Raw genomic sequence first — 105,768 nt, 5'->3', positions numbered from 1 at the left:
TTCCCCCACCCCCCACACAAACATCCCCCCCCCCCCCCCCCCTTTTCCCCCCCCCCCCCACTGCCATGTGCCACGGGTGTCCTGCGACTGAGCTCGTGAGGCCGTTCGTCACCAGTCGCGTCGCCCGCAGGAACGATGGCTGCAGGCCGTGACGAGAAACGGACCGCCCCCTGAAGAGGCGGGCCGGACGTGATTCAGATCACTTGAAGACGATGATCTTGCGTCCGGTCGGGGTGTGATCCCACAGCCACTTCAGACCCGACATGTTGCGGATGTTGATGCAGCCATGCGAGCTACCGTTCCAGCCGTCGCGGGCAAATCCCGACGAGTAGTGGATGGCTTGGCCCTTGTAGAAGAACATTGAGTATGGCATCGGGGATCCGTAGGAGGTCGAGAAGTGGTTCTTGTCCTTCCAGTAGATCGTGTTGACGCCTTCCTGGGTGGGCATGCTGGGACGACCGTAACGAGCGTCCAAGGTGATGAGGATGCGCCCATTCTGGACCATCCACAGCTTGCGCTGATTCTTGGAGGCGCAGATGACGGTTCCCGTCATGCAGCGGCGGTCAAGACGAGCACCCGAGTTGTTGATCGGAAGACTCACCGGTGCCGAGACGGGTTTGGAAGACACCGCAGAGACCGGGATCCAGCTCTGCATGGAGTTGAAGACGACCGGCATCCAGCCGTTGTAGTTCGGGCCACGACGCACGACGCGGGTGCCCTGGCGAGCGGTGCCCATCGAGCGGAAGGAGGTCGAGGCGCCGGTACGCATCGTCTGGTCCTTCTTCACCCAGAAGGTCTGGGGACGGGTGGAGGTGACGGTGTTGCCCGGCAGCCAGCCCTGCTTGCCCTGGTAGAAGACCGGGGCCCAGCCGTTGCGGTTGGGGCCGCGGCGAACCATGGCGGTCGTGGCATGGGTACGTCCCATGGAACGGAAGGAGGTCGAGGCGCCAGTGCGTAGCTCGGTCTCGACGTAGATCCACTGAGTCTGGGGATGCCAGGTTGTCACCGTGCTGGCAGGAACCCAACCCTGAGTGTTCCTGTACAGCACTGGGGCCCAGCCGTTGTAGTTCGGACCACGACGGATGAGGGCATGGGTGGAAGCCGTGCGTCCCATGGAGCGGAAGGAGCTGGAGGCACCGGTGCGAAGGTCGGAGGAGAGGTACACCCACATGGTCTGCGGGTAGGTCGTCGTCATGGTGTTGGTGGGAACCCATGCCTGGCTGCCCTCGTAGAGAACTGGGGCCCAGCCGTTGCGCTCGGGGCCACGGATGACGATCTTCTTTGCAGCCCGCGTCCGTCCCATGGAGCGGAAGCTGGACGATGCGCCGGTGCGCAGGTCGGTGGAGATGTAGGTCCACAGGGCTCGCGGCTGGTCGGTGGTGAGAGCGCTGGTGGGGATCCAGGCATTGGTGTCGCCGTGGCGGATTGGGGCCCAGCCGTTGCGCTCCTCGCCATGGATGACGACCCGGGTGGTCGCCGAGATCCTGCCCATGGAACGGAACTGCGTGCCGGCTCCGGTACGCAGATCGGTGGCGACGTAGATCCAGGCGGTTTCCTCGATCTTGGTCGGATTCGTGGCCGCGGAGTTCTTCGCCGAGGGAATCGACTCGGTGGAAACCTTGGGGGTGGCCGGAAGGCTCGGAGTATCCGGCTCAGTTGTCGCGGGGGCGGTCTCCGGGGCGGAGGAACCCTCCACAACGGCGGGGGTCGTCGCTGGGGCAGCGGGAGCCTCAGGAGCGTTGACGGTGGACGCAGGCCGCGAAGGGGAATCCGTGGCGGTTGGCGGGGTCGAGGGCTCCGCATTGGCAGTACCGACGATCCCGACGGGCAAGGACATGGCCAGAGCGGCTGCCAGGCCGGCAGCGCGAGCGGAGTGCATGGATCAAACACCTTTCGGGGATGTGGACGACAAGATGGTACGCCATTTCTGCAATGACTCCGACTTGGTTCCTGTGAGCTCCGGTGCAGTTGTGGCAGGATCTTCGCCCTGGGATGGCGCCGCAGCATCCGAGTCAGCAGGAACCGTGGCGCCATTGACATGTGGCCAGGTGCTCGTCAACTGTTCTTCGCGCGGGTGCGGGTCTTGGCGCGCTCGTGGGCGTTCAGCTCCGTCTTTCGGATGCGGACGACGTCCGGGGTGACCTCGAGGCACTCGTCCTCACGGCAGAATTCGAGCTGCTGCTCCATGGAAAGCCTGGTGGCCGGGATGAGGCGTTCCAGCTCATCACCGGTCGAGGACCGTACGTTGGTGAGGTGCTTCTCCTTGGTGGGGTTGACGTCCATGTCGTCGGGGCGGGAGTTCTCGCCGACGACCATGCCCTCGTAGGTGTCGTCACCGGGGGCGACGAACATCGTGCCGCGCTCCTGCAGGTTGAACAGGGCATAGGAGGTGACGACCCCCTGACGGTCGGCCACCATCGAGCCGCTCTGACGGGTGCGCAACTCGCCCACCCAGGGCTGGTAGTCCTCGAAGACCTGGTTCATGATGCCCTGACCGCGGGTCTGGGTCAGAAACTCGGTGCGGAAGCCGATGAGACCGCGGGCCGGGACGACGAACTCCATGCGCACCCAGCCGGAGCCGTGGTTGACCATGTGCACCATCTGGCCCTTGCGCAGGCCCATCATCTGGGTGACGGCGCCCATGAACTCCTCGGGGGCGTCGATGGTGACGCGCTCGAAGGGCTCGTGCAGCTTGCCGTCGATGGCCTTGGTGACGACCTGGGGCTTGCCGACGGTGAGCTCGAATCCCTCACGACGCATCTGCTCGACGAGGATGGCCAGCTGCAACTCGCCGCGGCCCTGCACCTCCCACATGTCCGGTCGGTCGGTGTCGGCCACCTTGATGGAGACGTTGCCGATGAGTTCCTGGTCGAGGCGGGCCTTGAGGAGACGCGCGGTGAGCTTGTCACCGGACCGACCCGACAGCGGAGAGGTGTTGATACCGATCGTCATCGACATTGACGGCTCGTCAACGTGGATGAGGGGCAGCGGGTCCGGGTTGTCGGGGTCGGAGAGAGTCTCACCGATGGTGATGTCGGGGATGCCCGCGATGGCGACGATGTCGCCCGGGCCGGCCTTCTCGGCGGGGACGCGCTCAAGGGCCTCGGTCATGAGCAGCTCGGAGAGCTTGACGTTCTGGACCGAGCCGTCACGCTTGCACCAGGCCACCGTCTGTCCCTTGGAGATCTCACCGGATGCGACGCGGCACAGGGCCAGACGTCCGAGATAGGGGGACGCGTCGAGATTGGTGACGTGGGCGCGCAGCACCCCGCCCTCCTCATAGGTGGGAGCCGGGATGTTCTCGAGGATGCAGTCGAACAGAGGCTGCAGGTCGGGGGAGTCCGGCATCTCTCCGTCGGCGGGCTTGCTGAGGCAGGCACGTCCGGCCTTTGCGGAGGCGTAGACGACCGGGACGTCGAGCAGGGAGACATCGTCGTCGTCGGAAAGATCCATGAACAGGTCGTAGGTTTCCTCGACGACCTCGTCGATGCGGGCGTCGGGGCGATCGACCTTGTTGAGCACGAGGATGAGCGGAAGCTTCTTGGCCAGGGCCTTGCGCAGCACGAAGCGGGTCTGGGGGAGGGGGCCCTCGGAGGCGTCGACGAGGAGGATGACGCCGTCGACCATCTCGAGGCCACGCTCGACCTCGCCGCCGAAGTCAGCGTGTCCAGGGGTGTCGATGATGTTGAGGGTGATCTCCTCGCCGTCGCTCATGACGTGCTTGACGGCGGTGTTCTTGGCGAGAATGGTGATGCCCTTCTCGCGCTCGAGGTCCATCGAGTCCATGACGCGCTTCTCGACCTCGGCGCCCTCACGGAAGGCTCCCGACTGCCACAGCATCGCGTCGACCAACGTGGTCTTTCCGTGGTCGACGTGGGCCACGATGGCGATGTTGCGCAGATCCTTGCGTACGGGCATGCAGAACTCCGGTTCAGATCGAGGATGGGGACACCGCGACGGGGCCGCGGGGTTTCGGCGGGCGAAAACGCTCCACCGTGAAGTGTAGGTCAGGGCAGGGTTGAGCTACGAATGAGCGAGTCGGCGCAACTGTCAGAAGTGCCGACGCGGTGGCTGGATCGCTGAGTTCTCGGCGGCGGTGTGAGTGCCGTCGCACCACTGGACGGGTGGCACCTGTGTCTTGACCTGGTCGATGTGTTCGCCGCATCCGGCCCACGTCGTCTTGCCACAGACGTCACACCTGATGGGTCGGCACATGGTGGTGATCCTTTCATTTGGCTGGAACAAGTTTATGTCACATGCCCTTGCAGACGGCCCGAGCGAGCGCCTCGGCGCGTTTCGCCCTAGGCTTGGGAGTATGGCTGAGGAGCAGAACACCGATCCGACCACAGAGATCGAGGAACAGGACCACGGCGTCCACTTGCCGCCGGACCCGGCCATTCGCAAACTCGCCAAGCGGGGACGCGGCGAGTTCATGGCGGTCATCAAGGAGCATCCGTCCTCGACGTTGTGCTGGGCCCTGCTGGCCGAGGGATCTCTGCTGTGCGGCACTGACACTGCCGATGTCGCGGCCTATGCCTATGCCCGTACCGGGCGTGACCTCGGTTTGGAACAGCTGCGCGATGCCGGCTGGGACGGCGAGGGCGCTGTCGACTGGGGCTACCTGCCGAACCAAGGGGTGTTCCGCTGTCTTCATGCCCTCGCAATGGCGGCCGAGAGGCTGGGATTTGGCGATGAGTCCGATGACGCCGACACCCTGCTGCGTGAGATGAGTGACGAGGCTTGGCGAGCGCTGCGTGGCGACGAGGTTCCGTCCGACGGCGCTGTGGACGTCGAGGTGGATGAGGACAAGTCCGACGGTGATCAGGGGAACGATCACCAGGAGTGACGGATTCTCCGGCCGGATGAGGTCAGGAGGTTGACACGGGGATCTTCCACATTCATCCTTGATGTAGGACGTCCGATGTCCTATGTATGGTCACAGTGCACAACAAAGGTGTGTGTCGAAAGGAAATACTGTGAGTACTTGCGAGGTGCACAACGCACCAGGCAATGGCCCAAGCCACTGGTGGCAGTACCTCAGCCGCACGCAGTGGAAGGCCTTCTTCGCCGCGTGGCTTGGTGTCTTGCTGGACGGCTATGACTTTGTTCTGATTTCGTTCGCCCTCCCGGCGATCATCAAGGCTTTCGACCTCACCCTGGTGCAAGGCGCGGCGCTGGTGTCCGCGGCGTTCATCTCGCGCTGGCTGGGCGGACTCATCCTCGGTGCGATGGCCGACCGCTTCGGCCGTAAACCGGCCATGGTGACGTCGATCGTCATGTTTGCCCTCGGATCCATCGCGATGGCCCTGGCGCCCGGCTACTGGTTCTTGTTCCTGTGTCGGTTGGTCATCGGATTCGCAATGGCAGGTGAGTACTCGTCGAGTGCCACGTACGTCATCGAGTCTTGGCCGCGTCACATGAGGAACAAGGCTTCGGGATTCCTGCTGTCTGGATTCGCCTTCGGCGTCATCCTCGCCGCGCAGGTCGACAAGTACCTCAATGGCTGGGTGGAGTCGTGGCATCCCGGTTGGGGATGGCGTGCGCTGTTCCTGACTGGCATCGTTCCTATCGCCGTCGCACTGTACATGCGGCGCACCCTTCCAGAGGCCACCGACTGGCAGGAGGCTCAGGAGCACGACAACGTCCAGGAAGACATGCTCACGATTCTGTTCAAGGGCCCCTGCCGCTGGGCGAACATCATCGGTTGTGTGGCGGCAGCGGCTCTTCTGCTCCTGATCTTCTCGGAGCTGAGTATCCCAGGCTGGCTCATTGCCGTCCTCGGCATAGTGACCAGCGCGATCTTCATTGCCTTCGTCGTTCAGTTCGATCGAAGTCGCTGGCTGATCGGCGTGGCCATCATGGTGACGATTTTTGCGTCGTTCATGTACACTTGGCCTATCCAGGGTCTGCTGCCGACCTACCTCAAGGGCGTCGGTATGGCCCCGACCACTGTGGCCAACGTCGTGAGCTTCGCCGGACTGGGCAATGCCTGTGGTTACATCATCGCCGGATTTGGTGGTGACCGATTTGGAATGCGTCGTTGGTACGCAATCAGCTTGATCATTTCTCAGACCCTCGTTTTCCCGCTCTTCCTACAGGGCGGAAAGTACGTCGTCCTCGTCGCGGCGTTGCTCTTCTTCAACCAGATGTTTGGACAGGGTATTTCCGGCCTTTTGCCCAAGTGGGTGTCCAGCTACTTTCCGGTCGAAAAGCGCGCTGCCGGCCTCGGATTTTGCTACAACGTCGGTGCTCTCGGTGGTGCTGTGGGCCCGGTCATGGGTGCGTCTGTCGCGGCGAAGTGGTCGTTGGGTGGTGCCCTGGCAGTTCTGTCAGTCGGTTTCGCCTTGGTCGTCATTCTGTCGATCGGACTCAACATCCCGCGCAAGCTTCAGGTACTGGTCTCCCCGGAACATGTGCGTCCCGAAGATGGCGACGACGAGTTCATCGCTCAAGTGCAGTGACGACAACAACCTCGTATGAAGCATTGAATGATTCGTGGTTGACGTGGTCAAAGGAGGTAGCCATGGTGGTTCCATTTGTCGTAGGCGGGTACGCCGCGATGCCAAGGACTCGGGTCGAGCAGGAGAAGTTCTATTCCGCCCTTGCACAGACTGGCTGGGTCGACGGAATCGAGATCCCGTATCGTGATGGTGTCGACGCTGACCCGCGCTGGCTGGCGGACCAGTTGCGCAACCGATTCACCCAGTGCGTCGTGACGGCCATTCCGGGGACGATGGGGCGTCTGGCTAACGATCCTGACTTCGGGCTGGCCTCACCCGATGAGGAGGGTCGGCAGCGGGCGATCGCCTGGATGAACGGTCTCGTCGAAGACGCGTTGTCCCTGCACGAGATGGTTGGCCACCGTGTTGTCCGTTTCGTTGAGATTCATTCGGCACCCAGCAACCGCGCCGAGCCGACCGCCCTCAAGGTCTCCCTGGCGGAGCTTTCCAGCCTCTTCGCAGATGCCGAGCTCACTCCCGTCATTGAGCACTGCGATGCTTCGGGCGGAGTTGGCCCGGGGGAGAAGGAATTCCTCAGCCTCGATGACGAGATCGCAGCCGTGTCTGGCAGTGACGTCCATGTGACGATCAACTGGGGACGCAGCGTGGTTGAGTCCCATGATCCAGATCTGCCGGCCCGTCAGGCTGCCCGCCTTGCCGATGCCGACCTGCTCGGTGGAGCGATGGTTTCCGGCGCTGGACCGGAAGCCACCCAGTACGGCCCGGTCTGGGGAGACGCCCATCTGCCACTGCGTGACGACGAGCCGACCAGCCTGCTCACCGCCGACCGCGTCGGATCGTTCCTGGCTGCCGCCCGAGGCCTGCAGTCCTACCAGGGCATCAAGATCCAGACCCCTGCCGATGCCACCGTCGAGCAGCGACTGGCCATGATCACCCACATCCACGACGCCATGGCGCCGGCATGACACTCACCACAACAATTTCGAACACCATGAAGGACATCACCATGACCACGAAGTTCCACGGAGTCATTCCCCCCGTCGTCACCCCGCTGACGACCGACGGTGACCTCGACGTCGCCTCCTACGAGAGGCTCATCAATCGCCTCATCGAGCAGGGGGTTGACGGCCTGTTCGTCCTCGGCTCCACCTCCGAGGTCGCCTTCTTCGACGACGAGATGCGCGGACGAGTGCTGAGCGAGGCCAAGCGAATCATCGCTGGCCGCGTTCCCCTACTCGCCGGCGTCATCGACACCGAGACCCTGCGCGTCATCCGCCACATTCGTCAGGCCGAGGAGATCGGGGCTGACGCCGCCGTCGCCACTGCGCCGTTCTACGCGATCACCGGTCCGACCGAGATCGAGAACCACTTCCGGGCCCTGCATGAGGCCACCCAGCTGCCGCTGTTCGTCTACGACATCCCGGTGTGCGTGCACGTCAAGGTGCCGGTCGACCTCATGATCACGCTCGGTCGCGAAGGGGTCATTGCCGGGTGCAAGGATTCCTCCGCCGACGACGTCTCCTTCCGGCGTCTGGCCCTGGCCAACCGCGCCGCAGGGTCTCCGCTGGCCTTGTTCACTGGGCACGAGGTTGTCGTCGACGGTGCTTTCATGTCCGGTGCCGACGGTGTCGTCCCGGGTCTGGCGAACGTCGACGCGACCAACTACGTGAAGATGTACAAGGCCTATCGCGAGGGCGACTGGGAGATGGTGCGCACCGAACAGGACAAGGCCACCGAGCTCATGGAGATCGCGTTCGCCCCGCAGGGAGTCGTCGGTCCTGCCGCCGGCGTCGGGGCGTTCAAGACCGCCATGCAGCTGCTGGGCATCATTGAGGCCAACACCATGTGCGTCCCGCTGCCTACCTTGGTCGGTGAAAATGTCGAGAGGGTCGCCGAGGTGCTGCGTCGCGTCGGCCAGCTCGCGTGATGATGGGGAGAAGTCGATCATGAGCACGTTCACCAACAGGATCATTGCGTCGATGGCGGGAGGCCTTGTCGTCTCGTGCCAGGCCTACCCAGGAGAACCCCTCCGACACCCGGAGACGATGGCGCAGATGGCCGCTGCTGCCGAGCTCGGGGGAGCGGCCGCTGTGCGGGCCCAGGGGCTCTCCGACGTCGCCGCCGTCAAGGGTCGGGTCAGCGTCCCGGTGGTCGGCATCTGGAAGGAGGGCGACGAGGGCATCTACATCACCCCGACCCTTCGTCACGCGCGCTGCGTGGCAGCTGCCGGGGCCGACATCGTCGCCCTTGACGGCACCCGGCGGGAGCGCGCCGATGGCCTGAGCCTCGCCCAGACCATTGCAGGTCTCAAGGACGAGTACGACGTCGTCGTCATGGCTGACTGTGGATCGGTTGATGACGGCCTCGCGGCGGCTGAGGCCGGAGTTGACCTCGTCGGCACGACGCTGTGTGGCTACACCGGTGAACGTCCCAAGACGGATGGTCCTGATTACGAGGTCATCGAGACTCTCGTCAAGGAGCTTGACGGCAGTCGCCCATTGATTGCCGAGGGACGCATTCATACCCCTGAGCAGGCGCGTCGCGCGATGGATGTGGGGGCCCACGCCGTCGTGGTGGGAACCGCGATCACCCACCCGACCTCGATCACGGGATGGTTCCGCGACGCTCTGACGTGAGTGTGGATCGACGAAGGGGTGTGTAGCGAGAATGTTCCTGTGCCCGGTTGCTCCGCCTCGGGGACAACTGGGCACAGGCATCATCGAGACCCGATCGTAGAGCGTGAGGCCGTCAACCAGGACAGCGGAACACGGGTCAGGAAAAGTCCCTGCCACTCGCGCTCCCACAACACGGCCAGGTCCCCGTCAGGCAGCTGCGTCATGCACTGGTAGACGTGGTGACGAGGATTGAGAACCCGGTTGTGAGGCCAGGTAGTTCCATCGTCATACGAGAGCCTCAGGACTCCACATCCTCGAAACGGGAGCATCTGTGACGCGTTGGCGAACACGATCCCCGGAATACCGTCGACGTCGACCTCAATGGCGTTGGGCTGACTGAAGATCTCGGTCAGTTGGTCAACGAAGTCCACCGGACCCCAGGTCTGTCCTCCGTCAGCACTGACAGCGTGGGCAACCCGTCCAGATGGATGCTGATTGCGCATGAAGACGTGAACTGCACCGTCCTGGCCCTCGACCAGGACGGATTCGTGGAGGGACCCGCGGTCGTCGCGCAAGTCGCGTGAATGGACGGTAGTTCCATACAGGTCGCGGCCGTCATTGGGTGACTCTCCCAGATGCCAGGTCTGTCCGCCATCGTCGGAGTGGACGGCGGCGCAGGAGAAGGTGACACCCTCTTCGTGGTTGTAGTAGACGGGGACGAGTATGCGGCCAGAGTGGTCGCCTCGCGAGAGCTGAATGGCATTGCCCGGGGATGTGCCGAAGAAACGCATCCACTCCTGTTTGACCTGGCTGTTGAGATCGATGGGATCACTCCAAGTCAGGCCGTCGTCGTCACTGGTGACCATCTGGAGGTAGCAGGTGCGGACGGTGAGCACGGACTCATCCGGATCGACGCCGTGAGCGAGATGGATGTTGCCAGCCGGTTGCCCATCCTTCGTGACGTTGCCGCGTTCGTCGACGATGAGATCCGTCGAGGCACCATCGGTCGTCTCGACTGAGCCGTCCCCGTTGAGGACGTAGTGATTGTCGTCCTCATCGGTGAGTATCTGCCGTCCTGACTCGTCGAAGCCGGTTCCCACGCAACAGTTCGGCTGCCCGATTCCGCCCGGGAAATGATCGATGAGCACGAGGACGCGACCGGTGTTCTTGTCCTGGACCAGGACGGAGTCGATCACCGAGGCGCCCAGAGGTCCCGAGCCGGGGTAGGTGATCACGGTCTGAACGGGTTCCCAGGTTCGCCCGTCATCAAGGCTCCGGCGAATGACGAAGTTGATGTCGTTGGGGGAATCATTGGCGATGGACACGCGTTGGTCAGCCCCTGCGATGAGCACGCCGGACTCGAGGCGGATGATCGAAGGGATCCGGTAGCTTCGCGATCCGTTCAGGCCCATGTCGAACAGTGCCACCGTCTCGAGAGGCATGACGCCGGCGAGACGCTTCACTTGGTGGTCTGAAAGCACGGAGTCATAGATCATGGCCGTTTGTGCCTCGCCGAAGAGGCGGGTGCCATCCAGATCGGAGCCGACAACGACGCGGTCGATGGTCCCGATGTCGTCGAAGAATGCGGTGCCAGGATCGTGGCAAACCTGATATCCGTCGGCATAAAGATCGATGGCGCCTCGTCCGCTGACGGCGACGACGTCATGCCAATCGCCGTCATCCCAGTGTCCGTGTGCGCGGCTCGACGCGATTATCTGATTGTCCTGGACGACGGAGTATTCCAGATCACCGTCATGAATGGACAGCCGCAGGGCGCCGCCATTGCCATGGGCCGCGATGATCGTCCCGCCCTGCCCGCTACCACGGGTACGGAAGCGGGCGCGGATGGCACCGTCGCGCAATTCAGAGCACCGGGCAGCGTCACGGGGAGACAGTGCCGCTGCAGAAAACTGGATGAGGGGTGTGACTGCTGCTGATCGCGCCAGTATGGCTTTTCGTGACAGAGGGGAGTCCCAGACCGTCACATGGCGAATGTCGACGATCTCGTCGGGGTCAACCCGGAACTCCGTCACCTTGATGTGCGAGAACCATGCGACAAGGGTTGTGCTGAAGGATTCGTAGCCGTCAAGGAAAAGATGAGTCCCGGAATTGTCGCAGGTGAGACCGATGGAGTGAAGCACGGAGTCATCAACGCCGAGTGCGTCTTCTGCATCGAGGACGCGGGACTGGCCATCTGTCGAGATGACTCCAGAGAGGTGGCCGCCGGTGACCTCGACCTCGATTTGTCCGGATTCTCCGACTGCCGTGAATACCTTGCCGTCAATGGAGCACGTCAGATCAATGAGGAGGGAGCCAGAGTCCAGGCGGCTGAGGGCCCCGACGTCAATGGAGTCGTTGATCGTGGATGCTGGACCTTCAAGGTCCAGCATCGGTGTGGGGCGAGATGTGGGAGTCATCCAAATCCTTTCGGGGTCGTCGTTGACACTGGACATCCGACGTCCAATGTCAATATGATGGCACACGAGCAGGGGCGTTTCAAGAGTTGGGCTCACCTCGTTTCGTGTGAATCAGGTACGGGCGTCGTGACCCGCAGTGTTGAGCCGTCCACGAATGGCATCGAAGTGGTGCCACATGGCGTTTCGACTGGCCTCCGAATCATTGCCGACGACGCAATCCGCGATGAGGTCGTGAGCGTCACGATTGGCCTTGACAGCGTTGGTTGGCGGCAGTCGGAGACCGGCGAGGTTGAGGGAGTCCCAGAACACGTCAATGAGCTCGCGAGCCAGCTGATTGTCCACACCAGCGTAGAGAGTCCGGTGGAATTGGCGATCTGCCGCCGCGGAGTCCTGGGGATCGTCCATCCGTGCTGCCAGAGCGTGCAGTTCGCGACCGGTCGCTGCGCTGATGGAACCGGTCACCTCGGCCGCCAACGAGCACTCCAACAATGCGCGGACCTCCACCATCTCTCGCAGCCCCGTGAAGTCTTTGTTCCCAGCGGTGTCGGCGCTGACCTGCTTGACGCTGCGATACACGAGACCCGGACGAATGGTCGACGCCGAGGCTGTCGACAGGTAGGTGCCCAAGCCACGTCGGACCTTGAGGATTCCCAGCGCCCGCAATTCCCGCACCGCTTCTCGAACGGTTCCGCGTGCCATTCCGAAGTGCGTCGCCAGATCCTGTTCGATCGGAATAGGGTCTCCGGGGGTCAGATCCGAGGAGAGAATCCACTCGAACACCCGCTGTGCGGCAGGGTTGAGGTTGTCGGCCAGGTGGACGGCATCGTTCGGATCTGACATGCCGCTTATCATGTCATGATCGGCATGATCTCGACACGGAAAGCCCCCTTGGTCGACGCGGGCTCGCAAAAGGCGAAAGAATGAAGACACAGCGACGTCAAAGGCGTCGCCAGACCCAGGAGCGCGACATGAGTGAACACGTTGTTTTCCGCGACATGCGGCCCGAGGACGTCAAGGTGATCACCTTCGGGGAACCAGGGGCACTGATCGATCGCATTGATCGTCCCGACGTCGTCGCCCGGGTTGCCCTCCACGAGGACCGCATCGTCGGATACGCGGTCTCCTGGCTCGCCGTGGTGCATCGCACTCGTCGTTTCATCGACGTGGAGATCCATCCTGATTCCCGCGGCCGTCGTATCGGTACCCGCCTGGTGCGTCAGATTCAACAGCGGGTGGAGCGTCCCCTGGCCACCAAGGCCATCGCAGGTTCGGATGCCGAGAACTTCATCCTTTCCCTGGGCGGCGAGATCTACACGTCCTGCCCGCCGTTCGAGCTGCCGCGTCGTCACTTCGGTCGTGCCATTGAGTCACTCGCAGAAGTGAGCCTCGGCCCCGGCGGGGCCATCTCGGGTGCGACGCTGGCCCCCGGTGTGCTCGAGACGCTGTGGGAGCAGACCTACGTGTGGGTGCACGAGTCGTGGTCACCGGTCGACGACAGTGAGGCCGCTCACGAGGCGCTACGTCAGGAACTCGTGGACCTTGACGCGGAAGCCACCCGGGTCGCCCTCGTCGACGGTCAGCCCGCAGCTGTTGCCTTTGTCTTCGTTGACGAGAACCCAACTGTCGTGGCAGAGACCGTCCAGGCTGACGCCCCTGAAGGTGACGCCGCCGTCGCCTCGGCAATGTCCTCGGTCATCAGCTGGGCAGATGACGCCGGTTACAAGCGTGTCAACTTTGACGGACATCGCAGCGATCCTCACTTCGGCCCGCTGGCCTCACGGCTTCCCCTCGAGGGGGCACGCCTCAATCTGTTGGAGATTCCAGTTCTGCCGCCTGACGTTGCTGGCGAGGTAGCGACCGGTGAGAATGGTGCGACTGTCGCCTGATCGACCTTGACGTGTTGACGGCGGAGGGTCATGCGGGGCGGGGGGAGTCCCTTCGCCCCCGGCCTGACGCCGTGGATGTCGTAGCAACCACGTAATGTGTGCCTGGTCGCGGAGCGGCACGTGCCCCTGCGACCGAAGGCAACCCGCACACAGGTGCGAGGGAATGGAGGAACAGATGCCTGGAATCGTCGTCATGGGTACCCAGTGGGGTGACGAGGGCAAGGGCAAGGCCACCGATCAGATGTCCGAGCGCGTTGACTACTGCGTGCGGTATTCGGGAGGCAACAACGCGGGACACACTGTCGTCGTCGGTGACGAGAAGTTCTTCATGCACCTGCTTCCCTCCGGGGTTCTCAACCCGAACTCCACGGCCGTGCTCGGCAACGGAGTCGTGCTCAACCTTGACGTACTTGCTGACGAAATCGACACTCTGCGAGGTCGCGGCGTCGGGATCCCGCACCCGCTCATCAGCGCCAACGCTCACCTCATCACCCCCTACCATCAGACCCTCGACAAGGTCACCGAACGCTTCCTCGGCAATCGCCGCATCGGCACCACGGGGCGCGGGATCGGTCCGGCGTACTCCGACAAGATCAACCGGATGGGTATTCGCGTCCAAGACCTTTTTGACGAGTCGATCTTGCGTCAGAAGGTTGAGGCCTCTTTGGACCAGAAGAACCAGATCCTGGTGAAGATTTACAACCGTCGCGCTGTCGACCCACAAGAGGTTGCTGACGGTTTGCTCGCTCATGCCGAGCGCATTCGCCCCTATGTCGTCGATGTGGCTCGAGTCCTCAACGAAGGCCTCGACGAAGGCAAGGTGGTCCTCTTCGAGGGAGCCCAGGCCCACCACCTCGACGTCGACTTCGGCACGTACCCGTACGTCACCTCGTCCAACCCGATCGCCGCAGGTGCCTGCACCGGTTCGGGCGTCGGTCCGACGCGCATCGATCGCATCGTTGGTATTGCCAAGGCCTACACCACCCGCGTGGGTGAGGGCCCGTTCCCGACCGAACTGTTCGACGAGGACGGCGAGCGCCTGCGCAGTGAGGGCGGCGAGTACGGCGTGACGACGAAGCGTCCACGTCGCTGTGGCTGGTTCGACGCGCTGTTGGTGCAGCAGGCGGTCATGATCAACTCGGTGACGGATCTGTTCCTCACCAAGCTCGACGTACTGTCGGGTTGGGATCGTGTACCGGTTTGTGTGGCCTACGACATCGAGGGCGAGCGCACCGACGTCATGCCCGTCACCCAGTCCGACCTGCATCACGCAAAGCCGGTTTACGAATTCATGGATGGCTGGAGCGAGGACATCTCGGAGGCCCGTTCCTTCGACGATCTACCGCGCAACTGCCAGGCCTACGTGCGTCGTCTCGAGGAGTTGGTGGGTACTCGGATTTCCGGGATTGGTGTGGGCGCCGGTCGGGACCAGTCCATCATGCTCAACGACCTCATTGACTGACAGCTGACGATGCAGTGTTCCGCTCCGATGCCGGGGAGGAACAAGGTCGATCGGGAAACGGTCGGAAGTACCCTCTACTCTGGAGGTCGTGTCCAGCATGACTGTTCTCGTCCTCGGGTCTGGTGGCCGTGAGCATGCCCTCGCCTTGGCCTGCCACCGTGACCCAGAGGTTGCTGCCGTCCATGTCGCCCCCGGTAACCCGGGCACGGCTTCCTTCGCCACGAATCATCCGGTGGATCCCTGCGACCCCGATGCCGTCGTCACACTGGCGCGTGACGTGGGGGCTGCCCTCGTCGTCGTCGGCCCGGAGGCCCCGCTGGTTGCCGGGGTGGCAGACGCCCTGCGTGACGCAGGGATCGATTGCTTCGGTCCGAGTGCCGAGGCCGCTCGACTGGAAGGCTCGAAGGCCTTCGCCAAGGAGGTCATGGCTTCTGCCGGTGTTCCCACCGCCGCATCTCGATCCTGCGGTGACCTCGATTCGGTGGGTGCAGCCCTTGACGAGTTCGGAACACCCTACGTTGTCAAGGATGACGGGCTCGCAGGTGGCAAGGGAGTTGTCGTCACCGAGGATCGTGGCGAGGCCCTGACCCATGCCGAGCAGTGTCTCAATTCTGGTCACCAGGTCGTCATCGAGGAGTACCTCGACGGCCCCGAGGTGAGCCTCTTCGCGATCTGTGACGGCGAACATGCCCTCCCCATGCAGCCCGCCCAGGACTTCAAGCGGGTCGGTGATGGCGGGGTCGGCCCCAACACTGGCGGAATGGGTGCATACACGCCGTTGCCGTGGGCGCCTGACAACCTTGTCGAGACAGTGTCGAACACGGTGATCTCCCCGACGCTGGCGGCCATGCGAGATCGCGGCACCCCATTCATCGGTCTGCTGTACGTGGGGCTGGCCTTGACCTGTGGCGGCCCGAAGGTCGTTGAGTTCAACGTTCGGTTCGGCGATCCGGAAACCGAACCACTGCTCAGCATGATGGAGTCCCCGTTGGCGCAGATCATGCAGGCTGCCGCCCGTGGAGACTTGTCCGGAACAGATGGCTTGCGGTTCCGCCGGGGAGCTGCCGTCGGCGTCGTCATGGCAAGCGAGGGGTATCCTGCATCACCGGTGAGGGGACGCCACGTCGTTGCTCCGGTCGATGACGAGGACGTCCTGCACGCCGGAACTCGCCTCGAGGGGGACGGGCTGGCCACCAGCGGTGGTCGCGTCCTCGTGGTGCTTGGCCATGGCGAGACCCTTGCCGGGGCTCGCACGGATGCCTACAGCAGGGTTGACCAGCTCGAGGTGAGTGGCGGGTTCCACCGCACTGACATTGCCCTTCACGCAGCTGAGCTCGAGGCCGTCGACGAGATGGCCGACGGGCTCGCGCCCCAGTCCGAGAACAATCCCACCAACCCGAGCGACGGGGAGAATTCATGAGCGTTCCCAACATTCTTGCCACCCGTTACGCCTCTTCGGCGATGCGCTCCATCTGGACGCCGGAGAACAAGATCCGCGCCGAGCGCAGGCTGTGGCTGGCCGTCCTCGAGGCTCAGGCGGACCTCGGCGTCAGCTTCGGAGGCGACGATCCCGAGCAGGTGTTGGCCGACTACCAGGCTGTTCTCGACAACGTCGATCTGGACTCGATCGCCGAGCGTGAGGCCGTCACGCGGCACGACGTCAAGGCTCGGATCGAGGAGTTCAACGCCCTGGCCGGTCACGAGCACATCCACAAGGGCATGACGAGCCGCGACCTCACCGAGAACATCGAGCAGATGCAGGTGCTGGAGTCGCTGAAGTTGGTGCGCGACAAGATGGTCGCCACCTTGAACCAGCTGTCCCGACTGGCTGCCCAGTACTCGGATCAGCCGATCGCTGGTCGGTCCCACAACGTTGCTGCCCAGGTGACGACCCTGGGCAAGAGGTTCGCCACCACCATCGATGAGATGCTGGTGGGGTGGGAACACGTCAACGGGCTCATCGAACGGTACCCGGCTCGCGGAATCAAGGGGCCGATGGGAACATCCCAGGACATGCTCGACCTGCTCGGTGGGAATGACTCCAAGCTTGACGATCTCGAGCGTCGGGTCGCCGATCACCTCGGCGTCAACCAGGTGCTGACCTCGACCGGCCAGATCTACCCGAGGTCCCTGGACTTCGAGGTCATCTCGACGCTGGTGCAGGTGTTGTCGGGGCCGTCGAACCTGGCGACGTCAATTCGCCTGATGGCCGGCAACGAGCTTGTCACCGAGGGGTTCAGGCCTGGCCAGGTTGGGTCCTCGGCGATGCCGCACAAGATGAATGCCCGCTCCTGCGAGCGCGTCAACGGCTTCCTCGTCGTCCTGCGCGGGTACCTCACCATGGCCACCGGTCTGGTCGGTGTGCAGTGGAACGAGGGCGACGTCTCCTGCTCCGTGGTGCGTCGCGTCGCTCTGCCGGATTCCTTCTACGCCATTGATGGGGCCTTCGAGACCTTCCTGACGATCCTCGGCGACTTCGGGGTCTTCCCAGCCGTCATTGAGGCCGAGTTGGAGCGGTACCTGCCCTTCCTGACGACGACGAAGATTCTGATGGCGTGCGTCCGTGCTGGCGTCGGCCGCGAGAATGCTCACGAAGCCATCAAGGAGCACGCCGTGGCCGTTGCCCTGGAGATGCGTGAGACCGGCAGGGCGGAGAACGATCTGTTCGCTCGGCTGGCGGCCGACCCACGGATCCCGCTGACCAAGGAGCAGCTGCGCGGTCTGGTCTCCTCGCCGCTGGATCTCACCGGTGGAGCTCAGGACCAGGTCGAGGCGCTGTGCGCCAAGGTTGAGGACATCGTCCGGGAGCACCCGGAGGCTGCCAACTACCTGCCTGGGCTGGTGCTGTGACGCCGTGATCTGAATATGGGAGGGCTGGCTCGCTGAGCTGGCCCTCTCGGTAGATTTGCGTCGCGCACACCTACACCTACGCCAGAAATCTGGCGCAGCTGACGAGCGGCGGCGGGGAGTGCGGTCGGGGCTGGACCCTCAGTTCCCCAGGCCATGAGAGCAGGACGTCGCCCCATCGACGCCCAGCGGTTCGACGATGCGGCCGGGGAGACTCCGAAGGATGTTGACCAAGGCCAGGGCGGATGGACGCGTCATGGCTCCAGGCCTGCCACACACCACGATGTCTCGGTGAGGTCGGGGCTGGGTGAACTCGCGGACGACGATGCGAGGGTCCTTCGGCCTGAGTGCCGACACTGCGCTGCGTGGCATCAACGTTCGTCCTGCCCCCACTGACACCAGCTCGCGGATGGTCGCGAGGGATTCTGCTGACAGGGCGTCCGGTGGCAGCGGATGGGACGGGCTGCACACCTCGAGCACCTGATCTCGCAAACAGTGCCCCTCGGACATCAGGATGAGTCCATCGGTCGAGACGTCGTGGGGGTCGATGGGGCCCTCATCGTGGGCCAACTCGTCGCCAGTCCCCGTCACCAACAGGAATTCCTCTCGGAACACCGGAATTGCCGTCAGGGTGTCCTCCTCGACCGGGGCAGCGACTACGGCGATGTCGAGGTCACCTTGATGCAGCGCCTCCAGCAGCTGGGCAGTGCGTTTCTCCACCACGTGGATGTTGACCCCCGGCTCATACTGGTCGAAACGAGCAATGACGCGTGGCAACAGGAACGGCGCCAGGGTGGGGAATGCCCCGACCCTGAGTTGACGGGTCGTCCGCTCGGACTCCTCCAGGGCCAAGGTTCGGATGTCGTCAGCCAACACCAGCATGTCCCGGGCGGTCTGGGCGATACGCCGGCCCACCGGGGTGATCTCGATACGTCGTCCCGCCCTGACGGCCAGCGGCACACCGAGCTCATTCTCGAGCCGGTGGATCTGGGTTGACAGGGTCGGTTGACTGACACCGCACGACGCCGCCGCCCGCCCGAAGTGGTGCTCTTCGGCCAGGGCGACGAGATATCCCAGATCACGGAGATTCACGCGAACTCAGCTCTGCGCAGGGTCCTGACGAATGAGGTGGTCGAAAGCTCCCAGAGACGCCGTCGCACCGGCACCCATCGAGATGATGATCTGCTTGTAGGGCTGGGTGGTGCAGTCGCCGGCGGCAAACACGCCGGGAACCGAGGTGGTACCGCGCTCGTCGATGACGATCTCGCCGCGACCGGTGCGCTCCACGGAGCCCTCCAGCCACTCGGTGTTGGGAAGCAGGCCGATCTGAACGAAGACGCCAGCAACCTCGATTCTCCTGATCTCACCGCTGGTGCGGTCCTCGTACTCCAGTCCCGTCACCGCGGAGCCGTCGCCCAAGACCTGGGTGGTGCGAGCCGAGGTGATGACGTCGACGTTGGGCAGTGACTCCAAGGTGAGCAGCAGCACGTCATCGGCCTTGAGATCGTCAAGGAACTCGACGACGGTGACGTGGCCGACGACGCCGGCCAAGTCGATCGCCGCCTCGATGCCGGAGTTTCCGCCACCGACGACGGCAACGTTTCTGCCCGTGAAGAGCGGTCCGTCGCAGTGTGGGCAGTAGGTCACACCCTTGGTGCGGTACTCCTCCTCGCCGGGAACGCCGAGGTTACGCCAGCGGGCTCCGGTGGCGATGACGACCGAGCGGGCACGCAGGTCCCCGTCAGTCAGACGCACGCTCGTCATGCCGTCGGCAGTCTCCAGAGCGCTCGCGGTCTGATGCTCGATGACGTCAATGTCGTAGTCACCGACATGGGCGCGCAGGGCGTCGGCCAGCATCGGTCCGGTGGTGTGGGGCACTGAGATGAGGTTGTCGATGGCCTCGGTGTCGAGCACCTGGCCGCCGATCCGGGAGCCAGCCATGGCGGTGCGAATACCCTTGCGAGCGGCATACACGGCAGCTGCGACGCCAGCCGGGCCAGCGCCGACGACGAGAACATCGTAGGGGTCACGCTCGGAGAGGTTCTCCTTGGCTCCCTGAGCAGCAGTGGCGTCGAGACGCTCGAGGATCTCGGCCATGTCCATGCGCCCAGACCCCCAGTCTTCGCCGTCCAGATGGATGGCTGGTACCGAGGCGATGCCCTTGGCCTCCACCTCGTCGGTGTAGGTACCACCCTCGACGGCAGTGTGGTGGATGTTTGGGTTGAGGACGGCCATCGCGTTGAGGGCCTGAACAACCGTCGGACAATTCTGGCAGGTCAACGACATGTAGGTGACGAAGTGATGCTCCCCCTTGACCGCGCGCACGGCGTCGATGAGGGACTGTTCCTCCTTGACCGGGTGACCGCCGACCTGCAGCAGGGCCAGCACCAAGGAGGTGAACTCGTGGCCCATCGGTAGACCGGCGAAGCGGATGTCGACGGGGGAACCGGGTCGGGTGATGGCGAAGGACGGGGTACGCTCGTTGCCAACGGGCTCACCGACGCTCACCTTGTCCGACAGAGCGGCGATCTCGGCGAGCAGCTCGTCCATCTGCGCTGATTTCGGCGTCGTGGTGGCGTCGTCTCCCCGGTAGGGGGAGGGCACCAGGACGATGGGTTCGCGCACCATCTCGAGGTAGGTCTTGAGCTCGGTTGTCAGGACGCTGTCAAGCATGGTTCTCCTGGGTGGGGAAGTGGGGGCGTGCCGATCGGGGGATCCGTCGCAGGGACGAGTGCCCCTGCGACAGATGCTCGGGTCGGATCTCAGATCTTGCCGACGAGGTCGATGGACGGCGTGAGGGTCTCGGAGCCCTCCTCCCACTTGGCGGGGCAGACCTCACCTGGGTGGGCGTAGACGTACTGGGCAGCCTTGACCTTGCGGACCAGCTCGGCAGCGTTGCGGCCAATGCCCTCAGCGGTCAGCTCGTAGAACTGGATGACGCCGTCGGGATCGACGAGGAAGGTGGCGCGTTCAGCCTGGCCGGCCCCCTCACGCTCGACGTCGAAGTTGTAGGTCAGCTGGAAGTTCGAGTCGCCGATCATCGTGTAGGTGACCTTGCCGACGGTGTCGGAGTTGGAGTGCCAGGCCTTGTGGACGAAGTGGGAGTCGGTGGACACCGAGAACACCTCGACGCCCATCGCTTGCAGTTCCTCGTAGTGGTCGGCGAGGTCACCCAGCTCGGTGGGGCACACGAAGGTGAAGTCGCCGGGGTAGAAGAAGAAGATGGCCCACTTGCCGCTGATGTCGGAGTCGGAGACCTCGATGAAGTCGCCATTTCGGAAGGCGTTGGCCTTGAAGGGGAGGATCTTGGTGCTGATGAGACTCATCTGAGTCCTCTCTGATCGACGACGTGATAGTTTGACGCTATCACTGAGGGGTGCACCATAGTCAACATCTATTGGATGGGTGAATCGGGGCTCTCTGCCTCGTCAGGGTTCACAACCGTGGCATGATGCCCTCATGGTCACTCCGCACCCCGATCTCCCGTTGCTGGCTGAGGGCAAGGTCCGTCGCCTCTACCGCCTCCCCGATCAGCCTGGTCGCCTCCTCATGGTTGCCACCGACCGGATCAGCGCCTACGACCACGTCCTGACTCCTGGTGTTCCCGGGAAGGGAGCCATTCTGACGAACATGTCGCTGTGGTGGTTCGACCAGCTGGCCGACATCGTCGACAACCACTTCGTCAGTCTGGACGTTCCCGCCGAGGTCACTGGCCGAGCCATGGTCGTCGAGGAACTCGAGATGTTCCCTGTCGAGTGCGTCGTGCGCGGCTACCTCACCGGTTCGGGCTGGGCCGAGTACCAGCGCAATCGCGCGGTGTGTGGAATCCGTCTCCCGCAGGGGCTGCAGGACGGCTCCCGTCTCGAGGAACCCATCTTCACCCCCGCTGCCAAGGCTCCTCAGGGCGAGCATGACGAGAACATCGACTACCTGCACCTGGTGAAGCTCGTCGGTCCCGAGGCCGCGGCCGAGTTGCATGACCTCTCGCTGCGCATCTACCAGCGCGCCGAGGAGATTGCCCGTGAGCGCGGCATCATCCTCGCCGACACCAAGTTCGAGTTCGGTCGTCGAGCCGACGGCACCATCGTCCTTGCCGACGAGGTGCTCACCCCGGACTCATCGCGGTTCTGGGACGCGCAGACCTGGCAGCCCGGCAAGGGAGCCGACTCCTTCGACAAGCAGTACGTACGTGACTGGCTCGCCCACGAGTCTGGCTGGGATCGAACCAGCGACGAGGAGCCCCCGACCCTGCCCGATGAGGTCGTCGAGGCCACCAGTCGTCGCTATGAGGAGGCGTGGGCGCGCCTGACCGGTGGACAGATGTCCGGCGACGAGGTCGGTGACGTGTCGAATACTGGTCCGGCGACTGACCCCGTCCTCCCGCCGGAAGGTGATGTCGTTCCTGCCCAGGCCGCTGTTCCGGCTCCTGACGGGGCTCCCGATGCCAGCATTCCCGACGCTGCCGACGTCCCTGACGAGCCGGATCCCGGTGGTGTCGATAAGATTGGTGCCATGTCACGTGTAGTGGTGGAGGTCATGCCCAAGCCCGAGATCCTTGATCCCCAGGGCAAGGCCATCACGTCGGTGCTCGCCCGCCTCGGACATGAGGGCCTGACGGTGCGTCAGGGCAAGCGTTTCGAAATCACCGGTGATGGCGTGGACGATCGCCTCGACGAGATCCGTGAGGTCGCCTCCGAGCTGCTGGCCAACACCGTCATCGAGTCCTTCGACGTGCGCCTGGAGGACTGACGATGGCACGAATCGGAGTCGTCACCTTCCCCGGCACGCTTGACGACCAGGACGCAGCGAGGGCCGTTCGCCTCGCCGGGGGCGAGCCCGTGTCGCTGTGGTACGCCTCGACGGATCTGGCCGGGGTCGACGCCGTCGTCCTTCCGGGCGGGTTCTCCTACGGCGACTACCTGCGTGCAGGAGCCTTGGCAGCTGCCTCGCCCGTCATGTCGTCCATCCGTGGAGCTGTGGACGCCGGTCTCCCGGTGCTCGGCATCTGCAATGGATTCCAGGTGCTCTGCGAGTCCCATCTCCTTCCCGGCACCCTCATGCGTAACGAGAAGCGACGTTTCCATTGCTCGGTGCAGCAGCTTCAGGTCGCCAGTGTCGACACCGTCTGGACTTGTGCTTTCCGTCCCAGTCAGCGCATTCGCATCGCGGCCAAGCACGGCGAAGGCAACTACGTGGCTGATCCTGCGACCCTGGCGACCTTGGAGGCCAACAATCAGGTCGTGTTTCGTTACACCGACAACCCGAACGGCTCGGTCCACGACATTGCCGGTGTCACCAATGAGGCGGGAAACGTTGTCGGACTGATGCCTCACCCGGAGCATTCCGTGGAGGAGCTCACCGGTGCCGGCACCGACGGACTGGGGTTCTTCCGCTCCTTGCTGACTTTCGTGTCAGCTCAGTTGTGAGACGCGGCGTTCACACCCGCGCAGTCCGGGGCCTTGCCATCACTGTGCGACGTGGATGCGCTGGCCGAGCGGGAACTCCGGGCTGACGGTCGGCAGGGCTGCGGCTCCGTCGAGTCCCTCCCCGAGGGGTTCGACGATGCGCGCTCCTGGCATCGCCACGGAGATCTCCTCGACGATCGCTGCGCGGATGAGCTGGGAATTCATGACTCCGCCCAGTAGTCCGACGGCGGGGCTGTCCTCGTTGGCCAGGTGAGTCTGGCACAGTCCTGTGATCGAGGAGTGGGCCAGCTCGTGGGCGGCATGCACACAGATGTCGCGGGCGACGGGATCTCCTTCCTCTGCGGCGGCGGTGACCTTGGCGGAGTAGGCGGCAATCCGCGAGACCATGAGCGGATCGGCGTGGAGTTCCAGGTAGGCGGCCTCGATGTCGGCGAAGTCTCCACCGATGGTGTCGCTGAGGATCGTCTGTTCGCCACGGCCGTCATGGGCGCGCATGACGGCGTCAAGGGCGTGACGGCCCAGCCAGAAGGCCGATCCGGCGTCGCCGATGACGTAGCCCCAGCCGTCGACGCGGGCGACATCGTGGTGGCCGACGGCCAGCGTGATGACCCCGGTTCCCGAAGCCGTCACGACACCCAGCTGGTCACCCAGGGCACCGAGGTAGGAGGTGATGGAGTCGTGGGCCAGCAGCACTCGACCGACTCCATAGGGCTTGAGGGCCGCAAGAACCGGAAAGGGGTCTTCATCGTCGCGAGCTCCCGATGACCCGATGGCCACTGTGCAGTGGGAACCGGTGACTTCGGGGTGCGCCGCCACGACGTCCGCCATGACGGCCGCAAATTGCGGGGCGAGGGGGAGAGCAGTACGCACACCGGACGAGGTGACCATCCACTCTGGCCCCCAGGGGCCAGGCTCGCAGCGGACTCGGGTGCTGGATTGCCCAGCGTCAACAGCCAGGACGGGGGACTCACTGCGCGCGACATCACTCATGGGTCCAAGGTTATGGCGAAGACCCAACGCTGAGTTCATGAGGGGCCAGGATGATCACGCCACCCGATCGAACAGAATGGGCTGACCTTTTGTACAGATCCATATTCGCTCACGGCGAACTCCTTGTAGTCGCGCGTGTCGCTGGCCTGGGGCTGCGACGCCTGTTGTGTCAGTTGTGCGGTGGCTTTGTGATCATGATGTCGAGGGAATCCGCATGGTGACATTTCGCCAATTGTTTGTGAGTCGTGATCATGGCCCGAGGTGTGGTTGACAACAAGATGAGCTCTCGAAATAACAGTGATGTCATTGGTCAATGCGTATCTATCGCGGTGAGACTGGGCAACGTAACGTGTCGAATGACGTCGACGAAAGGTGACGACATGTTCGGAAAAACAACGGCACGACTGGTCGGTTCGGCCGTCGGTTTCACCATGGCTCTGACGGGGGCCGGTGTGGCTGCGTCCGCGGTGGCCCAGGCAGCTCCTGCAGTCTCTGCGTCCAGCGTCTCGGCGACAAGCCTGACCGCTGAACAGCGCGAGAATGCCTACACCATTATTCGTGTCGCCGAGAAATCCAATGCCATCGATCCAGCCGGCAAGGACAACGCCATTCACGCCGCGATCATGGCCGCCATGCAGGAATCCGGCCTACGTAACATAAATCACGGCGACCGTGATTCCGTCGGCCTGTTCCAGCAGCGCCCGTCATGTGGCTGGGGATCCGTTGAGCAGATCATGGACCCGGTTTTCGCGGCCAAGTCCTTCTACGGAATCAATGATGTAGTCAGCAACCCCGGCGTGATCCAGAAGAGAGGTTGGCAGACCATGGATCCCGGCCAGCTCGCCCAGGCTGTGCAGGTCTCCGCCTACCCGGATCGGTACGCCCAGTGGTACCCGCTCGCCGAGCAGCTCCTCAAGGACTATCGCGCCGGCCGTTGAGGCCCTGTCGTCACCGAGATGAAGGTCGGATGACGGCGCGTCCCGGTGACGACTGCTTGGTGGGACAGGCCCGCCGAGAACCACCCCTGTGACACACCACATGTGAAGGGAGAATCCCATGAGTTCCATGATCAGCAGGCTGCGGCGCGATGCCGTCGTCGGCCTGGCGGCGCTCGCTGTAGGGGCCGCCCCGGCTGCGATGACGGCCCAGGCAGGGCCGCAACTGGCAAACCAGCCCCGGGTGGCCGGGGTCGCGTCGGTTCAGTCCCGGGCCCCGGAAGCCGACGTTGCCAATGACGAGATTGCCAATGCCGCCGCACACGGATTTCACACCGTCCATATCGACTTCGAGTACCAGGGCACCCGTTGGTGGTGCGGCCCGGCCTCGACCCGGATCGCGCTGTCTGCTCGGGGAATTGAGGTCACCCAGCAGCAGATGGCCAACGAGCTCGGAACCACCCAGAACGGAACCAACGACATCTCGCTGGTGACGAAGGTGCTCAACACCCACCTCAAGTCACAGCCTTACAAGAACACGTACATGCCCAACGATCCGCCGACCCAGGATCAGAAGAATCTGTTGTGGCGTAACATCACCACGGACATTGACAAGGGCTACGCCATCGTCGCCAACATCGTTGCCCCGGCCCACAATCATCCGCCGGGCTACCCGGACCGCACGATCTACCACTACCTGACGATCGTCGGCTACAACCCCGACACCCGGGAGGTGTTGGTTGCTGATCCGGCTGGGTTCTCCGGTTCGCCGACCTACAAGCTGAGCTTCGATCAGATGGCCACGCTCATTCCGCCAAAGGGATATAGCGCCTGATACGGCACATCAGGATTATCACCTTTTGTGCCGTCTATTCGGCAGCAGTCCTGAGGCCAACCCCGTCGAGGTCCAGTTGTCGTGACCGTGAGTACTCGGTCACGACAACTGGACCTCGGTCATTTCTCAGGTGAGAGGTTCGAGTACCCCGAGTACCTCATTGAAAGCTTCGGTCGAGGACGGGTGGGTCCAGATCCCGTCACGCAACGTTTCGTAGCGAACTCCCAACCGCATGGCCAGTGAGACGAGATTGACCAGTTCCTGCGAATCAATGCACCACAGGGTCGCTCCCAGGACGGTGTGGTCGTCGGCATCGACGAGAACTCGAATGAGGCCTTCGGTTTGTCCGACGATCTTGGGTCGCGGCATGGCAGCGATCGTGGAGACGTTCTTGGACGCCACGAGCACGGAGCGGTCGGACTCCCGGGCTTGGCGCATCGTCATGCCGACCTGGGACAGCGGCGGGTCGAGGAAGGTCGTCGTCGGGACGGCCACTCGATCGTCGCGACGACGCGGCCCGTCGTGAAGGGTGTCCCACAGTACTCGGTTGTCATCGAGGGAGATATAAGTGAACTGCGGGCCGCCATTGACGTCACCGACCGCGTAGATCCCGTCGACACTGGTGCGCAGCTGAGTGTCAACGGTGATGTGGCCTCGTTCATCCGTGGCCACTCCGGCGGCCTCAAGATGAAGGTTCTCAGTGGCGGGGAGCCTGCCCGCTGCCACCAACACCGCATCGGCAGTGAAGGTGCGATCGCCAGTGGCGACGTCAATGTGGTGGCCTGTGTCATGAAAGGAGGTCGCGCGGGCATCCGTGACAATCGTGACCCCTTCGCTCTCCAACATGCTGCGCACACGCTTGGCGACGTCGGAATCGAGAGCCGGGGCGAAGGTGTCACCAGCCTCGAGCAGGGTGACCTGGGAACCGAATCGGGCGAACATCTGGGCAAACTCCAGGCCGATGAATCCGCCACCCACGACGACGAGCCGCGACGGCAGGGGATCGACGTGCTGGATCGTGGTGGAGTCATGGACGCGCGGGCCGTCGGCACCGGGAATCGGGAGGGTGGCTGGGTGAGATCCGGTGTTGACGATGATCGTTTCGGCGTGTACCGCGATCTCATCGGCTCCCCCAACCACCTTGACGTTGTGGGGTCCGGTGAAGCTGGCTTCCCCGGCGAGGAGAAGCACTTTGCCCTCCAGCATGGCGTGGTTGGCGTGATTCAGCTTGGCGATGAGGGCGTCTCGATCGGCGACGGCTGAGGTGAAGTAGGAGACAGGGTCGCGACCGTCCCGCTTGGATGCCGAGTCGATGAGGTCCTTGGTAGGTACGCATGCGACGTTGATGCAGCTGCCCCCGTACATCTGTGCTGATCTTTCGACGAGGGCGACGTTGCGTCCCTCCCCGGCGAGGCGTCCGGCGATCGTCTTACCGGCTTTGCCCCATCCGATGACCAGAACATCGACCGTGAGCTCTGTGTTCGACACTGGTACTCCTTACGGTGTGTACGCGATTGGTGGTCGGTGGCCCATCGCATCGCCGACTAATGCCATCATGTCACGGTGCTCGGCCCGGTCAGCCGCTTTTCGCGTAGCGCGCATGGATGCCGATGCGTGCTGGTATGAATATCGGCTTCTTTTTCTGATGGCCATGGTGACGTGTTTTCTCAGGTAATAGAAATGACGCGGATGATCTTTGCTCCCTCGAATTGGGAAATCGATCGGAGAAGTGCCCATCTGGGTTTGTGCCGTGGCGATGGTGATGTGTTTTGCAACCGCGAGTGATTTGGACTCCAGATGACCTTTGGGCTTCCAGCAATCAGAGCGGCCTTTGGCCTCGGAGAATCGTTGTGCGTAAGTTTTGGACGAGGGAAGGTTGGGGGTGGCTGCCTGCGGGCTAGGCACGGATGCCATCCTCTAGCTTGGGAGCCGAGTGTTTTGTGTACTATCCGCGTTCGTGCGGATAATACAGAAACACGATAATCGTGATAACTAAAAGCACGTGGCTTGCAGCACGAGTTGGGGATCCAGGAACTGTCGCATGCGTTCGGTCCGACCACAATGTCCAAGGTGGACGCCCGTGGTGGTGTCGGGCCGGGCGAACAGAACAAGAATATTGTCAACATCATTAAGTGCGCCTTTTACTGTAAAGGTTATCCCGGTGGGGATCTCGACGGGATCTGGAGAAGTTCACCTCCTTTTGGGCCGCAGATGGACGCAGTGGCGGGGTCCTTGTATGCCATGGCAAACAATATGGGTATTGGGGTGCAGGACAGGCTGAACGCCAAACTTTTCAAGGCCTTGCTCACAATGGATGCTTACGTCCTAGTTTCCGGAGGTGATCCGGAAGTTCGTAAGATTCAGCAGTGGTTAAATAGGAGGTATTGGCAGCGTAGATTTGCAACGATTATTCCCACTGAAGGGCATTATTCGCGTGATGTTCAAAAACTACTAATGAAGGCACTTCAATCTGAGTTTGGAATAGCAGATTCCTCGGTGAACGGGAATTTTGGGCCGGCCACCCGACAGCAGCTGGCAGCCCATATTTTGAAGCCTGGTGATAGTGGTGTTCTTGTCGAGTTGCTGTCTGCGGCTTGTGTCTTCAACGGTGCTGTTCCAAGAGGTGAAGGCATGGTTCATACAATGTTCAAGTCTACGTTTGATGACAAGTTGGCCAAGTATATTCAGGCATTTCAAGCATTCAGTTTGCTACCAGTTACCAATCGTGTGGACTACGCAACGTGGTGTCAATTATTGGTATCCACAGGTGACCCGAATCGCGCGGCGCATGCGTGTGATACTCGTTTCACGATCACGGAGTCGCTTGCGCATTCGCTGGTCAGATCGGGTTATAGGGTCGTAGGTAGGTATCTTGATGAACCTCCCGGCGGCAAGCTGGATAAAAAACTCAAAGATGGTGAACTCCATGCTATTTTTGCTGGCAACATGAGAGTGTTCCCCATTTGGCAGTACAATGCACGTGACCTGATTGATTTCTCCTTTGAATCTGGATGGGAACACGGAAATAAGGCACATGACCGCATGGTCTATTACGGTTTCAATCCAGGCGCCATTGTCTACTTCTCGGTGGACTATGACGCAACCGATCCTGAAATTGACAGCAATATTATTCCTTATTTTCGGGGAGTTCAGGCGGCCTTGGCTAGCCGAGGTCATGCCTATCGCGCTGGCGTCTACGGTTGTCGTAATGTCTGCTCGCGCGTCTCAGAGCAGACTTACACGGTAAGTTCATTTGTCTCAGGAATGTCGTGGGGCTTCTCCGGCAATCTCGGGTTCCCTCTTCCGTATAATTGGTCGTTCAACCAGATTCAGGAGGTTCGTTACTCTGCTGATTCTGGCAAGGAAATTGATTTGGACCGCGATGTGCACCGCGCACATATCGATCCGGGAATTGGCCCGGATGGAGTGGGTGGGCATACACCGTCAAAGTTGGAGGACACCCTGGCTACAGTTGACCAGGTCCATGACATGGCGGCGAAATACGGTGGGGGCACCAGCGACGTCAATCTTATCAACAAACGGGTGCTGGAGTTTCTTCGACACCCGAAGTACACCCACGTCTACGCAGGTTGGAGGATCTTGCTCGGGGCTCCCGATGAGGACTGGCTCACGGCAGCTACGAGCGAACTTGGCTCGCTTATGCTCACGTTCGAGGATCCTATTTACAATGAGACCGTATCAATGGATCATCTCGCCGCGACTGCCAACGCCGTCATGCTTATGGGCTGGGGCGACGGGAAAAATGCGAACCGAGGCGATTTCGGGGGCTGGGGTGGTGACCTCTCGACCTTCTATGCCGACTGGATGAACAATGAGAGGAGTTATGCGTCGGGGTACGCGTTTTGTATGGATCGGCTTGCTCATCGCGGTGTCGAGTCGTCCTTCGGTTTCTCGGACATGATCGAAGATGTGGATGGATATCTTCTGGGCCGGGCGATCCGTGCTGGCGTGCCCTTCAAGACGGTGCTGAGGGATTACCTGACTGGCCAGGCGATTACGACCCGCTTCCGCGACTTCTATCGGCTGCGGTTTAACTCGTCGTCCGATTCTGTTGAGAAATCGGCTCGGGCTATGTTTTTCGATTCATCCGATTCTGTGCTGCACAAATTGCAAGTAGCAGCGGTGGAGATGCAGATCAGAGATAAAGCTCTGTTGCCGGAAGTACTGCCGTCGGAGAAATTGTCTCCATTTTTTGAAGGTTTCGCCAAGATTGTCAGTCAGCTGGCGGAAAGCGCGTGAAAGGAACGCGGCGATGACACACAATTCCTACAAGATTCCCCGTCGTGCCTTGCTGAGCGGTATGGCCGCAAGCGGGCTGACGGCCGTTCTGGCTTCTGAGGCCGCCGCCCTGCCCCCGGTTCCGTTGTCGCCCATCCAGCCTTCTCGCGTGCAACGATGGTCTGGGATGCGCAGCGCTAACGACTGGCCGATCGGTGCCGCTGCTGCTGCGCAGACGGTCGAGGGTGCAGGGATCGACGTGACTCTGACGACCGGTGCACCGTCGGTCGTGCTGCTGCATGCCTTGAGGCGCATCAACTACGAACTTGTCTCATTGCGTCCCGGTGACGTGGCAGGGCTCCAGCATGACCGGAATGTTGCCTCACCGCAACGGTCCAACCTTCTGTCCGGGACAGCCTTCCTTTTTCGTGAGAGTTTTCTCCCGTACGGGTCAACGGGTAATCTTTTCCCCGATGAGGTTGTTGTGCTGGAGGATATCGTTGCTGAGTCGCGAGGAGTCCTGGCTTGGGGTGGGCATCTCAGGGTGCCTGACCAGTCCTTGATCTACCTCGCGAAAGGTTCGACTTCACCTGAGGTGGGACGGTTGCAGAGCCATTTCGACGTGGTCGATCACGTGGATGCGTCAGGGGGCGCTGGTACCATAGATGCGTATCTGCCGGGGCGGCGTGCGGTTGCTCGGCGAGAACTGAGGGGGCGCCGATGAGGGGTCCTCGGTTCGTGGCTGTCATGACTTCGTGCGTGTTGCTCTGTTTCGGCGGGGCGGGTTGCAGCACGATCCAATCTGAGGCGGATGTGCAAGCAGCGGATAGCGCCGACGTTGCCGTGCCCCGTGCGCTGCGCAAAGAGTTGGACTCGCGGGGGCTTGCCTCCCCGGCTGAGCGTGCGGACGCCGCGCAGGTGTGGTTTAACGAGACCAGGCCGATAGACATCTCTCTTGGTGGCCATTGGGTGGTGCGTAGTCGTGAGGGGACCCGGTTGCGTGTCGACTTCTACGTCCGTGTGGAGTCAGGCTCTCTTCTGCCACCTGACGGGGGGAAATCGGCACACTCGGTTGCGTGTCGGGTTTACGACGTGGCCCATGGGGTGACCGTCCAGCAGGTTGACTGCCCCCAGGAATCGTTGGCTGAGTTGCCGTGATGCTGCTTTCTTGGTCGCCGGTTCGTACTCGTCAACAGTGAAGATGAGACATCCGATTGGTTCGAGGGACAGCGTTTGATCACCATCGGTTGACTCGGCAAGCTCCTCACCAAGCGCAGTGATGACGCCCTGCCTTTCTTGTTAGAACTTCGCGTCTTAGTCGCAATCGTGACTGTGCGATGTGGATGTGCCAGGGGTGCTGGTACCATAGATGCGTATCTGCCGGAGCGGTGTGCGGTTGCTCGGCGAGAACTGAGGGGGCGCCGATGAGGAGTCCTCGGTTCGTGGTCGTCATGACTGCGTGTGTGCTGTTCTGCTTCGGTGTGGCGGGTTGCAGCACGATCCAGTCTGAGACGGATGAGGATGTTGCTGGGCGAGCTGACTACGACCTGCCCGACGCGTTGCGCAAGGAGTTGGACTCGCATGGGCTCACCTCCCCGGCTGAACGTGCGGACGCCGCGCAGACATGGTTCAACGAGACCAACCCGCCGGATGTTAACGTCGTCGACCGGTGGGTTGTGCGTAGTCGTGAGGGGACCCGGTTTCGTGTCGACTTATACAGGCATATGGAGTCAGGCTCTCTGTTGCCACCTGACGGGGGCAAATCGGCATCCTCGGTCGCGTGTCGGGTTTACGACGTGGCCCATGGGGTGACGGTCCAGCAGGTCGATTGTCCAAAGGAATCGCTGGATGACCTACCCTGACACGGCTGCCCTTGCCCGCCGGCTCGTACCCGTCAACAGCGGACATGAGACACCCTGATCGGTTCGAGGTACAGCTTCATCCAGAGGAACTGCTCGGTCTAGACGCTCATGGCACGCGCCACTGCCATACTCTGGTGGTGTGAGTACGAAGAATCTGACCCGCGAAGAAGCCCGTCACCGGTCCGAGATCATCACTGTCGAGAGGTACCACGTCCGCGTTGACGTGCGCGGTGCCGACGCTGATGGGGCCACCCACTTCACCTCCAGCACCAGGGTGCGATTCTCGACCAAGGAGCCCGACACCTTCCTGGACTTGCTCGACGGCGAGATTGAGTCGGTCATCGTCAACGATGAGGAGGTCGAGCCGGAGTATGACGGCTCTCGTATCCAGCTTCACGGACTCCATACTCATCGTAAGAATCTCGTCGTCGTCACCGCCAAGCTGCCCTACCAACACACTGGCCAGGGCTTGCACCGCTTCGTCGATCCCGCCGACGGCAAGGTTTACCTCTACACCCACTTTGAGGCTGCTGATTCCCGGCGCATGTACGCGGTCTTCGAACAGCCCGACCTCAAGGCCCACGTCGACTTCGATGTTCTCGCACCGCAGGGATGGCGCGTCATCTCCAACCAGGTCCATGAGGACACCCGCGAGGAGGACGGCGGCATCCTGCACGACTTCGCCCTCACCCCGCGGATGTCGACCTACCTGACCGCCATCGCCGCTGGCCCGTACGTCCGATTCGAGGACGAATGGCACTCCCGCGACGGCTCGGAGTCCATCCCGCTGGGCATTCTCGCTCGCGCATCCTTGGCCGAGTACGTGGATCATGAGGAGATCTTCAAGATCACCAAGCAGGGCCTGGCCTTCTACCACGACGCCTTCGGTTACCCCTACCCGTGGGGCAAGTACGACCAGATCTTCGTGCCCGAGTACAACCTCGGCGCCATGGAGAATCCGGGCCTCGTGACCTTCACCGAGAACTACATCCACCGCGGCCCGGCCACTCGCTCCGAGCTTGCCGGTCGGACGAACACCATCCTCCACGAGATGGCTCACATGTGGTTCGGAGACCTCGTCACCCCCAAGTGGTGGGACGACCTGTGGCTCAAGGAGTCCTTCGCCGAGTACATGGGAGCCCATGCCTCGGTCAACGCCACCGAGTACCGCGAGGCCTGGACGAACTTCGCCGTCGGTCGCAAGGCCTGGGCCTACACCGCCGACCAGCAGTCGACGACGCACCCGATCGTCGCCGACATCGTCGATCTGGAGGCCGCCCGTCAGAACTTCGATGGCATCACCTACGCCAAGGGTGCGTCGGTGCTCAAGCAGCTCGTCGCCCACGTCGGCGTCGAGAAGTTCTTCAGCGCGGCACGCCACTACTTCCGCGAACTGGCCTTCTCCTCAGCCACTCTCGACGATCTCATCCGTCACCTCGAGAAGGCATGCGGTCGAGACCTGAGCTCCTGGGTGAACGCCTGGCTCAAGACCACCGGACCTGACGTTCTGCTGCCGGAACTCACCGTTCGTGACGGGGTCGTCCAGGAGCTCGCCGTGGTGCGTGACTCCGTCGACCTGCGTACCGGCCACGACGTCAATCGTCCTCACACCCTTCGCGTCGGTCTGTACTCCCTGCAGGGAGACGATCTGGTGCGCACTGACCTCATCGATGTGACCTTGTCCTCGCCGCGTACTCCGGTGCCCGAGGCCGTCGGCAAGCCCGCCCCGGATCTCATCCTCATCAACGACGACGACCTCACCTACGCCAAGGTGCGTCTTGGGGCTACCGGGACGAAAACTGTGCTGACCCACCTGTCCGGCCTGTCGAAACCACTGGCCCGCGCCCTGGTCTGGTCGATGCTGTGGAACGCGGTGCGCGACGCCAAGCTCAAGGTGCAGGACTACCTCGACGCTGTTGCCCTGCACGGCCCCAAGGAGACTGAACCGGCCATCCTCACCGCCGTCCTGCAGCAGGTGCGGATGGCGGTCGAGAATTACCTGCCTGATTCGGCTCGCGACAACGCGCGTCGAGCCGAGGCCGCTCGAGCATGGCAGGGACTTGACGAGTCCGAGCCCGGCAGCGACTTGCAGCGCATCTGGGCCCGCCACGCCCTGGCTCTGTCGGCAGCCGACCACGAGTCGGCTGGTCAGGTCCGCGGACTTCTCGACGGCAACGTCACGGATCTGGTTGTCGATCCTGAGCTGAGGTGGCAGGCTTGGATGGCCCTGGCCGCCCTTGGCCAGGCCAGCGCCGAGGACCTCGACGCCGAGCTGGAGCGTGACCGCACCAAGACCGGCGTCGCCCACCACATGGCCGCCCTGACCGCCTGTCCTGACGATGTTGCCAAGCAGGACGCCTACCGTCGCCTGCGCACCCCCGGCGAGCTGTCCAACGAGCACTGCCTGGCACTCATCGACGGTCTGCGCACCCCGTTGGGGGCCGAGATCTTCGCCAGCCTCAACGGCTCCTACTTCGACGACCTGGAACAGATCTGGCAGGAGTTCCCGATCGAGATGGCCCAGCGCTTGGTGATCGGACTCTTCCCGGACGGTGACGTCGTCGAGGATGCCGATCATTGGTTGGCGCACCACCCCTCGGCCACGGGTGGCCTGACGCGGACGGTCAAGGAGCTTCGTGACGCGGCCTCTCGTGCGGAGACGGCCCGCGACTACAACAGCTGAGTGACGAGCCCCATCGCGCCTGACAGTGGCGGGTTGTTCAGCGGCGACGCTGCTTGACGACCCGCCACTGGCGTGCCAGTGCCTCCCGCCACGTCGGCACCGTCACGCCGTTGTCGATCATGATCCGGTACAGACGGCGCTGGTTGACCTCCAGGCCGATGAGACCGATGGCGAAGATGATGAGCTGGGTGGACATGGCCCAGCGGAAGCCACTGAGGGTGTAGTGCCCGCCGGGACACAGTACCTCGAGAAGCAGACCGATGATCTCGATCTCCAGCAGGCCGAAGAAGAATCCGCCCGTGATGGCCACACCGGTCGCGGTGGCCAGCCGGTTGCCGGGCTGGAAGGTGCGAGCCACGTCGAACCCAACGCCCCCACCGGGCAGTGAGATGCCCAGGCAGATGACGAGGACGTAGAGCATCCACAGTGGGGCGCGTCCCGGCCAGATCAGGACGACGAGCCACGCCAGCGCAGAGACGGTGATCATTGCCTCGATGAGGGTCCCGCGACGAAGCGGGTGGCGACTGGTGAGGATGCCAGCCGTGGGACCGGCGATGGCATTGGCAATGACGTACACCGTCATGAGAGTCGAGGCAGTGGCGGTTGATCGGCCTTCAGCATGAGTGAGGTAGGGCATTCCCCACATCAGTGAGAAGACGATGCCGGCGAAGTTCGACGACATGTGGGCCCAGAAGGCCATCCTCGTCGAGGGATGCTTGACGACCTCGACAACCTGGTGGGGGAGTTGCTTGAGATTGGCGTCGGTGCGTTCCGGCTCGACTCCGGGCGGGGCGTCACGGATGAGAAGGACGGCCAGCACTGCGGCCAGTGCCGCCCCGGCCGCAGCGAGGAAGTAGCTCGAACGCCACCCGCTGGTCTCCACCATCGCCACCAGGCCGACGGCCGAGACAACCTGTCCGAACTGGCCCAACAGGCCAGTGAGCTGAGTCATCAGCGGGATCTGACGAGTCGGGAACCAAGCAGGCACCAGACGCACCGCAGCACCGAAGATGAAGGCGTCGCCACATCCCACCAGGATGCGGGCGAGCATGGCACCTCCCACACTCCCGGCCAGGGCCATGACGACCTGTCCCACGGCCATGAGGACTGATCCGGCAGCGATGACGACTCGTGACCCCAACCGATCGACGGCCACACCGGCCGGAATCTGCAGAACGGCGTACACCGCGAGCTGGAGCACCATGAAAGTGGCGACGACGGACGCCGGGGCGTTGAAATGGTCTGCGGCCGTCAGCCCCGTGACGCCCAGAGAGGTTCGCTGCATGACGGCAAACCCGTAGGCGATGACCGCGGTGATCCACACCACCCATGTCATGGCACCGCGGTGACGAGGGTTCGATGGGGCGGTACTCACGGGGCTCATGGTAAGACGTTGCGCTCTCCCCATGCGCTGAGTGAGCCGGCAATACGTGGTCGGGGCGGCAATGACGCCATCCAACGGCTAGATTGGTCCTGTGGCAGACACAGTTGAGAACGCCGTCAGCACCCCCGACGTCGAGCAGCCCTGGGCTGAGTTGGGGTTGTCCGCTGACGAGTACCAGCGCATCCGGGAGATCCTGGGACGTCGCCCGACCGGCGGCGAGCTCGCCATGTATTCGGTGATGTGGTCGGAGCACTGCTCGTACAAGTCGTCGAAGAAGTACCTACGACGCTTCGGTGACCTGCCCCAGCGCACGCCGCTCGGCCCGCTGCTGGCAGGCATCGGTGACAACGCTGGCGTCGTCGACATCGGAAACGGACTGGCCGTCACGTTCAAGGCGGAGTCCCACAACCACCCGTCCTATGTCGAGCCGCATCAGGGCGCAGCCACCGGAGTCGGCGGCATCGTTCGAGACATCATGGCCATGGGTGCTCGCCCGGTCGGCGTCATGAATGCCCTGGCCTTCGGGCCCCTCGGTGGTTCCGACACCTCCCGAGTGCTGCCCGGTGTCGTCTCCGGCATCGCTGACTACGGAAACTGTCTTGGCCTGCCGACGATCGGTGGCCAAACCCTCTTCGACCCCACCTACTACGGCAACCCGCTGGTCAACGCGCTGTGCGTCGGCGTGCTGCGTCACGAGGACCTGCAGTTCGCCAAGGCCTCCGGTGTGGGCAACCTCGTCATCCTCTTCGGTGCCGCGACGGGGGGTGACGGGATCGGCGGCGCGTCGATCCTGGCCTCCGAGTCCTTCGCCGCCGAAGGGGAGTCCAAGCGGCCCAGCGTCCAGGTGGGCGATCCCTTCATGGAGAAGTTGCTCATCGAGTGCACCCTCGACCTGTTCAACGCCGGGGTCGTCGAAGCCCTGCAGGACTTCGGCGCAGCCGGTATCTCATGCGCCACCTCGGAGCTGGCCAGCGCCGGTGACGGTGGTATGCACATCGAGCTCGACCGCGTCCCGCTGCGCGACCCGAGCCTCGCTGCCGAGGAGATCCTCATGAGCGAGTCCCAGGAGCGGATGGCCGCCGTGGTGCGCCCGGACCAGCTCGACGAGTTCATGAAGATCTGTGATCGCTGGGGAGTGGCCGCCACCGTCATCGGCGAGGTCACCGACACCGGTCGTCTCCACATCGACTGGCACGGCGAGCGGATCGTCGACGTCGATCCGCGCACCGTCGCCCACGACGGGCCGGTCCTCGACATGCCTGCGGCGCGCCCGTGGTGGATCGACGAGCTCAACGGCGATGACGCCAACAACCTTCCGCGCGACAACTCGGGAGAGGGTCTGGCCGGTGCTCTACTGGCGCTGGTCGGTTCTTCCCACCTGTGCGACCGCTCCTGGATCACTGACCAGTACGACCGTTTCGTGCGTGGCGACACGGTGCTGTCCCAGCCCAACGACGCCGGCATGATCCGTGTCGACGAGCAGACCAACCTCGGCATCGCGCTGTCCCTGGACGCTAATGGCCGTCAGACCACCCTCAACCCGTACCTGGGCGCTCAGCTGGCGCTGTGCGAGGCCTATCGCAACGTTGCCATCAGCGGTGCGACCCCGGTGGCCGTCACCGACTGCCTCAACTACGGCTCCCCGTACGACCCCGACATCATGTGGCAGTTCGACGAAACCATTCTCGGCCTGGTCGACGGCTGCCGTGAGCTCGGTATGCCGGTCACCGGTGGCAATGTCTCCCTGCACAATCGCACTGGTGACGAGTCCATCCGGCCGACCCCGCTCGTCGGTGTCCTCGGTGTCATTGACGACGTTCGCACCCGCATCCCCTCCGCCTTCGCCCATGACGGTGACGCTGTCCTGCTGCTCGGCACCACGAAGTGCGAGTTCGGTGGATCGGTCTACGACGACGTCATTCACGCCGGTCACCTCGGCGGCATGCCCCCGATGCCCGATCTGAACGCCGAGAAGGCCCTGGCCGCGGTCATGGTGGAGGCTGCCAGGCGCGGTCTGCTCTCCAGCGCTCACGACCTGTCCGACGGCGGCCTGGCCCAGGCTCTCGTGGAGAGCTGTCTGCTCAGCGGCCTCGGTGCCTCGGTCACCCTGCCCGAGGGGGAGCCCTCGGTGATGCTCTTCTCGGAGTCGCCGGCTCGCGCCGTCGTCTCGTTGTCCGGTGCCGACTACCGCGAGTTCAAGGAGCTGTGCCAGGAGCATGGTGCGCCGGTCGCCCGCATCGGTGAGGTCATCGATCACGGCGAGTTCGAGGTCAACGGGCTGTTCAGCCTGTCACTCGACGAGATCGAGCGCACTTGGCGCAAGCCGATTCCGGCTGCCCTGGGGGAGTGACGAGAACTCTTGACCTGAGCTGACGGCGAGTGGTGCTGCCCAAGAGCTGTGGCGTTCATGCGGGTCATGCTCATGTACCGCTGTGACAAAGACACCTTGCGATGCGGATCTCCTGGTCGACGATCTTATGGACCAGACGGTGTTCCGTCTGCCACCGCGTGTGGTAATCGTCTCCTCACGATTATTGGCTACGCGAGGACCTTTGCCTCGCCTCAGAGAGGGCCGCCAATGGGGCCGCCGCCTTGAGGTTCTTCTCGCACCACTCCTCGTCAGGCTGGGATGCGGCGACGATCGCGCCACCGGCACCGACCGAGACCCCCGCCCCGGCCCGGACCAGCGTCCGAATGACAATGCTGAGGTCGGCAGTGCAATCGAACCCGAGGTAGCCCAGCACCCCCGAGTAGATTCCTCGGGCGCCAGCCTCCAAACTGTCCAGTATCTCCACGGATCGTTCCTTGGGTGCCCCCGTCATCGACCCACCAGGGAACGTGGCTCGCAGCACGTCGACCAGCCCGACATCCCCGCGCAACTGTCCGCGCACCGTGGTCACCATCTGGTGCACCGTCGCGTACGACTCGATCTTCATCAGGTGCGGCACCTCCACCGTGCCGGGCTGGCACACCCGCGACAGGTCATTGCGCACCAGATCGGCGATCATGAGGTTTTCGGCGCGGTTCTTGGCGTCGGTGCGCAGATCAATGACGCGTTGGGCATCCTCGACACGGTTACCACAGCGGGCCATCGTCCCCTTGATCGGTGCGGACTCGACGATGCCGTCACGTATTCGCAAGAACCGTTCCGGGGAGGAGGAGCACACCTCGAGGTTCGGGTTGCTGAACCGAAGGTACGCGCCGTAGGGAGCCGGATTTCGACGTCGTAGCGCCCGGTACAGCTTCCAGCCGTTCACGTCGCACCTGGAAGTCCACGTGTCGGTGAGACAGGCCTCGTACGAGTTGCCGCGAGCCAACGCCCGCTGAATCGTGAGGGTCCGGTCTTGATACGCCTCGCAGCTCAGCCGCCACGACCCAGCAGGAACGCTGATCGGCGGGCTTGGTGGTTCATCAGGTCCTCGGCGAGCCACCAACGCCAGAGCCAACGTGTCAAGCAGATCAGCAGTCTCGTCACGGTGTGGCGCGTCGTGGTCCACCAGAGCCAGTAGAGTGGCGCGCTGCTCGTCATGGTCATAGGCAATCCAGCTTGCCGGGCGCAGCCACATCGCGTCGGGCATGTCGCTGCGGTGCGCGTTCGGCCCCAAGGTCAACGCCTTGCACTCATAGCCCAGGAAGCCGACGTAGCCGCCAGTGAACGGGATGTCACCGAGCTTCGGCCTCGTCGCTCCTTCCGCAAGACGGCGTGCCAGAAACCCCAGCACATCACCAGGCTCGGATCGCCCATTGACCAGCAACGTATTCGTGTTGACGTCGTAACTGATCACCTCCGACGCCGATCCCGCCGCCGTGCCCATGATGCTCCACCGACCGGTGTCGTCGCGTGCGGCCGCCGAGTCCAACCAAAAGGCGTCAACGTCACCAGCCAGTGCGGCGAAGGTAGCTTCCGTGTCGAGATCGATGTCGACCTCACGGTGGCATATTTCCCACCTCGCCGGGGTCTGAAGGATCGTGCGTGAAGGAGGACAGCTGGGGCTGCGATTTTTCGACGCCAAGTCGCCAGACACCGTTGTGCAGTGGGGGTGGCCGATCGCCAAGAAGTTGGCGACGAGTTGGGCCCCCACCTGTGTCATCACTGATTCGGGATGGAACTGCACACCCCAGTGCGGCCGATCTGCAACCTTGAACGCCATGATGGTGCCATCCTCGGCGCGAGCGTGTTCAAAAGTGTCATCGCCCAGTGCCGACAGGCACAGCGAGTGATACCGAGTGGCCTCGAAGTCCTGTGGCAATCCGGTGAAGATCCCGCGTCCCGAATGATGAATCTGGCTCACGACACCGTGACGTGGCCGAATTGCCTGCAGCTGAGCACCGTGGCGCAGCCCAAGACCTTGGTGACCGAGACATACCCCAAGCAGGGGGAGCCTGGCGGAAGCATCAATGACCTGGCCAGCAACATGGAAGTCCGCTTCGGTGAGCGGAGAACCAGGTCCTGGTCCAATGACCACGTGATCGAACTCGCCGTCAGCCAGCCGGTGGAAAACCCCGTCCCGTTCAATGTCTTCGGGGCGTACCACCACCGGCGCTGTACCGCTGACTTGGGCCAACAGGTGCGCGAGGTTGAAGGTGAAGGAGTCATGGTTGTCGACAAGTAGGATCACGCGGGACCTCCCTGGGTGGCCTCTCAAGAGTGCCATTGCTTGATACGAACGAGGACTCGCACTCCTACACTTTGACCATGGATCTTTCTCATGCTTTCAAGGACCTGTCTGCCAAAGTGGATACCGGTTTCGACGATGCGGTGGAACAGCTCACCCGTCACGTCGCAGTCCGGTCGGTCAGTTCCCAGCGACCCGACGACGTGAGGTCCGGAGCCGACTTCGTCGCAGCTGCGGCCAAGGAGGCTGGCGCCGCAGACGTCAACGTCATCACCGAGAATGATGGACTGCCGACTGTCATCGCCCACTGGCCAGCCCCCGAGGGCAAGCCCACCGTCCTGCTGTACTCCCACGGTGACGTCCAGCCCACCGGCAACCCCGACGAGTGGCACACCGACCCGTTCGTGGCCACCACCAAGGAAGAACGTCTCTTCGGGCGTGGCACTGCTGACGACAAGGGTGGCGTCGCTGCCCATCTGGCCGCCATCCGTGCCTTCGACGGCAAGCCCCCGGTTGGCGTCACCCTCTTCGTCGAAGGTGAGGAGGAAATCGGCTCCCCGTCCATGGACGCCATCATCGCCAACCACAAGGAGGAGTTGGCCGCTGACGTCATCGTCATCGCCGACTCGGTCAACTGGACCCAGGTCGTGCCCTCCTTGACGACCACCCTGCGTGGCGTCGTTGACTGCGTCGTGGAGGTCTCCACCCTCGACCACGCGCTGCACTCCGGTCAGTTCGGCGGCATCGTTCCCGACGCCCTGACGACTCTGTGCCGCCTCATTGCGACCCTGCATGACGAGACCGGTGAGGTCACCGTTGACGGGCTCAAGGGATTTGCCGGCCCGCAGCTGGACTACCCGGAGGACCGTCTGCGCGAGGAGACCGGTGTCCTTGACGGAGTCCAGTGGGTCGGTCAGGGACGCGCCGTCGAGAAGATGTGGACCAAGCCGTCGGTCACCGTCATCGCCATCGACGCCACCCCGGTTGCCGACGCCATCAACATCCTGCCAGCCACCGCCCGTGCCAAGATCAGCCTGCGCGTCGCCCCTGGTCAGGACGCCGATGAGGCCATGGAAGCTCTCGTCAAGCATCTGGAGTCCCACGTCGAGTTCGGCGCCCACGTCAAGGTGACACCCGGCCAGCTTGGCCAGCCGGGTGTCGTCCCCTTCACCGGTGAGCGCGCCGAGGTTGCCAACGAGGCCTTCAAGCTGGCCTGGGGTCAGGAGCCCGTCGAGATGGGCACCGGCGGTGCCATCCCGTTGGTGACCGATCTGCAGAATGCCTTCCCGCAGGCCACCGTTCTGGTGACGGCCGTCACCGATCCGGAATCGCGCATGCATGGTATCGACGAGTCCCTGCACCTGGGTGACTTCCGCAAGGCCATCCTCACCGAGGCCCTCATGCTCGCCGGCCTGGCTGAGTGAAGTTCCGCTGAAGGGTGTTCCCGCGTAGAATGGCCCTGCCTCCGGTCGTGCCGGTAGGCAGGGCCTGGGACGTTCGGCGGGCAGTTGCCCCGTCTGAGTGACGATCACCGGGGCTCGCGTCAGAAGGGTGGGCAGACGCGGACAGCCACTTGTCCCCGTCATCGAGAGGCCCGCCCATGTCCTCCGGCTCCGTGAGCTACCGAACTCTGTTCTCCCTGCCAGGCGGCACCTTCGTCACCGTCTCCGCCTTGGCTCGTCTGCCCTTGGCCATGAGCCAGCTGGGCACCCTGTTGCTCGTGTCCAGCCCACAGGTCTCGGGGCGGCTGGGCCCTGGTGGTCTGGCTGCGGGCATCGTCGCCCTGGCCATCGCCATCGGCTCTCCCATTTTCGGCGCCCTGACCGACCGTCATGGTCAGCGCACGGTGCTGTTGGTGCAGTCCTTGGTCGGTGGACTCGCCCTGACCGCCGAGGGAGTGGTTGCCGCGATGGGGGCAGTGTGGCCGATCGTGGCCGCCATCGGCGGAGTGGCGGGATTCTTCCTGCCTCAGATCGGCACCATGGCGCGGGTTCGCTGGCGTGCCATGGGAGCAGCAAATCCCAAGATCGAAGCAGGGGTGCTGGAAACCTCCTTCGCATGGGAGGGGTCCATTGATGAGGCCTCCTTCGCCCTCGGACCAGCCATGGTCGGCATCCTCGCGGTGATTGCGGGTCCCGTCCCTGGCCTCGTCGTCGCCGGTGCGATGTTGGTGGTGCTGGGCAGTTGGTTCGCCCTGGACCCGACGTCGAAACTCGTCGAGGGTCACCGCGCCGGGACCGACCGCCAGGGGGTCTCGACCCCGGCGCAACGTCGTGCTCCTGGTCCGCTGCTCACCGCCGGTGTGTTGGCCACCTGCGTCGGCATGATCTTCATGGGCATGGTTTTCGGGTCCGTCCAGACCGGAACTACCAGTCTTGCCACGCAGACGGGACGACCTGGCCTGGCGGGTCTGCTGCACGCCCTGCTGTCGGTGGGTAGTGCGGCCGCCGGCCTGGCCCTGCCGAGGTTGGCACGTCGTCTGGACCTCGTCGCACGGTGGAAGTTCTTCGCCCTGGGACTGGCGGTGTTCGCGGCCCCGCTGCTCATCGTCCATCACCTCGGTCCGCTGGTCCCGGCCCTGATCGTCCTCGGTGTGGCTGCGGCGCCGTACATGATTACCCTCTTCAGCGTTGCGGAGCGCGCCGCGTCCGCCGGACGGATCGGCACCGTCATGACCCTCATGGCGGCCATGAACAGCCTGGGTTATGCCTTCGGGACGACGATGGCCGGACGTCTCGCCGATCGGGGAGGTGCCACGCCGGCCTATGCGGTGACGTTCGGCGTCGGTGTCGCGGCGACCCTGCTGGCCGTCCTGGTGGCCGGCAAGGTGACCCCGGCCAGGGGCTGAGATCTGCGCCCTGACGCTCCTGACAACTGTTCCACAGCCACCCTCGGCCATTGTGCGATACCGTGGCCTCGTGCCGTGCGCAGACGGAAGGCTTACCGCAGACCTCGATCCCCAGGATCACGGACCCCAGGACGCTTGTGGCGTCATCGGGATCTATGCCCCCGGTGAAGAGGTGTCCAAGCTCACCTATTTCGGCATGTATGCCCTGCAACACCGAGGCCAGGAATCCGCTGGCATGGCGGTGTCGGACGGTCGCCGAATGATGGTCTTCAAGGACATGGGGCTGGTCTCCCAGGTCTTCGACGAGGCCACCCTGAACTCCCTGCGGGGCCACATGGCCGTCGGCCACACCCGCTACTCGACGACAGGCGCGAGCGTCTGGGACAACGCCCAGCCGACCTTCCGCTCTCGTCAGGGTGGTGGAGGCCTCGCCTTGGCCCACAACGGTAACCTCACCAACGCCGACGCCCTTGAGGCCCTCATCGCCGAGCGCGCTCCGAGCACTGACGTTCCTCACAAGGACCGGATGGACTCCAGCAACGACACCTCGCTCGTCACCGCCCTCATGACGACCTACGACGGCACCCTTGAAGAAGTCGCCACCCAGGTGCTACCTCACCTCAAGGGGGCCTTCAGTCTCGTCTTCATGGACGACCACACCCTGTGCGCCGCTCGTGACCCGCAGGGCATCAGGCCGCTTGTGCTGGGACGCCTCCCCAGCGGATGGGTGGTCGCCTCCGAAACTGCCGCCATCGACATCGTCGGGGGCACCTTCGTTCGCGAGATCGAGCCCGGTGAGATGATCGCCATCGACGCCGCCGGTCTGCGCACCAGTCACTTCGCCGAGGCCCGTCCCAAGGGCTGCATCTTCGAGTACGTCTATCTGGCCCGGCCCGACACCGTCATTGCCGGACGACGCATCCACAACGTGCGGGTCAAGATCGGCAAGATCCTGGCCCAGGAACACCCCGTCGACGCTGACCTCGTCATCCCGGTGCCCGAGTCCGGCACCCCGGCTGCTATCGGTTATGCGGACGAGTCCGGTATTCCCTACGGCATGGGTCTGGTCAAGAACTCCTACGTCGGTCGGACCTTCATCCAGCCCTCCCAGACCCTGCGCAACCTTGGCATCCGTCTCAAGCTCAACCCGTTGCGGGACGTCATCGAGGGACGCCGCATCGTCGTCGTCGACGACTCCATCGTGCGCGGCAACACCCAGCGTCAACTCGTCCGGATGTTGCGCGAGGCGGGTGCTGCCGAGGTGCACGTGCGCATCTCCTCGCCGCCGGTGAAATGGCCCTGCTTCTACGGCATCGACTTCGCCACCCGTGCCCAGCTCATCGCCCCCGGACTGGAGGTCGAGGACATCTGTCGATCCATTGGCGCCGATTCTCTGGGTTACGTCAGCCTTGAGGGCCTCATCCGAGCCACCCACGTCGACGCTGACAACCTGTGCCGGGCCTGTTTCGACGGTGTCTACCCCGTGCAGGTGCCCACCTCCGCGCGAGACGTCGTCGCCGTCACCACCCCTACCGATCCCGATGAGGAGAAGCAGTGAGCAACGAGTCCGCGTACGCCCGCGCCGGCGTCGACATCGAGGCCGGTGAGCGTGCCGTCGACCTCATGAAGGCCCACGTGGCAGCCACCCGTCGTCCGGAGGTTCTCGGTGGCCTGGGAGGCTTTGCTGGTTTCTTCGACGCCTCCGCGCTGGGGAAGTACCGCCATCCGGTGCTCGCCACCTCGACTGACGGTGTCGGTACCAAGGTCGCCATCGCCCAGGCCATGGACGTCCACGACACCATCGGCTTCGACCTGGTGGGCATGCTCGTTGACGATCTCGTCGTGGTGGGTGCGCAGCCGTGGTTCGTCACCGACTACGTCGCCTGTGGTCACGTCGATCCGGACCGGATCGCCAACGTTGTCAAGGGCATCGCCGCCGCCTGCGCCAAGGCCGGCTGCTCGCTGCTCGGCGGCGAGACGGCCGAGCACCCCGGCCTGTTGGCCCCTGACGAGTACGACGTCGCAGGTGCCACCACGGGAGCCGTCGAGTACGAAGGGATCCTCGGTCCGCAGCGGGTTCAGGACGACGATGCCCTGCTGGCGGTGGCCTCCTCGGGCTTGCACTCCAACGGCTACTCGCTGGTCCGCAAGGTGCTGCTGGCTGACGCGGGTTGGGGTCTCGACCGTCACGTCGACGACCTGGGGCGCACCCTCGGCGAGGAGCTCCTTGAGCCCACCACCGTCTACGCATCTGACCTGTTGGCCCTCATCAGTCATGTTGAGGTACACGCCATGAGTCATGTCACAGGCGGGGGACTGGCCAACAACCTTGCTCGCGTTCTACCCGACGATCTCGCCGCTACTGTCGACCGGTCGACATGGGCTCCTGCCCCGATCTTCAACCTCGTCCAGCAGGTGGGCGACATCTCACAACCTGATATCGAGGCAACCCTCAACATGGGGGTCGGGATGGTCGTGATCATGCCAGAGGCGAACATTCCCGAGGCGATTGAGCTGCTCGCCGGTCGCGGTCTTTCCGCATGGCAATGCGGTCATGTTTCCCGTCGTGGCGGACTCGACGAACCGGGGGCGGTGCTGGTTTCGAGCCATCCTCGCCGCTAGGCCGTTCGCCCGGAAATGAAACTTGCGGTGGCTCACTTTGGTACCGAGGTCGTCGCTCGGGTAGCCTGTGCCCCACGACAGTTGATGATTTTGGGCGGCAAAGCCGCTATTGATGAAGCGAGGGGGTCGACCCACATGGGGCGCGGCCGTGCAAAGGCGAAACAGACCAAGGTTGCCCGCGATCTGAAGTATCGTTCGGTGGACATGGATCTCGAATCACTGGAGCGAGAGCTAAGAGGCGACATTCGTCAGCGGGAGGATCCTCATGACGAGGACGGCCTGTCTGATGAGTATGCCGATCTTGCCGAGAAGTACGCCCACTACGGCGAGGACGACTGAGCCGGTAATGCGGCCATGAGGTGGCTCAACGACCCTCTGATCGACGGGTTTGAATATGCCCGGATCGGGCTCCCGCATGCGGTCAAGTCCGTCGGTGACCCCGACGGACTTCTGACTGCCAGTGTGGTGCGCCGTCGTCAGCCACGTCAAGGTCGTGCAATGCTCTACGTCCACGGCTGGTCAGACTGCTTCTACCAAGCTCACCTGGCCGAGGCAGTGGAGAGCTGGGGATATGACTTCATCGGTCTTGACCTGCGTCGGTACGGACGAAATCTTGTCCCTGGCCAGATGGCTGGCTGGGTGCGTGACCTTGCCGAGTACGACGAGGAGATCAACGCAGCGGTGTCATTGCTGCGCGTCGACCACGACTCGGTGACGATGATGGGCCACTCCACCGGGGGGCTCACCGTGCCGTTGTGGGTCTCACGTCACCCGGGACGTGTTGACGGGGTCATTCTCAACTCCCCGTGGATCGACCTGCAGGGATCATTCCTCACCCGGGCGCTGGCTGGACCGTTGGCCCGGTCAGTGCGCATCGCGGAGCCCACCACGGTGCTGCCCATTCCGTCACGGGACAACTTCGGTCACACCATCCGTCGCGAGTTCGGCGGCGAGTGGGACGTTCCCGAGGTGAAGGATCCTTCCTGGGCACCATTCGTCACTCGTGCTGGCTGGCTGGCTGCCATCCTTGACGGTCACGAGAAGGTGGCCCGAGGACTTCACATCGACGTCCCGATGTTGGTGCTGATCTCGGACCGCAGTGACCTGTCCGCGACCTGGAAACCGTCGATGGCGTCGGCTGACACCGTTCTCGACGTCGAGAGGTTGGCCCGTGCCTCGGTCAATCTGGGACGTCATCTCACCCTGGTCCGTATCAGGGGTGGACTGCACGACCTGGTGCTTTCCGCGCCGTCAGTGCGAGCTAGCGTCTTTGCGGAGATGGGCCGGTGGGTAGGCGCATATTTGGCGTGAAATCTCACATCCACCAGTTTTCTGGGCGGTGCTGACATTTTTGTGCCAAACTTCTCCCTGCTGGGCAGTGTCGCCCAGCAGGTGCAGATCAACTCCACGGCACTGGGGCCGTGGGACGGGGTCTGACCGAACCACACGGAGGTTTGGAATGTTCGCGAAGAAGATCGCAGCCCTCGCGACGGCGTCGATGCTCGTCCTGGCTGGCTGCAGCTCGACCACGACTGACGAGAGCGGGGGCAAGGAGTCGACGACGTCCTCGTCGACTCCGAAGGCAGGAGGTGCCGGTGGCGAGGTCGGTGTGTTCACCTGGTGGGCCGACGGCTCCGAAGCGAAGGGTCTCGACGCCCTCGAGAAGGTGTTCGCCGAGAAGTACCCGAACGACAAGTTCAAGAACTTGGCCGTCGCTGGTGGATCCGGCTCGAACGCCAAGGCCAAGCTGGCCTCCGACCTCAAGAACGGCAACCCGCCAGGTTCCTTCCAGGGCCACGCGGGCGCTGAACTGACCGACTACATCGACAACGAGCAGATCGAGCCCGTCAACGACATCATCAAGGAGCTCGGTGGGGAGTCGGTCTTCCCGAAGACCCTCACCGATCGGCTGACCGTTGAGGGGCACATCTACTCGGTGCCGGTCGACATCCACCGCGCCAACGTCGTGTGGGCCAACTCCGCCCTGATCACGAAGGCCGGTATCACCAAGACCCCGGACGACGTCAAGGGCTGGATCGCCGACATGGAGAAGGTCAAGGCTTCCGGCGTCGCCACTCCGTTGTCCATCGGTGGCACCTGGACCCAGACCGAGCTTTTCGAGTCCATCCTGGCCGCCGATTTGGGTGCCGACGGCTACAACAAGCTGTTCACCGCGGACGGCACGTGGGACAGCCCCGAGGTCAAGACCGCCATCGAGGATTACAAGAAGGTCCTCACCTTCACCAACACCGCTTCCGATGGTGATGACTGGCCAGCCGCGACCGACATGGTCGCCTCTGGCAAGGCCGCCTACAACGTCATGGGTGACTGGGCCGTTGCTGAGTTCGACATGAAGGGCAAGAAGTACGGTACCGACTACACGGCTTTCGCGGTGCCCGGCAAGGAGATCGTCTACGACTTCCTGGCCGACTCCTTCACCCTGCCGGCCGGCACGAAGAACCCCGAGGCCACCAGGGACTGGTTGCGCTTCGTCGGTTCTGCCGAGGCCCAGGAGTCGTTCAACAAGATCAAGGGATCGATCCCGGCCCGTACCGACGTCAAGCCTGACGGATTCAGCACTTACCAGCAGGACGCCATGAAGGACTTCAAGGAGCTGCCGATGGTTTCCTCGATAGCCCACGGCGCTGCTGTCTCGCTGGCCTGGAGCTCCGAGATCAACACCGCGATGAGCAAGTTCTACCAGGACAAGAACACCGACAATCTGGCCTCCTCCTTGGCGGCCGCACACGACAGGTACGGAAAGTGAGCCGTCTGATTCCGGCGTGACTGGTGTGCGGCCTGCGCTGGCGGGCCCCACACCATGCCGGAGGTACTGCTCCTGACGTCGGGTCGCTCCCGTGGTGGGACGGCGTCAGGAGTTCGGGCATGTCTTCAGAGCACTGTGCCGTGCTTCTCACCCCCAGAATCCGGGAGATGTCATCATGAAAAGAGTGAGGCGCTGGCTTCCGAGCTTTCTCCTCGTGTTGCCGTCAATCATCCTCGTGGGTGTCTTCGTCTACGGTTTCATCGGAAAGACCGTGTTCACTTCGCTGGCTCGGGTCAAGACCAAGTCGGGACGCATCAAGGCGCCTGGTGGCTGGGAGAACTACTCTCAGTTGTTGGCCGACGACCGCTATCAGCACGCCATGTGGAACCTCCTGGTTCTGACGGTGGTCTTCGTTGCCGGAACCATGGTGTTCGGACTGTTGTGGGCCCTGCTGCTGGAACAGGGCGTCACCGGCGAGGGCTTCTTCCGGTCGGTGTTCCTGTTCCCGATGGCCGTCTCCTTCGTGGCTGCCGGCGTCATCTGGAGGTGGCTGTTGTCCCCGGCCAAGGATGGCCAGGCCACCGGCCTCAACCAACTCTTCGTCCACCTGGGAATGCCGGGGTTGCAGTCGTCCTGGTACTCATCCGGAAAGTTCAACATGGCTGCTATGGCCATCCCGGCGATCTGGCAGCTCTCGGGCTACATCATGGCTCTCTTCCTGGCTGGATTCCGAGGCATCTCCGTGGACCAGCGTGAGGCTGCGCGGGTCGACGGCGCCTCCGAGTTCAAGCTCTACTGGAACGTGCTGTTCCCCCAGCTCTCGCCCATCGCCCTGAGTGCCCTCATCATCGTCGGCCACATGTCGATGAAGATGTTTGACCTCATCTACGCCATCGCCGGCCAGAGCTCCTACACGGCTGAGGTGCCGGCCACCCTGATGTGGACGCAGATGTTCCAGCTCAACAACCCGACGGCTGCCGCCGTCAACGCGACGATCCTGTTGGTCATCGTGGCCGTGGTCGTCGTACCTTACCTGATTTACACCAACCGCACCGAGAAGGGAGGACGCTGATGACCACCACGGTGCTTCCGGGTGGGGCCGACATGCCCCCCGATTCCACCCTGTCCGGTGATGCCTTGCCCGACCTGCCGAGGCGCCGTCGTCGTCGCACCTCTGCCCAGAAGACCATGAGTGCGGTCCGGTACGTCCTTCTGGCGTTCTTCGCGGTACTCGTGCTGACTCCTGCCTATGCCCTGCTCGTGACGAGCTTCAAGACGCCTTCCGGCTACGATCAATCAACTGCGTGGACGTTGCCCCGGGTGTGGTCGGTGGGTGGCTGGCAGGCCGCCTGGGACGCCCTCGCACCGGCCCTGGGGCGCTCTCTCGTCATGGCAGTGTCGGCAGCCGTCATCTCAGCCATCCTGGGATCCCTGAACGGCTACGTCTTCGCGAAGTGGACGTTCCCTGGATCCCACGTCATCTTCGTGCTGTTCCTGTTCGGAATGTTCATTCCCTATCAGGCCATCATGATTCCGCTGTCGGGCATGATGCTGGACATCCAGCAGGGAGTGCCGTGGTTCGCCGGTGTCCCTACTCTGATCTTGTGCCACGTGGTCTACGGAATCCCGATCTGCACGCTGATCTTCCGCAACTACTACGCCACCGCAGTGCCTTCGGAGATCATCGAGGCAGCTCGGGTGGACGGCGCTGCCACGATCTCGACCTACGCCAGGATCGTGCTTCCGGTGTCCATTCCCGGATTCGTCGTGACCCTCATCTGGCAGTTCACCAGTGCATGGAATGACTTCCTCTTCGCACTGTTCCTGACGAACCAGAACAACGGCCCGGTCACCTTCGGCCTGAACGCGCTGGCGTCCGGACAGAACCCGAACTATCCGCAGATCATGGCTGGCGTGCTCGTCGCCTGCCTGCCGACCCTGCTGGTGTACATCGCCTTGGGCAAGTATTTCGTGTCCGGTCTCATGAGCGGATCAGTGAAGTGATTCGCTGTATCCCGGGGCTGTCAGATCTTGGAGGAGGGCAGCGACGCTGGTTGCGAAGCGGTAGCGGCAGACGCTCGTGGTCCTTGTTCGGAATCGGACCATGTCGAGGACTTCGGATGCTGGAAGCCAGAGACTGGTACACGGACTGATGAAGTTCACGGGTGTCGAGGTTCCCGAGCCGCCTTGGTAGACGACATTGAACCCGCTGGGCACCATGCGGCAACGTGTGGGTACCGAGGATCCAGGCAGGACGGGGAGTCATGACGCCACAGGGCCGGTCAGAGCATGGCCAGGAGACGGATCAGGCGCAAGTTGAGGGGCCGCAGCATGGCAGAACACCCTTTGGGGTGGCCGGGACCGGGGTCGAACCGGTGACCTTTCACTTTTCAGGCGAACGCTACTACCAACTGAGCTACCCGGCCATCGTGTCCATGCAAACGTCTCGTGAACACGAAAGCGGTGATGAACTCATCACCGCTTCAGCGACCCCGATGGGACTTGAACCCACGACCTCCGCCGTGACAGGGCGGCGCGCTAACCAACTGCGCTACGGGGCCTTGACTCTTCCGAGTCCTGACCGCTGCCTCAGGCAGCTCGAAAAATATAGCAAGTTTGTGGGACAGAAGGGAAATCGAGTCAGGAAGCAGCCGTCAAAAGCCCGTTGACCAGGGGCGTTGCCCATTCTCTCGGGGGTCGTTCCTGGAGTGTGACGTTCTCTGTGAGCGAATACCGTGAGGTGGGTTCGGGGTGGAGGTGGTGCGGAACGGACCCCGAACGGTGGATGGTCAGACTGTGTCGAGGGCTGTGGCCGTCTGGAAGACGAGGGGAGACGTGAGGGGGAGTGTGTACATCAGACGTCTGTGGAACATGAAAAGGCCCCGTACCGGATTCGGTACGGGGCTCGTGGACGTATCCCGGACGGGATTCGAACCCGCGTTGCCGCCTTGAAAGGGCGGTGTCCTAGGCCTCTGGACGACCGGGACTCAGCGGAGGCCGACCAATGGCAACCGTTGAACTGGACCATCATATCTGGGTCCCATCGCAGGCGAGAAATCGTCGACTCGGCATTCTGGCCGACGGGGTCGCAGCACATCAGAAATGACAGACGTCGGCAACCCCCTGGGGTTGCCGACGCTGTGGTGATTCAGTCGAGGATGCTTGAGTCAATGCGAAGTGGGTACAACGAGGAGCGGATGGAGGTGAGGCGCACTCCAGCACTGGGGTTCGCTGCTTCCACGATCTGCCCGTTACCGACGTAGATGGCGACGTGACCGCCACCCGGTCGGGCAAAGAGGTCGCCCGGCTGGATCTCGTCCAAGGAAATGCGATGGCCACGCTCGACCTGTGCCCCTGAGTAATGGGGCAGATCAATTCCAGCCTGCTGGTAGGCCTTCATCACCAGGCCGGAGCAGTCGAAGCCGTTTGGGCCCTCGCCTCCCCAGATGTAGGGCTTACCCACCTGCGCCTTCGCATAGTTGACAATGGCGGCCCGGGCCCTACTGGGTGAGACAGAAGGGCTGGGCGTGGGCCCGGGGGCTGGAGTGGGTCGGGTGTTGGTGGTGAGGTATCGGGTGGAGGCCCACAGGGTGCGTCCGCGGTGGGTGATCTGGGTCCATCCGGAGGTGGTGTTTCCGGTGGTGGTGAGGGCGGTGCCGCGTGTGACGGATGTGTATATGGAGGCGCTCATGGAGGCGCTGGTTCGTAGGTTGAGGTTGGCTGTGGTGTAGACGGTCCTGGCCGATTGACGTGCCGCCGCTGGTTTCGGTGTGGGTCGGGTGTTGGTGGTGAGGTATCGGGTGGAGGCCCACAGGGTGCGTCCGCGGTGGGTGATCTGGGTCCATCCGGAGGTGGTGTTTCCGGTGGTGGTGAGGGCGGTGCCGCGTGTGACGGATGTGTATATGGAGGCGCTCATGGAGGCGCTGGTTCGTAGGTTGAGGTTGGCTGTGGTGTAGACGGTCCTGGCCGATTGACGTGCCGCCGCTGGCTTCGGTGCGGGCGGGACGGCATGGGTGCTCAGGTAGCGCGACCCGACCCAACGGTGAACCCCGTTGTAGACGACTTCGCTGAATCCTCCTGAGGAACGTCCGGTGACGCCGACCTTCTCGCCGGGGGAGAGCATCCCCACCTTGGCGGCCTGCATGGAGTGCCCTGCGCGGACATGGACGTACGTCGTTGCCTGGGCGAACCCAACTGGCGAGCTGGATGCGGAGGGGCTCGAGGTCGAAGGTCGCCAGGCGACCGATGACAGGTAGTGGTGGTCAACGTAAGCCGTGTGGCCACGGTAGGCAACCGGAACCCAGCCATGCACCGGGGTGCCGGTTTGATTAAGCTGCTGGCCCTTCTCGAGCACGCCCAGGATCTTTCCGTGGGTGCCTGCCTGGGACCTGATGTTGACGGCGGTGCGAGCCGACACACGGGCCATGACTGCGGTCTTGGAGGCTTGCGCCTGGGGGGCGAAGAACTGACTGCCGCCGATTGCGAGACCAGCGGTGGCCAGAGTTGCGACCCCGGCCCGAATCGGGCGCACTACACCCATGGAACTGACTCCTTCCGGCGTGTGGACCCGCCTCCGTGTAGGACGCTCCTGACTCTTCCCCGGATCCGTCCACCGACCCAGCCAGGAACACCTCGCGTGACAAGGTCATTCAAGGCGGCGAAAACGGTTTCGTCCACTCAGCTGAAGGATCGTTCTGCCCACGTCAACGGGACACGCCGAGAAGGGGCTGAGAATGTCAAAGATGTTATTCGAGATTCAAGAGAGTCACCAAGGGACTCTTACTCTGCGCTGACTAGGGGTGATGCTGTTGGTACTGACAAGGATGCCGAAGGAGGGCGGCAACAGGACGGCACGTCGCAGGGTTTCTGCCAACTCTGAAGTCGTGGTTGACGTTTGCAAGTAGGCATCGTCAGGCCTTGCGGAAGCCATGTTGGACAGACCTCCGACAGTGGCAGGGTCTCCGGTCAACCTCGCGCTGACATGGGAGCCTCGCTACACTGAGAGAGCCCCCGTAGCTCAGTTGGTTAGAGCAGCGGACTTTTAATCCGCGGGTCCTGGGTTCGAGTCCCAGTGGGGGCACCGGTCCACAGGGAACCTGATGGTTGCCGTGTGGTGGATATCGTGTCGCACCTGTGGCCCCCAGGTGCACAGAGGTTCTCTTTGCCTCGCATCCTTCCTGCGCAAGCCCGCCTCTCGATAGTGTTGGCCCCATGAGAGATCCTGCAGACATCGAGTGCTGGCTGACCGACATGGACGGCGTGCTCGTCCATGAGAACCATGAGGTGCCTGGCGCCAGCGATCTCATCAATCGATGGGTCGACACCTCGAAGCGATTCCTGGTCCTGACCAACAATTCCATCTTCACTCCGCGCGACTTGGCCGCTCGGATGCAGGCTTCGGGTCTGACGGTGCCGGAGGACAACATCTGGACCTCGGCCCTCGCCACCGCGCACTTCCTGGCTGACCAGCACCCCGGTGCCCGCCTCTACGTCATTGGCGAGGCCGGCCTGACGACAGCCCTGCACGAAGCCGGGTTCATCCTCACCGACACCGACCCCGACTACGTCGTCCTCGGAGAGACCCGTACCTACTCCTTCGAGGCCATCACCAAGGCCGTCCGGTTCATCGTCGACGGTGCACGGTTCATCTGCACCAACCCAGATGCCACTGGCCCGAGCAAGGAAGGCCCACTGCCTGCCACTGGCGCCGTCGCGTCGATGATCGAGGCTGCCTCGAAGCACAAGCCGTACATCGTCGGAAAACCCAACCCGATGATGTTCCGCTCCGCCCTGAACCGCATCGAGGCCCACTCCGAGAAGACCGCCATGATTGGTGACCGAATGGATACCGACATGGTTGCCGGTATGGAGGCTGGCCTGCTGACCGTCTTGGTGCTCTCGGGCATCACCAGGCGTGAGGACGTCGACCAGTACCCCTACCGTCCGAACATCATTCTGGACTCGGTGGCAGACCTTCACGAGCTCATCTGAGGTGGTCATCTGACACTGCGACGGTGCTGAACGTCCTCACACCTGCCAGGGGATGACGACGTCCTCCGGAGCGCTCGGGTGCCCGTGGCCCTCAAGGACGTATCCCCACGTATCGATCCCCTCGGGAGCCAGGTCGAGGGGTAGCCGAGTCGCGACGTCGCGTAGATGATCCTTGACGTGCTGCATCTCGTTCATCTCGTCACGGGTCGCCTCCTCCTTGAGCCAGGCCTGCTCCAACTCCCAGCCACGCACGCGAGTGCGAACCGTATCCTTGATGAGCTCATGGGCATCAGAACTGGCCTTGACGTGCTTCTCGGCCGAGCACATCCATCCGTAATCCCGGTTGATGCGTAGTAAACCAGGATCGACCGTCATGGAGTCGTGAACGGAGATTTCCGGGCCGATGACGACGGCACCGGCGTTGAGGGCATAGGCGACCTCGTCGCGTTCGGTCTCGTCGGTGAGGATCGACACCGATCTGGTCACCAGGTCGAGCATGTTGCGCGAGCCGTAATCAGATTCCCTGCTCACCCCCTGTGGCGAGCACGTGATGACATATGGGTTCGTGACGCCAAGGTGACCGATCGCCATCTCGGCGGGCACGTTCTCCCGTAGACCGCCGTCAACGTAGTGCTCCCCGTCGAGGTCGACCGGACGGAACACCCCAGGAATCGAGCACGATGCGAGAACGCCACGGGAGACGTCGAAGGTCGAGGAACCGATGGGGTTGTTGTCCCGGTCGACAAGCTCCCCGGACTCGGTCATGTAGCGCAGTTCCCCGGATTCCAGGGCGACGGTGGCAATGCGTACCGACATTCCTGAGGTGGCCAGCAACTCTGACTTGAAGAAGTCCCTGTCGAGAAGCTTGGCGAGGATGGGGCCGGCGCGGTACGTCGAGGCGGAGGTCTCGGCCCCACGGACGATGGTGGAAATGTCGCCGCCGTCCAGGCTCAGTCGCGACAGGGTGGACAACAGCTGCAGGACGACGCCCGGTGTCCAGGAATCGGTGGAAATGGGGTCATCACGGGTGGCGATCTCCAGGGTCCACGCCTGGCCGGTGAGACGGTCGTCGTCGCGACCCGCGACCGGTTCTGCCGGGTCGGGGACCTTCGTCTCCTGCCCACCTCGGTGGAAGGGCAGGCTCATCCACGGGCGCGGGCTCTTGGCCTTGGCAGCCTCCCGATTGAGCAGGGACATCCATTCCGGGCCCTTCTCCAACAGCCTCGCGAACCACGCCCGCGGGGTGAACATGTCGGACTGGCCAGTCATCTCCAGCCACATCGTCTCCAATTGACGCAGTGCCGCCGCCTGCTTGGCGGGATCGGTCCATTGAGCCAGGGTACAGGCCACGATCGATCCGGCTGAGGTCGCCACCATGGCGGTGGGGGCGATGCCGACGACGTCATAGAGATGTCGCAGCGCCCCCATCTGGAAGGAGGCCTTGGACCCACCTCCAGCAAGGACGAGCCCCTGCTGGGGGGTTCGGCTTCCGAGCCCGAATGCGAGAGTGGGAATGCCGAGCCATGAGGGGAGTTCCATGGCTCGATCCTACGGGCCACAGCTGACTTCATGGCACGACCGGTCACCCTCAGGAGGCAGCTGCGATGGTCTCCTGGATGGTCTTGATCGTGGTGTCCAGGTGCTCCTGTTCCCAGTTGTCCAGCGGCACCTCAACGATCTGTTCGACGCCGTGGGCCCCGATGATGCACGGGGTGCTCATGGAGACGTCACTGTCGTGGCCGTAGTGGCCGTGCAGGGTGGTGCAGACCGGGTAGAGGGACCGCTCGTCACGCACGATGGCTCGCGCGATCGTCATCGCGGCCTGGCCGACTCCGGCATTCGTCCAGCCCTTGAGGTTGAAGACGTCGGTTCCGGCATTGTTGGTGCGGATGGCGATGTCTTCGGGATCCAGCGGACCGACGCCGAAGACCCGCGGAAGGTCGTCGAAGCTCACGCCACCGACATTGACCCCGCTGATGAGCGGGAATCCCGACGGACCGTGCTCGCCGATCATGTAACCGCGCACGAACTGCGGGTTCACACCGACATGGTCTGCGATGAGACGGCACATCCGCGCTGAGTCCAGGAGGGTGCCGGTGCCCATGACGAGCCCCTGCGGGTGATCGAACTCGGTGCTGGCGATGTGAACGTTGGCGTCCAGCGGGTTGGAGCAGATGATGACGGCGACGTCGTGGTTACGCTTGGTGATCTCGGTCATGATCTCACGTATGATCTGGCCATTCGTGGCTGCCAGTTCGCGGCGGTCGGCGCCGGTGGCAGGACCCTTGGCCGGATCGATGGACGGTCCAGCGGCGATGACGATGACGTCGGCGTCCGCCAGGTCGTCGTGAGTGCCGGCAATCACCGTTGTGTTGGGCATGTTGGGGACGGCGGTGGCGTGGTGTTGGTCGAGAGCCTGGCCTTCAGACACTCTCTCCTTGACGTCGAGGAGGACGATGCGACCGAACAATCCACTTGCCATGGCGTCGAAGAGCACCGCTTCCCCGACCCGACCGACTCCGATGATCCCCAACGTGTGTGGCTTGACAGGCATTGCGAACTCCTTCGATCATCCTCGTTGTGTCCATCCATGATGCACCTCGACCGATTCATCGATGCGGCGTGTCGCCAACGCCCGTTCTTTGCGCAGAACACAGGACGGGCTGAGAATGTCTGAGTGACGACAATTCCCGACATCTCCGAGGCACCGCCGCGACACCAACCGCCAGACGATCTCAGCCGTTTCGCATGGCTTTCGATCGCTGCGGCCGCTGTGACGATCCTGCTGAAGGTCCTCGCCTGGCGTATCACCGGGTCGGTCGGACTCCTGTCGGACGCCGCGGAATCCCTCGTCAACCTCGTCGCCGCGGTCATCGCCCTGGTTGCCCTCAAGGTGTCGATCCGTCCGCCGGACGAGAAACATCACTTCGGGCACTCGAAGGCCGAGTACTTCTCTGCCGGTGCTGAGGGGATGATGATCTTCATCGCGGCTGCGGTCATCATCTACACCGCCGTGCAGCGGTTCATCCACCCCCGACCTATCGAGGATGCCGGCATCGGCCTGCTGATCTCGGTGCTGGCCTCGGTCGTCAACGGGGTGGTCGCATGGGTACTGCTCAAGAACGGCAGACAGCGTCGGTCCATGACCCTCATCGCCGACGGAAAACACCTGCTGACCGACGTGTGGACGTCGGTCGGAGTCCTGGCCGGAGTCGGTCTGGTCTGGCTGACCGGATGGCAGCGGCTTGACCCGATCGTGGCCTTCGCAGTGGGCGTGAACATTCTCGTCACCGGGGTCAAGCTCGTCGGCCAGTCCGCCACGGCCTTGCTTGACGTCTCCCTGCCCGAGGAGGACAACCAGGCAATTCGGGACTTCCTGGACGCCCACTCCAGCGACCACATCACGTTCCACGCGGTGCGTACCCGGGAGGCCGGATACCGCCGTTTCCTCGAGTTCCACATGCTCGTGCCGGGGTCGTGGACGGTCAAGCAGGGCCATGACGCCATGGAGGACCTCATTGACGAGATCCTCGATGAGTGGCCTGAGATGCGGGTCAACGGCCACCTGGAGCCGATCGAGGACCCCCGCTCCTATGAGGACATGGACGTCTGATTCCACGGAGGCCTGGCACGACTAGGGTCAGTCGTGGTGGTTCGACACAGAAGTGTCTGGCAGATGCGCAACGACGGACGAACGAGAGGAGCCCGAGATGGCCGAGGCCAACGGCGAGGTCGTGACGGTGCCCGATTGGGACGAGTATTTCCTGGGCATAGCTGAGGCCGTCGCGGCTCGGGCCAAGTGCACCCGTCGTCGCGTTGGGGCCCTCCTCGTCCACCAACACCGCATCATCGCCACGGGCTACAACGGTGCCGCTCCCGGCCGCCCGGACTGCCTGGAGGGAGCCTGCCCGCGTGGCCGACTGGGGTACGGAGAAGTACCCGCCTTCTCCGACTACGACGTTCCCGGTTCCCCGGGGTTCTGCATCGCCATCCATGCCGAGGTCAATGCACTTCTCTTCGCCACCCGCGACACTGCCGGGGCGACGGCCTACGTCACCGACAAGCCATGCCCTGGATGCCGCAAGGCACTCGCGGCTGCGGGCGTGGTGAGGGCGGTGTGGCCGGACGGCGAGTTCGACCAGGACGGGCTGGTCAACTGGGAGTTGTGACGGTGTCGTGGTCGCCCCGGAGCGCCTCAGGGGCACTCATGGGACGCGAAACGGTGGTGCCCGGATGAACTGGACACCACCGTTTCCCTGAATGCAGACTCACTCGTTGGAAATGTGGGAGATCTTTGGCTCCAGGGCTTTCTCGGCCTCGGAGGCGACGGCCTCCAACTCGGCTCCCGTTGACGCCATGACGGCCGCGACGACAGCCCCCTCGACCAACGGGGCGGTGGAGATCTTCACCTTGCTGGCGATCTTGGGGTCGAGGAATTCCAGGGCCATCTCAGCCGACAGAATCGCCGATCCCAGATCCACCAGTACGAGTATCCCGTTGCAACTACCAATCCTCTCGATGGCGGAGCTCACGGCAGCCGCATCGGTGCCCAGGGTGGTGTCGTCGAGACCGGCGGCAACCTCGATGGGCGGAGTGTCCGGACCGGGCAGCATCTGGGAGGCAAGGTCGGCTGCAGCACGTCCCAGCGGTCGGCTGTGGGAGACGATGACGATTCCAACACCCTGGTTCGGTTCACTCATCATTCAGCTCCTGACAGGTAGCGTGCCGTGGACTCCAGGAGCAGGGCCATGGAGGTGGCTCCGGGGTCCTGGTGCCCCTTGCTTCGTTCTCCAAGATAGGACGCCCTGCCTCGACGAGCCACCATCTCGATGGTCGCATCGCGGCCCTCATTGGCAGCCTCGGCTGCCTTGGCGAGGGCGTCGGCGGCGGAACCACCGTCGGCGGCAACCTTCTTGGCAGCATCAACAGCGGGGGACAGCGCATCAACCAGGGTCTTGTCGCCGACCTCGGCCTTACCGCGGGCCACGATGCCGGCCAAGCCAGCATCAAGGGCGTCGGCGAGCAGCTGAGCAGTGGGCTCGCCGTCAGTCGTGATGACCGTCGACAGGCGCAGGAAGAAAGTGCCGTACAGCGGGCCGGAAGCACCACCAACGGTGCTCACCAGCGTCATCCCCGCTTTCTTGAGCAACTCGGCGGCAGAGGCGAAGGATTGCGGGTCGAGGGCGGCAACTGCGGTCATCCCACGAGCCATGTTCGAACCGTGGTCGGCGTCACCGATCTGACGGTCCAGGTCAGTGAGCTCAGTCGCGTGCTCCGAGATGACCGCCGAGTAGTCCTTGAGCCACTTGGAAACGGTCGCGGCAGAAATTTCAGACATCAGCATCCCCATCGAAGTCCAGGAGTCTCCACCGGGGCGTCCCACAGCGTCAGGAGGTCGTCGTCAGCGGAGAGCAAGGTCAGGGAACATCCTGCCATCTCCAGGCTCGTGATGTGGTTGCCGACCAGGGTGCGGGCAACCTTGACACCCTTGCCCTCGAGAATCTTGGCGACCTCTCCCCATACCAGGTATTGCTCGATGAGCGGGGTCCCGCCCATGCCGTTGAGCATGGCGATGACGGGAGCTGCGGTGAAGTCACGGTCGGCCAGGATGGGCTCGACGATCTGGGCAGCGACGTCGGTGGCCGTCCCCAACGTGACGGTCTCGCGACCGGGCTCGCCATGGATACCGACGCCGGACTCCATCTCGTCCTCACCGAGGTCGAAGGTGGGCTTGCCAGCTGCCGGTACGGTGCACGACGTCAGGGCGACGCCGAAGGAGCGGCCACCGTCATTGATGCGCTTGGCGAGCTCGAGCAGGGCGTCGAGATCGCGCTTCTCCTCGGCAGCGGCACCGAGGATCTTCTCGGCCAGCACCGTCAGGCCCACACCACGACGACCGGCGGTGTACAGGGAGTCCTGCACGGCGACGTCGTCGGCGATGACGATGGACTCGACGCGGGTGCCAGCCTCCATCGACGCCATCTCGGCAGCCATGTCGAAGTTCATGACGTCACCGGTGTAGTTCTTGACGATGTGGAGCACACCGGCGCCACCGTCAACGGCCTTGGTGGCCTCGGTGATCTGGTCGGGAACCGGGGAGGTGAACACCTCGCCGCAGCAGGCGGCGTCGAGCATTCCGCAGCCGACATAGCCGGAGTGCAGCGGCTCGTGGCCGGATCCCCCACCGGAGACCAGGCCAACCTTCCCGCTGACCGGGCCGCCGGCGCGTAGCACGATACGGTGTTCGAGATCGACCTTCAGACAATCAGGGTGGGCGGCCGCCACGCCACGCAGGGAATCAACGACGACGTCCTCAACGGCATTGATGAGTTTCTTCATGGGACCAGTGAACCATCTTGGCCCTGAATTTCCAGAGGGGGTCGGGAACATGGTGGATTGTGTTCACCTGTCGTCACATGACTGTATGGCTCACTTTGTCTGCTGGACGTAGTCGATCGTCACCTTGCCACGCACCTGACGCAGCCAGGGCGCCCGCTTGGAGGGATCGAAGACCACCCGGATCTTGTCGTTGTGCATGATGACTGCGGTGATGACGACGAAGGTGATGCCCAGGCTGATGGCTCCCCATGCGACCGTGGCGCGCGGGCCGATGGCGTTGCCGATCCATCCGACGATCGGGGAGACGAACGGGGTGCCACCCATCACCAGGGCGGCCCACAGGCTCATGACACGTCCACGCATCTGCGGGATGACCGAGGTCTGCACCATGGCATTGGCGGTGATGAGGGTCGAAATGGCACCCCATCCGACGAACATCTTGAGGACAGCGAAGGTGCCGTAGTTCGGGGCCAGGGCCGACAAACCCATGCTGACGCTGTAGACCAGCAGGGCGAGCTCGACCCAGCGCAGCCGCGGCCTGCGTCGAGCGGCTCCCAGAGCGGCAACCATCGAGCCGATACCCATGAGCGAACCGAGCAGGCCGTACTCGCCGGATCCCTTGCCAAAGGCCTGGGTGGCCATGACGGCGTCGGAGATGGTGAAGTTGAAGCCGAAGGTTCCCATCATGAACCCGATCGCCAACAGGATGACGAGGTCGGGGCGACGCTTGACGTACCGGACGCCGTCGCGCACCCGTGCCTTCTCGGCTGAGGGTGGGGACACGTAGAGACGGTCAGCCCTGATGAACAACAGGGTTGTGATGAACCCGATGAAGCAGAGGACGTTGATGGCCATCACCCAGCCGACTCCCACGGCGGCGATGAGCAGGCCACCGACGCCAGGGCCGAGCAGGCGGGCGCCGTTGAAGGAGGCAGAGTTGAGGCTCACGGCGTTGGGCAGGTTCTTCAGTGGGACGAGCTCGGAGACGAAGGCCTGGGTGGCCGGGCTGTAGAACGCGCCGGCGAGGCCATCCATGGCTGCGATGACGAACACCATCCACAGGCGCACCGCCCCGGTGAGGACGAGGGTGGAAAGAATCGCGGCGTCAATCGCCAGAACGATCTGCGCCGTCACCATGATGCGACGCTTGGACATTCGGTCAGCCAAAGCGCCAGCCCACGGCGTGACGAGCAGGATGGGCGCGAAGTTCACCGCCATCACCCAACCGAGCACCGCCGCATTGCCGTGGGTCAAAATGACGAGCACCAGCCACGACTGGGCGGTACGGGCCATCCACTGCCCCATGTTCGTCAGGAGAGTGCCGGAGAAGTAGATCCGATAATTCGGAATGCTCAGGCTGGCGAACATGGTTCTCACGGTGACGACTCCTGCCGAACTCGAGTGGGGTATCGGGCATCTGTGATTATCCATCGTTTCTGTCACTGGTGCAGATACGGGTTGGACATGCAGCGGCGATATGGTCGCCACTGGTGCACGTTCCGAGAAGTCCTTCGGTGTGGTGCCCGCCTGACGCACGATCCGCGTCTCCACCACTGACTCAGGGAGTTGTCCATGGCCACTGCAGCCGAATGGCTAGAGGGGGCTCGTCCCCGTACCCTCCCCACCGCGATTGCTCCGGTGGTGGCGGGTACCGCGATCGCCATTGCCGACGGTGGTGCGCGGTGGGAACTGGCCACCCTGTGCCTCGTGGTGGCGTTGGGGCTCGTCGTCGGGGTGAATTTCGCCAATGATTACTCCGACGGTATTCGCGGCTCCGACGGGGAGGACCGGGTTGGTCCGCTGCGGCTGGTCGGGTCAGGAGTCGCTGAACCCTCGCACGTCGAAGCTGCTGCCTTCGCGTGCTTCGGGGTCTCGGCGGTGGCCGGACTCATCATCACCATCATGACTGGACACTGGTGGTTCATCATCGTGGGCCTGGCCTGCATCCTTGCGGCCTGGTTCTACACCGGTGGTTCACACCCCTACGGCTATGCCGGCCTGGGGGAGACCTTCGTCTTCATCTTCTTCGGGCTGGTCGCCGTCGGCGGCACGGTGTACGTCCAGGCCGATCACGTCGGCACGGCTGGCTGGGTGACGGCCTGTGTCATCGGTGCGATGGCCTGTGCGGTGCTGGTGGCCAACAATCTGCGCGACATCGACGGTGATCGCGTCAGTGGCAAGCACACCGTGGCCACCAAGCTGGGCCATCAGGGGACGCGGATCTTGTACCTCGTGCTGGTGGCCCTGGCCTGCGTCGGTGTCATCGTCGTCGCGGCCCTGTCGACCTGGTGGGTCCTTCTGGGCCTGCTCATGGTCATTCTGCTCGTCTCCCCGGTGAAGGCCTTGGCCACGAAGGCCACCGGGATGGCCCTGGTGCCGGTCCTCAAGAACACCGGGCTGGCGGAGTTGCTGTGCGCTGTGGGATTTCTGGTCGGGGCGATGCTGGATCGGCCGTTGTGACCCACTCTTGACAGGCTGTCTTAGGTTAGGTAACCTAAGTATCATGCGCCGCAGAGCAGCGGGCGATCAGGAATAGAGGCTTTAGCCATGTCCGTTAATAGGAAAATAGTTGTGGGGGTCGTGGCGGCGTGTATGGGTGCCACTGTTTTGGCGGCAGCGCCGGCGCCGTCGAAGGCTGCGTTGGAAATGTATGCCGACTCGAATTTCCATGGTCTCATTGCGAAACAGACTAAGGTAGGTTACTATAACTTTAACAAAAATCAGAATGATTCTCTCAGTTCTGTAAAAAATCAGACTCCTTATGGTGCCGCATTTTGGTATGATGTAAACCAGAAGGGGCATTGCTGGGATTATAAGCCGTGGACGAATGATTCGTCGTTCTGGTGGAAAGATCATGATGAAGCCTCATCCTATGGATTGGGTCATCGGTGCTGACATCGCAACGACAAGGCCTTGAGGGGGTGGCTCACCCCCTCAAGGCCAGTGATGTCCATGTTTCCTATGTCAAGGGTGACGAGGTACTCAAAGGTGTCGATCTTGTGCTGCACACCGGTGAGCTGATACTCGTTCGCGGAGTGAGTGGTTCCGGAAAGACAACCCTGCTCAATGTGCTCTCTGGGCTCCTGTCTCCATTGCGCGGGACGGTGTGCATCAACGGAGTGGACATCACGAAAATCTCAGAATCACGACGGGACGCCATTCGTCTTCATGAAATGGGGATGGTTTTTCAGCATCATGGGCTCGTCCCCGATTTTACGTCCCGTGAGAATATTGAGCTTGTCCTGCGGGCGTGTGAAATTAAAAATTCTGCGGCCATTGCCATGGATGCTCTCAAAGAGGTGGGGGTCGCTGAATTGGCAGATCGTCGCCCCGCAGAGATGTCTGGTGGGCAGGCTCAGCGGGTGGGGATCGCCCGTGCGATTGCTGGCGGTCATCGAATCGTGCTCGCCGATGAACCGACTGGCCAGCTCGACCGGGCCAATACTGACATGATCTTCAAGGTCTTGCGTCACATCGTCACCGACGGTGCTGATCGTGCAGTCCTGCTGTCCTCCCATGATCCGCGAGCCTGCGACTATGTCGACCGGGTTCTCGACATGGAGGACGGGGTTCTCGAGGAGGTATGAGATGTGGGTCGTCCACGTCACCCGGCTCGTCGTGTCGAACTGGCGGACGTGGCTTCGCGTCATTCCGCTGGCTCTGGTCGTTGTAGCTCTGACTGTCTCCAGCGGCATCACCAATGCTCGGCAACTGTCCGATGAACAGAAGAACATCGCGAGCTACGGCTCCACCAGCGGTCTCTTCTCGCTGCAGGAAGACGTGCCTCCAGGTACCCCCGTACCGATACCCCGTAATAACACGTTGCAGGCATCGGCGCCCTTTCCCCAGCTCTACAGCAATATCAACCTTGTACAGTACGATGACGTCGCCTACCAAGAGATGCCCATGGCCGGTTCGGCCACGCAAGGTCGCTATCGGCTGACCTCGGGTCGCTGGCCGGCGAAGGCCGGGGAGGTTCTGGCCACCAGTACTCTTGGCGCTGATGATGGATCGCGGTTGTCTGCCAAGGCAGGTGATCTCCACCTCACGGTCACCGGCCATGTCGAAGCCGTCTACGATCGGGCTGCGACCTTGGTTCTTGCGGCTCCAGGCACATGGCAGTCATGGCGGATTTCCCGCGATGACGCTGGACGTGCCGGTATCAGGGGCAATGGGCAAATTGGGTTCACCTCCCAGGAGCCCGGTGACGTATGCAGTCTCCTCGCCGAGACCCTGAAGCTTGCAGGTGACTGCGATACCACACAGACCCGTTCTGCCAGCGAAGCTCACGGGCTGACGCCGAAGGCATTCGTGGATCAGAACCTGGCATGGCTGGTGTTTGGCCTGCTGGGGGCAGTCGTGTCCGGCGCGGCACTGACGGCCCTACTCAGACGCATCGCATCCCCCCTTCTGGCTATCGGGGTACGCCGTCGATCGGTATCGGCCATGAGTAAGACGGTGGCCCTCCTCGTTGCAGAAACCGTCTCGCTGATGTCTGTGGCCCTGGGCCAGGCGGTGGTCGCTGCGGCGCGGTGGTACATGGCCCCCAGGGCTTCTGCTCCGTTGGGGCCTTGGCGATTCCCCACGGTCCCGTTGGTGATGGCATTGGTCATCGGGGTACTTCCTGCGGCCATGGTGAACATGGTTCCCTCCCGTCGTAAGACCGTGAAGCGGCGAGGGATCAACATGAACACGGCTCGTCGGCTGGGGTGGGCGGCTCTGGTACTGGGCTGCGCAGTGTGCCTGTGGGGTCTCCTGGGGGCTGACGCAACCTTCACCGCGGTCGCTGTGGTCGCTGGGATGTGTGCAGTGGCCGGTGGTTTGGGGGCACCCTTCGTGCTCTCTCGTCTGGTCCGGACACATCGCCCCGTAGGCCGGGCTCTTGCTGCTCATCGAGCTCTTTCCAGCCGGGGCGGGTGGCATTGCGTCTTCGCAGGTGTGGCGGCGGGTCTGGTCACCGCAACCGCTACCGGGCTTCTCATCGTTTCAGCGTTGTTCTCCCAGGCCAACGCGCAGACGAGCACCGGTATGCCCCCGGGGATGGCCTTGCTCCATGTCTCGATGGAGGGTGTGCCCGCCCTGGAGTCGGCTCAGGTCAAGCAGTTTTCCGATGCCCTGGAAGGCGCCAAAAACATCACCGTCCACCAGGTCGATGACGCCAACATCAGCGGATCATGGTGGTATTTCTCCAAGGTTGACGATGTTGCGGTCGTCACAAAGCTTGACGACGCCCAACGTGACGTCCTTGTATCAGGCGGGTACTTGACCAATGATCCCTCCAGGGCCGACCCGGCACACACCGTCGGGCTGACGGATGATCTGAGCTGGGTCAAGCGCATCTCCGTGCGTCCGAAAGCAGGAATACCACGAGGCGCTGGATCGGCGATTCTGTTCACAGGGCTGACCCCCGATCAGGATCGACTGACCAACGAGTGGGCGCAGGCGCACGGGTTGGGGGAATTTTATGTCATGGCCCCCCGAATCCTCGGTGATGTCCCGCTGCCAACGATCACCATCGTCGCGACCGTCACCTTCATCGTGTTGTCGGCCATCATGGCTGGTCTGTTGGCGAAGGAGGAGAGGGCCGCCAACAGTGATCTGGTGACCAGCCTCAAACGCATCGGGTTGGGCAGGCGTTGGGTGGACCAGGTCATCCTTGTGGAGGTGGCCACCACAATGCTGGCCGCTCTGACGTGCGGGGTGATCTCCTCGGTTGTCGCGGTGTGGCTCACGGGCAGGATCCTGTCGGGAGCCCTGGACCTGCTTGGGGCCGCGTGGTGGGTCTTCGGTGCGTTGGCCGCCGGGATGTTCGGTGGATCTTTGATGGGGGCCGCCATCCATCGCCGTTACCACTTCGACATGAGAGCTACCTGATCCGCGATCCGGCCCTCAGGGGAGTTACAGCTTGATGCCGAATCGCTCCAACCTCTTGCGGTCGGCCTTTGAGCTTGAGGCTTGCAGAGCCAACAACTCGGCGTAGATACCTCCGGAGGCGGCCAGCTCGGCCGGGGTGCCGATCTCGTCAACGCGCCCGGCGTCCAGAGTGACGATTCGGTCGACGCTGGAGATCGTGGAGAGGCGATGGGCGATGATGAGGCTGGTGCGATTGGCCATGAGGGACTCCAGACCGGCCTGCACCCACCGCTCGGACTTGGTGTCCAGGGCCGAGGTGGCCTCGTCCAGGACGAGAATTGGGGCGTCCTTGAGCAGGGCCCGGGCAATCGAGATGCGCTGTTTCTGGCCGCCGGAGAGCTTGATGCCGCGCTCTCCCACGAGGGTGTCGTACTGCTGGGAGAACCGCTTGATGAAACGGTCTGCGTAGGCACGGTGGGCGGCGTCGCGGATCTGCTCGTCGGTGGCCTCGGTGCCGTAGGCGATGTTCTCCCTGATTGATCCGGAGAACAGCGCAGGATCTTGGAAGACCACTCCGATTCGGCGTCGCAGGGTGTCCGGGGCGACCTGGGAGATGTCGTGTCCGGCCACCATGATTGTGCCTTCAGTGACCGGGTAGAGGCCGAGCAGCAGGTTCACCAGGGTGGACTTTCCGCCTCCGGATTCGCCCACGAGTGCCACCTTCTCGCCGGGGTTGACGTCGAAGCTGACATGGTTGATGACCCGATTGAGGCCGTCGTAACTGAAGACGGTGTCCTCGAAGGAGATCATCGGGACGCCCGGTTCGGGCTCGCGAATCGTCATCGTGGCGGTCTGTGGTACGTGGGGCGGACGGGTCTCCATGACCGTGAAGTAATCCTTGGACCCAGCCACGGCGCGTTGGGAGACGTCGATGACGTAACTCATCATCTGCACTGGCTGGCGAGCCATCGTCATGAGCTGAATGAGCAGGATCATGTCCCCGACGCCGAAGTATCCCTTGGCGGTTCGGACGAAGATGATGGCGTAGATGCCGAAGAAGATGACGTTGAGGACCACCCGGCGCACGGTGTCCATGAGGTGCCAGTGGTTGGACTGGCGGCGGGTGGCGTCGACGGTGGCGTCGTAGTGGTCGTTGAACTGTTCCTGCTCGTTGGCCTCGGTGACGTAGGACTTGACGACGCGAATCTGGGAGACGACCTCTTGGAACCGCCCGCCGGCGGTGTCGATGTGGTGGTTGATGACGTCCTGGTGGGTCTGCCAGTTGCGTGACGTCAGGGCCGTCAACCAGACGTATATCGGGAAGACGATCGCCAACAGCACGGCCAACGGCCAGTAGTAGACCGCTGAGATGACGAGGACGGCGCCCGTCGTCAGCAATAGGGTGAAGAAGTTGTTCGAGAAGGCCTTGGCGAAGTCGGTGACGTTGGTGATCGACCGGGTGAGTTTGGAGGTGATCGATCCGGTGAGCTCCTCGTCGAACCAGGACTGCGGCAGCTCCAGCAGCTTGCTGAAGTAGCGCGTCGACAGGATCTGGCGCATCCTTGCGCTCATGATGTCGCCCAGCCAGCCGTTGACGTTGGTGAGCAGGGAGTTGACGACGTCGAGGACGAGAATGACCACCGCGAGCAGCACGATGTCGCGGATGTGATGGTCGTTGCCGCGCACGCCTGCCACGGCGAGGTCGGTGGCTCGGGCGATGACGAAGGGGACGGCCAGCTGGGTGATCGCGACGATGACGGCCGAGATGACGACCCCGAGGTAGAACTTCCACAGCTGCGAGGTGAATCGGAGGATTCGTGACAAGGAACGCATGGGTCTCCAGATGAGAGGGTCGACGTCGTCAGGGACGTGTCAACAAAACTGTATCCTCTTGCCTTGCTGGGATCATCCTCGCCTGGTCTCATGACGATGGCGACACCCGTCACGGCGAAGCGTCGTGACGAGGGGTTTCAGGAGTGCTCTCAGAACCTCTCGGCAAGCCAACGGCGAACAGCGAGGGTGGCCTTCACATCGTCCTCGTTGTACTCCATGACGCGGATCCTGGAGGACTCGCGGACCTGCGGATCGGGGTCATGGACGGCCAGGTCCCACCAGGTCTGGGAGTTGAGACCGCCCGGGTCCGGATCACGCCAGGAGAACCCGGCCCCGGCGTTGGCGACGACCTTCAGACCGATCCCGTTGACCCCGAAGAAGTGAGCTTTGACGGTGGTGAAGAGGTCGACGAAGCAACCGGAGTCCAGCACCCGACGCACTGCTTGACGAGTCTCCACGTCCTGGCAGACGTGGGCGAAATGGCGCAGATGAACGATTTCGTAGTCGGAGTAGTGGACCACAATCGTCTCCGGGTGGGCCACGACGATCTCGTCGAGCCACGCGATGGCGCGGGCAGCCAGGTCGTTCTCGTCGTCGTCGTCCATGTCGGCGAACTTGCTGAAGGCGACGTAATACGGCGCGTCGCCAGTCGTCGAGTCGAGCAGGTGGTCAGGATCACTGACCTCGAAACCCCACAAGTAGACTCGACCGTCAGGGGAGGTCTCGATGTCGAAGTCGATCTCCAACCGGGACGAGGCGACCTCGATGGGTCCCTCATCGTTGCGTTCCAGAAGGACTCCCTGACGGATGAGGCGCGCGCGACGGGCGGCTGCCCGGAGTCGCTGTTCGGGGCGGGGACGGTGCTGGACCTCAGGAAGGTAGACCGGCAACAGCTCATCCAGATCGGCGTCGGCCAGGTCGTCGACGGTGGCCACCCCGAGGCGACGCAGGGTCGAGATCTCCCGGACGTCCAGGGGAGCCTTGGAGATACGCAGGGACAGATCGTCGTCGTCGAGACGCGGCTCACAGACGGCCCACCACTGACAGGACTCGCACTCACGCACCACGATCGGGGCGACCATGGGTTCGCCGCCGGTCATGGCGTGTTCGGCCACCGACACCCGGAAGGTGTGCTCGTGGTCGTAGCGGTCCAACACGCTGCGGCGACGCCATCCCGAGGCGGCTGAGCGCGAGAAGGTGCGAATGAACTTGTGGTCCAGGTCGAGCCAGGAGACTGCCAGCTCGTCGTCAAGGATCCCGATCTCGTCGTGCCCGGCGACCCCCACGAGACGTCGATGATTCGGGCACTCGTCGGGGGTGGCGACCAGTCCCAGATCCTCAAGGAGTTTCCAGTGGTGGGCAGCCTGGATGAGAGCACGCTCCCGGCCGGTGCGGAAGGTCTGGTCCAGTGACATCCGGGCGCGCCGAGGGTCGGGGTCGTTGAGGGGTGAGACCCAGGTGAACTCGGCCAGGGTGTGGTGGCTCTCCAGGACCGCGTAGTCCTTCACGACGACCGGTAGATATCCAGGTCCGCCGTCGGCGCGCCTGCCGGCCAGTACCAAGGCGTCCGGGGAGCCGGTGCGGTGCCCCTGGGGCGATGACGGCAACTCAGGGCAGACGATGACGGGTGCGCCGTCGCCCACGGCTGTTCGGGTGGCGACCCGGCGACCGGTCACGCTCAAGGTGACCGAGCGCAGATCGACGGCGCCGGTGACGGTTGCCAGGGCGTCACAGATGGTTGTCAGGTGCGTTTCGGCTCCCGCGAAGAGCTCGTCGTCACGTGGGTCGCCGACCGGTCCCGACAGGGTCGGGTCATAGGCGTTCTGGGTCTTGACCGGGCAGCTGCGAGCTGCCCAGGCGTCAAGGAGGATCGGGGAGGAGAGGCCTTTCACCTCAGGGCCTCTCCTTCTCGTCGCTGACCTTCCAACCACGATGCAGGGCGACGACGCCGCCACAGATGTTTCGCCACGCGATGGCCTGCCAGCCGACCTCGGCCATCATGTCCGCCAGGTGGGGCTGGTCGGGCCAGGCGAGGATCGACTCGGCCAGGTAGTCATAGGCGTCACGGTTCGAGGAGGCCAGCTTGGCCATGGCCGGGATCGCCGCCAACAGGTACTTGGTGTAGACGTGACGCAACGGCGCCCAGGTGGGGTAGGAGAACTCGCAAATGACGACTCGCCCGCCCGGCTTGGTGACGCGCAGCATCTCACGCAGGGCCTTGCGGGGATCTTCGACGTTGCGTAGACCATAGGAGATCGTCACGGCGTCGAAGGAGTTGTCGCCATAGGGCAGGCAAGTGGCGTCGCCGGCGACGAAGTGCAGATGGGGTTGACGTTGCTTGCCGACGGCCAGCATTCCGGTGGAGATGTCGGTGGGGTAGACCTGTGCCCCGCGGGCGGCGAACGTGGCCGACGAGGTGCCGGTTCCGGCCGCCAGGTCGAGGATGACCTGGCCTGGCTCAGGTTCCACCGCGTCGACGACGAGGTCGCGCCAGGTGTCGACCGCCCCCAGTGTCATGATCTGATTCATGACGTCATAGCGCTGTGCCACCCCGTCAAACATTGAGGCGATATCGGCGTGGTGTTTATCAAGGGTGGCTCGGGTCGTCAACACGCGCCCAGTCTTCCACACGGTTTGGGATCGGCCTCGACGGTGCGGGACAATGGCCAGCATGGCATCCCGCTCCACCGTCCTCGTGGCCAAGGACATTTCGAAGTCTTATGGCGACCGAACCATCGTTGATCACTTGTCCCTCACTGTCCATGAGGGCGAGGCCGTCGCACTCACCGGCCGCAACGGCGCCGGCAAGTCGACGGTGTTGAGAATGCTGGTGGGAGCGGATCGCCCCAGCTCGGGCACGATCGAGGTACTCGGCAAGAAGGTGTCCGAGACGAACCCGGAGTTTCGTCGCAACGTTGCCACGGTCATTGATGACCTGGACTTCTTCCCTGACCTGTCGGTGGTCGAGCATCTTGACCTGCTTGCCCGCGCTCATGGACTCGTCGACGCCGACGCCCTCGTTGACGAGGTGCTCGAGGAAGTGCAGCTCGTGCCGCAGTCCGGCCAGCTGCCCGGCACCCTGTCTTCCGGACAGCGACGTCGTCTCGGCCTGGCGACGGCCCTGGTGCGTCCTCGCAAGCTCCTCGTCCTCGATGAGCCGGAGGCCCGGCTCGACGTCGAGGGTGTTGCCTGGCTCGGCAAGAGGCTGCGCGAGGAGATGAACCACGGTCTGGCGATCGTCATGGCCAGCCACGAGCCGGCTCTCGTCGAGACCCTTGGCGCTCGCATCGTCGAGCTGGGAGGCCCGCGCGGATGAGTCGGCGCAACGGCAAGCACTCCAAGCCCCGTCCCAAGAATCCGCAGCCGGAGCGGGCCATGATGGCGGAGGCGGTGACCGTCCCCGATCCGGAGCTGCTCATCACCCATCGTCCCGATGAGTTCTTCGTCGGCCAGGCCGATGAGCGTCAGCTCTCCCTCCTCATGGGTGACTGGCGCAAGGGCCGGACGACACGCAACATCTGGCAGGCCATTGGCGACGCCTACGTGCTCGTGTTCTCCCTGGTCGTCGTGCTCGCGATGATCATCAGCCTCATCGTGCAGGCCCAGGGACAGGCGTCCGGCTGCACCTCGACGGGGTGCCAGACCGCCCGTGGCCTGCTGCCGTGGGCCGCACTGTCCGGTGTCCTGGCCTTCGCCCTGGCCGCCGCCCGAGTGTTCGGTCCGGTGCTCGCCTCGGCAGCCGAGGGTTTCTGGCTCATGGACGCGCCGATCAACCGGGCGCGGTTCCTGGCCAAGCGTCTGCGTGCAGCGGTGCTCGTCTCGGTCATCGGCGGTGCCGTCCTGGGTGCGCTCGTGGCGGCCCTCACCGGTGGCTCGGGGAAGGCCGTCATCGCCTGGACCCTCGCGACGGCGCTCGGAGCGGCCGGTGTCGTCTCATTCGCGGCAGCTGAGCAGGGAGCTGAGCGTACCTGGCCGGTCAAGGTCGTCGAGGCCCTCGCCGGTCTGGCCGGTCTGGCCGTGTTGTTGGGAGTCATCTCGACGGCGTCGGGCTGGTATGCAGTACCGATGTCCAGTGACGCCAACCTGGCCTCCGCCTGGGCGGTGGCAGGAGGCGGCGCGGTACTCCTGGTCGTCTCCTGCGTCATCGCCCGGATGCGCCTCAACCGGATCCGGCGCGCTCGTCTGATGGCTGGGGGCTCTCTGGCTTCCGGCATGCAGGGTGCCGCCTTCGCCCTCGACTTCGCTCTCATCCGCGACATCCTCCAGGAGCGCGAGGCCATCGAACGTGGTCAGGTCCGACCCACCCGTGGACGTGGTGAGGGACTCAGCGCCCTGGTGTGGCGTGATGTGCAGCGCCTCATGCGGTTTCCCAAGCCGCTGTTCGCTCTCGTCGTGACGGCCGTGGTGCCGTACGCGGTGTCGGCCCTGGGCTTCGGGGCGTTGACCGTCCCGGTGTCGGCCCTGGTGCTCGTGGCGGCGCTGGTCCCCTTCTTCACCAGCTTGCGCGTACTGACCCGCAGCAAGGGTCTGGTGCGCTGCCTGCCCTTCACGACGAGTCAGGTCATCTCGGCTGCGTCGGTGGTGCCGGCGGTCGCGGCTGTCATCTGGGCGATCGCGGTCATTCCGGCCTTCCACGGCGTCGGGTCGACGACGTCGCGGCCATGGGGTCAGGCCATCATGTACGGCCTGGTGACGGCTGCCGCTGGCCTGGCGGGTGCCATCCGCTGGGTGAGCGCCAAGCCGGCTGACTACTCCTCGCCGATGGTGGCTACTCAAGCCGGTGCCATGCCCCCGGGACTGATGTTCAACCTCATCCGTGGTTTCGACATGGTTGCCCTCATCACCATTCCGGTGGTTCTTGGGTGGTCGCCGTGGGTGTCGGTGTTCATCGCCGTCGTCGTGTTCGGGATCCTGCGCATGGGAGGCATGAACCAGCAGGACCTGGCCGAGATGCGCGAGGAATCGCAGCGCCAGCTGGCCGAGGCTCGTGAGGAGGCCCGCGGCGGCAAGGTCGAGAAGAAGGTCATCGAACGCAAGCGCCGTTGAGACGTTGAGAACTGTTGACGCGCGTCGTCGCCCCGGGCAATCCCCCGGCGGAGGGCGGCGACGGCGGCAGGCCAGTGGAGCCCCACCCTCAGGATCGCGAGGGGGTGGTCATCTCGACGGGGAAGATGTCACGCAGGACGTTGAGGCGATGCTCGGCCTCGGACGACAGGATCTCGGTGTCGTCGTCATGGCCGATGGGGTGCCCGGAGAAGATGTGGACCAGTGACGGGTCGGTGGCGTCGATCTGACCGCCCCGACAATCGGTCACCCATTGACCATTGCCCAAGGAATCCACCCACCCGGTCGGTCCGGAGACGCGGCCACGATCAACATGCTCGACCTCGGCGAGGACGTACTTCGCGCGGTGTGGCGGCAGGCCGGTGACGAATGCCGGTGGGCACAAGGCATCGACGAGGGCCAGACACGATTCCATGCCGGAGGAGTGGACGCCAGTGACGTCGGTGACGAGGAAGTTGGACTCCTCGGTGAACACCGCTCCCGGACAGTCGGGGACGTGGAGGGTGTCACAGAACTGTCCCAGGACCTCGCAGGTGCGCGCGACGATCTCAGCGTGGTGAGCGGCCAGCGATCCCTCGTTCTGCAGGGCGGAGAGAAGGGCCGCGTGATCCCTGTCGGTGGCAGGGGAGTGCGTCAGTACCCGGGAACTCACCAGGGACTTGCTGAAACCAACGGTGAGTTTCGAGGTGGCACCGACCGATCCCGCGACGAGGTAGGTGTACGAATTGGGGAAGTGACGTCGCAGGGTCTCGACGATCCATCGCGGATCAACAGGTGTGGCCGCGTGCGCCTCGACGTCACGCATGAGAACGATCTGCTCGAGGTCGTCAGGACCCATGATGTCCTGGACCTGTCGGGCGATGCGACGCCAGCTCTCCGCGGTGACGACGCCGTCTGGCATCGTCACGGGGCCGGGAGAGCGCGGCACGGGTTGCTGGCAGGGTGGATCATCGTCAATCGATCCCCAGGACAATTGGGTCACCCAGGAATAGCCAGGCCAACGACCGATGATCGTTCTGGGCAGGATCATGACCGAGCGTGACGACGAGCGGTCAGGATCGAAGGCGAAGGATCCGAAGGCGACGGGGCCGGTTGCCTCGGCTCCTGGCATCTCGGTCTCGTGCTCGAGGTCCTCGCAGAGAGCTTCCCACCAGACGTCGGCGGCAGTGGGGGAGTCGGTTTCGAAACGGGTGATCTCTCCCAGACCGACCATGCCGTAATTGCGGTGCAGGAAACACACCGACTCGTTGGGCGTCATGTAGCTCTCGAGCGGGCCGGGGTCCGGAATCGACACAGTGCGGGCGCGTAGGCGGGTGGAGCCTGGATCGAGGATCACCTTCGCAGGATAACTGAGCGTGTGCGGTGTGGTGGGCACTGTCCACGGCAGGTCGAGGTGTGTCCACCGTCGATGGCATGGAGAAGCGGTGAGATTCGGGCCCGGAGCCGACGTGATCGGCCTCCACCACTAGTTACTCTCACCGATGACCTCCTTGTGCCAGTTGCGTCCAGCCCCCGGTTGGAGCTTCCCGCGAAGCACACCGTCTAGACTCACCGGTGCACATCGCCGGGATCCCGGCACGATTTCATGGTTTCCACAGGAGGGGGCCCACGTGACGAGCCAGATCGAGTCCGACGTCGTCGTTGTCGGTGCTGGGCCTGGTGGCTCGGCCACAGCTGCGCACCTTGCCCGCAGAGGACTGCACGTCACCCTGTTGGAGAAGGCGACCTTCCCGCGTGACAAGGTCTGTGGTGACGGTCTCACCCCTCGTGCCGTCAAGCAGCTCATCCGGCTGGGCATCGACGTCTCAGAGGAGGCCGGCTGGAAGCACACCGAGGGGTTGCGGATCCACGGTGGGCGCATCGCCCCCTTCGTCCTTCCCTGGCCCGAGCTCGCCGATTACCCGAACTTCGGCATGGTCTGCCGTCGTACCGTCCTCGACGAGCGACTGGCCCGCCACGCCGAATCCCAGGGGGTCACCCTGGTCGAAGGAGCCAACGTCACCGAGCCGGTCCTCGACCCCAACGAGCGTATCCGCGGCGTCCGTACCGCCGACGACAGGGTGTACTCGGCGCCCGTCGTCGTCGCCGCTGACGGCAATTCCTCCCGGCTCGGACTGGCCATGGGACTTCACAAGCGTGATGACCGTCCGATGGGTGTGGCGGTACGCGCCTACTATCGCTCCCCGCTGTCCGAGGCGCGCAATCTGGAGAGCTGGCTGGAGCTGTGGGACGGAGCTCCGCACAAGTCAGACCTCCTGCCTGGATATGGCTGGGCATTCCCCGAGGGGGACGGAACAGTCAACATCGGTCTGGGAATGCTCAATTCCTCTGACGCCTTCGGCCACACCGATTACCGCTCCCTCATGAAGCGCTGGCTGTCCCACATGCCCGCCGAGTGGACCCTCGACGAGGAGCACCGTGAGGGGCCGATCCGCGGTGCCGCGTTGCCAATGGCCTTCAACCGGCAGCCGCATTATCTCAATGGTCTGTTGCTGGTGGGCGACGCCGGAGGCATGGTCAACCCCTTCAACGGGGAGGGCATCGACTACGCCATGGAGGCTGGTGAAATGGCGGCTGACGCCATTGCTGAGGCCCACTACCGCGGCCACGGAACGGTGGCTGCCGAGAAGGCTCTACGGGGGTACCCTCCCGCCTTGCGGAAGCGCTTCGGTGGTTGCTACCGACTCGGGACGATCTTCGTCCGACTCATTGGTGATCCACGGGTGATGAAGATCTGCACGGCCTACGGCCTTCCGCGTCGTCGACTCATGCAGTTCGTCAACAAATTGTTGGCAAATCTCACGGATTCCAAGGGCGGAGACCTTGACGACCGTATTATCAACGCTCTGACGAGGATTGCCCCGTCAGTATGAGCTCAATGGTCGCTGATGCCGTCCGATGGCGCATTATCGGAACTTAGGTTACCCAAAGTACCCGAGCGTTCAACGCGCGTCGTAAGGTCTAGGCCAACGGTGCTGACCAAAGGTGGTGAGATGAACGGATACGCCCCCCTAGTGGGAATGATCGTCCTGGGCGCGGTCTTCGTGCTCGCGACGATTACAGTCAACGTCCTTCTCGCGGTGAAACGACCCAACCGCGCCAAGCATGAAATCTACGAGTGTGGCATCGAGCCGACGCCACAACCAGCCGGTGGCGGAAAGTTCCCTGTCAAGTTCTTCGTCGTTGCAATGCTCTACATCGTCTTCGACATCGACATCATGTTCCTCTACCCGTGGGCCGTCGACTTCAACCATCTGGGTGTCTTTGCCCTGGTCGAGATGGTGTTGTTCGTCGCGATGGTGTTCATCCCTTACCTCTACATCCGCCGCCGTGGTGGCCTGGACTGGACCTAATCTCCTGTCGTGGCTTGCGGGCCGCGCCCAATCAACGTTCGAGCGGCCCGCTGCCGCGCCAGTCAACGTCTGAAAGGAAGGACGCACGAGATGGCTGAGTACGACGCCGATGTCCCAGCTGGAATCGTGATGACCTCGATGGAGGCCATCGTCGGATGGCTGCGCAAGACCTCGTTCTGGCCTCTGACGATGGGCTTGGCCTGCTGCGCCATCGAGATGATCTCCTACGGCGGTCCGCGTGCCGACGCCGCCCGCTGGGGTCACGAGGTGTTCCGTGCCTCTCCCCGCCAGGCTGATCTCATGATCGTCTCGGGCCGTGTGAGCCAGAAGATGGCTCCGGTGGTTCGTCAGCTCTACGACCAGATGCCCGAGCCCAAGTGGGTCATCTCGATGGGTGCTTGTGCCTCCTCGGGTGGCATCTTCAACAACTACGCCGTCGTCCAGGGCTGTGACCACATCGTTCCGGTGGACGTGTACCTGCCAGGCTGCCCGCCCAGCCCGGACATGCTCATCGATGCCGTCTTCAAGATCCGTGAGCAGATTCAGCACTGGCCGCTGATGGGCCACATGTCCGAGGTTGAAGCGGCCAAGGAGAAGCGGGCCCTCGAGGCCCCGACCACCCTCGAGCAGAAGGGGCTCATGCGATGAGTGACAAGCCGACCCCACGCGGTGCCGCCGGCGGCTCAGACTCCGGGGACCGTATCCCCGACGGCCGAAACTTCCTCGATGCCAGCACGCCCGACCAGGCCCATGTCCCGGCCAAGGCCACCCAGTGGACCCAGGAGGATCGCCGCATCGACACGCGCAAGGGCATGTGGGCGGCAACCTCCGGTCCGGGGGACACCTCCGGTTACGGCGGCGTCGTCCGCACAGTCGAGATGCCGGGCGATTCCGAGCGTCCCTACGGTGGCTGGTTCGACGAGGTCGCTGACCGGATGGAGGAGCTCGTGCCGGACTTCTCCGACGGTCTGACACTCGTCGACCGTGGCGAGATCACCTTCTTCGTCCGTCCCGAGAAGCTGCTCGAGCTCGTCAAGGTGTTGCGTGACGACGCGGCCCTGCGCTTCGAGAGCTGTTCCTGTCTGACCTGTGTGCACTACCCGCACATGGAGGGTCGCGAGATGCACGTTGTCTACGACCTGCTGTCGATGACCCACAACCGTCGCATCCGCCTCGAGGTTGCGCTGGCTGATTCCGGCCAGGAGGACGTGGCACGAACTGGTCACAGCGACGTCGACTCCCTGCCCCACGTTCCCAGCATCGTGTCGGTCTACCCGCACGCGGACTTCCAGGAACGCGAGGCCTGGGACATGTTCGGAGTCATCTTCGACGGCCACCCGGCCCTCACCCGCATCCTCATGCCCGACGACTGGGTCGGCCATCCGCAGCGCAAGGACTACCCGCTCGGTGGCATCCCGATCGAGTACAAGGGTGCCGTCGTGCCACCGCCGGACCAGCGCAGGAGCTACAACTGATGAGCGAGAACCACGAGTACTTGTCCCAGGGCGGCGACTGGGCCCAGATCGTTGACGAGGCCGCCGAGAGGGGCGACGAGACGGTCGTCGTGAACTTCGGTCCGTCCCACCCGTCTACCCACGGCGTCATGAGGCTCATCATCGAGCTCGATGGTGAGTCAGTGAGCGACCTTCGCGTCGGTGTCGGATTCCTCCACACCGGTATCGAGAAGAATATGGAGTTCCGCACCTGGACTCAGGGTGTGGCCTTCATGACCCGATGCAACTACGTCGCGAACTTCTTCAACGAGTTGGTGTACTGCCTGGCCGTTGAAAAATTGCTGGGCATCACCGACGACATCCCGGAGCGGGCCAAGGTCCTGCGCGTCATGATCACCGAGCTCAACCGCATCTCCTCCCACCTCATCGCTGTGGGGACCGGCGGTCTGGAGCTTGGCGCCTCCTCGGTGGCCGAGGTCGGCCTGAGGGAACGCGAGATCATTCTGGAGTTCAACCAGGCCGTCACCGGGCTGCGCATGAACAATGCCTGGATCCGTCCTGGCGGCGTCGCCAGCGACCTGCCGGAGACCGGCCTGGATCAGCTGCGTGACCTCATCAAGCGCATGGAGAAGTACCTCCCCGAGATCGGTCTGTTCTGCAACGAGAACCCGATCTTCAAGGCTCGTACCAAGGACATCGGTTACGCCGACCTGTCCACCTGCACGGCCCTCGGCGTGACCGGCCCGGCCCTGCGCGCCACCGGCCTGCCGTGGGACCTGCGCAAGACCCAGCCCTACTGTGACTACGACACCTACGACTTCGACGTCGCCACCTGGGACACCTGCGACTGTTACGGACGCTTCCGCATCCGCCTGGAGGAGATGGACCAGTCAGTGCGCATCCTCAAGCAGTGCCTCAAGCGTCTCGAGGACACCCAGGGCGACCGTCACATGGTGGCGGATCCGCACATCGCGTGGCCGGCAGAACTGGCCCTGGGCCCCGACGGCCAGGGCAACTCCAACGAGCACATTCGCCACATCATGGGCGAGTCGATGGAGGCACTGATCCACCACTTCAAGATCGTCACCGAGGGATTCCGGGTGCCCGCCGGCCAGGTCTACCAGGCCATCGAGGGCGCCGCTGGTGAGCTCGGCTGCCACCTCGTCTCGGACGGCGGTGTGCGGCCCTACCGCTCCCATCTGCGTGACCCTGGATTCATCAACGTGCAGTCCCTGCCCGCCATGTGTGAGGGCGGAATGCTTTCCGACGTGGTGCCGTCCTTGGCATCCCTGGACCCCGTCATGGGAGGAGTCGACCGATGAGCGATCGCGAACCTGTCAACCTGGGATACCCCTACGTCGAATCCTTCCACTCGGACTTTTCGGGGACCGGTGGAGTCGATCAGTCCGACCGTTCCACCAACATCGACGAGCACACCATCGAGGACATGCGCCAGATTGCCTCGCGCTATCCCGATCCCCGTTCGGCCCTGCTGCCGATCCTGCACCTGGTGCAGTCGGTGGACGGACGTGTCTCCCCGGTGGGCATCGAGACCGCGGCCGAGGTGTTGGGAATCACCACCGCCCAGGTCTCCGGAGTGGCGACTTTTTACACCATGTACAAGAAACACCCGGCGGGACAGCACCACATCGGTGTCTGCACCACCGCACTGTGTGCCGTCATGGGTGGCGAGGAGGTCCTCGCCCGCGTCGAGAAAAGGCTCGGCATCAAGGAGGGTGAGACGACCCCCGACGGCAAATTCTCCCTCGAGCGTGTGGAGTGCAATGCTGCCTGCGACTTCGCCCCGATCATGATGGTCAACTGGGAGTACATGGACAACATGACTCCGATCCGCGCAGAGGAGATCCTCGACGCCCTGGCCCGCGACGAGGAGGTCCACTCGACTCGCGGCGCGAAGATCACCAGCTGGCGTGAGGCCGAGCGAGTGCTCGCCGGCTTCCCCGACGGTCGGGCTGACGAGGGTCCCAGCGCTGGCGAGGCATCCCTGCAGGGTGTGCAACTGGCCAGGCGGAATGGCTGGAAGGCTCCGGACCCGAACAACCTGCCCGCTCCTGCCGAGCCCATGGAGGAGGAGAAGAAGTGACCGATCCACTGACCCCGGTCCTGTCGGCCAACTGGGGCGACGAGCGCAGCTGGAAGCTGCTCAACTATGAGCGTCAGGGCGGCTACACCGGACTTCGCAAGGCGTTGACGATGCAGCCCGACGAGGTCGTCTCACTGGTCAAGGACGCCAACCTGCGTGGCCGTGGTGGCGCCGGATTCCCCACCGGCATGAAGTGGTCCTTCGTGCCCAAGGACAATCCGAACCCGACCTACCTGGTCGTCAACGGTGATGAGTCCGAGCCGGGCACCTGCAAGGACATGCCGCTCATGATGGCCTCCCCGCACACTCTCGTCGAGGGAGTCATCATCGCCGCCTACGCCATCAAGGCGAAGGTGGCCTTCATCTACATCCGTGGCGAGGTGCTGCACGTCATCCGTCGTGTTCAGCAGGCGGTGCGTGAGGCCTACTCGGCCGGGTACATCGGGAAGAACATCCTCGGCTCTGGATACGACTTGGACGTCGTCGTCCACGCGGGCGCCGGCGCCTACATCTGTGGCGAGGAGACCGCCCTGCTGGACTCCTTGGAGGGACGCCGTGGTCAACCTCGTCTGCGTCCGCCGTTCCCCGCTGTCGCCGGTCTGTACGCCAGCCCGACGGTCATCAACAACGTCGAGTCCATCTCGACGGTGCCGTCGATCCTGCGCAACGGCAAGGAATGGTTCAAGGCGATGGGTACCGAGAAGTCCGACGGCTTCACCATCTACTCGTTGTCGGGGCACCTGGCCCATCCTGGTCAGTACGAGGCCCCGATGGGTATCACCCTGCGTCAGCTGCTCGAGATCTCCGGGGGCATGCGCGAGGGCCACGAGCTGAAGTTCTTCACCCCAGGTGGTTCCTCGACCCCAATCCTCACCCCCGACGACCTTGACACCCCGCTCGACTACGAGGGCATGATGGGAGCCAAGTCGATGCTGGGCACCAAGGCCCTGCAGTGCTTCGACGAGACGACCTCGGTGGTCCGCGCCACGCTGCGCTGGCTGGAGTTCTACAAGCACGAGTCGTGTGGCAAGTGCACCCCGTGCCGTGAGGGAACCTGGTGGGTCGTCCAGATGCTGCGTCGCATCGAGGCCGGCGAGGGTCAGGAGGGTGATGTCGACAAGCTGATGGACATCGCCGACAACATCGGTGGTCGTTCCTTCTGCGCCTTGGCCGACGGTGCCGTGGGTTGTCTGCGAGGAGCCATCGGACACTTCCGCGAGGAGTTCGAGGCAGGCTGCCGTGGCATTCCCGCCTGGAAGTACCTGCCCTACGAGCGCAGCTCGATCTTCACCGACGCCGATCGCCGAGTCCTGGAGGGGGCCGGAGCATGAGCGAGAACAAGCCCGTCGAACTCGTCACCTGCACCATCGACGGTCAGCAGGTGAGCGTCCCCAGGGGAACCCTCATCATTCGCGCGGCTGAGTCCATCGGCACCGCCATCCCCAGGTTCTGCGACCACCCGCTGCTCGACCCTGCCGGTGCCTGTCGCGAGTGCCTCGTCGAGATTCCCGACGCCGGCAATGGGCGCGGCTTCCCCAAGCCGCAGCCGTCGTGCACCATGCCGGTGGCCGAGGGAATGATCGTCAAGACCCAGGTCAGCTCCGAGACGGCCCGCAAGGCCCAGGAGGGGATGCTGGAGTTCCTCCTCATCAACCACCCGCTGGACTGCCCGATCTGCGACAAGGGTGGCGAGTGCCCGCTGCAGAACCAGGCGATGGCCAACGGACGCGGCGAGTCCCGCTACGGCGGAGTCAAGCGCACCTACCCCAAGCCGATCAACATCTCGGCCCAGGTGCTGCTCGACCGCGAACGGTGTGTGCTGTGCCAGCGCTGCACCCGGTTTGCCGACCAGATCGCCGGTGATCCCTTCATCAACCTGCAGGAGCGCGGCGCCGTGTCCCAGATCGGTGCCTATGAGGGCGACGACTTCAACTCCTACTTCTCTGGCAACGTCATCCAGATCTGCCCGGTGGGAGCCCTCACCAGCACCGAGTACCGCTTCCGCTCCCGCCCCTTCGACCTCGTCTCGACGGTGACGACCTGTGAGCACTGTGCCGCCGGTTGCCAGCTGCGCACCGACCACCGTCACTACGAGGTCAAACGTCGCAACGCCGGCAACCTGCCCGAGGTCAACGAGGAGTGGAACTGCGACAAGGGGCGTTTCGCCTTCCGCTACGGCCGTGGTGACGACCGGGTGACGACCCCGCTGGTTCGCCGCAACGGAGTCCTGGAAAAGGCATCCTGGGCCGAGGCTCTGCAGACTGCGGCTGCCGGACTCAAGAAGGCCGGTACCAACGTCGGTGTCCTCACCGGTGGACGGCTCCCGGTGGAGACCTGCCTGTCCTGGTCCCGGTTCGCGCGCGTCGTGCTCGGCACCAACAACGTTGACTTCCGGTCCCGTCCGCACTCCACCGAGGAGGCCTCCTTCCTGGCCGCCACCGTTGCCGGGCGTAGCCTCGAGGAGTCAGTGACCTACGCCGACCTGGAGAAGGCGTCGCGGATCGTCCTGGTGAACCTGGAGCCCGAGGACGAGTGCCCGATGATCTTCCTGCGACTGCGCAAAGCCTGGCGGCGCAAGAAGGTCGCGATCACCGCGGTCGGAACTCACCTGTCCAATGGTTCGGCGAAGATGGGGGCCGAGTTGGCCCGCTGCCTGCCTGGTCAGGAGCCACAGGTTGTCGAACAGCTGGTCTCCGACGGCATGATCGGTGAGGGAACCATCGTGCTGGTGGGGGAGAGAGCCGCCACCCGGCCCGGGACCCTCTCGGCCATCGCCTCCCTCGACCCGAGGGTTCGCGTCGCCTGGGTGCCTCGTCGTGCCGGTGAGATCGGCGCTGTCGAGGCCGGCCTGCTGCCGCAGCTGTTGCCCGGTGGACGCCTCGTCGACGACGCCAAGGCCCGTGTGGACATCGCGGCCGCATGGGGAGTCGACAACCTGCCAACCCAGCCGGGTCTCGATGCCACCGGAATGCTGGCCGCTGCCCGCGCCGGCAAGCTCTCGGCCCTCGTCGTCTCCGGTGTGGAGCTGGCTGACATGCCTGATCCAGCCGGAGCTCGTGAAGCCCTCGAGAGCTGCGGGTTCGTGGTCTGCCTGGAGCAGCGGTTCTCCGAGGTTGCCGAGCGGGCCGACGTGGTCCTTCCGGTCTGCCTGCTCGAGGAGACCTCCGGAACCTTCCTCGACTGGGAGCATCGTCCTGGCCGAGTGCGCGTGGTCAACAAGCAGGCTGTCACCCCGATGAACGAGATCCGCGTCCTCGACGCCCTGACCTCGCAGCTGGGATCGGTGTCCGGACTTGCCACCGTCGCCCAGGCCCACAAGGCCTGGCGGGACCTCGGGCAGTGGCAGGGCGAGCACCCGAAGATGGAGTCGGCCTCCCCGCTCGTGCCGCAGGTCCCCGTGGTCGAACCGGGATCGGTCGGTCGGGTGCTGGAGACATGGCGTCAGCTGCTGGAGGGGTCGGCAAGCCTCACGGGCGCCGACGCCCTGGTGGCGACCGCCCCGGCTCCCGTCGCCGTCGTCAGCCCGCTGACGGCAGATCAGCTTGGCGTGGCCGATGGACAGCTCATTGACGTCTCTGGTCCCATCAGCCTGCGGCTTCCGGTCAAGATCGACGCGACGATGTCGGCCGAGGCGGTGTGGATCCCGTCGCTGCGTGGCGACTCGACCTCCCCGCAGGGCCGCACCACCGTCCCCGACGCTCCCGGAACCGTTGTCGCGCTGAGTGCCGTTGAATCCGAAACTTCCCGAGAGGCAGGTGTGGCATGAGTCCCCTCGAGGCCACCATCGACCCGGTGTGGCTCATCATCGTCAAGGTCGTCATCCTCTTCGTGATCCTGCTGGCCTGGACCATCTTCAACGTGTGGTTCGAGCGGCGTGTGCTGGCCAAGATGCAGAACCGCATCGGCCCGATCATGAACTCGGCGTGGGCTGGTGGTGTGTTCCAGGCCGTCGGTGACGGCTTGAAGCTCATCTTCAAGGAGATGCTCACCCCGAAGGGTGCCGACAAGATTGTCTTCAATCTGGCGCCGGTGATCGCAGGCATTGCCTGCTTTGCGTCCTGGTCGGTCATCCCGCTCGGTGGTGAGGTGTCGATGTTCGGCCACACCACCAGGCTCCAGATCACTGACGTGCCGGTCGCCGTGCTCTTCATCCTCGCCGTGGCGTCCATCGGCATCTACGGCGTGGTGCTGGCCGGCTGGTCGTCGGCAGGCACCTACTCCCTGCTCGGTTCGCTGCGTTCCAGCGCCCAGATGATCTCCTACGAGGTCGCCATGGGCCTGTCGCTGGTGACGGTGTTCCTCTTCTCGGGGTCCATGTCGACCTCCGAGATCGTCGAGTCCCAGGCCAGCCACTTGGTTGCAGGCGGGTTTGACACCCACATCGCCGGACACTACTGGCTGCTGCTCATCCCGAGCTTCATCATCTACGTCATCACGATGTTCGGTGAGTCCAACCGTCTGCCCTTCGATCTGCCGGAGTGCGAGTCGGAGCTCGTCAGTGGTTACATCACCGAGTACTCCGGGTTCCCCTACGGCATGTACTTCCTGGCGGAGTACATCAACATGGCTACCCTGTCGGCCGTCTGCACCACCCTCTTCCTGGGCGGCTACCGGGCCCCGTGGCCGCTCAACTACGTCGGTGTCATCGACTCCGGGTGGTGGGGCCTGCTGTGGTTCTTCCTCAAGACCCAGCTCGTCATCTTCTTCTTCGTGTGGGTGCGAGCCGCGATCCCGAGGTTCCGTTACGACCACTTCATGGATCTGGGCTGGAAAGTCCTCATTCCAGTGTCCCTGGGATGGGTTCTGCTGGTCGCCGCTTGGCGCACCGTCCTCAACCAGGGCTGGGGTCGCAACCCGATCTTCATGGTCATCGTCGGCCTCATCGTCGTCGCCCTTCTCATCTGGGCGTTCATGGGAGGCAAGGAGGAGTCCACGCCTGAGGTGGCCACCAACGAACCGTTCGACGCCTTCGCCGGCGGTTATCCGGTGCCGCCATTGCCACACCAGGTCCAGGCCCCGTTGGCCGGGGCCGCAACGGCCACCACGGTGGCGCGACGAGACCACGACGAGAACGGAGGTCTGTGATGGGAGCCTGGTCAGGATTCGGGATCACCTTCGAGACGATGTTCCGCAAGCCCTTCACCCAGGGGTATCCGGAGAAGGGCAAGGAAAAACCGATGCCGCCGCGGATGCACGGTCGTCATCAGCTCAACCGCTGGCCCGACGGACTCGAGAAGTGCGTGGGCTGCGAGCTGTGCGCGTGGGCCTGCCCTGCTGACGCCATCTACGTCGAAGGTGCTGACAACACCGACGAGGAGCGTTACTCGCCCGGTGAGCGCTATGGTCGCGTCTACGAGATCAACTATCTGCGATGCATCCTGTGCGGGATGTGCATCGAGGCCTGCCCGACTCGTGCGCTGACGATGACCAATGACTTCAAGTTGGCCGACACCACCCGCGCCAAGCACATCTGGACCAAGGACGAACTGCTGGCTCCCCTCAAGGAGGGCATGGAGCAGCCGCCGCATCCGCGCCGTCTCGGCGACGACGAGGACGACTACTTCAACGGTCTGCCTCCCTCCGGTCAGGACGACGTGCGAACTGGTCCGTCCACTGGTGCCCATCAGGTCCAGCGCGACGATGAGGGGGTAGCCCAATGACCGCTTCCCTGCTCACCGCTCCCATGAGCGGACTCGTCCCGATGGTGACGGCTTCCCAGTGGGCGTTCTGGTTGCTGGCCCCGATCATGGTGCTTGCGGCCCTGGTGATGGTCTTTGCCAAGAAGCCCGTTCATTCAGCCTTGTCGCTGGCCATCGTCATGATCTGTCTGGCCGTTCAGTACGTCAGCCAGGAGGCGCCATTCCTCTTCGTGGTGCAGATCATCGTCTACACCGGTGCCATCCTGATGCTCTTCCTCTTCGTCGTCATGCTCGTCGGCGTTGACGCCACCGATTCCCTCAAGGAGACCCTCAAGGGGCACAAGGTGGCGGCCATCATCGCCGCGCTGGCCTTCCTGGCGCTGCTCATCCTGGCCGTCGGAAACGCTGTGACGACCGGTGTGATCGGTACCGATCAGCCGGTCGGTCTGCGAGAGGCCAATGCCGCTGGTGGTGACAACGTCAAGTCCATCGCGGAGCTGGTGTTCACCAAGTACGTGATCGTCTTCGAGGCCACCTCGGCCCTGCTCATCACCGCTGCGGTCGGCACCATGGTGCTGGCCCACGGTGACACCGCCAAGAAGAAGTCCCAGCGTGAGCGGGTCACCGACCGTATGGTGGCCTACGCCGAGCACGGCGCCCACCCCGGCGCCCGTCCGAACTCCGGTGTTTACGCCCGAACCAACCAGATCGGTGCTCCGGCCCTGCTACCTGACGGCACGGTTGCCCAGGATTCGATCTCGGGAACGTTGGCCACCCGCGGCGCCATCATCGACACCGGCGAGTTGAAGGCTCCGACCCATCGGGCCTTCGCCTCGATCAGTGCCGCCCGCCACGAGGCACAAGGAGAACTCGAATGAACCCGAATGACTACCTGGTGCTCTCGGCGATACTCTTCGCCATCGGCATCCTGGGCTTCCTGACGAGGCGTAATGCCCTGGTGGCCTTCATGTCGGTGGAGCTGATGCTCAACGCCGCGAACCTCGCCCTGGTGACTTTCTCCCACGTCCACGGTTCCCTCGACGGACAGGTCGGGGCGTTCTTCGTGATGATTGTCGCGGCTGCCGAGGTGGTCGTGGGCCTGGCGATCATCGTCACCATTTTCCGTTCCCGTCGCACCACCTCGGTGGACGACACCAACCTGCTGAAATTCTGAGGGAGGTATCGTGACTGTTCTGGAAACCGGCCTGTTCAACGGGGCCTGGCTCATGATCGCGGTGCCGCTGGTCGTCGCCGCACTGCTGCTGCTCCTCGGACGCCGCAGCGACGTCTGGGGACATCTGTTGGCCACCTTGGCCCCGATCGTCTCCTTCGTCATCGGGTTGGTGCTCTTCATCAACCTGCTGGGCCGCGATGTCGCGTCCCGTGCCGTCGAGGTGGGGGTCTACCAGTTCATCGACGTCGGGCCATGGGATCTGAGGGTTGGCCTGCTGGTGGATCAGCTCTCCATCCTGTTCGTCCTGCTCATCACCTTCGTGGGCTCCCTGATCCACATCTACGCGATCGGGTACATGGCCCACGACACTGATCGACGTCGTTTCTTCGCCTACCTCAACCTCTTCATCGCCGCGATGCTGACGTTGGTGCTGGCCGACAACTACCTCATCCTGTTCGTCGGTTGGGAGGGCGTCGGTCTGGCCTCCTACCTGCTCATCGGCTTCTGGTTCGGGCGTCCGACCGCGGCTCGTGCAGGTAACAAGGCGTTCATCATGAACCGCATCGGTGATCTCGGTCTGGCGATGGCGATCTTCACCATGCTCGCCCAGTTCGGCAGCGTGCGGTTCGCCGACGTCTCGGCCAAGGCCTCCGGACTGACGTCAACCTGGGCCACCCTGCTCGGCTTCATGCTGCTGCTGGCGGCCTGTGGTAAGTCGGCCCAGGTTCCGCTGCAGGCCTGGCTGCTCGACGCCATGGAGGGTCCGACCCCGGTCTCGGCCCTCATTCACGCCGCGACGATGGTCACCGCCGGCGTCTACCTCGTCGTTCGGTCCCATGCCATCTACGCTGAGACGGGCGCGGCCTCCCTGGCCGTCGCGATCGTCGGTACCGTCACCCTGCTGTTCGGTGCCTGGATCGGTTCGTCCAAGAAGGACATCAAGAAGGTCCTCGCCGGATCGACGATGAGCCAGATCGGCTACATGATGCTGGCCGCGGGCCTCGGCCCGGCCGGCGCCGCCCTGGCGATCTTCCACCTCATCACCCACGGCTTCTTCAAGGCCAACATGTTCCTGGGAGCTGGCTCGGTGATGCACGGTACGGGCGACGACACCGACATGTACCACTTCGGTGCACTGTCCAGGGTCATGCCCGTCACCTTCTGGACGTTCGCCTGCGGCTACCTCGCCATCATCGGCATCCCCGGCACCTCGGGTTACTTCTCTAAGGACCACATCATTGAGGCCGCCTTCGACAAGGGCGCGGTCTTCGGTGTGTTGGCCCTCATCGGTGCCGGTATCACCGCCTACTACATGACCCGCCTCATGGTGCTGACCTTCCTGGGATCCAGGCGGTGGCGTGAGGACGTCCACCCGCACGAGTCCCCGGCCGTCATGACGATCCCGCTCATCGTGCTGGCGATCCTGTCGATCTTCGCAGGCGCCTTCATGAACAATTGGATCGGCGACTGGCTGGCCCCGGCCACTGGTGCCCAGGTCGAGCACGTCGGCATGTGGCACATGGGCACGATCGGCGTCATCACCCTCGCCGTGGTGATCGTCGGCATTCTGGCCGGTTGGCTGCTCAACCGACGCGACGTTCCGGGCGAGGAACCCGACACCCGTGATCCGCTGCTCATCGCTGGTCGGCATGACCTGTACGGCGACGATGTCAACGACGTCGTCGTCGTGAAGCCGGGACGCTGGCTGGCCGGTGGAGTCAAGGGCTTCGACCGTGCGGTCGTTGACGGTCTGGTCAACGGCGCAGGCTCGGTCACCACGGCCTGCTCCCAGATCGTCCGCAAGGTCCAGAACGGTTATGTGCGTAGTTACGGCCTCATGATGGTCGTCGGCGTGCTGGTCGTCGGACTCGTCGTCGTCCTGGGCCGGATGGCCTGAGCGCAGGAGGAGCTGACATGTCTTTCCCGATCCTCACCGTGATAGCCCTGTTGCCGATCGTCGGCGGCATCATCACCATGATGATGCGCGGAACCGCGGCCCGAACCACCGGCATGGTGTTTTCCCTGGTCACTCTGGTACTGGGTGTCTACGCCTTCATCCGCGGAGTCAACGGCACTGATCTGTCGGAGACCCACCGCTGGATTCGCGCCATCGGCGCCTGGTACGCCCTGGGCGGCGACGGTCTGTCCCTGACGATGATCCTGCTGGTCGTCATCCTCGTCCCAGTGGTGCTGCTCGCCGAGTGGCACGTGGGCGACGAAGGTAAGGCGCGTTGGTCGACCGGCGCCTTCTTCGGCCTGGCCCTCATGCTCGAGGGACTGGCGATCTACTGTTTCGCCGCCACCGACGTCCTGCTGTTCTACCTCATGTTCGAGGCCACCCTCATCCCGATGTACTTCCTCATTGCTGGGTGGGGAGGTCCTCGACGAGGTCGCGCTGCCATGAAGTTCCTGCTGTACTCCCTGGCCGGTGGACTGGTGATGCTGTTCGCCGTCGTCGGTGTCGGTGTCCACGGCGGGTCCTTCCTGCTGAGTGACCTGGCCGAGGTGGACTTCTCCGGGGCGATTGGCAAGCAGCTGTTCGTCGGCTTCTTCATCGCATTCGCGATCAAGGCCCCGATGGTTCCGGTACACACCTGGCTTCCTGACACCGCCGAACAGGCGACCGCCGGAACGTCCGCCCTGCTCGTCGGTCTGCTCGACAAGATCGGCACCTTCGGAATGCTGAGGCTGTGCCTGGGCCTCTTCCCAGCCGCCTCCGACTGGGCCACTCCCTTCGTGCTCACCCTGGCGATCATCTCGGTGCTGTGGGGTGCCATGATGGCCGCCACTTCGAGCGACCTCATGAGGTTCGTCTCCTACACCTCGGTGAGCCACTTCGGCTTCATGGTCATCGGCATCTTCGCCCTGACGACAACCTCGATCACCGGCTCGATCTTCTACATGTTCAACCATGGCTTCTCCACCGCGGCACTGTTCCTGGTGCTCGGATTCCTGGTGCGACGCGGCGGGACGGCGAAGGTCGACGCCTACGGAGGTGTCCAGAGGGTCGCCCCGGTGCTTGCCGGAACCTTCCTGTTCGCCGGGCTGGCGACCCTGTCGCTGCCGGGCACCGGGAACTTCGTCAGCGAGTTCATGGCCCTGGCCGGTGCCTGGGCGCGTCACCCGATCTACGTCGCCGTCTCCACCATCGGCATGGTGCTGGCTGCCGTCTACGTCCTGGTGACCTATCGACGCACCATGACCGGTCCCGTGCAGGGAGTTTCCGAGAAGGTCAGCGACCTCAATGGTCGGGAGAAGCTGGTGCTCGCGCCGCTCATCATCCTGCTGCTGGTGTTCGGCTTCTTCCCACGGCCGATGTTGCACGCCATTGAACCGGCAGCCGCCGCGACCATGACCCAGGTTCACGCCACCGATCCGGCACCCGTCGTCAAGGAGGGCCTCAAGTGAATCCCGTCCTGTTGATTCCCGCGCTCAGGTCTGTTGCGCCCCTTGACGTCGCGACCCCGCACATCGAGTATGGACCGCTGGTGCCGATCTTCGCCCTCATGGCTGGCGCTTGCCTGGCAGTCCTGGTGGAGGCTTTCGTGCCTCGTTCGGGTCGTCGTCCCACCCAGATCATCCTGACGTTCGCGGCCCTCGCCGTGGCCATCGCCTCGACGCTGACCACGATTGCCAAGGGCACCCGGATCGTCGCCGGACAGGGAACCCTGGCCCTCGACGGTCCGACCCTGGCCACCTGGATGGTTCTGCTGGTGACGAGCCTCGGCGCCGTGGTGCTCTTCGCAGAACGAGTGGGTGGTACTCAGACGGCCTTCGTGGCGAGCGCCTCCTCGGTGCCCGGATCTTTGGTGGAGGCCAAGGCCGAGCAGGAGCATCGTGAGCACACCGAGGTCTACCCGCTGCTGATGTTCGCGGTGCTGGGCATGATGTGCTTCGCCGCCGCCGACGACCTCATCATGATGTTCGTCGCCCTTGAGATCTTCTCCCTGCCGCTCTACCTGTTGTCGGGGATGTCTCGGCGTCGTCGACTCCTGTCCCAGGAAGCCGCATTGAAGTACTTCCTGCTGGGCGCGCTGTCGTCGGCCCTGTTCCTCTACGGCATCGTCCTGCTGTACGGCTGCGCAGGAAGTTTCAAGCTGGGCGCCATCGCCACGGTGGGCGTCACCCAGGTGGGCTCGTCGAAGCTCATCGTCGCTGGCATGGTGTTGGTCGCCGTAGGACTGCTGTTCAAGGTGGGCGCGGTTCCGTTCGCGTCCTGGACTCCTGACGTCTACACCGGGGCCCCCACCCCGGTCAGCGGCTGGATGGCGGTGGCCACCAAGCTCGTCGCCCTTGTCGGTCTGATGCGTGTGCTGTACGTCGGTTTGGGTGCCATGAGGTGGGACTGGCAGATCATTCTCGCGGTGGTGTCCGTGGCATCCATGGCCGTCGGTGCCGTCGTGGGTCTGGCACAGACCGACATGAAGCGTCTGCTGGCCTATTCCGCGATCGCTCACGCCGGCTTCGTGCTGGTGGGCGTCGTCGGTGCTTGGACGATCCAGACCGGGATGGCCTCGGGGCAGACCGGTTCGGTCTCCTCCGTGCTGGTGTACATGACGGCGTACGGTCTGTCCTCGATCGGTTTCTGGCTGCTCATCCTCATGGTACGACGTGCTGGTGGTGAGTCGACGGAGATCGACTCGTGGGCCGGTCTGGGTCGCACGCATCCGTGGTTCGGTGTTCTCGTCGTCATCTTCGTGCTGAGTTTCGCAGGCATTCCGCTGACGGCTGGATTCACCGGCAAGCTGGTGGTCTTCCTGGCCGGATGGCGGGGTGGATACGCCTGGCTGGTGCTGCTAGGAGTGCTGTTCTCCCTGGTGGCTGCGGCCTTCTACCTGCGCATCATCATGGTGGTCTTCTTCCGCAACCCGAAGGAGGAGGACGACCCCGTCGAGGTTGCCGAGCCGTCCATCGCCGGGTGGATCACGCTGATTGTTTGCGCGGTCTTCACCATTGTCATGGGCGTTGCCCCGCAGCCGATCATCGACCTGTTCAACCAGGCAAGCACCTTCCTGCGCTGAGTTGTTCATGAGGCCGGGGCCGCTGTCCGGAAGGATTGCGACCCCGGCCTCGTCACGCCGTGGATCATCACAACCACATCCCGACGAGACGCGAGGGCTGTTTAACCAGTAATGTGGAAGATGGCCGTGTCATGGAGAGGCGGCGGTCGGACGAGCACCGAGCACACGCCCGGTCGGAAGAGGAGAACCGTGTCGTACAACGCGAGCAGCGAGTTCGCCGATCTGGTGACCGCCAAGCTTGCCCTCGTCGAGGACGAGCTGGGGCGTCAGGCCGGCGCCGACACACCATTCGTCACCGAGGTGGCCAGCCACATCATTTCCGCCGGTGGCAAGCGATTCCGTCCGCTTCTGGTGGTGCTGTGTTCCCAGTTCGGCGACCATGTCGACGACGCCGATCTGGTTCGTGCTGCCGTTGTCATGGAGCTGACCCACGTCGCCTCGCTCTACCACGACGACGTCATGGACGAGGCCTCCAAGCGTCGCGGTGCTCCCTCGGCGAACCTGCGCTGGGGCAACTCCGTGGCCATCATGGTCGGCGACTACCTCTTCTCGCGCGCCTCCCTGGCCGTGGCCGAACTGGGTGTCGACTTCGTCCGCCTGCAGGCCCAGACCTTCTCGCGGCTGGTGCAGGGTCAGATCGCCGAGACTCGTGGGCCTTCCGAGGGAGAGGACCCGCTGGCCCACTACCTCCAGGTCGTGGCCGACAAGACCGGCTCGCTCATCGCTGCCTCCACGGTCTTCGGTGGCATGGTCTCCCACGCCTCACCGGGGACCGTCGCCGCCCTGGAGCAGTTCGGCGAAGACATCGGCGAGGTTTTCCAGCTTGCTGACGATCTCATCGACATCACCTCGACTGCGACCGGCAAGACCCCCGGCACCGACCTGCGCGAGAAGGTCCCGACCCTGCCGACCCTCATGCTGCGTGCCTCCGATGACCCGGCTGATGACGAGCTCAAGAAGATGCTTGACGCCGACCTGTCCGACGACGCGGTGCTCGCCGACGTGCTTGAGAGGTTGCGCGCCAACCACGTCATCGAGGAAGCCCGCGCACAGATCCAGCGTCGCGCTGACCGCGCTCGTACTCACCTGGCCCCGCTGCCCGACGGGGACGCCAAGCAGGCCCTCATGGCCCTGTGCGACGAGGTCGTGTCTCGTTCGTCCTGACAGGGGCCACATCTGAACCCGCCAATTTCAGGAGGCATCGTGTCCCGTCATCTCGATCTCATCGGCATAGGCCCCGGTAACCCGGACTGGTTGACGCTGGCAGCCGTTGACGCCATCCAGCGCCTTGACGTCCTCTTCGTCGTCCTCAAGGAACACGATGTTGACGACCTCGTCGAGTTCCGTCGCGACGTGTTGCGCCGCCATCGCCCGCAGGCCGAGACTGACGGTCTGCGCATCGTTGAGCTGCAGGACCCGCCGCGCCCCTGGAAGACCGCCGAGAATTACAAGGAAGCCGTCGCCCTGTGGCGTCGTCAACGCCTGAACCAGTGGACCCATGCCGTCGCCGACAATCTTGCTGACGGTCAGCGCGGTGGATTCTTGGTGTGGGGCGACCCAGGCTTGTACGAGTCCACCCTGGCCATCGTCACAAAGCTCATCGCTGCCGTCGACGCCGACGGGGGAGTACCCATCGAGCTCAACGTCATTCCCGGCATCTCCAGTTCCCTGTCCCTGGCCTCCCGCCACCAGATCCCGCTCAACCGTCAAGGTCGTCCGCTGCAGATCTCGCCGGCCCGCCTGCTCGCCGAGGGGATGCCCGAGGGAGTCGACGACGTCATCGTCATGCTGGACGGACGTCAGACCTTCAGCCTCATCGATCCGACCGGGATCGACATCTACTGGGCGGCCTATATCGGTACCCCCGACGAGATCCTCATCAGCGGTGATCTGGCCGAGGTCCGAGACGAGATCCTCGCCACCCGCGCCGAGGCCGAGAAGCGTCTGGGGTGGGTGTTCGACACCTACCTGTTGCGTCGTCGCTGAGGGGCGTTCCCGGCCCGGTCGACATGGGGCCGATTCCGATCTGAATCTGCTGCCCCGACGCGCCATATCCGTGGTGTGTGCGGCAGGATGGGGCACATGGATAGTGCACTGCGTCCCCGTCGATCCGTTCTGTTCATGCCCGGCGCCAACGCCAGGGCCTTGGAGAAGGCCCGCGACATCGACTGTGACGGCATCATCATTGACCTGGAGGACGCCGTGGCCCCCGACCTCAAGGTCGAGGCCCGGGAGCGTGCCGCCGAGGTCGTCGAGGGCCGTCCCTACGGATACCGGGAGGTCGCCATCCGCGTCAACGGGATGGACACCGAGTGGTACCACAACGACATCAAGGCTGCCGTTGCCGCCGGTCCTGACGCCATCGCCGTCCCCAAGGTCGGCTCGGCCGAGCAGGTTCGTTCCATCGTCGCCGACATGGAGGCCGCCGGAGCCGGCGAGGACATCAAGCTGTGGGCCATGATCGAGACCCCGCGGGCCGTGCTGGATTGCGCGGAAATCGCAGAAGCCTCCGACCGTTTGACGGTGCTCATCATGGGCACCAATGACCTCACCAAGGAATTGCGCGCATCCCATGTTCCTGGTCGCGCCCCGGTGACGGCAGCCCTGCAGATGTGCCTGTTGGCTGCTCGGGCGGCCGGTGTCGTCATCCTCGACGGGGTGTACAACGATGTGCGCGACGTTGATGGATTCACTGCGCAGTGTCGTGAGGCTCAACTCATGGGCTTCGACGGCAAGACGCTGATACACCCCGGTCAGGTGGCCCCGGCCAATGAGGTCTTCGCCCCCGACGCTGACGAGGTCGAAGAGGCCCGCGGCATCATCGACGCCTGGGAGAACGGCAACGGTTCCGGGGTCGTCACCTACCGGGGACGGATGATCGAGAACCTGCACGTCGACACGGCGCGTCGGGCCCTCGCGATGGCCGAGGCGATCGAGGTACGCGGCCATTGATGCCGCATGCCCTCCCGACCATGGGCAGGACGTCGTCGGGGTGAGCCGATTGCGTCATATTGTACGCAGTATGCCTTTTCGACGATTCTTGGTGGGGATAGCGGCCGTCTTGCTTCTTCTGCCTGCTGCGTGTTCGCGGCACGATGACGCGCAGGCGCCCGTTGTCGACAGTCTCGGGACGGTGTTCAGCCCCTCCAACTCCCTCATTCGCGAGCCCGCGAATTCGTCAGTCAATGGGACGCTCAAGAGTACGTATGAGTACCTCCGGCTCATTGACGGTCATGATCTACCTGACGACGACGGCTACGCCCATGATCATCTGGTTGCGGCTTTGCGCCCCTATCTGGTGAATGGTGGAGACAGTCGGCAGGCCCATGTCAGCCAACTCATGGCGGCGTCATCCCTGAAGACCCTCAACGCGTTGTCCGACAAGGAGAGATCAGAGGTCGACAAACGTACCCGCCTGCCGAAGGGCTGCATCACCAGAAAGACAGTGACGACGGACTTGCCCATCGCGACGATGAGGCGGGAGATCGGGCTGACCAATGACGGGTTGTGCCTCACGCCGTGGAAGGTCGCGGTGACCGACTACACGACTTCTTCCGAGGACGCTCGTTGGGCGATGCAGGCGTTGGCCAATGCCGACCTGTTCGGCAATGCTGCGGAGATCGAGAAATCGGGGTGGCAGGCGATCTCGGACGGGTACTTGCGCCATGTCGACACGTACAGCGGCCCGAGTACGACCATCGCAATGGCTTTGTCGGCAACCGATGCCGTCTCCGCATTGTCTCGCTCCCAGGTGCAGCGCATTGGCGACCGTCTCACGGATGCGCTATGCCCGAGGAAGGACCTTGGCCCGGCGCTCACTCGCAATGGAAAGCCGGTCAAGGACAAGTGCAGTGTCGAATCGGCGTACCTGCTGAGGTACTCAGGGAATTGGGCGTGGTGACATGACGGTTTCTTGGCAAGGCGTGACCAAGACATTCCCCTCGGGCGATTCCGCGCGTGGGGGCTGCACGATTCATTGCGCCGATGCGACCGTTGACGCAGGTCAGGCATGTCTCATCAAGGGAGCATCCGGTCAGCGAAAATCGACCATGATGGCGATGATTGGCGGCCTACTACCCGTTTCCAGCGGGCACATCACCGTCGCTCATGATGGTGATGACCTGGATCCCATCGACGCTCGACGGGCTGGTTTGGTGGCCTACGCGTTCCAATACCCCGTACCTCACTGTCGGTGAGAATGCCGCCCTGTGCGCTGACACCGAGGTCGCACATCAGCTGCTGGCCTCCTGCGGCATGGGTGACCTGGTCGGTCAGCAGGCCAGCACTTTGTCCGGCGGGCAGCAGCAGCGCGTGGCTGTGGTTCGGGCGTTGGCGTCCAAGCCCGCAGTGCTGCTGGCCGATGAGCCGACAGCATCTCTTGACGACGACAATCGGTCGGCCGTGGAAAAGCTACTTCAAGAATATCTGGACGACGGAGGAACGATCGTCAACCGATTGACTTCCCACACCTGAGCGTCGAGGTGGAGGCGACACGATGAGCATGTCAGCATCGCGCCACTCTTGGATGTCTTTACGACGCTCCAGTCTGCCTCGACAGCGCTGGTTCATCGTCATACTGGCTCTGTTGGGGGATGCGCCCTGGCAATGAACACTATCGTCGCAGGCCACGTTCGTGACCAGATCGACACTGCCGATGTCGGCAAAAGGCTCAACTACGTGGTCGTCGACAGTTCTGGGCGTGGTGCCGACAGCCCGATTGACGCCGCAGCTCGTCAGCAAATGATGGGTATGAACCATGTGGCCGAGGTCTACGAGTGGTCGCAGGCGGGGCTGCTCTCCGATGGCGACAATGGCCTTCCGCAGATCGTGTGGGCCACGGCACAGATCCCCGACATTCCGCCCGCCACCGTGTCCTTTGATGGTCACACTAGGCCGTTGCGGTCCGAGGAGGTCATCGTTCCGGATGCCGTGAACGGCCATGACCTTAAAGACTTGTTGGGGGAGACGATCAACGTCTCCTATCAGCGCAAGACGAAAGCATCTGAAGCCGAGGCCGTCCCGACGAAGCTCAAGGTCGTCGGCCTTTACGACACCAGCCGTCCGAACAATGACGGTCCTGACACGGTCTACGTCAATGTTGAAGACGCCAAGAATTGGGAGGCCGCCAACGCAGGGATGTCCCCTCAAACCTTTGACAGGCAGGGCGTTACAAGGGCCTACGTCGAGGCAGATTCACGTGCCCACGTCGCGGATGTCCATCGGCAGTTGAGCCAGGCAGGGTTCTCTGCAACCAGCCAGGCCGATGTGGTCGGATACGCCGATCAGATGACCTCTGATGCCCAGCGGATGCAGACAGTCCTCATCGTCGTCATCTGCTTGGCGGCGTTGGTGCTTGGCGTGAGTGTTGGTTCGACGATCTCTCGCCAGCGTGGTTCTCAGATTGCCGTTTTCAAGGCTTTCGGCCGTTCTGGGGAGTGGATTCTCGGTTGCCTTGAAATGGAGGCTTTTCTCATTGGTGTGGTGATGGCGCTGGGAATCGTTGTTGTTGGACTGGTGTTGTGTGGTGCAGTGATTACATTGACGGCCGCAGGTGTGTACCTGGGGCCGGTGGCGATGACCTTGGTGCCGTTGCCCGATGTGCTGGAGCAGGGAGCATGGTTCCCCTTGGTGTTTCTTGCCGCGGTCCCGTTGGGATGCCTGCTGCGCACCATTGCCTCGGCGAGGTCACACAAGCCCTGTGAGTTGCTGCGTGAGCAGTGGCATCGACATGAAAAGTGCCCCCGGGTTCGTGGAACTCGGGGGCATCGTCATCACCAGATGGTGACTCGCTTTTTGGGAGGCAGCCACATCGGGTCATCCTCGGTGACACCGAAGGCTTCGTAGAAGGCGTCGACGTTGCGCACGATCTGGTTGCAGCGGAACTGTGTGGGCGAGTGCGGGTCGGTGGCGAGCTGGGTGCGGCAGGCCTCGTCACGGACCTTCTCACGCCAGATGGCGGCGTACGACAGGAAGAATCGTTGCTGCCAGCTGAGCCCGTCGACCGGCCCAGGAGCACCACCGGCATCCTGGTAGGAGATCTGCAGGGCCCGGTAGGCGATGCTCACCCCACCCAGGTCTCCGATGTTCTCCCCGATCGTCAGGGCCCCGTTGACGTGCGGGCCGTCCGGCTGCAGCTGCCGGGGCACCAGGGCGTCGTACTGGCTGATGAGGGCCTTGGTGCGCTCCTCGAAGGCGGCTCGGTCGTCGGCGCTCCACCAGTCGCGCAGCGCACCGTGGCCGTCGTAGGTGGATCCCTGGTCGTCGAACCCGTGACCGATCTCGTGCCCGATCACCGCACCGATCCCACCGTAGTTGACGGCGTCGTCTGCCTCAACATCGAAGAACGGTGGTTGCAGGATGGCTGCCGGGAAGACGATCTCGTTGCGCAGCGGATGGTAGTACGCGTTGACCGTCTGGGGGAACATGAGCCACTCGTCGGGATCGATCGGCCCCGAGAGCTTCTCGATCATGCGGTCCAGCTGGAAGGATGACACGGCAGCCACCGCGTCCACCAGGGATCCCTCGGGGATCTGCAGGCCGGAGAAGTCTCGCCACCTGTCAGGGTACCCGATCTTGGGGCGGAAGTTCGTGAGCTTCTCCAGGGCTTCGGTGCGGGTCTGCTCACCCATCCAGTCCAGGGAGCCGATCGACTGTCGGTAGGCCGCCAGCAGATTGGCGACGAGCTCATCCATCCGCTCCTTGGCGGCTGGCGGGAAGTGCCGTGCCACGTACAGTTTCCCGACGGCCTCGCCGATGGCCGACTCGACGAATCCCACTGCCCTTTTCCAGCGCTCCCGCAGCTGTTGGGCGCCAGAGAGGGTGCGTCCGTAGAAGTCGAAATTGGCCTCGACGAACTCACTGGGCAGGAACGGTGCGAGGTCCGAGATGACGTGCCAGGTGGCCCAGTCGCGCCACTGCTCGATGGGGGAACTGGCCAGCAGACGCTCGATCCCCTCGAAGAAGGAGGGCTGATTGTCGATGACGTGGCAGACGGCCTCGGCGGGAATCCGGGCCGCCGTCAGCCAGGTGCGCAGGTGCAGGCCGGGGTGGGCGTCGGCCAGATCGTCGAACGTCGTGGGATTGAACGACGCCCGCGAGTCGCGAGTGCGCACCTGGTCCCAGTGGTGGCTGGCGATCCGGGTCTCCAAGTCGACGACGCTGCGTGCCCGGGTCTCGGGCTCGTCCAACCCGGCCAGGGTGAGCATGCGGGTCACGTGGACCTGGTACTTCGTGCGAATCTCGGCCTTGTCGTCGTCGCGGTAGTAGGCCTCGTCGGGCAGGCCCAGACCACTCTGCCCCATCCAGGCGACGTAGTGGGTCGGATCGGCGGGATCGGACTCGTTCTCCAAGTAGAACAGCCCACCCACACCCTGACGATGCTGGGCGCCCAGGACTGCCATGAGATCGGCGGCGTCGGTGATAGCGTCGATCTGGGTCAGGTACGGGCGCAGCGGTGTGGTGCCGGCGGCATCCACGGCGTCAACGTCCATGAATCGCCGGTACAGCTCGGTCATGACCTCGATCTCGTGATCGGTGGCCTCTGGTGCCAGGGTGCGCAGCTGCGTGGCCCCACCTGAGCTCAGATCCGCCAGGATCTGGTGGACGGCAGCCTCGGAATTGTCACGCAGCACCCGGAACGATCCGGTGCTCGCCTGATCCGAGGGGATCTCAGTCACACGCTCCCAGGCGCCGTTGACGTGCTGGTACAGGTCATCGCCGGGACGAATGTTCTCGTCGCGGTCGGGGAAGAGTTCTGCCATGGGCCCACCTTAGTGGGCCTGACAACGAGGGAAGCTTCAAGTGGCATGGACTTGTTCATCCCATGTCATGCTCCGAAGAACAAAAGGACACTGAGAATTGCGGTGAGCCAGCACCATATGGCCACAGAGCCTGCTAGCGCAGCCACTGCTTCAAAACTCATTTTTGGGACGAGTGAACGATCATCTGGGGGGATGTTTCCTCTGGCGACACCGAGAGACCATCCGGCAAGGGGAAACATGATCAGGGGAACGAGATAGACGACAAACGCTCTACTGCTGAAGGTGGGCGCCATCTGGTATGAATTTATGTGGATGCGCTGTACAAATAAAAGTATGGTAAATGATTGTCATGACCAATTCGGTGAGGGTAGCCATGGTGACGCCGATTGTTGTGATTCTGTGCTTCCTCTTCTTTGGGGTTTCACATGTTTTTATGGTCTTTCCCCACAGCCCGGTGATCCAGCCAACCAAGGGGAAGATGAAACACATGAGGGAAATTCTTGCATAAGCATGATGACGCCCCGTTGTCACATGAATGATCAAGAGGACGACTGCCCAGACGGTTCCGACGATGGTGCCGAGATGAGGCCGTTGAGGGGTGCGCGACGGTATTGCTGGTCGTGCGGGGCCAGATGCTGATCGGGTGTTGCTGTCATCATTGTCTCACGGCTCCACCATCGGGGCAGTAGGGCTGTTCAGGCACCCTGGCTGCCAGTGATCTTGTGATCGTATGTTGAGACGCAATCAGAAAATAATCCATATCCAGAGCCATAAAACTTCCATTATGGCAAACCAACATATTACACATAACAACAGAACAATGACCGACATGAGTGTCATCGATACGAAACTTCTTCGGCAATTCTTGCTGTTGCTCATTCGAACAGTTCCGAGTGCCCATCCACCATATGGGAATGGAATCAGTGCCAGCAGATATAGGATAAGTACCCCGATTTTTGGGGCCGTGTCGAGGTGTGACCCAAGAGATTGTGAGTCCTGAAAGAAGTCAAAGAAGAAGATTGCTGCGGTGGCGATTCCGATCATACTCAGCGTTGCAGCGTAGAGCATTTTGATTTCATGCCTTTGCGCGGACAAGGGTCTGTGTGAAATGATATTTTTTTCACACAGACCGTCAATCCATCCGAGGAGAGGAAAGGACAACCCCATGAAGGTCATCCACGCGAATCTCGGGGAGATGAACCACCTCACCTTGGAAAACACGACGAATACAATCGCCCAGACGGCTCCGACGATGGTGCCGATGATGAGGCCGTTGAGGGGTGCGCGACGGTACTGATCCTTGGGTGTGTTGTTGTGGGTGGTCATCGTGGCGCTTTGACCTCGGACGAGTAGTGTGTCGCGAAAATGTGTTTAAAACTCAAAAAAGAATAATATATTTGAAAGGAAGCTAATTGCAAACCAAGCTGCTGTAGATAGGTATAGACCGAGAGCAACCCAGGCGCTCATTTTTGAGATTACTGAGTGACGATCACTCGGAGTATTAATTCTAGCAATACTGAGCCCCCATCCGGTAATAGGAAACACAAATAGGGGAGCCAAGAACATAACAAAAGCTTTGCAACTAAAAGTGGCATTATCTGGTATCTCAAAAGTCTCCATGTCTGCAACAAGACTGTAAAAAGTGATGGACATAAGTACCCCGATGGTGGTTGTCATAATGATGCCGGTCGTCTTGACTCTACGTTTCTTTTTTACTGAGGTCGTGCAACTGTAGGCTGTCCTGCCCCACAAGCCAGTTATCCATCCAAGCACAGGTAATGTTAGGGCAATAAAAGCCATTTTGATGTTCCGCGAATACCTGCCCATCGGAAATAAGAAAGGTAGTAAAAACTCAATCGCCCAAGCGGCTCCGACGATGGTGCCGATGATGAGGCCGTTGAGGGGTGCGCGACGGTACTGATCCTTGTTCGTGGTCGTGTTGTCGTGGATGCCCATCGTTGCCTTTCTATAGGCGCTGGCGGCGTCTAAGTCCTAATTTAGTATTTGTGGTTTGGCGATAGGAGGACTATCTAGGGGTAGCTCCACTGTCATCGGTGATGGATAATGACCGCAGGTCACGTCTTCTAACGCTTCAGAGCAATGATATGAACCATTCAAGTCCCAAAGAAAAAACACACCTCTATGATATTGAATACATAAAAGGAGACTGCCAAGGATGCGTATAGTGCGATCAGTGTGGCTATGATTATCTTGGCAAGAAAGTGATTGTCATTCTCCCTGAGGGTAATTCTTGTCGCGCCAAGGGTCCATCCTCCCAAGGAGAACACCGATAGTAGAATGAGGTAATATATAATGGTTTCTTCGCCGCTAATGAACCTCAGAGTTGACAAGAAGCGCTCAATGGAAGCCATAAGTACACCATTGAGGGCGAATATGGTAGCGATGGTAGCCTTGACTCTATGCTTTTGCTTCGTTGAATCGTTGCAGTCGACAGCGGCTTGTTCCCACAGTCCGGCGAGCCACCCCGTCACAGGGAAAACAAAGGACATGATGAATTGGGGCGGAAAGGATTTAATGTCTTGTTTTGCTAGGGGCGGAGTTATGAGGAATCCCAAAATCACGAGTGCCCAGACGGCTCCGACGATGGTGCCGATGATGAGGCCGTTGAGGGGTGCGCGGTGGTACTGGTCCTTGGGTGTGTTGTTGTGGGTGGTCATCGTGGTGCCTTGGTGTGGGGGTCGCAGGCGTCTCCTACACCGTTGTGGTCGGTGTCGGTCTGGTCTTGGTTGGCGATGGTGGGGCAGTTGTCCTGGTTGTCGGGCACGCCGTCGCCGTCTCGGGTGACGTGGATGGGGAAGGTGAGGGTGTCACTGGTTCCGGTGGTGTCGGTGATGTGTAGGTGTGCCCGATACTTTCCCAGCTGCTTTAGGGTGCGGGTGATCCTAGGTGTGGCACTGTCGATTTCGTAGTGGCCGTCCCCGTCAAGGTCCCATTGCCAGCGTCTGATGTGCCCGGTTGAGGTGTAGGATGAGGAGGCGTCCAATTCGAGGGGTTCACCTGCACGTACCAGGTTTTGCCCGATGACGTCGGCGCGCATCCGCACCCCAGGCACCGGCGCCACCTGCGAGACACCGGCAGACAGGCCATACATCCTCGGCGGTTTGACCAAGGGACGCACCATCCCGGCAATCTGCTCATGGCCAATCACATTCGGATGATACCAATTATTCTGATCCCAACTTGGAAGTGACCAGGTCTTCCCGGTCCACCCCTCATAGCCGGCAGTCTCATGGAACTCGTTGATCCAGCGATAAGGATTGTGTAAATCAAGATCAATGAAGGACGGTTCTGGCTCATGGGTGTTGAACAGGCTGGTGGTGGGGGCGTAGGTCACTTTGAGGCCATGAGACGTGTTCCAGGCCTTGATGGTGGCAGCCTGCCGGGCGCGGAACTCGTCCTCGGCGGCCCGGACACGGGTCGCCGGTATGCCCGTGCCAGGAACGTCCTCGGCAGCCGGGATGAGGTAGGGGTAGCCGATCAGGATGACACGGGTGTGAGCCGGATCCGCCAGTCGGTGCTGGATATGTGACAGCAATGTCACCGTGTTCGTCATCGTGGCATCAGTCTTCTTGCGTGCTGCGTCAACCGTCCCGCTGCACTTTTTTGCTGACCATGCTATTTCTGCAAAGCAGTTTTCGACGACGTCAGCGAAGTTGAGGTCGTTGCCTCCGGCGGTCATGAGGATCACGCCGGTGTGGGGATCCATGGTATCGGCCTGGCTGATGATGTTGTGGTCTCCGGTGGCGATCTGGGCACCACTCCAGGCCCGCACGTCGAGTTGGTACGTTGTGTCCGTGTTTTTCTGGTTGAGCATGCCGGTGAGTACCGAACCATAGTTCTTGGGGCTGCGATATGACCCATCGGCCGGATACCCATCGACCAGGGTTCCGTTGCCTGCCGAATACGAGTCACCCAGCACAGTGATCTTCACCAGTGTGTGTTGAGGTTTGGGGGTTGGGGTGGTTGTGCAGGTTGGGGTGTTTTTGGGGGTTTGCCGGACCATGTTGAGGCGTAGCCGTGGCCGGTGATGGCCATGATTGCTTGGTCGGTGGCCATGATGTTGGGTTCGTGGTCGTTGCGTTGGGCTTGCCATGCGCCGACTTTCGTGAGGTTTTGTTGGCGGATGAGCCATTGTTTGACGGTTGTCATGTCTTCGCCGCGTTCTGCGAGTGCGCTGGCGAGCATGCCGGTGGAGTTGGCGGCGGAGTAGGTTTCCCAGTAGTCCCCGTCGTCGTGGGTTTTGGTGTTGAGTGCCCATTGGGTGGCGTGGTTGGCGGCTGTAGTGATTTTGGTGTTGTAGTTGTCTGGGATGAGGTGTGGGTTGTGTTGGAGGAGGGTTAGGTCTGATAGGGCGATACCGGTGTAGTCGGGGTCGCCGACGAAGGTCGTGGTGCCGTCGTGGTTCTTTTTGGTGTAGCCGAAAGCGCCGGCATCGGTGCCTCCAGTGCCCTGGGTGGACAACAGCTTGTCGATAATTGTTTTCGGTACTGGGCGGTTGGCTCGGGTTAGTGCGATGGTGATGAGGTGTGGGCCCCAGTACATGGTGACGCGGCGTTGCATGTTGGGGTTGGTGTCGTTGATGTAGCCGGCGAGTTTGATCCACAGGTTTCCGGTTTCCTTGCCGAGGAAGTAGGTGGGGTCGTCTCCGAGGATTTCGGCGGTCATGATGACTTTTGCCAGGCCGGCCGGGTTGTTTTCGATGTATTTCGGGCCGGTTTTTTTGAGGGCTGTGGTCATTTCTGTGACGGTGTCGGGGTGGGCATCGGAGCCGACCAGGGCGATGATGCCGTCAGCGATGCCGCCGGCTTGTCTGTAGTTCTTGGGGTCTTGTTTCCATTTGTTGGCGAGCCAGTCAGCGGCTTTTGCGACGTAGGTGCTGGTGGCGGCGGTGTCGTTGATCGATCCGGGCCACATGGCGCCTTTGACTGGGTTGGTTGGTGGGTTGAAGCAGTAGGGGGTGGAGCCGTCGTCGGTGGTGGTGAGGGGTGTGTGTGATGGGGTGGATGGTGGGTTGGCGAATGCTGATGTTGTGAATGGTGATGCGATGAGTGCACCGGCAGCGAGGCCGGCGATCCATCGAGTGAGTCTGAGCATGTGGCGGGTCTTCTTCCTGAGGCTGCGTTGCGGACAGGGAAGGCTCCCGGGTCGAACTCACCGCAGTCCTCGACGGTGTGTGATGTTCCTTCGACAACCCAGGTACTCCGACTCGGGGGTGGGCCCCTCACGGTTGCGGGTCAGTTCCGGTATCGCACCGAATTCCCCTGTGG

84 protein-coding genes, 4 tRNA genes, 5 pseudogenes and 1 riboswitch are annotated in these 105,768 nt (G+C 63.2%); of the genes and pseudogenes, 59 read left to right on the top strand and 34 right to left on the bottom strand.

Features of this window, described 5'->3' with window-relative positions; genetic code table 11:
* Positions 1 to 199 precede the first annotated feature (199 nt).
* The 4 genes and pseudogenes from ACSJJT_RS11410 to ACSJJT_RS11395 form a co-directional block, all read right to left on the bottom strand.
* A pseudogene (locus ACSJJT_RS11410) lies at positions 200 to 553 on the bottom strand (L,D-transpeptidase); the annotation flags it as partial.
* A gap of 888 nt (positions 554 to 1,441) precedes the next feature.
* Positions 1,442 to 1,492: pseudogene (locus ACSJJT_RS11405) on the bottom strand (hypothetical protein); the annotation flags it as partial.
* A gap of 563 nt (positions 1,493 to 2,055) precedes the next feature.
* Positions 2,056 to 3,918, bottom strand: a complete 1,863-nt coding sequence (gene typA, locus ACSJJT_RS11400) for a translational GTPase TypA (RefSeq protein WP_279186978.1) — start codon at positions 3,916 to 3,918, stop codon at positions 2,056 to 2,058.
* Between the two features lie 132 nt (positions 3,919 to 4,050).
* Positions 4,051 to 4,215 carry a DUF8730 family Cys-rich protein gene (locus tag ACSJJT_RS11395; protein WP_435918390.1) on the bottom strand — a complete coding sequence of 55 codons (165 nt, stop codon included), beginning with the start codon at positions 4,213 to 4,215 and terminating at the stop codon, positions 4,051 to 4,053.
* Positions 4,216 to 4,315: 100 nt separating this feature from the next.
* Here ACSJJT_RS11395 and ACSJJT_RS11390 point away from each other — a divergent pair, with 100 nt between their 5' ends.
* The 5 genes from ACSJJT_RS11390 (at position 4,316) to ACSJJT_RS11370 (ending at position 9,097) form a co-directional block, all read left to right on the top strand.
* Positions 4,316 to 4,846 carry a DUF3151 family protein gene (locus ACSJJT_RS11390; RefSeq protein ID WP_435918389.1) on the top strand — a complete coding sequence of 177 codons (531 nt, stop codon included), beginning with the start codon at positions 4,316 to 4,318 and terminating at the stop codon, positions 4,844 to 4,846.
* Between the two features lie 130 nt (positions 4,847 to 4,976).
* A complete protein-coding gene (locus ACSJJT_RS11385) occupies positions 4,977 to 6,461 on the top strand; it encodes an MFS transporter (protein WP_435918388.1) in 1,485 nt (494 codons plus the stop codon).
* A gap of 62 nt (positions 6,462 to 6,523) precedes the next feature.
* Positions 6,524 to 7,426 (top strand): DUF4862 family protein, encoded by a 903-nt coding sequence (locus ACSJJT_RS11380; protein ID WP_435918387.1) that lies wholly within the window; start codon positions 6,524 to 6,526, stop codon positions 7,424 to 7,426.
* On the top strand, positions 7,423 to 8,388 hold the full coding sequence (locus ACSJJT_RS11375; RefSeq protein WP_435918386.1) for a dihydrodipicolinate synthase family protein: 966 nt from the start codon (positions 7,423 to 7,425) through the stop codon (positions 8,386 to 8,388). Before ACSJJT_RS11380 ends, ACSJJT_RS11375 begins: the two co-directional genes overlap by 4 nt.
* Positions 8,389 to 8,407: 19 nt before the next feature.
* Positions 8,408 to 9,097 (top strand): N-acetylmannosamine-6-phosphate 2-epimerase, encoded by a 690-nt coding sequence (locus tag ACSJJT_RS11370; protein WP_435918385.1) that lies wholly within the window; start codon positions 8,408 to 8,410, stop codon positions 9,095 to 9,097.
* An 80-nt stretch (positions 9,098 to 9,177) separates the two neighbouring features.
* Here ACSJJT_RS11370 and ACSJJT_RS11365 read toward each other — a convergent pair whose 3' ends face one another.
* Complete coding sequence (locus ACSJJT_RS11365) at positions 9,178 to 11,493, bottom strand: exo-alpha-sialidase (protein WP_435918384.1); 2,316 nt, start codon at positions 11,491 to 11,493, stop codon at positions 9,178 to 9,180.
* A gap of 111 nt (positions 11,494 to 11,604) precedes the next feature.
* Positions 11,605 to 12,345, bottom strand: a complete 741-nt coding sequence (locus tag ACSJJT_RS11360; RefSeq protein ID WP_435918383.1) for a FadR/GntR family transcriptional regulator — start codon at positions 12,343 to 12,345, stop codon at positions 11,605 to 11,607.
* A 68-nt stretch (positions 12,346 to 12,413) separates the two neighbouring features.
* Here ACSJJT_RS11360 and ACSJJT_RS11355 point away from each other — a divergent pair, with 68 nt between their 5' ends.
* The 4 genes from ACSJJT_RS11355 (at position 12,414) to purB (ending at position 17,691) form a co-directional block, all read left to right on the top strand.
* Complete coding sequence (locus ACSJJT_RS11355) at positions 12,414 to 13,379, top strand: GNAT family N-acetyltransferase (protein WP_435918382.1); 966 nt, start codon at positions 12,414 to 12,416, stop codon at positions 13,377 to 13,379.
* A 163-nt stretch (positions 13,380 to 13,542) separates the two neighbouring features.
* On the top strand, positions 13,543 to 14,841 hold the full coding sequence (locus tag ACSJJT_RS11350; RefSeq protein ID WP_435918381.1) for an adenylosuccinate synthase: 1,299 nt from the start codon (positions 13,543 to 13,545) through the stop codon (positions 14,839 to 14,841).
* Between the two features lie 97 nt (positions 14,842 to 14,938).
* Positions 14,939 to 16,261, top strand: coding sequence for a phosphoribosylamine--glycine ligase (gene purD / locus ACSJJT_RS11345; RefSeq protein ID WP_435918444.1), 1,323 nt, complete (start codon positions 14,939 to 14,941; stop codon positions 16,259 to 16,261).
* The gene (gene purB / locus ACSJJT_RS11340) at positions 16,258 to 17,691 is read left to right on the top strand and encodes an adenylosuccinate lyase (RefSeq protein ID WP_435918380.1); all 1,434 of its coding nucleotides are present in this window, start codon (positions 16,258 to 16,260) and stop codon (positions 17,689 to 17,691) included. The genes purD and purB overlap by 4 nt, the downstream gene beginning before the upstream one ends.
* 138 nt (positions 17,692 to 17,829) lie before the next feature.
* Here purB and ACSJJT_RS11335 read toward each other — a convergent pair whose 3' ends face one another.
* From ACSJJT_RS11335 to ahpC, 3 genes are all read right to left on the bottom strand, one after another.
* Positions 17,830 to 18,780, bottom strand: coding sequence for a hydrogen peroxide-inducible genes activator (locus ACSJJT_RS11335; protein WP_435918379.1), 951 nt, complete (start codon positions 18,778 to 18,780; stop codon positions 17,830 to 17,832).
* Positions 18,781 to 18,786: 6 nt separating this feature from the next.
* Positions 18,787 to 20,361, bottom strand: a complete 1,575-nt coding sequence (gene ahpF, locus ACSJJT_RS11330) for an alkyl hydroperoxide reductase subunit F (protein ID WP_435918378.1) — start codon at positions 20,359 to 20,361, stop codon at positions 18,787 to 18,789.
* 89 nt (positions 20,362 to 20,450) lie between these two features.
* Positions 20,451 to 21,014, bottom strand: a complete 564-nt coding sequence (gene ahpC, locus ACSJJT_RS11325; protein WP_435918377.1) for an alkyl hydroperoxide reductase subunit C — start codon at positions 21,012 to 21,014, stop codon at positions 20,451 to 20,453.
* A 133-nt stretch (positions 21,015 to 21,147) separates the two neighbouring features.
* Here ahpC and ACSJJT_RS11320 point away from each other — a divergent pair, with 133 nt between their 5' ends.
* Together ACSJJT_RS11320 and purQ are read left to right on the top strand one after the other, a co-directional pair.
* The gene (locus ACSJJT_RS11320; protein ID WP_435918376.1) at positions 21,148 to 22,437 is read left to right on the top strand and encodes a phosphoribosylaminoimidazolesuccinocarboxamide synthase; all 1,290 of its coding nucleotides are present in this window, start codon (positions 21,148 to 21,150) and stop codon (positions 22,435 to 22,437) included.
* Positions 22,438 to 22,439: 2 nt separating this feature from the next.
* Positions 22,440 to 23,114 carry a phosphoribosylformylglycinamidine synthase subunit PurQ gene (gene purQ, locus ACSJJT_RS11315; protein WP_435918375.1) on the top strand — a complete coding sequence of 225 codons (675 nt, stop codon included), beginning with the start codon at positions 22,440 to 22,442 and terminating at the stop codon, positions 23,112 to 23,114.
* A 39-nt stretch (positions 23,115 to 23,153) separates the two neighbouring features.
* Here purQ and ACSJJT_RS11310 read toward each other — a convergent pair whose 3' ends face one another.
* Positions 23,154 to 24,104, bottom strand: a complete 951-nt coding sequence (locus tag ACSJJT_RS11310) for an N-acetylglucosamine kinase (RefSeq protein WP_435918374.1) — start codon at positions 24,102 to 24,104, stop codon at positions 23,154 to 23,156.
* A 380-nt stretch (positions 24,105 to 24,484) separates the two neighbouring features.
* Between ACSJJT_RS11310 and ACSJJT_RS11305 the strand changes: the two genes are divergently transcribed.
* Both ACSJJT_RS11305 and ACSJJT_RS11300 read left to right on the top strand, forming a co-directional pair.
* Positions 24,485 to 25,042, top strand: a complete 558-nt coding sequence (locus tag ACSJJT_RS11305) for a cell wall hydrolase (protein ID WP_435918373.1) — start codon at positions 24,485 to 24,487, stop codon at positions 25,040 to 25,042.
* 118 nt (positions 25,043 to 25,160) lie between these two features.
* A complete protein-coding gene (locus ACSJJT_RS11300) occupies positions 25,161 to 25,874 on the top strand; it encodes a C39 family peptidase (protein WP_435918372.1) in 714 nt (237 codons plus the stop codon).
* Positions 25,875 to 26,000: 126 nt separating this feature from the next.
* Here ACSJJT_RS11300 and ACSJJT_RS11295 read toward each other — a convergent pair whose 3' ends face one another.
* Positions 26,001 to 27,362 (bottom strand): dihydrolipoyl dehydrogenase family protein, encoded by a 1,362-nt coding sequence (locus ACSJJT_RS11295; protein ID WP_435918371.1) that lies wholly within the window; start codon positions 27,360 to 27,362, stop codon positions 26,001 to 26,003.
* A gap of 9 nt (positions 27,363 to 27,371) precedes the next feature.
* Positions 27,372 to 27,779 (bottom strand): hypothetical protein, encoded by a 408-nt coding sequence (locus ACSJJT_RS11290; RefSeq protein WP_435918370.1) that lies wholly within the window; start codon positions 27,777 to 27,779, stop codon positions 27,372 to 27,374.
* Between the two features lie 165 nt (positions 27,780 to 27,944).
* On the opposite strand from ACSJJT_RS11290, the gene ACSJJT_RS11285 reads away from it, so the two are divergent.
* The 5 genes from ACSJJT_RS11285 (at position 27,945) to pepN (ending at position 34,658) form a co-directional block, all read left to right on the top strand.
* Entirely contained in the window at positions 27,945 to 30,134 is a 2,190-nt protein-coding gene (locus ACSJJT_RS11285) for a glycoside hydrolase domain-containing protein (RefSeq protein ID WP_435918369.1), read from the top strand.
* Positions 30,135 to 30,147: 13 nt separating this feature from the next.
* The gene (locus ACSJJT_RS11280; protein ID WP_435918368.1) at positions 30,148 to 30,837 is read left to right on the top strand and encodes a hypothetical protein; all 690 of its coding nucleotides are present in this window, start codon (positions 30,148 to 30,150) and stop codon (positions 30,835 to 30,837) included.
* Positions 30,834 to 31,271: a hypothetical protein gene (locus ACSJJT_RS11275; RefSeq protein ID WP_277101403.1), complete on the top strand. Its 438-nt coding sequence runs from the start codon at positions 30,834 to 30,836 to the stop codon at positions 31,269 to 31,271. The genes ACSJJT_RS11280 and ACSJJT_RS11275 overlap by 4 nt, the downstream gene beginning before the upstream one ends.
* A gap of 266 nt (positions 31,272 to 31,537) precedes the next feature.
* Positions 31,538 to 31,975 carry a hypothetical protein gene (locus ACSJJT_RS11270; protein WP_063811685.1) on the top strand — a complete coding sequence of 146 codons (438 nt, stop codon included), beginning with the start codon at positions 31,538 to 31,540 and terminating at the stop codon, positions 31,973 to 31,975.
* Positions 31,976 to 32,114: 139 nt separating this feature from the next.
* The gene (gene pepN, locus ACSJJT_RS11265) at positions 32,115 to 34,658 is read left to right on the top strand and encodes an aminopeptidase N (protein ID WP_435918367.1); all 2,544 of its coding nucleotides are present in this window, start codon (positions 32,115 to 32,117) and stop codon (positions 34,656 to 34,658) included.
* A 37-nt stretch (positions 34,659 to 34,695) separates the two neighbouring features.
* Here the strand turns inward: pepN and ACSJJT_RS11260 are convergent, their stop codons facing one another.
* A complete protein-coding gene (locus ACSJJT_RS11260; RefSeq protein WP_435918443.1) occupies positions 34,696 to 35,994 on the bottom strand; it encodes an MFS transporter in 1,299 nt (432 codons plus the stop codon).
* 139 nt (positions 35,995 to 36,133) lie between these two features.
* Here ACSJJT_RS11260 and purL point away from each other — a divergent pair, with 139 nt between their 5' ends.
* Positions 36,134 to 38,392 (top strand): phosphoribosylformylglycinamidine synthase subunit PurL, encoded by a 2,259-nt coding sequence (gene purL / locus ACSJJT_RS11255; protein ID WP_435918366.1) that lies wholly within the window; start codon positions 36,134 to 36,136, stop codon positions 38,390 to 38,392.
* A 181-nt stretch (positions 38,393 to 38,573) separates the two neighbouring features.
* Here purL and ACSJJT_RS11250 read toward each other — a convergent pair whose 3' ends face one another.
* The gene (locus ACSJJT_RS11250; RefSeq protein ID WP_435918365.1) at positions 38,574 to 40,661 is read right to left on the bottom strand and encodes a chorismate-binding protein; all 2,088 of its coding nucleotides are present in this window, start codon (positions 40,659 to 40,661) and stop codon (positions 38,574 to 38,576) included.
* Between the two features lie 77 nt (positions 40,662 to 40,738).
* On the opposite strand from ACSJJT_RS11250, the gene ACSJJT_RS11245 reads away from it, so the two are divergent.
* The 9 genes from ACSJJT_RS11245 (at position 40,739) to ACSJJT_RS11205 (ending at position 50,899) form a co-directional block, all read left to right on the top strand.
* Positions 40,739 to 42,082, top strand: a complete 1,344-nt coding sequence (locus tag ACSJJT_RS11245) for a dipeptidase (RefSeq protein ID WP_435918364.1) — start codon at positions 40,739 to 40,741, stop codon at positions 42,080 to 42,082.
* Positions 42,083 to 42,258: 176 nt separating this feature from the next.
* The gene (locus ACSJJT_RS11240) at positions 42,259 to 43,506 is read left to right on the top strand and encodes an MFS transporter (protein WP_435918363.1); all 1,248 of its coding nucleotides are present in this window, start codon (positions 42,259 to 42,261) and stop codon (positions 43,504 to 43,506) included.
* Between the two features lie 70 nt (positions 43,507 to 43,576).
* The gene (purF, locus tag ACSJJT_RS11235; RefSeq protein ID WP_435918362.1) at positions 43,577 to 45,064 is read left to right on the top strand and encodes an amidophosphoribosyltransferase; all 1,488 of its coding nucleotides are present in this window, start codon (positions 43,577 to 43,579) and stop codon (positions 45,062 to 45,064) included.
* Entirely contained in the window at positions 45,061 to 46,128 is a 1,068-nt protein-coding gene (gene purM / locus ACSJJT_RS11230; RefSeq protein WP_435918361.1) for a phosphoribosylformylglycinamidine cyclo-ligase, read from the top strand. The genes purF and purM overlap by 4 nt, the downstream gene beginning before the upstream one ends.
* Before the next feature lie 135 nt (positions 46,129 to 46,263).
* Positions 46,264 to 46,467 carry a DUF3073 domain-containing protein gene (locus ACSJJT_RS11225; protein WP_435918442.1) on the top strand — a complete coding sequence of 68 codons (204 nt, stop codon included), beginning with the start codon at positions 46,264 to 46,266 and terminating at the stop codon, positions 46,465 to 46,467.
* A gap of 15 nt (positions 46,468 to 46,482) precedes the next feature.
* Positions 46,483 to 47,439, top strand: coding sequence for an alpha/beta hydrolase (locus ACSJJT_RS11220; protein WP_435918360.1), 957 nt, complete (start codon positions 46,483 to 46,485; stop codon positions 47,437 to 47,439).
* 148 nt (positions 47,440 to 47,587) lie between these two features.
* On the top strand, positions 47,588 to 48,895 hold the full coding sequence (locus tag ACSJJT_RS11215) for an ABC transporter substrate-binding protein (RefSeq protein ID WP_435918359.1): 1,308 nt from the start codon (positions 47,588 to 47,590) through the stop codon (positions 48,893 to 48,895).
* 175 nt (positions 48,896 to 49,070) lie between these two features.
* On the top strand, positions 49,071 to 49,967 hold the full coding sequence (locus ACSJJT_RS11210; protein WP_435918358.1) for a carbohydrate ABC transporter permease: 897 nt from the start codon (positions 49,071 to 49,073) through the stop codon (positions 49,965 to 49,967).
* On the top strand, positions 49,967 to 50,899 hold the full coding sequence (locus tag ACSJJT_RS11205) for a carbohydrate ABC transporter permease (protein ID WP_435918357.1): 933 nt from the start codon (positions 49,967 to 49,969) through the stop codon (positions 50,897 to 50,899). The genes ACSJJT_RS11210 and ACSJJT_RS11205 overlap by 1 nt, the downstream gene beginning before the upstream one ends.
* 348 nt (positions 50,900 to 51,247) lie before the next feature.
* Here ACSJJT_RS11205 and ACSJJT_RS11200 read toward each other — a convergent pair.
* The 4 genes from ACSJJT_RS11200 to ACSJJT_RS11185 form a co-directional block, all read right to left on the bottom strand.
* A tRNA-Phe gene (locus ACSJJT_RS11200) sits at positions 51,248 to 51,321 on the bottom strand.
* 61 nt (positions 51,322 to 51,382) lie between these two features.
* Positions 51,383 to 51,456: transfer RNA gene (locus ACSJJT_RS11195), tRNA-Asp, on the bottom strand.
* Between the two features lie 353 nt (positions 51,457 to 51,809).
* Positions 51,810 to 51,882, bottom strand: a tRNA-Glu gene (locus tag ACSJJT_RS11190).
* A 161-nt stretch (positions 51,883 to 52,043) separates the two neighbouring features.
* Positions 52,044 to 53,435: a C40 family peptidase gene (locus tag ACSJJT_RS11185; RefSeq protein ID WP_435918356.1), complete on the bottom strand. Its 1,392-nt coding sequence runs from the start codon at positions 53,433 to 53,435 to the stop codon at positions 52,044 to 52,046.
* Between the two features lie 466 nt (positions 53,436 to 53,901).
* Between ACSJJT_RS11185 and ACSJJT_RS11180 the strand changes: the two genes are divergently transcribed.
* Positions 53,902 to 53,975 (top strand) — tRNA-Lys (locus ACSJJT_RS11180).
* A 131-nt stretch (positions 53,976 to 54,106) separates the two neighbouring features.
* The gene (locus ACSJJT_RS11175) at positions 54,107 to 54,886 is read left to right on the top strand and encodes an HAD-IIA family hydrolase (RefSeq protein WP_435918355.1); all 780 of its coding nucleotides are present in this window, start codon (positions 54,107 to 54,109) and stop codon (positions 54,884 to 54,886) included.
* A 36-nt stretch (positions 54,887 to 54,922) separates the two neighbouring features.
* Here the strand turns inward: ACSJJT_RS11175 and ACSJJT_RS11170 are convergent, their stop codons facing one another.
* Complete coding sequence (locus ACSJJT_RS11170) at positions 54,923 to 56,425, bottom strand: patatin-like phospholipase family protein (RefSeq protein ID WP_435918354.1); 1,503 nt, start codon at positions 56,423 to 56,425, stop codon at positions 54,923 to 54,925.
* A gap of 49 nt (positions 56,426 to 56,474) precedes the next feature.
* Positions 56,475 to 57,440 carry a lactate/malate family dehydrogenase gene (locus ACSJJT_RS11165; protein ID WP_435918353.1) on the bottom strand — a complete coding sequence of 322 codons (966 nt, stop codon included), beginning with the start codon at positions 57,438 to 57,440 and terminating at the stop codon, positions 56,475 to 56,477.
* Positions 57,441 to 57,563: 123 nt separating this feature from the next.
* On the opposite strand from ACSJJT_RS11165, the gene ACSJJT_RS11160 reads away from it, so the two are divergent.
* Both ACSJJT_RS11160 and ACSJJT_RS11155 read left to right on the top strand, forming a co-directional pair.
* Positions 57,564 to 58,499 (top strand): cation diffusion facilitator family transporter, encoded by a 936-nt coding sequence (locus ACSJJT_RS11160; protein WP_435918352.1) that lies wholly within the window; start codon positions 57,564 to 57,566, stop codon positions 58,497 to 58,499.
* 97 nt (positions 58,500 to 58,596) lie between these two features.
* Positions 58,597 to 59,055 carry a deoxycytidylate deaminase gene (locus tag ACSJJT_RS11155; RefSeq protein WP_435918351.1) on the top strand — a complete coding sequence of 153 codons (459 nt, stop codon included), beginning with the start codon at positions 58,597 to 58,599 and terminating at the stop codon, positions 59,053 to 59,055.
* A 99-nt stretch (positions 59,056 to 59,154) separates the two neighbouring features.
* Here ACSJJT_RS11155 and dhaM read toward each other — a convergent pair whose 3' ends face one another.
* The 4 genes from dhaM to ACSJJT_RS11135 all read right to left on the bottom strand — a co-directional run bounded on the left by dhaM (position 59,155) and on the right by ACSJJT_RS11135 (position 62,593).
* A complete protein-coding gene (dhaM, locus tag ACSJJT_RS11150; RefSeq protein ID WP_435918350.1) occupies positions 59,155 to 59,586 on the bottom strand; it encodes a dihydroxyacetone kinase phosphoryl donor subunit DhaM in 432 nt (143 codons plus the stop codon).
* Positions 59,586 to 60,236, bottom strand: a complete 651-nt coding sequence (dhaL, locus tag ACSJJT_RS11145; protein WP_435918349.1) for a dihydroxyacetone kinase subunit DhaL — start codon at positions 60,234 to 60,236, stop codon at positions 59,586 to 59,588. Before dhaL ends, dhaM begins: the two co-directional genes overlap by 1 nt.
* Entirely contained in the window at positions 60,224 to 61,225 is a 1,002-nt protein-coding gene (gene dhaK, locus ACSJJT_RS11140) for a dihydroxyacetone kinase subunit DhaK (RefSeq protein ID WP_435918348.1), read from the bottom strand. Before dhaK ends, dhaL begins: the two co-directional genes overlap by 13 nt.
* Positions 61,226 to 61,315: 90 nt before the next feature.
* Complete coding sequence (locus ACSJJT_RS11135; protein WP_435918441.1) at positions 61,316 to 62,593, bottom strand: MFS transporter; 1,278 nt, start codon at positions 62,591 to 62,593, stop codon at positions 61,316 to 61,318.
* A 204-nt stretch (positions 62,594 to 62,797) separates the two neighbouring features.
* On the opposite strand from ACSJJT_RS11135, the gene ACSJJT_RS11130 reads away from it, so the two are divergent.
* From ACSJJT_RS11130 to ACSJJT_RS11115, 4 genes are all read left to right on the top strand, one after another.
* Positions 62,798 to 63,685 carry a 1,4-dihydroxy-2-naphthoate polyprenyltransferase gene (locus ACSJJT_RS11130; protein ID WP_002515366.1) on the top strand — a complete coding sequence of 296 codons (888 nt, stop codon included), beginning with the start codon at positions 62,798 to 62,800 and terminating at the stop codon, positions 63,683 to 63,685.
* 72 nt (positions 63,686 to 63,757) lie between these two features.
* Positions 63,758 to 64,120 carry a hypothetical protein gene (locus ACSJJT_RS11125; RefSeq protein ID WP_435918440.1) on the top strand — a complete coding sequence of 121 codons (363 nt, stop codon included), beginning with the start codon at positions 63,758 to 63,760 and terminating at the stop codon, positions 64,118 to 64,120.
* Positions 64,114 to 64,812, top strand: coding sequence for an ABC transporter ATP-binding protein (locus ACSJJT_RS11120; protein WP_435918347.1), 699 nt, complete (start codon positions 64,114 to 64,116; stop codon positions 64,810 to 64,812). Before ACSJJT_RS11125 ends, ACSJJT_RS11120 begins: the two co-directional genes overlap by 7 nt.
* A gap of 1 nt (position 64,813) precedes the next feature.
* On the top strand, positions 64,814 to 67,099 hold the full coding sequence (locus ACSJJT_RS11115) for an ABC transporter permease family protein (RefSeq protein ID WP_435918346.1): 2,286 nt from the start codon (positions 64,814 to 64,816) through the stop codon (positions 67,097 to 67,099).
* A 24-nt stretch (positions 67,100 to 67,123) separates the two neighbouring features.
* Here ACSJJT_RS11115 and ACSJJT_RS11110 read toward each other — a convergent pair whose 3' ends face one another.
* The 3 genes from ACSJJT_RS11110 to ACSJJT_RS11100 all read right to left on the bottom strand — a co-directional run bounded on the left by ACSJJT_RS11110 (position 67,124) and on the right by ACSJJT_RS11100 (position 71,584).
* Positions 67,124 to 68,911, bottom strand: a complete 1,788-nt coding sequence (locus ACSJJT_RS11110; protein ID WP_435918345.1) for an ABC transporter ATP-binding protein — start codon at positions 68,909 to 68,911, stop codon at positions 67,124 to 67,126.
* 149 nt (positions 68,912 to 69,060) lie between these two features.
* On the bottom strand, positions 69,061 to 70,803 hold the full coding sequence (locus ACSJJT_RS11105) for a TM0106 family RecB-like putative nuclease (protein WP_435918344.1): 1,743 nt from the start codon (positions 70,801 to 70,803) through the stop codon (positions 69,061 to 69,063).
* A 1-nt stretch (position 70,804) separates the two neighbouring features.
* Positions 70,805 to 71,584 (bottom strand): demethylmenaquinone methyltransferase, encoded by a 780-nt coding sequence (locus ACSJJT_RS11100; RefSeq protein ID WP_435918343.1) that lies wholly within the window; start codon positions 71,582 to 71,584, stop codon positions 70,805 to 70,807.
* Here ACSJJT_RS11100 and ACSJJT_RS11095 point away from each other — a divergent pair.
* The gene (locus tag ACSJJT_RS11095; RefSeq protein ID WP_435918342.1) at positions 71,574 to 72,227 is read left to right on the top strand and encodes an ABC transporter ATP-binding protein; all 654 of its coding nucleotides are present in this window, start codon (positions 71,574 to 71,576) and stop codon (positions 72,225 to 72,227) included. The genes ACSJJT_RS11100 and ACSJJT_RS11095 overlap by 11 nt on opposite strands.
* The gene (locus tag ACSJJT_RS11090; protein WP_435918341.1) at positions 72,224 to 73,957 is read left to right on the top strand and encodes a DUF6297 family protein; all 1,734 of its coding nucleotides are present in this window, start codon (positions 72,224 to 72,226) and stop codon (positions 73,955 to 73,957) included. The genes ACSJJT_RS11095 and ACSJJT_RS11090 overlap by 4 nt, the downstream gene beginning before the upstream one ends.
* Positions 73,958 to 74,045: 88 nt before the next feature.
* Here ACSJJT_RS11090 and ACSJJT_RS11085 read toward each other — a convergent pair whose 3' ends face one another.
* Positions 74,046 to 75,233 carry an isochorismate synthase gene (locus tag ACSJJT_RS11085; protein WP_435918439.1) on the bottom strand — a complete coding sequence of 396 codons (1,188 nt, stop codon included), beginning with the start codon at positions 75,231 to 75,233 and terminating at the stop codon, positions 74,046 to 74,048.
* 352 nt (positions 75,234 to 75,585) lie between these two features.
* On the opposite strand from ACSJJT_RS11085, the gene ACSJJT_RS11080 reads away from it, so the two are divergent.
* The 21 genes and pseudogenes from ACSJJT_RS11080 to ACSJJT_RS10980 all read left to right on the top strand — a co-directional run.
* A complete protein-coding gene (locus ACSJJT_RS11080) occupies positions 75,586 to 76,848 on the top strand; it encodes a geranylgeranyl reductase family protein (protein ID WP_435918340.1) in 1,263 nt (420 codons plus the stop codon).
* A gap of 120 nt (positions 76,849 to 76,968) precedes the next feature.
* The gene (locus ACSJJT_RS11075; RefSeq protein WP_334353290.1) at positions 76,969 to 77,328 is read left to right on the top strand and encodes an NADH-quinone oxidoreductase subunit A; all 360 of its coding nucleotides are present in this window, start codon (positions 76,969 to 76,971) and stop codon (positions 77,326 to 77,328) included.
* 90 nt (positions 77,329 to 77,418) lie between these two features.
* Entirely contained in the window at positions 77,419 to 77,976 is a 558-nt protein-coding gene (locus ACSJJT_RS11070) for a NuoB/complex I 20 kDa subunit family protein (RefSeq protein ID WP_435918339.1), read from the top strand.
* A complete protein-coding gene (locus tag ACSJJT_RS11065) occupies positions 77,973 to 78,803 on the top strand; it encodes an NADH-quinone oxidoreductase subunit C (RefSeq protein WP_435918338.1) in 831 nt (276 codons plus the stop codon). Before ACSJJT_RS11070 ends, ACSJJT_RS11065 begins: the two co-directional genes overlap by 4 nt.
* Positions 78,803 to 80,104 (top strand): NADH-quinone oxidoreductase subunit D, encoded by a 1,302-nt coding sequence (locus ACSJJT_RS11060; RefSeq protein ID WP_435918337.1) that lies wholly within the window; start codon positions 78,803 to 78,805, stop codon positions 80,102 to 80,104. The genes ACSJJT_RS11065 and ACSJJT_RS11060 overlap by 1 nt, the downstream gene beginning before the upstream one ends.
* Positions 80,101 to 80,886 (top strand): NADH-quinone oxidoreductase subunit NuoE, encoded by a 786-nt coding sequence (nuoE, locus tag ACSJJT_RS11055; protein ID WP_435918336.1) that lies wholly within the window; start codon positions 80,101 to 80,103, stop codon positions 80,884 to 80,886. Before ACSJJT_RS11060 ends, nuoE begins: the two co-directional genes overlap by 4 nt.
* Positions 80,883 to 82,217, top strand: a complete 1,335-nt coding sequence (nuoF, locus tag ACSJJT_RS11050) for an NADH-quinone oxidoreductase subunit NuoF (protein ID WP_435918335.1) — start codon at positions 80,883 to 80,885, stop codon at positions 82,215 to 82,217. Before nuoE ends, nuoF begins: the two co-directional genes overlap by 4 nt.
* Entirely contained in the window at positions 82,214 to 84,652 is a 2,439-nt protein-coding gene (locus ACSJJT_RS11045) for an NADH-quinone oxidoreductase subunit G (RefSeq protein WP_435918334.1), read from the top strand. Before nuoF ends, ACSJJT_RS11045 begins: the two co-directional genes overlap by 4 nt.
* Entirely contained in the window at positions 84,649 to 85,971 is a 1,323-nt protein-coding gene (nuoH, locus tag ACSJJT_RS11040) for an NADH-quinone oxidoreductase subunit NuoH (RefSeq protein WP_435918333.1), read from the top strand. The genes ACSJJT_RS11045 and nuoH overlap by 4 nt, the downstream gene beginning before the upstream one ends.
* The gene (gene nuoI / locus ACSJJT_RS11035) at positions 85,971 to 86,546 is read left to right on the top strand and encodes an NADH-quinone oxidoreductase subunit NuoI (protein ID WP_435918332.1); all 576 of its coding nucleotides are present in this window, start codon (positions 85,971 to 85,973) and stop codon (positions 86,544 to 86,546) included. The genes nuoH and nuoI overlap by 1 nt, the downstream gene beginning before the upstream one ends.
* Positions 86,543 to 87,403, top strand: coding sequence for an NADH-quinone oxidoreductase subunit J (locus ACSJJT_RS11030; protein ID WP_435918331.1), 861 nt, complete (start codon positions 86,543 to 86,545; stop codon positions 87,401 to 87,403). Before nuoI ends, ACSJJT_RS11030 begins: the two co-directional genes overlap by 4 nt.
* On the top strand, positions 87,400 to 87,699 hold the full coding sequence (nuoK, locus tag ACSJJT_RS11025) for an NADH-quinone oxidoreductase subunit NuoK (RefSeq protein ID WP_003866464.1): 300 nt from the start codon (positions 87,400 to 87,402) through the stop codon (positions 87,697 to 87,699). The genes ACSJJT_RS11030 and nuoK overlap by 4 nt, the downstream gene beginning before the upstream one ends.
* 10 nt (positions 87,700 to 87,709) lie before the next feature.
* Entirely contained in the window at positions 87,710 to 89,596 is a 1,887-nt protein-coding gene (gene nuoL, locus ACSJJT_RS11020; protein ID WP_435918330.1) for an NADH-quinone oxidoreductase subunit L, read from the top strand.
* A 17-nt stretch (positions 89,597 to 89,613) separates the two neighbouring features.
* Entirely contained in the window at positions 89,614 to 91,107 is a 1,494-nt protein-coding gene (locus tag ACSJJT_RS11015; protein WP_435918329.1) for an NADH-quinone oxidoreductase subunit M, read from the top strand.
* Positions 91,104 to 92,720, top strand: a complete 1,617-nt coding sequence (gene nuoN / locus ACSJJT_RS11010; RefSeq protein WP_435918328.1) for an NADH-quinone oxidoreductase subunit NuoN — start codon at positions 91,104 to 91,106, stop codon at positions 92,718 to 92,720. The genes ACSJJT_RS11015 and nuoN overlap by 4 nt, the downstream gene beginning before the upstream one ends.
* Positions 92,721 to 92,909: 189 nt before the next feature.
* Entirely contained in the window at positions 92,910 to 93,884 is a 975-nt protein-coding gene (locus ACSJJT_RS11005; protein WP_435918327.1) for a polyprenyl synthetase family protein, read from the top strand.
* A 39-nt stretch (positions 93,885 to 93,923) separates the two neighbouring features.
* Positions 93,924 to 94,706, top strand: a complete 783-nt coding sequence (gene cobF, locus ACSJJT_RS11000; protein ID WP_435918326.1) for a precorrin-6A synthase (deacetylating) — start codon at positions 93,924 to 93,926, stop codon at positions 94,704 to 94,706.
* A 96-nt stretch (positions 94,707 to 94,802) separates the two neighbouring features.
* Positions 94,803 to 95,672, top strand: coding sequence for an HpcH/HpaI aldolase/citrate lyase family protein (locus ACSJJT_RS10995; RefSeq protein WP_435918325.1), 870 nt, complete (start codon positions 94,803 to 94,805; stop codon positions 95,670 to 95,672).
* A gap of 70 nt (positions 95,673 to 95,742) precedes the next feature.
* Complete coding sequence (locus tag ACSJJT_RS10990; protein ID WP_435918324.1) at positions 95,743 to 96,621, top strand: hypothetical protein; 879 nt, start codon at positions 95,743 to 95,745, stop codon at positions 96,619 to 96,621.
* A 1-nt stretch (position 96,622) separates the two neighbouring features.
* Positions 96,623 to 97,219: pseudogene (locus ACSJJT_RS10985) on the top strand (ATP-binding cassette domain-containing protein).
* Positions 97,216 to 98,435, top strand: a pseudogene (locus ACSJJT_RS10980) (ABC transporter permease); the annotation flags it as partial. The pseudogenes ACSJJT_RS10985 and ACSJJT_RS10980, both read left to right, overlap by 4 nt.
* 56 nt (positions 98,436 to 98,491) lie before the next feature.
* Here the strand turns inward: ACSJJT_RS10980 and ACSJJT_RS10975 are convergent.
* The 6 genes and pseudogenes from ACSJJT_RS10975 to ACSJJT_RS10950 form a co-directional block, all read right to left on the bottom strand.
* A complete protein-coding gene (locus ACSJJT_RS10975; RefSeq protein WP_435918323.1) occupies positions 98,492 to 100,480 on the bottom strand; it encodes a M13 family metallopeptidase in 1,989 nt (662 codons plus the stop codon).
* A gap of 744 nt (positions 100,481 to 101,224) precedes the next feature.
* Positions 101,225 to 101,806: a hypothetical protein gene (locus tag ACSJJT_RS10970; protein WP_435918322.1), complete on the bottom strand. Its 582-nt coding sequence runs from the start codon at positions 101,804 to 101,806 to the stop codon at positions 101,225 to 101,227.
* Between the two features lie 45 nt (positions 101,807 to 101,851).
* Complete coding sequence (locus ACSJJT_RS10965) at positions 101,852 to 102,436, bottom strand: hypothetical protein (protein ID WP_435918321.1); 585 nt, start codon at positions 102,434 to 102,436, stop codon at positions 101,852 to 101,854.
* Positions 102,437 to 102,594: 158 nt separating this feature from the next.
* A complete protein-coding gene (locus tag ACSJJT_RS10960; RefSeq protein WP_004809104.1) occupies positions 102,595 to 103,158 on the bottom strand; it encodes a hypothetical protein in 564 nt (187 codons plus the stop codon).
* Positions 103,155 to 104,435, bottom strand: a pseudogene (locus ACSJJT_RS10955) (PKD domain-containing protein); the annotation flags it as partial. The pseudogene ACSJJT_RS10955 and the gene ACSJJT_RS10960, both read right to left, overlap by 4 nt.
* Positions 104,429 to 105,595 carry a prenyltransferase/squalene oxidase repeat-containing protein gene (locus tag ACSJJT_RS10950; protein ID WP_435918320.1) on the bottom strand — a complete coding sequence of 389 codons (1,167 nt, stop codon included), beginning with the start codon at positions 105,593 to 105,595 and terminating at the stop codon, positions 104,429 to 104,431. The pseudogene ACSJJT_RS10955 and the gene ACSJJT_RS10950, both read right to left, overlap by 7 nt.
* Before the next feature lie 101 nt (positions 105,596 to 105,696).
* A riboswitch (cobalamin riboswitch) is annotated at positions 105,697 to 105,762 on the bottom strand.
* Positions 105,763 to 105,768: the final 6 nt, after the last annotated feature.

The organism is Cutibacterium nasicola (assembly GCF_051303185.1).
GTDB lineage: Bacteria > Actinomycetota > Actinomycetes > Propionibacteriales > Propionibacteriaceae > Cutibacterium.
Note: the sequence above shows the minus strand (reverse complement) of the source record. Positions and strands in the feature narration are given on the sequence as shown.

Bases quoted from the DNA above. Each gene is read 5' to 3' on its own strand.
- typA (WP_279186978.1), bottom strand. From the start codon at position 3,918: ATGCCCGTACGCAAGGATCTGCGCAACATCGCCATCGTGGCCCACGTC.
- ACSJJT_RS11395 (WP_435918390.1), bottom strand. From the start codon at position 4,215: ATGTGCCGACCCATCAGGTGTGACGTCTGTGGCAAGACGACGTGGGCC.
- ACSJJT_RS11390 (WP_435918389.1), top strand. From the start codon at position 4,316: ATGGCTGAGGAGCAGAACACCGATCCGACCACAGAGATCGAGGAACAG.
- ACSJJT_RS11380 (WP_435918387.1), top strand. From the start codon at position 6,524: ATGGTGGTTCCATTTGTCGTAGGCGGGTACGCCGCGATGCCAAGGACT.
- ACSJJT_RS11375 (WP_435918386.1), top strand. From the start codon at position 7,423: ATGACACTCACCACAACAATTTCGAACACCATGAAGGACATCACCATG.
- ACSJJT_RS11370 (WP_435918385.1), top strand. From the start codon at position 8,408: ATGAGCACGTTCACCAACAGGATCATTGCGTCGATGGCGGGAGGCCTT.
- ACSJJT_RS11365 (WP_435918384.1), bottom strand. From the start codon at position 11,493: ATGACTCCCACATCTCGCCCCACACCGATGCTGGACCTTGAAGGTCCA.
- ACSJJT_RS11360 (WP_435918383.1), bottom strand. From the start codon at position 12,345: ATGATAAGCGGCATGTCAGATCCGAACGATGCCGTCCACCTGGCCGAC.
- ACSJJT_RS11355 (WP_435918382.1), top strand. From the start codon at position 12,414: ATGAAGACACAGCGACGTCAAAGGCGTCGCCAGACCCAGGAGCGCGAC.
- ACSJJT_RS11350 (WP_435918381.1), top strand. From the start codon at position 13,543: ATGGAGGAACAGATGCCTGGAATCGTCGTCATGGGTACCCAGTGGGGT.
- purD (WP_435918444.1), top strand. From the start codon at position 14,939: ATGACTGTTCTCGTCCTCGGGTCTGGTGGCCGTGAGCATGCCCTCGCC.
- purB (WP_435918380.1), top strand. From the start codon at position 16,258: ATGAGCGTTCCCAACATTCTTGCCACCCGTTACGCCTCTTCGGCGATG.
- ahpF (WP_435918378.1), bottom strand. From the start codon at position 20,361: ATGCTTGACAGCGTCCTGACAACCGAGCTCAAGACCTACCTCGAGATG.
- ahpC (WP_435918377.1), bottom strand. From the start codon at position 21,014: ATGAGTCTCATCAGCACCAAGATCCTCCCCTTCAAGGCCAACGCCTTC.
- ACSJJT_RS11320 (WP_435918376.1), top strand. From the start codon at position 21,148: ATGGTCACTCCGCACCCCGATCTCCCGTTGCTGGCTGAGGGCAAGGTC.
- purQ (WP_435918375.1), top strand. From the start codon at position 22,440: ATGGCACGAATCGGAGTCGTCACCTTCCCCGGCACGCTTGACGACCAG.
- ACSJJT_RS11310 (WP_435918374.1), bottom strand. From the start codon at position 24,104: ATGAGTGATGTCGCGCGCAGTGAGTCCCCCGTCCTGGCTGTTGACGCT.
- ACSJJT_RS11305 (WP_435918373.1), top strand. From the start codon at position 24,485: ATGTTCGGAAAAACAACGGCACGACTGGTCGGTTCGGCCGTCGGTTTC.
- ACSJJT_RS11300 (WP_435918372.1), top strand. From the start codon at position 25,161: ATGAGTTCCATGATCAGCAGGCTGCGGCGCGATGCCGTCGTCGGCCTG.
- ACSJJT_RS11280 (WP_435918368.1), top strand. From the start codon at position 30,148: ATGACACACAATTCCTACAAGATTCCCCGTCGTGCCTTGCTGAGCGGT.
- ACSJJT_RS11275 (WP_277101403.1), top strand. From the start codon at position 30,834: ATGAGGGGTCCTCGGTTCGTGGCTGTCATGACTTCGTGCGTGTTGCTC.
- ACSJJT_RS11270 (WP_063811685.1), top strand. From the start codon at position 31,538: ATGAGGAGTCCTCGGTTCGTGGTCGTCATGACTGCGTGTGTGCTGTTC.
- ACSJJT_RS11260 (WP_435918443.1), bottom strand. From the start codon at position 35,994: ATGACATGGGTGGTGTGGATCACCGCGGTCATCGCCTACGGGTTTGCC.
- ACSJJT_RS11245 (WP_435918364.1), top strand. From the start codon at position 40,739: ATGGATCTTTCTCATGCTTTCAAGGACCTGTCTGCCAAAGTGGATACC.
- ACSJJT_RS11240 (WP_435918363.1), top strand. From the start codon at position 42,259: ATGTCCTCCGGCTCCGTGAGCTACCGAACTCTGTTCTCCCTGCCAGGC.
- ACSJJT_RS11225 (WP_435918442.1), top strand. From the start codon at position 46,264: ATGGGGCGCGGCCGTGCAAAGGCGAAACAGACCAAGGTTGCCCGCGAT.
- ACSJJT_RS11220 (WP_435918360.1), top strand. From the start codon at position 46,483: ATGAGGTGGCTCAACGACCCTCTGATCGACGGGTTTGAATATGCCCGG.
- ACSJJT_RS11215 (WP_435918359.1), top strand. From the start codon at position 47,588: ATGTTCGCGAAGAAGATCGCAGCCCTCGCGACGGCGTCGATGCTCGTC.
- ACSJJT_RS11210 (WP_435918358.1), top strand. From the start codon at position 49,071: ATGAAAAGAGTGAGGCGCTGGCTTCCGAGCTTTCTCCTCGTGTTGCCG.
- ACSJJT_RS11205 (WP_435918357.1), top strand. From the start codon at position 49,967: ATGACCACCACGGTGCTTCCGGGTGGGGCCGACATGCCCCCCGATTCC.
- ACSJJT_RS11185 (WP_435918356.1), bottom strand. From the start codon at position 53,435: ATGGGTGTAGTGCGCCCGATTCGGGCCGGGGTCGCAACTCTGGCCACC.
- ACSJJT_RS11175 (WP_435918355.1), top strand. From the start codon at position 54,107: ATGAGAGATCCTGCAGACATCGAGTGCTGGCTGACCGACATGGACGGC.
- ACSJJT_RS11170 (WP_435918354.1), bottom strand. From the start codon at position 56,425: ATGGAACTCCCCTCATGGCTCGGCATTCCCACTCTCGCATTCGGGCTC.
- ACSJJT_RS11165 (WP_435918353.1), bottom strand. From the start codon at position 57,440: ATGCCTGTCAAGCCACACACGTTGGGGATCATCGGAGTCGGTCGGGTC.
- ACSJJT_RS11155 (WP_435918351.1), top strand. From the start codon at position 58,597: ATGGCCGAGGCCAACGGCGAGGTCGTGACGGTGCCCGATTGGGACGAG.
- dhaM (WP_435918350.1), bottom strand. From the start codon at position 59,586: ATGAGTGAACCGAACCAGGGTGTTGGAATCGTCATCGTCTCCCACAGC.
- dhaL (WP_435918349.1), bottom strand. From the start codon at position 60,236: ATGGGGATGCTGATGTCTGAAATTTCTGCCGCGACCGTTTCCAAGTGG.
- dhaK (WP_435918348.1), bottom strand. From the start codon at position 61,225: ATGAAGAAACTCATCAATGCCGTTGAGGACGTCGTCGTTGATTCCCTG.
- ACSJJT_RS11135 (WP_435918441.1), bottom strand. From the start codon at position 62,593: ATGTTCGCCAGCCTGAGCATTCCGAATTATCGGATCTACTTCTCCGGC.
- ACSJJT_RS11130 (WP_002515366.1), top strand. From the start codon at position 62,798: ATGGCCACTGCAGCCGAATGGCTAGAGGGGGCTCGTCCCCGTACCCTC.
- ACSJJT_RS11115 (WP_435918346.1), top strand. From the start codon at position 64,814: ATGTGGGTCGTCCACGTCACCCGGCTCGTCGTGTCGAACTGGCGGACG.
- ACSJJT_RS11110 (WP_435918345.1), bottom strand. From the start codon at position 68,911: ATGCGTTCCTTGTCACGAATCCTCCGATTCACCTCGCAGCTGTGGAAG.
- ACSJJT_RS11095 (WP_435918342.1), top strand. From the start codon at position 71,574: ATGGCCAGCATGGCATCCCGCTCCACCGTCCTCGTGGCCAAGGACATT.
- ACSJJT_RS11100 (WP_435918343.1), bottom strand. From the start codon at position 71,584: ATGCTGGCCATTGTCCCGCACCGTCGAGGCCGATCCCAAACCGTGTGG.
- ACSJJT_RS11090 (WP_435918341.1), top strand. From the start codon at position 72,224: ATGAGTCGGCGCAACGGCAAGCACTCCAAGCCCCGTCCCAAGAATCCG.
- ACSJJT_RS11085 (WP_435918439.1), bottom strand. From the start codon at position 75,233: ATGACGCCCAACGAGTCGGTGTGTTTCCTGCACCGCAATTACGGCATG.
- ACSJJT_RS11075 (WP_334353290.1), top strand. From the start codon at position 76,969: ATGAACGGATACGCCCCCCTAGTGGGAATGATCGTCCTGGGCGCGGTC.
- ACSJJT_RS11070 (WP_435918339.1), top strand. From the start codon at position 77,419: ATGGCTGAGTACGACGCCGATGTCCCAGCTGGAATCGTGATGACCTCG.
- ACSJJT_RS11065 (WP_435918338.1), top strand. From the start codon at position 77,973: ATGAGTGACAAGCCGACCCCACGCGGTGCCGCCGGCGGCTCAGACTCC.
- ACSJJT_RS11060 (WP_435918337.1), top strand. From the start codon at position 78,803: ATGAGCGAGAACCACGAGTACTTGTCCCAGGGCGGCGACTGGGCCCAG.
- nuoE (WP_435918336.1), top strand. From the start codon at position 80,101: ATGAGCGATCGCGAACCTGTCAACCTGGGATACCCCTACGTCGAATCC.
- ACSJJT_RS11045 (WP_435918334.1), top strand. From the start codon at position 82,214: ATGAGCGAGAACAAGCCCGTCGAACTCGTCACCTGCACCATCGACGGT.
- nuoH (WP_435918333.1), top strand. From the start codon at position 84,649: ATGAGTCCCCTCGAGGCCACCATCGACCCGGTGTGGCTCATCATCGTC.
- nuoI (WP_435918332.1), top strand. From the start codon at position 85,971: ATGGGAGCCTGGTCAGGATTCGGGATCACCTTCGAGACGATGTTCCGC.
- ACSJJT_RS11030 (WP_435918331.1), top strand. From the start codon at position 86,543: ATGACCGCTTCCCTGCTCACCGCTCCCATGAGCGGACTCGTCCCGATG.
- nuoK (WP_003866464.1), top strand. From the start codon at position 87,400: ATGAACCCGAATGACTACCTGGTGCTCTCGGCGATACTCTTCGCCATC.
- ACSJJT_RS11015 (WP_435918329.1), top strand. From the start codon at position 89,614: ATGTCTTTCCCGATCCTCACCGTGATAGCCCTGTTGCCGATCGTCGGC.
- ACSJJT_RS10995 (WP_435918325.1), top strand. From the start codon at position 94,803: ATGGATAGTGCACTGCGTCCCCGTCGATCCGTTCTGTTCATGCCCGGC.
- ACSJJT_RS10990 (WP_435918324.1), top strand. From the start codon at position 95,743: ATGCCTTTTCGACGATTCTTGGTGGGGATAGCGGCCGTCTTGCTTCTT.
- ACSJJT_RS10975 (WP_435918323.1), bottom strand. From the start codon at position 100,480: ATGGCAGAACTCTTCCCCGACCGCGACGAGAACATTCGTCCCGGCGAT.
- ACSJJT_RS10970 (WP_435918322.1), bottom strand. From the start codon at position 101,806: ATGACCACCCACAACAACACACCCAAGGATCAGTACCGTCGCGCACCC.
- ACSJJT_RS10965 (WP_435918321.1), bottom strand. From the start codon at position 102,436: ATGGGCATCCACGACAACACGACCACGAACAAGGATCAGTACCGTCGC.
- ACSJJT_RS10960 (WP_004809104.1), bottom strand. From the start codon at position 103,158: ATGACCACCCACAACAACACACCCAAGGACCAGTACCACCGCGCACCC.
- ACSJJT_RS10950 (WP_435918320.1), bottom strand. From the start codon at position 105,595: ATGCTCAGACTCACTCGATGGATCGCCGGCCTCGCTGCCGGTGCACTC.